This window comes from Maritimibacter harenae, from assembly GCF_009882975.1.
GTDB classification, from domain to species: Bacteria; Pseudomonadota; Alphaproteobacteria; order Rhodobacterales; family Rhodobacteraceae; genus Maritimibacter; species Maritimibacter harenae.
Map to the genome: position 1 here is coordinate 109,006 of NZ_WTUX01000010.1, position 111,710 is coordinate 220,715.

General features: G+C 68.0%; 108 protein-coding genes (2 of these 108 only partly in view). 46 read left to right on the plus strand and 62 right to left on the minus strand.

Annotation, left to right across the window (positions count from 1 at the left end; translation table 11 throughout):
- Positions 1 to 2,096, plus strand: partial view of a DNA polymerase I gene (gene polA / locus GQE99_RS04865; protein WP_161350467.1) — the 3' portion only. 706 nt of this gene lie to the left of the window's left edge; only the last 2,096 of its 2,802 coding nucleotides appear in the window; its start codon lies beyond the left edge, outside the window; it ends in the stop codon at positions 2,094 to 2,096.
- Here the strand turns inward: polA and GQE99_RS04870 are convergent.
- Both GQE99_RS04870 and GQE99_RS04875 read right to left on the minus strand, forming a co-directional pair.
- Positions 2,093 to 2,398, minus strand: a complete 306-nt coding sequence (locus GQE99_RS04870; protein WP_161350469.1) for an ArsR/SmtB family transcription factor — start codon at positions 2,396 to 2,398, stop codon at positions 2,093 to 2,095. The genes polA and GQE99_RS04870 overlap by 4 nt on opposite strands.
- Positions 2,399 to 2,598: 200 nt before the next feature.
- The gene (locus GQE99_RS04875) at positions 2,599 to 3,096 is read right to left on the minus strand and encodes a CPBP family intramembrane glutamic endopeptidase (protein ID WP_328794055.1); all 498 of its coding nucleotides are present in this window, start codon (positions 3,094 to 3,096) and stop codon (positions 2,599 to 2,601) included.
- Between GQE99_RS04875 and GQE99_RS04880 the strand changes: the two genes are divergently transcribed.
- Positions 3,043 to 4,155: an IS110 family RNA-guided transposase gene (locus tag GQE99_RS04880; RefSeq protein ID WP_161350472.1), complete on the plus strand. Its 1,113-nt coding sequence runs from the start codon at positions 3,043 to 3,045 to the stop codon at positions 4,153 to 4,155. The two genes, GQE99_RS04875 and GQE99_RS04880, sit on opposite strands and share 54 nt — an antisense overlap.
- A gap of 276 nt (positions 4,156 to 4,431) precedes the next feature.
- Here GQE99_RS04880 and GQE99_RS04885 read toward each other — a convergent pair whose 3' ends face one another.
- Both GQE99_RS04885 and GQE99_RS04890 read right to left on the minus strand, forming a co-directional pair.
- The gene (locus GQE99_RS04885) at positions 4,432 to 4,836 is read right to left on the minus strand and encodes a hypothetical protein (protein ID WP_161350473.1); all 405 of its coding nucleotides are present in this window, start codon (positions 4,834 to 4,836) and stop codon (positions 4,432 to 4,434) included.
- Between the two features lie 27 nt (positions 4,837 to 4,863).
- On the minus strand, positions 4,864 to 6,495 hold the full coding sequence (locus GQE99_RS04890; RefSeq protein ID WP_161350804.1) for a long-chain fatty acid--CoA ligase: 1,632 nt from the start codon (positions 6,493 to 6,495) through the stop codon (positions 4,864 to 4,866).
- Positions 6,496 to 6,638: 143 nt separating this feature from the next.
- Between GQE99_RS04890 and GQE99_RS04895 the strand changes: the two genes are divergently transcribed.
- Both GQE99_RS04895 and GQE99_RS04900 read left to right on the plus strand, forming a co-directional pair.
- Positions 6,639 to 7,661 (plus strand): NADP-dependent oxidoreductase, encoded by a 1,023-nt coding sequence (locus GQE99_RS04895; protein WP_161350474.1) that lies wholly within the window; start codon positions 6,639 to 6,641, stop codon positions 7,659 to 7,661.
- Positions 7,661 to 8,434, plus strand: coding sequence for an SDR family NAD(P)-dependent oxidoreductase (locus tag GQE99_RS04900; protein ID WP_161350475.1), 774 nt, complete (start codon positions 7,661 to 7,663; stop codon positions 8,432 to 8,434). The genes GQE99_RS04895 and GQE99_RS04900 overlap by 1 nt, the downstream gene beginning before the upstream one ends.
- A 281-nt stretch (positions 8,435 to 8,715) precedes the next feature.
- Here the strand turns inward: GQE99_RS04900 and GQE99_RS04905 are convergent, their stop codons facing one another.
- Positions 8,716 to 9,120 (minus strand): MerR family transcriptional regulator, encoded by a 405-nt coding sequence (locus GQE99_RS04905; protein WP_161350476.1) that lies wholly within the window; start codon positions 9,118 to 9,120, stop codon positions 8,716 to 8,718.
- Between the two features lie 66 nt (positions 9,121 to 9,186).
- Here GQE99_RS04905 and GQE99_RS04910 point away from each other — a divergent pair, with 66 nt between their 5' ends.
- Complete coding sequence (locus GQE99_RS04910; protein WP_161350477.1) at positions 9,187 to 10,098, plus strand: cation diffusion facilitator family transporter; 912 nt, start codon at positions 9,187 to 9,189, stop codon at positions 10,096 to 10,098.
- Positions 10,099 to 10,105: 7 nt separating this feature from the next.
- Here GQE99_RS04910 and GQE99_RS04915 read toward each other — a convergent pair whose 3' ends face one another.
- From GQE99_RS04915 to GQE99_RS04925, 3 genes are all read right to left on the minus strand, one after another.
- The gene (locus tag GQE99_RS04915) at positions 10,106 to 10,870 is read right to left on the minus strand and encodes a hydroxypyruvate isomerase family protein (protein WP_161350478.1); all 765 of its coding nucleotides are present in this window, start codon (positions 10,868 to 10,870) and stop codon (positions 10,106 to 10,108) included.
- Positions 10,871 to 10,975: 105 nt separating this feature from the next.
- On the minus strand, positions 10,976 to 11,611 hold the full coding sequence (locus GQE99_RS04920; protein WP_161350479.1) for an OmpA family protein: 636 nt from the start codon (positions 11,609 to 11,611) through the stop codon (positions 10,976 to 10,978).
- Positions 11,612 to 11,726: 115 nt separating this feature from the next.
- A complete protein-coding gene (locus GQE99_RS04925; RefSeq protein ID WP_161350480.1) occupies positions 11,727 to 12,590 on the minus strand; it encodes a methylated-DNA--[protein]-cysteine S-methyltransferase in 864 nt (287 codons plus the stop codon).
- Positions 12,591 to 12,717: 127 nt separating this feature from the next.
- On the opposite strand from GQE99_RS04925, the gene nth reads away from it, so the two are divergent.
- Both nth and GQE99_RS04935 read left to right on the plus strand, forming a co-directional pair.
- On the plus strand, positions 12,718 to 13,362 hold the full coding sequence (gene nth / locus GQE99_RS04930) for an endonuclease III (RefSeq protein WP_161350481.1): 645 nt from the start codon (positions 12,718 to 12,720) through the stop codon (positions 13,360 to 13,362).
- Positions 13,359 to 14,348 (plus strand): adenosine kinase, encoded by a 990-nt coding sequence (locus GQE99_RS04935; protein WP_161350482.1) that lies wholly within the window; start codon positions 13,359 to 13,361, stop codon positions 14,346 to 14,348. Before nth ends, GQE99_RS04935 begins: the two co-directional genes overlap by 4 nt.
- Positions 14,349 to 14,555: 207 nt before the next feature.
- On the opposite strand, the gene GQE99_RS04940 is transcribed toward GQE99_RS04935, so the two are convergent.
- The 7 genes from GQE99_RS04940 to GQE99_RS04970 form a co-directional block, all read right to left on the minus strand.
- On the minus strand, positions 14,556 to 16,907 hold the full coding sequence (locus GQE99_RS04940; protein WP_161350483.1) for an aldehyde dehydrogenase family protein: 2,352 nt from the start codon (positions 16,905 to 16,907) through the stop codon (positions 14,556 to 14,558).
- A gap of 4 nt (positions 16,908 to 16,911) precedes the next feature.
- Positions 16,912 to 17,916: a deoxyribose-phosphate aldolase gene (deoC, locus tag GQE99_RS04945; RefSeq protein ID WP_328794056.1), complete on the minus strand. Its 1,005-nt coding sequence runs from the start codon at positions 17,914 to 17,916 to the stop codon at positions 16,912 to 16,914.
- A gap of 160 nt (positions 17,917 to 18,076) precedes the next feature.
- Positions 18,077 to 18,784 carry an ABC transporter ATP-binding protein gene (locus GQE99_RS04950; protein ID WP_235917116.1) on the minus strand — a complete coding sequence of 236 codons (708 nt, stop codon included), beginning with the start codon at positions 18,782 to 18,784 and terminating at the stop codon, positions 18,077 to 18,079.
- Complete coding sequence (locus tag GQE99_RS04955) at positions 18,781 to 19,548, minus strand: ABC transporter ATP-binding protein (RefSeq protein WP_161350484.1); 768 nt, start codon at positions 19,546 to 19,548, stop codon at positions 18,781 to 18,783. Before GQE99_RS04955 ends, GQE99_RS04950 begins: the two co-directional genes overlap by 4 nt.
- Positions 19,545 to 20,807 (minus strand): branched-chain amino acid ABC transporter permease, encoded by a 1,263-nt coding sequence (locus GQE99_RS04960; RefSeq protein ID WP_161350485.1) that lies wholly within the window; start codon positions 20,805 to 20,807, stop codon positions 19,545 to 19,547. The genes GQE99_RS04955 and GQE99_RS04960 overlap by 4 nt, the downstream gene beginning before the upstream one ends.
- Positions 20,804 to 21,736, minus strand: a complete 933-nt coding sequence (locus tag GQE99_RS04965; protein ID WP_161350486.1) for a branched-chain amino acid ABC transporter permease — start codon at positions 21,734 to 21,736, stop codon at positions 20,804 to 20,806. The genes GQE99_RS04960 and GQE99_RS04965 overlap by 4 nt, the downstream gene beginning before the upstream one ends.
- Before the next feature lie 82 nt (positions 21,737 to 21,818).
- Positions 21,819 to 23,054 carry a branched-chain amino acid ABC transporter substrate-binding protein gene (locus GQE99_RS04970; RefSeq protein ID WP_161350487.1) on the minus strand — a complete coding sequence of 412 codons (1,236 nt, stop codon included), beginning with the start codon at positions 23,052 to 23,054 and terminating at the stop codon, positions 21,819 to 21,821.
- A gap of 195 nt (positions 23,055 to 23,249) precedes the next feature.
- On the opposite strand from GQE99_RS04970, the gene GQE99_RS04975 reads away from it, so the two are divergent.
- From GQE99_RS04975 to GQE99_RS05030, 12 genes are all read left to right on the plus strand, one after another.
- Positions 23,250 to 24,437: an acyl-CoA dehydrogenase family protein gene (locus GQE99_RS04975; protein WP_161350488.1), complete on the plus strand. Its 1,188-nt coding sequence runs from the start codon at positions 23,250 to 23,252 to the stop codon at positions 24,435 to 24,437.
- Between the two features lie 4 nt (positions 24,438 to 24,441).
- Positions 24,442 to 25,551 carry an acyl-CoA dehydrogenase family protein gene (locus GQE99_RS04980; RefSeq protein WP_202530582.1) on the plus strand — a complete coding sequence of 370 codons (1,110 nt, stop codon included), beginning with the start codon at positions 24,442 to 24,444 and terminating at the stop codon, positions 25,549 to 25,551.
- Positions 25,548 to 26,366, plus strand: a complete 819-nt coding sequence (locus GQE99_RS04985; RefSeq protein WP_161350489.1) for an SDR family oxidoreductase — start codon at positions 25,548 to 25,550, stop codon at positions 26,364 to 26,366. The genes GQE99_RS04980 and GQE99_RS04985 overlap by 4 nt, the downstream gene beginning before the upstream one ends.
- A gap of 2 nt (positions 26,367 to 26,368) precedes the next feature.
- Positions 26,369 to 26,827: a MaoC family dehydratase gene (locus GQE99_RS04990; protein ID WP_161350490.1), complete on the plus strand. Its 459-nt coding sequence runs from the start codon at positions 26,369 to 26,371 to the stop codon at positions 26,825 to 26,827.
- Entirely contained in the window at positions 26,824 to 27,753 is a 930-nt protein-coding gene (locus GQE99_RS04995) for an SDR family NAD(P)-dependent oxidoreductase (protein ID WP_161350491.1), read from the plus strand. Before GQE99_RS04990 ends, GQE99_RS04995 begins: the two co-directional genes overlap by 4 nt.
- Before the next feature lie 11 nt (positions 27,754 to 27,764).
- Positions 27,765 to 28,967: an acetyl-CoA C-acyltransferase gene (locus GQE99_RS05000; protein ID WP_161350492.1), complete on the plus strand. Its 1,203-nt coding sequence runs from the start codon at positions 27,765 to 27,767 to the stop codon at positions 28,965 to 28,967.
- Between the two features lie 74 nt (positions 28,968 to 29,041).
- Positions 29,042 to 30,277, plus strand: coding sequence for an acyl-CoA dehydrogenase family protein (locus GQE99_RS05005; protein ID WP_161350493.1), 1,236 nt, complete (start codon positions 29,042 to 29,044; stop codon positions 30,275 to 30,277).
- Positions 30,277 to 30,933 (plus strand): histidine phosphatase family protein, encoded by a 657-nt coding sequence (locus GQE99_RS05010; RefSeq protein WP_161350494.1) that lies wholly within the window; start codon positions 30,277 to 30,279, stop codon positions 30,931 to 30,933. Before GQE99_RS05005 ends, GQE99_RS05010 begins: the two co-directional genes overlap by 1 nt.
- Before the next feature lie 10 nt (positions 30,934 to 30,943).
- Complete coding sequence (locus GQE99_RS05015) at positions 30,944 to 31,966, plus strand: phosphotransferase family protein (protein ID WP_161350495.1); 1,023 nt, start codon at positions 30,944 to 30,946, stop codon at positions 31,964 to 31,966.
- On the plus strand, positions 31,959 to 32,741 hold the full coding sequence (locus GQE99_RS05020; protein WP_161350496.1) for an SDR family NAD(P)-dependent oxidoreductase: 783 nt from the start codon (positions 31,959 to 31,961) through the stop codon (positions 32,739 to 32,741). The genes GQE99_RS05015 and GQE99_RS05020 overlap by 8 nt, the downstream gene beginning before the upstream one ends.
- A gap of 9 nt (positions 32,742 to 32,750) precedes the next feature.
- Positions 32,751 to 33,566 carry an IclR family transcriptional regulator gene (locus tag GQE99_RS05025; protein WP_161350497.1) on the plus strand — a complete coding sequence of 272 codons (816 nt, stop codon included), beginning with the start codon at positions 32,751 to 32,753 and terminating at the stop codon, positions 33,564 to 33,566.
- The gene (locus GQE99_RS05030) at positions 33,563 to 33,967 is read left to right on the plus strand and encodes a PaaI family thioesterase (protein WP_161350498.1); all 405 of its coding nucleotides are present in this window, start codon (positions 33,563 to 33,565) and stop codon (positions 33,965 to 33,967) included. Before GQE99_RS05025 ends, GQE99_RS05030 begins: the two co-directional genes overlap by 4 nt.
- 201 nt (positions 33,968 to 34,168) lie before the next feature.
- Here GQE99_RS05030 and GQE99_RS05035 read toward each other — a convergent pair whose 3' ends face one another.
- From GQE99_RS05035 to GQE99_RS05080, 10 genes are all read right to left on the minus strand, one after another.
- The gene (locus GQE99_RS05035) at positions 34,169 to 35,227 is read right to left on the minus strand and encodes an acyl-CoA dehydrogenase family protein (RefSeq protein ID WP_161350499.1); all 1,059 of its coding nucleotides are present in this window, start codon (positions 35,225 to 35,227) and stop codon (positions 34,169 to 34,171) included.
- Position 35,228: 1 nt separating this feature from the next.
- A complete protein-coding gene (locus GQE99_RS05040; protein ID WP_161350500.1) occupies positions 35,229 to 36,419 on the minus strand; it encodes an acyl-CoA dehydrogenase family protein in 1,191 nt (396 codons plus the stop codon).
- A 1-nt stretch (position 36,420) separates the two neighbouring features.
- Positions 36,421 to 38,517 (minus strand): 3-hydroxyacyl-CoA dehydrogenase NAD-binding domain-containing protein, encoded by a 2,097-nt coding sequence (locus tag GQE99_RS05045; protein WP_161350501.1) that lies wholly within the window; start codon positions 38,515 to 38,517, stop codon positions 36,421 to 36,423.
- A gap of 18 nt (positions 38,518 to 38,535) precedes the next feature.
- A complete protein-coding gene (locus GQE99_RS05050) occupies positions 38,536 to 40,047 on the minus strand; it encodes a class I adenylate-forming enzyme family protein (RefSeq protein ID WP_161350502.1) in 1,512 nt (503 codons plus the stop codon).
- A gap of 94 nt (positions 40,048 to 40,141) precedes the next feature.
- Positions 40,142 to 41,104, minus strand: a complete 963-nt coding sequence (locus GQE99_RS05055) for a YiiX/YebB-like N1pC/P60 family cysteine hydrolase (RefSeq protein ID WP_161350503.1) — start codon at positions 41,102 to 41,104, stop codon at positions 40,142 to 40,144.
- 177 nt (positions 41,105 to 41,281) lie between these two features.
- Positions 41,282 to 41,839: a F0F1 ATP synthase subunit B gene (locus GQE99_RS05060; protein ID WP_161350504.1), complete on the minus strand. Its 558-nt coding sequence runs from the start codon at positions 41,837 to 41,839 to the stop codon at positions 41,282 to 41,284.
- A 4-nt stretch (positions 41,840 to 41,843) separates the two neighbouring features.
- Positions 41,844 to 42,392 carry a F0F1 ATP synthase subunit B' gene (locus GQE99_RS05065; protein WP_161350505.1) on the minus strand — a complete coding sequence of 183 codons (549 nt, stop codon included), beginning with the start codon at positions 42,390 to 42,392 and terminating at the stop codon, positions 41,844 to 41,846.
- Between the two features lie 80 nt (positions 42,393 to 42,472).
- Entirely contained in the window at positions 42,473 to 42,709 is a 237-nt protein-coding gene (locus tag GQE99_RS05070) for a F0F1 ATP synthase subunit C (protein ID WP_008334043.1), read from the minus strand.
- A gap of 58 nt (positions 42,710 to 42,767) precedes the next feature.
- Entirely contained in the window at positions 42,768 to 43,529 is a 762-nt protein-coding gene (locus tag GQE99_RS05075; protein WP_161350506.1) for a F0F1 ATP synthase subunit A, read from the minus strand.
- Positions 43,519 to 43,869: an AtpZ/AtpI family protein gene (locus GQE99_RS05080; protein ID WP_161350507.1), complete on the minus strand. Its 351-nt coding sequence runs from the start codon at positions 43,867 to 43,869 to the stop codon at positions 43,519 to 43,521. Before GQE99_RS05080 ends, GQE99_RS05075 begins: the two co-directional genes overlap by 11 nt.
- Before the next feature lie 232 nt (positions 43,870 to 44,101).
- Here GQE99_RS05080 and GQE99_RS05085 point away from each other — a divergent pair, with 232 nt between their 5' ends.
- The gene (locus tag GQE99_RS05085; protein ID WP_161350508.1) at positions 44,102 to 44,437 is read left to right on the plus strand and encodes an ArsR/SmtB family transcription factor; all 336 of its coding nucleotides are present in this window, start codon (positions 44,102 to 44,104) and stop codon (positions 44,435 to 44,437) included.
- A gap of 151 nt (positions 44,438 to 44,588) precedes the next feature.
- On the opposite strand, the gene GQE99_RS05090 is transcribed toward GQE99_RS05085, so the two are convergent.
- The gene (locus tag GQE99_RS05090) at positions 44,589 to 45,176 is read right to left on the minus strand and encodes a DUF1285 domain-containing protein (RefSeq protein WP_161350509.1); all 588 of its coding nucleotides are present in this window, start codon (positions 45,174 to 45,176) and stop codon (positions 44,589 to 44,591) included.
- Between the two features lie 59 nt (positions 45,177 to 45,235).
- On the opposite strand from GQE99_RS05090, the gene GQE99_RS05095 reads away from it, so the two are divergent.
- Genes GQE99_RS05095 through GQE99_RS05110 form a run of 4 tightly spaced genes read left to right on the plus strand, consistent with a single transcriptional unit; the run spans position 45,236 to position 51,973 of the window.
- Positions 45,236 to 46,243: an AAA family ATPase gene (locus tag GQE99_RS05095; RefSeq protein WP_161350510.1), complete on the plus strand. Its 1,008-nt coding sequence runs from the start codon at positions 45,236 to 45,238 to the stop codon at positions 46,241 to 46,243.
- A complete protein-coding gene (locus tag GQE99_RS05100) occupies positions 46,240 to 47,106 on the plus strand; it encodes a DUF58 domain-containing protein (RefSeq protein WP_161350511.1) in 867 nt (288 codons plus the stop codon). Before GQE99_RS05095 ends, GQE99_RS05100 begins: the two co-directional genes overlap by 4 nt.
- Complete coding sequence (locus GQE99_RS05105) at positions 47,106 to 49,901, plus strand: DUF4159 domain-containing protein (protein ID WP_161350512.1); 2,796 nt, start codon at positions 47,106 to 47,108, stop codon at positions 49,899 to 49,901. Before GQE99_RS05100 ends, GQE99_RS05105 begins: the two co-directional genes overlap by 1 nt.
- Positions 49,898 to 51,973 (plus strand): hypothetical protein, encoded by a 2,076-nt coding sequence (locus GQE99_RS05110; protein WP_161350513.1) that lies wholly within the window; start codon positions 49,898 to 49,900, stop codon positions 51,971 to 51,973. The genes GQE99_RS05105 and GQE99_RS05110 overlap by 4 nt, the downstream gene beginning before the upstream one ends.
- 55 nt (positions 51,974 to 52,028) lie before the next feature.
- On the opposite strand, the gene GQE99_RS05115 is transcribed toward GQE99_RS05110, so the two are convergent.
- Together GQE99_RS05115 and GQE99_RS05120 are read right to left on the minus strand one after the other, a co-directional pair.
- Positions 52,029 to 52,724, minus strand: coding sequence for a DUF599 domain-containing protein (locus GQE99_RS05115; RefSeq protein WP_161350514.1), 696 nt, complete (start codon positions 52,722 to 52,724; stop codon positions 52,029 to 52,031).
- Complete coding sequence (locus GQE99_RS05120) at positions 52,724 to 53,134, minus strand: CopD family protein (RefSeq protein ID WP_161350515.1); 411 nt, start codon at positions 53,132 to 53,134, stop codon at positions 52,724 to 52,726. Before GQE99_RS05120 ends, GQE99_RS05115 begins: the two co-directional genes overlap by 1 nt.
- Positions 53,135 to 53,235: 101 nt before the next feature.
- Here GQE99_RS05120 and GQE99_RS05125 point away from each other — a divergent pair, with 101 nt between their 5' ends.
- From GQE99_RS05125 to GQE99_RS05150, 6 genes are all read left to right on the plus strand, one after another.
- Entirely contained in the window at positions 53,236 to 54,666 is a 1,431-nt protein-coding gene (locus GQE99_RS05125) for an FAD-linked oxidase C-terminal domain-containing protein (RefSeq protein WP_161350516.1), read from the plus strand.
- Between the two features lie 82 nt (positions 54,667 to 54,748).
- Positions 54,749 to 55,876, plus strand: a complete 1,128-nt coding sequence (locus tag GQE99_RS05130; protein ID WP_161350808.1) for an FAD-binding protein — start codon at positions 54,749 to 54,751, stop codon at positions 55,874 to 55,876.
- Positions 55,877 to 57,166 (plus strand): glycolate oxidase subunit GlcF, encoded by a 1,290-nt coding sequence (glcF, locus tag GQE99_RS05135; RefSeq protein ID WP_161350517.1) that lies wholly within the window; start codon positions 55,877 to 55,879, stop codon positions 57,164 to 57,166.
- Positions 57,167 to 57,227: 61 nt separating this feature from the next.
- Positions 57,228 to 58,049: a trypsin-like serine peptidase gene (locus GQE99_RS05140; RefSeq protein ID WP_161350518.1), complete on the plus strand. Its 822-nt coding sequence runs from the start codon at positions 57,228 to 57,230 to the stop codon at positions 58,047 to 58,049.
- Positions 58,050 to 58,163: 114 nt separating this feature from the next.
- A complete protein-coding gene (locus tag GQE99_RS05145) occupies positions 58,164 to 58,619 on the plus strand; it encodes an Hsp20 family protein (protein ID WP_202530584.1) in 456 nt (151 codons plus the stop codon).
- A gap of 163 nt (positions 58,620 to 58,782) precedes the next feature.
- A complete protein-coding gene (locus GQE99_RS05150) occupies positions 58,783 to 59,265 on the plus strand; it encodes a globin domain-containing protein (RefSeq protein ID WP_161350520.1) in 483 nt (160 codons plus the stop codon).
- 30 nt (positions 59,266 to 59,295) lie between these two features.
- On the opposite strand, the gene GQE99_RS05155 is transcribed toward GQE99_RS05150, so the two are convergent.
- Complete coding sequence (locus GQE99_RS05155) at positions 59,296 to 59,880, minus strand: TetR/AcrR family transcriptional regulator (protein WP_161350521.1); 585 nt, start codon at positions 59,878 to 59,880, stop codon at positions 59,296 to 59,298.
- An 81-nt stretch (positions 59,881 to 59,961) separates the two neighbouring features.
- On the opposite strand from GQE99_RS05155, the gene GQE99_RS05160 reads away from it, so the two are divergent.
- Positions 59,962 to 61,383, plus strand: a complete 1,422-nt coding sequence (locus GQE99_RS05160) for an MFS transporter (protein ID WP_202530585.1) — start codon at positions 59,962 to 59,964, stop codon at positions 61,381 to 61,383.
- Positions 61,384 to 61,392: 9 nt separating this feature from the next.
- Here the strand turns inward: GQE99_RS05160 and GQE99_RS05165 are convergent, their stop codons facing one another.
- The 9 genes from GQE99_RS05165 to GQE99_RS05205 all read right to left on the minus strand — a co-directional run bounded on the left by GQE99_RS05165 (position 61,393) and on the right by GQE99_RS05205 (position 70,926).
- Positions 61,393 to 62,871, minus strand: coding sequence for an NAD-dependent succinate-semialdehyde dehydrogenase (locus GQE99_RS05165; RefSeq protein ID WP_161350522.1), 1,479 nt, complete (start codon positions 62,869 to 62,871; stop codon positions 61,393 to 61,395).
- An 82-nt stretch (positions 62,872 to 62,953) separates the two neighbouring features.
- Positions 62,954 to 63,508, minus strand: a complete 555-nt coding sequence (locus GQE99_RS05170; RefSeq protein WP_161350523.1) for a hypothetical protein — start codon at positions 63,506 to 63,508, stop codon at positions 62,954 to 62,956.
- A 61-nt stretch (positions 63,509 to 63,569) separates the two neighbouring features.
- Positions 63,570 to 64,562, minus strand: coding sequence for a P1 family peptidase (locus GQE99_RS05175; RefSeq protein ID WP_161350524.1), 993 nt, complete (start codon positions 64,560 to 64,562; stop codon positions 63,570 to 63,572).
- A 71-nt stretch (positions 64,563 to 64,633) separates the two neighbouring features.
- A complete protein-coding gene (locus GQE99_RS05180; protein ID WP_161350525.1) occupies positions 64,634 to 65,374 on the minus strand; it encodes a glucose 1-dehydrogenase in 741 nt (246 codons plus the stop codon).
- Between the two features lie 165 nt (positions 65,375 to 65,539).
- On the minus strand, positions 65,540 to 66,991 hold the full coding sequence (locus GQE99_RS05185; RefSeq protein ID WP_161350526.1) for an aldehyde dehydrogenase family protein: 1,452 nt from the start codon (positions 66,989 to 66,991) through the stop codon (positions 65,540 to 65,542).
- Positions 66,984 to 68,570, minus strand: coding sequence for an ABC transporter ATP-binding protein (locus GQE99_RS05190; protein WP_161350527.1), 1,587 nt, complete (start codon positions 68,568 to 68,570; stop codon positions 66,984 to 66,986). Before GQE99_RS05190 ends, GQE99_RS05185 begins: the two co-directional genes overlap by 8 nt.
- Positions 68,567 to 69,388: an ABC transporter permease gene (locus tag GQE99_RS05195; RefSeq protein WP_161350528.1), complete on the minus strand. Its 822-nt coding sequence runs from the start codon at positions 69,386 to 69,388 to the stop codon at positions 68,567 to 68,569. Before GQE99_RS05195 ends, GQE99_RS05190 begins: the two co-directional genes overlap by 4 nt.
- Positions 69,385 to 70,332, minus strand: coding sequence for an ABC transporter permease (locus GQE99_RS05200; protein WP_161350529.1), 948 nt, complete (start codon positions 70,330 to 70,332; stop codon positions 69,385 to 69,387). The genes GQE99_RS05195 and GQE99_RS05200 overlap by 4 nt, the downstream gene beginning before the upstream one ends.
- A 60-nt stretch (positions 70,333 to 70,392) precedes the next feature.
- Positions 70,393 to 70,926: a CoxG family protein gene (locus tag GQE99_RS05205; protein ID WP_161350530.1), complete on the minus strand. Its 534-nt coding sequence runs from the start codon at positions 70,924 to 70,926 to the stop codon at positions 70,393 to 70,395.
- 156 nt (positions 70,927 to 71,082) lie between these two features.
- On the opposite strand from GQE99_RS05205, the gene GQE99_RS05210 reads away from it, so the two are divergent.
- The 3 genes from GQE99_RS05210 (at position 71,083) to GQE99_RS05220 (ending at position 75,144) form a co-directional block, all read left to right on the plus strand.
- A complete protein-coding gene (locus GQE99_RS05210; RefSeq protein ID WP_161350531.1) occupies positions 71,083 to 71,739 on the plus strand; it encodes a response regulator transcription factor in 657 nt (218 codons plus the stop codon).
- Between the two features lie 64 nt (positions 71,740 to 71,803).
- Complete coding sequence (locus GQE99_RS05215; RefSeq protein ID WP_161350532.1) at positions 71,804 to 72,955, plus strand: FIST N-terminal domain-containing protein; 1,152 nt, start codon at positions 71,804 to 71,806, stop codon at positions 72,953 to 72,955.
- On the plus strand, positions 72,952 to 75,144 hold the full coding sequence (locus GQE99_RS05220; protein WP_161350533.1) for a hybrid sensor histidine kinase/response regulator: 2,193 nt from the start codon (positions 72,952 to 72,954) through the stop codon (positions 75,142 to 75,144). Before GQE99_RS05215 ends, GQE99_RS05220 begins: the two co-directional genes overlap by 4 nt.
- Before the next feature lie 187 nt (positions 75,145 to 75,331).
- Here GQE99_RS05220 and GQE99_RS05225 read toward each other — a convergent pair whose 3' ends face one another.
- The 9 genes from GQE99_RS05225 to GQE99_RS05265 all read right to left on the minus strand — a co-directional run bounded on the left by GQE99_RS05225 (position 75,332) and on the right by GQE99_RS05265 (position 84,629).
- Positions 75,332 to 76,801, minus strand: coding sequence for an ABC transporter substrate-binding protein (locus tag GQE99_RS05225; RefSeq protein WP_161350534.1), 1,470 nt, complete (start codon positions 76,799 to 76,801; stop codon positions 75,332 to 75,334).
- A gap of 172 nt (positions 76,802 to 76,973) precedes the next feature.
- The gene (locus GQE99_RS05230; protein ID WP_161350535.1) at positions 76,974 to 77,651 is read right to left on the minus strand and encodes a DUF1523 family protein; all 678 of its coding nucleotides are present in this window, start codon (positions 77,649 to 77,651) and stop codon (positions 76,974 to 76,976) included.
- Between the two features lie 7 nt (positions 77,652 to 77,658).
- The gene (locus GQE99_RS05235) at positions 77,659 to 77,934 is read right to left on the minus strand and encodes a hypothetical protein (protein ID WP_161350536.1); all 276 of its coding nucleotides are present in this window, start codon (positions 77,932 to 77,934) and stop codon (positions 77,659 to 77,661) included.
- A 3-nt stretch (positions 77,935 to 77,937) separates the two neighbouring features.
- Entirely contained in the window at positions 77,938 to 79,287 is a 1,350-nt protein-coding gene (locus GQE99_RS05240) for a DUF6638 family protein (protein ID WP_161350537.1), read from the minus strand.
- 538 nt (positions 79,288 to 79,825) lie between these two features.
- Positions 79,826 to 80,161 (minus strand): hypothetical protein, encoded by a 336-nt coding sequence (locus GQE99_RS05245; RefSeq protein WP_161350538.1) that lies wholly within the window; start codon positions 80,159 to 80,161, stop codon positions 79,826 to 79,828.
- Positions 80,161 to 82,098, minus strand: a complete 1,938-nt coding sequence (locus tag GQE99_RS05250; protein ID WP_161350539.1) for an AAA family ATPase — start codon at positions 82,096 to 82,098, stop codon at positions 80,161 to 80,163. Before GQE99_RS05250 ends, GQE99_RS05245 begins: the two co-directional genes overlap by 1 nt.
- Positions 82,099 to 82,196: 98 nt before the next feature.
- On the minus strand, positions 82,197 to 83,339 hold the full coding sequence (locus GQE99_RS05255) for a hypothetical protein (protein WP_161350540.1): 1,143 nt from the start codon (positions 83,337 to 83,339) through the stop codon (positions 82,197 to 82,199).
- Entirely contained in the window at positions 83,332 to 83,547 is a 216-nt protein-coding gene (locus GQE99_RS05260; RefSeq protein WP_161350541.1) for a hypothetical protein, read from the minus strand. The genes GQE99_RS05255 and GQE99_RS05260 overlap by 8 nt, the downstream gene beginning before the upstream one ends.
- Before the next feature lie 2 nt (positions 83,548 to 83,549).
- Positions 83,550 to 84,629 (minus strand): coiled-coil domain-containing protein, encoded by a 1,080-nt coding sequence (locus tag GQE99_RS05265; protein ID WP_161350542.1) that lies wholly within the window; start codon positions 84,627 to 84,629, stop codon positions 83,550 to 83,552.
- Positions 84,630 to 84,785: 156 nt separating this feature from the next.
- On the opposite strand from GQE99_RS05265, the gene GQE99_RS05270 reads away from it, so the two are divergent.
- On the plus strand, positions 84,786 to 86,066 hold the full coding sequence (locus GQE99_RS05270; RefSeq protein WP_161350543.1) for an acetylornithine deacetylase/succinyl-diaminopimelate desuccinylase family protein: 1,281 nt from the start codon (positions 84,786 to 84,788) through the stop codon (positions 86,064 to 86,066).
- 91 nt (positions 86,067 to 86,157) lie between these two features.
- On the opposite strand, the gene GQE99_RS05275 is transcribed toward GQE99_RS05270, so the two are convergent.
- From GQE99_RS05275 to GQE99_RS05290, 4 genes are all read right to left on the minus strand, one after another.
- Positions 86,158 to 87,636: an inorganic phosphate transporter gene (locus GQE99_RS05275; protein ID WP_161350544.1), complete on the minus strand. Its 1,479-nt coding sequence runs from the start codon at positions 87,634 to 87,636 to the stop codon at positions 86,158 to 86,160.
- 82 nt (positions 87,637 to 87,718) lie between these two features.
- Positions 87,719 to 88,177, minus strand: a complete 459-nt coding sequence (locus GQE99_RS05280) for an NUDIX hydrolase (protein ID WP_161350545.1) — start codon at positions 88,175 to 88,177, stop codon at positions 87,719 to 87,721.
- A 111-nt stretch (positions 88,178 to 88,288) separates the two neighbouring features.
- Positions 88,289 to 90,703 (minus strand): ATP-dependent helicase HrpB, encoded by a 2,415-nt coding sequence (hrpB, locus tag GQE99_RS05285; RefSeq protein WP_161350546.1) that lies wholly within the window; start codon positions 90,701 to 90,703, stop codon positions 88,289 to 88,291.
- A 41-nt stretch (positions 90,704 to 90,744) separates the two neighbouring features.
- Positions 90,745 to 91,380, minus strand: a complete 636-nt coding sequence (locus GQE99_RS05290; RefSeq protein WP_161350547.1) for a DUF3108 domain-containing protein — start codon at positions 91,378 to 91,380, stop codon at positions 90,745 to 90,747.
- A gap of 150 nt (positions 91,381 to 91,530) precedes the next feature.
- Here GQE99_RS05290 and meaB point away from each other — a divergent pair, with 150 nt between their 5' ends.
- Complete coding sequence (meaB, locus tag GQE99_RS05295) at positions 91,531 to 92,511, plus strand: methylmalonyl Co-A mutase-associated GTPase MeaB (RefSeq protein WP_161350548.1); 981 nt, start codon at positions 91,531 to 91,533, stop codon at positions 92,509 to 92,511.
- Between the two features lie 62 nt (positions 92,512 to 92,573).
- Positions 92,574 to 94,406 carry an ABC transporter ATP-binding protein gene (locus GQE99_RS05300; protein WP_161350549.1) on the plus strand — a complete coding sequence of 611 codons (1,833 nt, stop codon included), beginning with the start codon at positions 92,574 to 92,576 and terminating at the stop codon, positions 94,404 to 94,406.
- A gap of 3 nt (positions 94,407 to 94,409) precedes the next feature.
- Here GQE99_RS05300 and GQE99_RS05305 read toward each other — a convergent pair whose 3' ends face one another.
- Complete coding sequence (locus tag GQE99_RS05305; RefSeq protein WP_161350550.1) at positions 94,410 to 95,630, minus strand: MFS transporter; 1,221 nt, start codon at positions 95,628 to 95,630, stop codon at positions 94,410 to 94,412.
- A gap of 302 nt (positions 95,631 to 95,932) precedes the next feature.
- On the opposite strand from GQE99_RS05305, the gene GQE99_RS05310 reads away from it, so the two are divergent.
- The 3 genes from GQE99_RS05310 to rpmB all read left to right on the plus strand — a co-directional run bounded on the left by GQE99_RS05310 (position 95,933) and on the right by rpmB (position 97,947).
- Positions 95,933 to 96,583, plus strand: a complete 651-nt coding sequence (locus GQE99_RS05310; RefSeq protein WP_161350551.1) for a DUF1236 domain-containing protein — start codon at positions 95,933 to 95,935, stop codon at positions 96,581 to 96,583.
- A gap of 143 nt (positions 96,584 to 96,726) precedes the next feature.
- Positions 96,727 to 97,482, plus strand: a complete 756-nt coding sequence (locus tag GQE99_RS05315; protein WP_161350552.1) for a hypothetical protein — start codon at positions 96,727 to 96,729, stop codon at positions 97,480 to 97,482.
- A gap of 177 nt (positions 97,483 to 97,659) precedes the next feature.
- Positions 97,660 to 97,947, plus strand: coding sequence for a 50S ribosomal protein L28 (gene rpmB, locus GQE99_RS05320; protein ID WP_161350810.1), 288 nt, complete (start codon positions 97,660 to 97,662; stop codon positions 97,945 to 97,947).
- Between the two features lie 113 nt (positions 97,948 to 98,060).
- Here rpmB and GQE99_RS05325 read toward each other — a convergent pair whose 3' ends face one another.
- Positions 98,061 to 99,071, minus strand: coding sequence for a methyltransferase (locus GQE99_RS05325; protein ID WP_161350553.1), 1,011 nt, complete (start codon positions 99,069 to 99,071; stop codon positions 98,061 to 98,063).
- Between the two features lie 123 nt (positions 99,072 to 99,194).
- Here GQE99_RS05325 and GQE99_RS05330 point away from each other — a divergent pair, with 123 nt between their 5' ends.
- Both GQE99_RS05330 and GQE99_RS05335 read left to right on the plus strand, forming a co-directional pair.
- Positions 99,195 to 99,533, plus strand: coding sequence for a hypothetical protein (locus GQE99_RS05330; protein WP_161350554.1), 339 nt, complete (start codon positions 99,195 to 99,197; stop codon positions 99,531 to 99,533).
- A 32-nt stretch (positions 99,534 to 99,565) separates the two neighbouring features.
- Positions 99,566 to 100,012, plus strand: a complete 447-nt coding sequence (locus GQE99_RS05335) for a copper chaperone PCu(A)C (RefSeq protein ID WP_161350555.1) — start codon at positions 99,566 to 99,568, stop codon at positions 100,010 to 100,012.
- Here the strand turns inward: GQE99_RS05335 and GQE99_RS05340 are convergent.
- The gene (locus GQE99_RS05340) at positions 100,009 to 100,695 is read right to left on the minus strand and encodes an NAD-dependent deacylase (protein WP_161350556.1); all 687 of its coding nucleotides are present in this window, start codon (positions 100,693 to 100,695) and stop codon (positions 100,009 to 100,011) included. The two genes, GQE99_RS05335 and GQE99_RS05340, sit on opposite strands and share 4 nt — an antisense overlap.
- Before the next feature lie 66 nt (positions 100,696 to 100,761).
- Here GQE99_RS05340 and GQE99_RS05345 point away from each other — a divergent pair, with 66 nt between their 5' ends.
- Complete coding sequence (locus GQE99_RS05345; RefSeq protein ID WP_161350557.1) at positions 100,762 to 101,187, plus strand: hypothetical protein; 426 nt, start codon at positions 100,762 to 100,764, stop codon at positions 101,185 to 101,187.
- 182 nt (positions 101,188 to 101,369) lie between these two features.
- Here the strand turns inward: GQE99_RS05345 and GQE99_RS05350 are convergent, their stop codons facing one another.
- From GQE99_RS05350 to GQE99_RS05370, 5 genes are all read right to left on the minus strand, one after another.
- Positions 101,370 to 103,394 (minus strand): M3 family metallopeptidase, encoded by a 2,025-nt coding sequence (locus GQE99_RS05350; protein WP_161350558.1) that lies wholly within the window; start codon positions 103,392 to 103,394, stop codon positions 101,370 to 101,372.
- A gap of 67 nt (positions 103,395 to 103,461) precedes the next feature.
- Complete coding sequence (locus tag GQE99_RS05355) at positions 103,462 to 104,496, minus strand: HesA/MoeB/ThiF family protein (RefSeq protein WP_161350559.1); 1,035 nt, start codon at positions 104,494 to 104,496, stop codon at positions 103,462 to 103,464.
- On the minus strand, positions 104,493 to 104,960 hold the full coding sequence (dut, locus tag GQE99_RS05360) for a dUTP diphosphatase (protein WP_161350560.1): 468 nt from the start codon (positions 104,958 to 104,960) through the stop codon (positions 104,493 to 104,495). The genes GQE99_RS05355 and dut overlap by 4 nt, the downstream gene beginning before the upstream one ends.
- A complete protein-coding gene (gene coaBC, locus GQE99_RS05365) occupies positions 104,957 to 106,153 on the minus strand; it encodes a bifunctional phosphopantothenoylcysteine decarboxylase/phosphopantothenate--cysteine ligase CoaBC (RefSeq protein WP_161350561.1) in 1,197 nt (398 codons plus the stop codon). The genes dut and coaBC overlap by 4 nt, the downstream gene beginning before the upstream one ends.
- A gap of 36 nt (positions 106,154 to 106,189) precedes the next feature.
- Positions 106,190 to 106,969, minus strand: coding sequence for a ChaN family lipoprotein (locus tag GQE99_RS05370; RefSeq protein WP_161350562.1), 780 nt, complete (start codon positions 106,967 to 106,969; stop codon positions 106,190 to 106,192).
- Positions 106,970 to 107,043: 74 nt separating this feature from the next.
- On the opposite strand from GQE99_RS05370, the gene cobU reads away from it, so the two are divergent.
- The 3 genes from cobU to GQE99_RS05385 all read left to right on the plus strand — a co-directional run bounded on the left by cobU (position 107,044) and on the right by GQE99_RS05385 (position 109,743).
- On the plus strand, positions 107,044 to 107,586 hold the full coding sequence (gene cobU, locus GQE99_RS05375; protein WP_161350563.1) for a bifunctional adenosylcobinamide kinase/adenosylcobinamide-phosphate guanylyltransferase: 543 nt from the start codon (positions 107,044 to 107,046) through the stop codon (positions 107,584 to 107,586).
- A complete protein-coding gene (locus tag GQE99_RS05380) occupies positions 107,583 to 108,155 on the plus strand; it encodes a histidine phosphatase family protein (RefSeq protein ID WP_161350564.1) in 573 nt (190 codons plus the stop codon). Before cobU ends, GQE99_RS05380 begins: the two co-directional genes overlap by 4 nt.
- A 76-nt stretch (positions 108,156 to 108,231) precedes the next feature.
- Positions 108,232 to 109,743, plus strand: a complete 1,512-nt coding sequence (locus GQE99_RS05385) for a YifB family Mg chelatase-like AAA ATPase (RefSeq protein ID WP_161350565.1) — start codon at positions 108,232 to 108,234, stop codon at positions 109,741 to 109,743.
- Positions 109,744 to 109,746: 3 nt separating this feature from the next.
- On the opposite strand, the gene GQE99_RS05390 is transcribed toward GQE99_RS05385, so the two are convergent.
- The 3 genes in view from GQE99_RS05390 to GQE99_RS05400 are tightly spaced (at most 58 nt apart) and all read right to left on the minus strand, a layout consistent with a single transcriptional unit that may run on beyond the window.
- Positions 109,747 to 110,652, minus strand: a complete 906-nt coding sequence (locus GQE99_RS05390) for an alpha/beta hydrolase (RefSeq protein WP_161350566.1) — start codon at positions 110,650 to 110,652, stop codon at positions 109,747 to 109,749.
- The gene (gene gshB / locus GQE99_RS05395) at positions 110,649 to 111,590 is read right to left on the minus strand and encodes a glutathione synthase (RefSeq protein ID WP_161350567.1); all 942 of its coding nucleotides are present in this window, start codon (positions 111,588 to 111,590) and stop codon (positions 110,649 to 110,651) included. Before gshB ends, GQE99_RS05390 begins: the two co-directional genes overlap by 4 nt.
- Before the next feature lie 58 nt (positions 111,591 to 111,648).
- On the minus strand, positions 111,649 to 111,710 hold the 3' portion of the coding sequence (locus GQE99_RS05400; protein ID WP_161350568.1) for a YraN family protein. Its footprint extends 289 nt past the window's final position; only the last 62 of its 351 coding nucleotides appear in the window; its start codon lies off the right edge, out of view; it ends in the stop codon at positions 111,649 to 111,651.

Consider the following 111,710-nt stretch of genomic DNA (forward strand, 5'->3'; position numbering starts at 1 on the left):
TCGAGAAGGCCGACCAGATCCGGATGAGCCGGGACCTGGTACGGCTCGACGATCACGTGCCGCTGGAATTCGACCTCGATACGCTCGAGCTGCGCGACCCGGAGCCCGAGACGCTGCTTCCCTTCCTCGCCTCGATGGAATTCCGGTCGCTGTCCAAGCGCATCGCCGACCAGCTGGGTGTCGAGCCCGTCGACATCCCAGAAACCTCGGGGGGTGAGAGCGCGCCGGAAGCCGCCGCGCCGGAATGGCCCGAGATCGACCCCGAGAAATACGAATGCGTGCGCAATGCCGAGGCGCTCGACCGGTGGGTTGCGCTGATCCGGGACCACGGCTTCGTGGCGGTGGACACCGAGACGAATTCGCTCAACGAAATGCAGGCGGAGCTCGCCGGCATCTGCCTGGCCGTGGTGCCGGGCGAGGCGTGCTACATCCCCGTGGGCCACAAACAGGGCGAGGGCGACGGGTTGTTCCAGAACGACGCGCTGGCCGAGGGGCAACTGCCGCTGGACGACGTGCTGGCCGCGCTGAAGCCGGTGTTCGAGGATCCCGCGATCCTCAAGATCTTCCAGAACGCCAAGTACGACACCAAGATCTTCCGCCGCTACCGCATCGACGTCGCCCCGATCGACGACACGATGCTGATGTCCTACGCGATGTTCTCGGGCATCCACAACCACGGGATGGACGCGCTGGCCGAGCGCTACCTCGGCCATATCCCGATCCCGATCAAGTCGCTGCTGGGCACCGGCAAGAGCGCGATCACCTTCGACAAGGTGAAGATCGACGAAGCGGTCAAATACGCGGCCGAAGACGCGGACATCACGCTGCGGCTGTGGAAGCTCTTCAAGGCCCGCCTGCACCGCGAGAAGGTGACGACCGTCTACGAAACGCTCGAGCGCCCGCTGGTGCCGGTGCTCGCGGCGATGGAGATGAACGGCGTGCAGGTCGACCGCGACACGTTGAGCCGCATGTCCAACGCCTTCGCCCAGAAGATGGCCGGGCTCGAGGCGGAGATCCACGAGCTGGCGGGGGAAAGCTTCAACGTGGGCTCGCCCGCCCAGCTGGGCGAGATCCTGTTCGAGAAGATGGGCTTCGAGGGCGGCAAGAAGGGCAAGTCGGGCAAGTACTCGACACCTGCCGACGTGCTCGAGGACCTGGCCGCCCAGCACGACCTGCCCGCGCGCGTGCTCGACTGGCGGCAATTGTCGAAGCTGAAGTCGACATACACCGACGCGCTCCAGACGCATATCGATCCGGACACGGGCCGGGTGCACACGTCCTATCTTCAGACCGGGGCCGCGACCGGGCGCCTGGCCTCGACCGACCCGAACCTGCAGAACATCCCGATCCGCACCGAGGAGGGCCGGCGCATCCGCGAAGCCTTCGTGGCGCCGGAGGGCAAGGTGCTGGTGTCGCTCGACTACAGCCAGATCGAGCTGCGCATTCTCGCCCACGTGGCCGGGATCGAGTCGATGAAGGCCGCCTTCCGCGACGGCGAGGACATCCACGCCGCCACGGCGAGCGAGATGTTCGACGTGCCGCTGGACGAGATGACGCCCGAGGTGCGCCGGCAGGCCAAGGCGATCAACTTCGGCGTGATCTACGGGATTTCCGGCTTCGGTCTGGCCCGCAACCTGCGCATCGAACGGAAAGAAGCGCAGGGGTTCATCGACCGGTATTTCGAGAAATACCCCGGCATCAAGGAATACATGAACGAAACCGTCGCCTTCGCGAAGGAACACGGCCACGTCTCCACCTTGTTCGGCCGCAAGATCCACACGCCCGAGATCAACGCGAAGGGCCCGCACGCGGGCTTCGCGCGCCGGGCCGCGATCAACGCGCCGATCCAGGGCACCGCCGCCGACATCATCCGCCGCGCCATGATCCGCATGCCGTCCGCAATCGAACGCCTGCCGGTGAAGATGCTGCTACAGGTCCACGACGAACTGATCTTCGAGATCGACGCGGGGGCGGTGGACGACGCGGTCACGGTGATCCGCGACGTGATGGAAAGGGCTACGGACCCTGCCGTGAAGCTCGACGTGCCGCTGGTCGTGGACGCGGGCCAAGGCGCGAACTGGGCCGAGGCGCACTAGGCCACGTCGCGCAGGCGGACCGCCCCGGCCATCGCGAGCGCGCGCGACACGGTCCGCGTGAAGAGGGCGGGCGCGATCCGGTAGCTGACGAAGGCGCCCTTGCGGATCCGCCCGACGACATGCCCGCGCTCCATTTCCCGCAGGTGGTGGATGAGCGTGGCGTCGGTCAGCCCGGTCGCGGTCTGAAGCGTTCCATAGCTGGCACCGGTGGCCGGATCGGTCACGAGCAGGCGAAACAGCCTTGCGCGCGTCGGGTGGGACAGGGCGCGAAAGCACGCCGCCATCTGTTCGTCTTCGGTCATCGTGGTCTCCGTGGATGCTGTTTCCTTGCGGAGACCGTGCGGCATTAACCTTGCGAAAGACTTAAGGTTCTTTCGCGCTGAAGCGTTTTTGCCTTGAGCGAGGTGCAGAAGGCGGCTCGAGTTTTCTAGGATTCTAGGATTCTAGGATTCTAGGATTCTAGGATTGTAGAGAACCGAAGCCATGGTTCGCCGCCAGCGGCTCACCCGATCGCCAGCCCGATCCAGAGCCCCGGATGCGTGGCCGCATGCGCCATCATCCCCGCCTCCAATCCGCGTCGCCAGTAAAGCCAGCCGTAGAAAACCCCGAGCACGGCGTTGAGCGCCACGGTACGTAGTGTGATCGCCATGTCCAGCGGGATGGTCGCGGCCATCGCGGGCAGGTGCCCCAGGCCGAAAAGCACGGCGACCCCCGCGATGAGCGCCCAGGCCGCCCCGGCGCGCGGCCGCTCGCCCGACAGCTTCCAGACGACCCAGAACCCGAGGGTCAGCAGGCCGTAGCGCAGCATCAGCTCCTCGACGATCCCGCCATATGTAAGACCGTATGTCCTTCTTTGGCTGGCCTGTGATGGGGTGGTTCGCCCTACACTGACAGCTTTCAACGAGGGTTGCTCGATGAGCAGGGCCTCAAGCCAGGAGGACGAACCATGCAGGAGAATAGCGAACTTTTCATCGGATTGGATGTGTCGAAGGACAGCCACGCGGTTGCGGTTGCGGAGGCTGGCCGGAGCGGCGAAGTCAGGTTCTACGGGGAGATTGGAGCGGACGCTGCCTCCGTTCGGCGGTTCGTTCACAAGCTGGATCGTCCAAACGTACGCCTGCGGTTCTGCTACGAGGCCGGTCCAACCGGCTACGGCCTGAAACGGCAGATCGAGGCACTCGGGCATGACTGCGCCGTTATCGCACCGTCGCTGATCCCGCGCCGGCCCGGCGAGCGGGTGAAGACGAACCGTCGCGATGCCGTGAAGCTGGCGCGCCTGTTCCGTGCAGGTGAGCTGACGGAGATCTGGACACCCGACGAGGCGCACGAGGCGATGCGCGATCTGGTGCGTGCCCGAGAGGCGGCGGTGAAGGACCGGACGCGAAAGCGCCAAGAGATCCGATCGTTCCTGCTGCGGAACGGTCTGGTCTATCCCGGCAAGAAGGCCTGGGGAACGAAATACTTCAAGTGGCTTCACGAACTCAGTCTTGCATGGCCCGCGCAGATCGCGGTCCTGCACGAGATGATCATTGCCGAAACGCAGTGCCGCGAACGGGTGGCGCGGCTGGAGAAGGCGATCGAGGACGCCTTGCTCGACTGGCCGCTGGCGCCGGCGGTGGACCGCCTTCAAGCCTTGCGCGGCGTCGGGCTGATCGCCGCGGTCACCTTCATGGTCGAGGTTGGTGACATCCGCCGGTTCGAGTCGCCGCGGCAGTTGATGGCCTATCTCGGCCTGGTCCCTTCCGAACGCTCCACAGGTGATACCGTCCGCCGCGGCGGCATCACCAAGACCGGCAACGCGCGCGTGCGGCGGACGCTGGCCGAGAGCGCATGGACGTATCGCTACCCCGCGCGTGTCGGGAAGAAAGCCTACTTTGCCACGAGGCACATGCCTGAGGAGGTCAGGGAGACCGCATGGAAGGCGCAGGCGCGCCTGACCAAGCGATACCGCGCCCTGATTGCGCGGGGCAAGCGCAGCACAGTGGCCATCACCGCGGTGGCGCGGGAACTGGTCGGCTTCATGTGGGCCATCGCCCGGATGGAGCCGATGGAGATCTGATCTGGAGAAACCAGACCGTCCAATCGCGCATGGCGGCGGGGGCGCGGCAACGACAGGGGAATTCCCGTCAGCGCTTTGTGGCCGGCAACGCCGACGCCCGTTGTAAGAGAGGACCAGCCCCGGACGAATACATGGACATGCGGTTCCGACCCGCGCATCAGAGCTTGTTCACCAACGTCCCGAGCCGCGTCCCCACCCCCATGCGCGCTATCACTTCGAGACCGGCCCTTCCCTGCGCTCGGCGATGTCGCTCGCCTTGGAACTTGACAAAGGACATCAGAGCGCGGCCACCGCCCCCGCGGGGCCGGGCAGCGTATTGGCGGGCATGTCCCCGTCGTAGAGCCGAAAGAACAGAAGATCTCCCTGCGCCACCAGGATGCCACCGATCACGCCGGCGACGAGGGGCATCCAGGGCGACGGGAAGCGGGCGTTTTCGCCCCGCAGCCGGGCGGTGAGCCATGACCGCAGCCCGACGCGGCGTGACAGCCCCACGCCAAGCGCAACGCCGACCACCATCAGGACGGCCGGCTGCACCACGACCAGCAGCCGGAGCGTCTCGGCGGGCACATCGGGTGTGTCCGGCAGGCTTGCGAAAAGCGAAACGTCGATCGAGACCGCGAGCGCCGCGATCCCGATCAGTCCAAGTGCGCACCACGCGGCGAAGGGCTTCATGAAGAACATGCGACCCGTGTGGCGCAATTCCACCTGCTAGGCAACGTCCGGATGGTTGTAGCCCTCGAGCTGCTTGCGCAGGTTCAGTTTCGACACCTTGCCCGTCGCCGTGAGCGGCAGCTCGTCGACCCAGATCACGTCGTCGGGCAGCTGCCACTTGGCGAAATGCGGGGCCATCGTATGGCGGATCTCGTCGAGCGACGGCTTCGTTTCGCCGGCGGCCACGGCCACCAGGACCGGGCGCTCGTCCCATTTCGGATGCGCCACGCCGATGGCCGCGCAATTGGCGATCCCGGGGTTGGCCAGTGCCGCGCTTTCCAGGTCGATCGAGGAAATCCATTCGCCGCCCGACTTGATCAGGTCCTTGGAGCGGTCCTGTATCGTCAGGTAGCCATCGGGGTCGATGCTCGCCACGTCACCGGTGCCGAACCAGCCTTCGGCGTCGAAGGCCTTCGCGCTGGCGTCTTCGTTCTTGTAATAGCCCGAGATGATCGCGTTGCCGCGCACGTAGAGTTCGCCCATCGCCTTGCCGTCATGCGGCTGGCGATTGCCGTCCTCGTCCACGATCTTGAGGTCCACGCCGAAGACGCGCCGGCCCTGCTTGGCCTTCACGTCGATCTTCTCGTCGAACGGCAGTTCGGTGACGCGCGGCGGCGTGACGCCGTGGGTGCCGATCGGCGACATCTCGGTCATGCCCCAGGCGTGGTTCACGTTCACGCCGAGCTTTTCGAATTTCTCGATCATCGGGCGCGGGGCGGCCGACCCGCCGATCACCACGTCGCCGAATCCCGCGGGCGCGCGGCCCTGGTTCTCGATCTCGGCGAGGAGTCCCATCCAGACGGTGGGCACGCCCCAGGCGGAGTAGACCTCCTGTTTGTCCATGAGCTTGAACAGGTTGGGCCCGTCGAGCGCGGGGCCGGGCATGATCAGGTTCACGCCCAGGATCGGGCCGGCATAGGGAAGGCCCCAGGCATTCACGTGGAACAGCGGGACCACCGGCAGCACGTTGACGCCCTGTCCCAGCGCGCCGCCCATGACGGCGGCGACCATCAGCGCGTGAAGTACGGTCGAGCGGTTGGAGTAGAGCGCGCCCTTGGGGTTGCCCGTGGTGCCGGAGGTGTAGCACAGGCCCGCCGCCGCGTTCTCGTCGAGTTCGGGCCAGTCGTAGGTCGTGGGCTGCCCGTCGATCAGCCCCTCGTAGACGAGCACGTCGAGCTTGGTGTCGGGCACGTGATCGTGATCGGTCATCACCACAACGCGCAGGTCCTTGGGCAGGTGGTCGCGCAGCCCCTCGATGATCGGCAGGAAGGTGGTGTCGACGAAGATCACCTTATCCTCGGCATGCCCGATGATGTAGATCATCTGCTCGGCCGAGAGGCGCGGGTTGATCGTGTGGCACACCGCCCCGATGCCCGAGATGGCGTAATAGAGCTCGAAATGCCGGTAGCCGTTCCAGGCCAGCGTCGCCACGCGGTCGCCTTCCTCGATGCCGAGCGCGCGCAGGGCGTGGGCCAGTTGTCCCACGCGGGCGTAGGTTTCACGGTAGGTCGCGCGGTGGATGTCGCCTTCGGTGCGCACGCTGGTGATCCCGGCATCCGGGTGTGCCTCGGCCGCGTAGTCCAGAATTGAAATGATCGACAACGGCCGATGCATCATCATGCCCTGCATGAAATCCTCCCTTTTGGTTGTCACGTCCGGTGCTCCTCCGGCACCGTTGGACCGAATCCCCTCCGGCTGACGTGGCGTTTTGCCTTGCGAAACTCCGTTTCAGCCCAGAGTATTCCCAAGACCTTGGAGGAAGGAAAGCACAAATGTCCATCACAGCAAAACGGATCGTTCTGGCGAAACGCCCGCAGGGCGCGGTCTCGGCGGAGAACTTCCGGCTCGAATCCCACGAGCTGCCCGACCCGGCCCAGGGCGAGGTGGTCGTGCGGGTGCACGCGATGTCGCTCGACCCCTACATGCGGGGCCGGATGGATGCGGCGAAGAGCTATGCCAAGCCCGTCGAGGTCGACGACGTCATGGAAGGCGGCACGGTGGGCGAAGTGATCGCCTCGAACGCCGACGGGTTCGCCGAGGGCGACATGGTGTTCGGCATGACCGGTTGGTGCGACCACGCCGTGATGCCCGCGAAGGAGCTGCGCCGCGTGCCGGACGGCGTGCCGCCGACGGCCGTTCTGGGCGTGCTCGGCATGCCGGGCTTCACCGGCTGGTACGGGCTGACCCAGATCGGCCAGCCCAAGGCAGGTGAAACCGTGGTGGTCGCCGCGGCGACCGGCCCGGTGGGCTCGATGGTCGGCCAGCTCGCCAAGCACAAGGGCCTGCGCGCCGTGGGCATTGCCGGCGGCGAGAAGAAATGCGCCCACGCCAAGGAGGTGTTCGGTTTCGACGCATGCCTCGATCACCGCGCCTACGCGGATGCCAAGGAGATGCGCCAGGCCATCGCCGGGGCCTGCCCGGACGGCATCGACATCTATTTCGAGAACGTCGGCGGCAAGGTGCTCGAGGGTGTGCTGCCCAACATGAACACCTTCGGCCGGATGCCGGTCTGCGGCGTCATCGCCTGGTACGACGGCGCAGGGGCGGACGAGCCAAACAAGCTGCCGGCGGCGTGGCGGTCGATCCTGGTCAACCGGCTCACCGTGCAGGGCTTCATCATCATGGACCAGTGGGACCGCCTGAACGAGTTCCTGTCCGAGGTCGCGCCGCTCGTGGCCGATGGCACGATCAAGTACACCGAGGACGTGGCCGAGGGGCTCGAGAACGCGCCGGAGGCCTTCATGTCGATGCTCAAGGGCGGCAACTTCGGCAAGCAGATCGTGAAGGTCGCCTGATGCATTCGCTCTTCGATCTTGCGGGCCAGACGGCGGTGGTCACCGGTTCGACCAAGGGGATCGGCAAGGCGATCGCCGCCGCCCTGGCCGAGGCCGGGGCGAACGTCGTCATCTCGTCCCGCAAGGCCGACGCCTGCGATGAAGTGGCGGCGGAGATCAACGAAAAGGGGGGCGGCCGCGCGGTGGCCATCCCCGCCAACATCTCGCGCGACGAGGATCTCGACCGGCTGGTGGCCGAGACCGAGGCGCAGCTTGGCCCGGTGGACATCCTGGTCTGCAACGCGGCCGTGAACCCCTACATGGGACCGTTCCTGGATACGCCGGACGACGCTTTCGACAAGACGATCCGCGTCAACGTGCGCGCCAACATGCAACTTGCGCGCCGCGTGGTGCCGGGGATGCAGGCGAAGGGGGGCGGGGCGATCGTGATCGTGTCCTCGATCGCGGCGTTCAAGGGTTCGAAGCAACTCGGCATCTACGCGGTGACCAAGGCCGCCGATGCGCAGATCGTGCGCAACCTGGCCACGGCCTATGGCCCCGACAACATCCGGGTGAACGGCATCGCACCCGCGGTGGTGAAAACCGACTTCGCCCGCGCGCTCTACGAGGACCCGGAGCGCGAAAAGCAGGTCGCGGGCTCCTATGCGCTCAAGCGCCTGGGCGAGCCGGACGACATCGCGGGCGCCGCGCTCTACTTCGCGTCGCGCGCCGGGGCCTGGACGACGGGCCAGACGTTGATCATCGACGGCGGGTGGTCGATCGAGGAGTCGTGAGGGCCGTCCGGGACGGGTGCTGGGGCCTCGGCGTCTCTGGCGTTCAGAAGCCGGAAGACGGAGGGCTGTCGCCTCCCGTCCGGGTGCCCTCGGCAATGCAAGCGTGGCGCTGTCGACTGGCGCGGATCCCCGTTATTGGCCGGGGCGGCGTATGGTTCCGGACCCTGGCGTCTCTACTTCTCTAGAATCCTAGAATCCTAGGATTCTAGAGAAGCGAAAGACCGTCGCGCCCAACCCGCAGCCCGAGTGCCCGAAGACGCACCATGGATGCTGCCCACGCCTCAATGATCATGTGCGCAGCTGTCGTGATCACCGAACGCCTCGAGAATGTTGCACTCGTGCCCGGGTCCCCCGTCGCAGGCCGCCACGATGCGTTCGAGCTCGGCCTCCAGTCTGCGCAGGCGACCGATCCGGGCGCGGATGTCCGAGAGATGGGTTTCGGCGATCTCGTGGGTCTGGTCGTGGTTCGTCGGGTCCAGCGCCACAAGGGCCCGAATCGCGTCGAGCGACAAACCCAGGTCACGCGCGTGGCGGATGAAGCCGAGCCGATCCAGACCGGCCCGCGAATACCGTCTCTGGTTGCCAGCGGTGCGCGCCTCGGCTTCCAGGAGCCCGACCTCCTCGTAATACCGGATCGTCGGCACCTTCACCCCGGTGGCGTGGCTGAGTTCGCCGATTGAAAACATGCGGAAAAACCCCTTGAACCTCTAGTCGCTAGAGGAATTATGTAGGCGTGGCACAGGGAGAATGCCATGCCGCACGATCACCACCACCATCATGTCGACCCGGAAAGCGGCGACCGCGCGGTCGCGGCCGCCGTCGGCGTCAACGTCGCGCTCACGGTTGCCGAGATCGTGGGCGGTCTCCTGTCCGGCTCCGTCGCCCTGATCGCGGACGCGGTGCACAACCTGTCGGACGCGGCGAGCCTCGCCATCGCCTGGTTCGCGCGGCGCATCGGGCGGCGGCCGACGGACGAGACGATGACTTTCGGCTACAAGCGGGCCGAACTGGTGGCAGCGCTGATCAACCTCACGACCCTCATCATCATCGGGCTCTACCTCGTCTACGAGGCGGTGCAGCGCTTCTTCGAACCGGTCGAGATCGTCGGCTGGCTGATGATCTGGGTGTCGCTCTTCGCGCTGGTCGTGGATGCGGTGACGGCGTGGCTCACCTACCGCCTGTCCAAGGAAAGCGTGAACATCCGCGCGGCGTTCCTGCACAACGTGGCCGATGCGCTGGGCTCGATCGCGGTGATCATCACGGGTGGTCTCATCGTCTGGCTGGGCTGGAGCTGGGCGGACCCGGTCGCCACGCTCCTGATCGCGGGCTACATCCTGTGGATGGCGCTGCGCGAAATCCGGGGCGTCATCCGCACCCTCATGCTGGGCACGCCGGAGGGGATCGAACCGGACGAGCTCCTGGCCGAGATGGAGCGGATCGAGGGCGTGGACAGCGTCCACCATCTCCATGTCTGGCAGATCAGCGAACAGGTCACGTCGCTCGAGGCGCACCTGGTCACGGGGGCCGGCGACCTCGACACGGTCAACCGGCTCAAGTCCGAGATGCGCGCGATGCTGTCGGACCGCTTCGGCATTTCCCACGTGACGCTCGACACCGAAACGCCGGACGCGGCCTGCGGACATCCGGCCAGGATCGGGGCCTAGGCCGCCGTCAGGCCCCCTGCGCCAGGCGCATCCAGTCCAGGCTGTCGCGCGTGTCGGGGGGCGGGTTGTATTCCGCCGACACCCAGCCGCCGTAGCCGGTTTCGTCCAGCCGGGCGAAGAAGGCCGGGAAGTCGACCGCGCCGGCCACGGGCGCCGTCCGGTCCGGGACGCTCGCCACCTGGATATGCACGGCGCGATGGCCATGCGTCTCCCACACCGCGTGCCCGTCACCCGTGATCTTCTGGGCGTGGTACATGTCGAACTGGAGGCCCAGGTTCGGGGCCGCGACCTCGTCGAGGATCTCGGCGGCCAGGTCGAAGTCGTTCAGGAAATACCCCGGCATGTCGACGCCGTTGATCGGCTCGATGGTCAGGCTCAGCTCCGGCGTCTGTGCGGCCGCCCAGCGGAGGTTCTCGACGAAGGTCGTGCGCGCGAGAAGTCCCGAGGCCTTGCCGGCCATCAGGTGCAGGTGCCGCGCCCCCAGAGCCTCGGCGAACCGGCGGGCGCGGGTGAAATCGTGGCGAAACCGCTCGGTCATGCCGGGCACGGCCGCGAACCCCCGCTCGCCGCCCGCCCAGTTGGGCGGCGGCGCGTTGATCAGCACCATTTCGAGCCCGGCCCTCTCGAGCCGCCGGTTCATCTGCGATACCGCGTCGTCGTAGGGAAACAGGGCCTCCACCCCGCGAAACCCGTGGTCGGCGGCGGCGGCGAACCGGTCGAGGAACGGGAGTTCCCGGAAAAGGTAGGAGATGTTGGCGGCGAATTTCGGCATGCCCGTCCAATAACGCCCGGGGCGGTGCGCGCAAAGCCCCCGCGAACGGTGCGAACGAAAAAGGCCGGGCGCGCGGCCCGGCCTTTCGCGGTGGTTTCGAAACGATCACCCGTTGGGGATGATCAGCACCTCGACCCGGCGGTTCTGCTGGCGACCCTCGGCCGTCAGGTTGGACGCCACCGGCTCGCTGTCGCCCTTGCCGATCGCGGTCAGGCGCGCCGCGCCCACGCCGTTGGCCTGGATCACGCTCTGCACCGCCTGCGCCCGGCGCTGGGACAGTTGCAGGTTGTAGCTGGCCGAACCGGTGTTGTCGGTGTGACCAACGACCTTGACCGTCGAGTTGGGATATTCGCGCAGGTTCTCGGCCAGGGCCCGGAGGTCGGGATAGAGCGAGGCCGAGACCTCCGCACTGTCCGTCGCGAACAGGATGCCCTGCGGCATGATGACCTTCAGCATCGAACCGGTGTTCACCACCTGGATGCGCGAGTTGTTGAAGCTTGAGCGCAGGTCGCCCGCCTGCTTGTCGAGCTGGTTGCCGACCATGCCGCCAACGATGGCGCCGCCCACGGCGCCGACCGTGGCCGTGGCCGCCCGGTTGCCCGGGATCGCCGCGCCGAACAGGCCGCCGAGCGCGGCGCCGGTGGCCGCCCCGGTGGCTTCGCGCTGCCCCATCGTTTCGCAGCCGGCAAGCGCGAGCGCCGAGACGAGTGGCAGTGCCAGCGCTGGTTTGAGAATCTTCATGACGTGGACCTTTCCATGGGTACCCGATCTTCGCGGCCCACCATAAGGCCCCGGCGTGACAGGGAAAAGGTGGGGGGCAGCGGGATCGCGCCGATGGCGGCGTTCCGCTCGAGTCTCACGCCTCGTCGCGCGCCGCCTCCCAGGCCAGAAGCGCGCGCTTGACCGGCAGGCCCCAATGATAGCCCCCGAGCCCCCCGGACTTGCGCAGCGCACGGTGGCAGGGGATGAGCCAGCTTACCGGGTTGCGCCCCACGGCGGTGCCCACGGCGCGCACCGCACGCGGGTTGCCGACGGCACAGGCCAGCTCGGAATAGGTCGTCACCTGGCCGGAGGGTATGGTGATCAGCGCCTCCCACACCTTGATCTGGAACGGCGCCCCGATCAGGTGAAGCCGCGCTTCGCCGGTCCGGTCGAAAGCCGCATCGAGATCGGCGCGCAGCGCCCCCGGATCCTCGACGAAGCGTGCCCCGGGCCAGCGCGACCGCATGTCCTCCATCGCCGGTTCGGCCCCCGTTTCGGCGGCGAAGGCCAGCCCGCAAATGCCGCGCTCGGTCGCCATAACCAGCGCCGGGCCGAAGGGCGAATCGAACCAGCCCCAGCGGATCGTCAGCCCGTCCCCGCCGCGCGCGTACTGGCCCGGCGACATCGCCTCCCACGTCAGGAACAGGTCGTGAAGACGCCCGCCGCCCGACAGGCCCAGCGACTGGGCGGTCTCCAGCGTCGTGAACTTTTCGCGCAGGAGCGTGCGGGCGTGGTCGAGCGTGAGATATTGCTGGTAGCGCTTGGGGCTCACACCGGCCCATTTCGAGAAGACGCGCTGGAAATGCGCGGGGCTCATGTCGACCTCGGCCGCCAGCGCCTCGAGCGAAAGCGGCGCCCCGCCGGCCGCGTCGATCGCCTCGATCGCGCGTCGGATGACGTTGTAGTGATAGGCGCCCTCCGTCTGCTGGTCGGGCCGTGTGAGATCGAGCGCTGTCATCGGGTGCCTCCTTCCCCGCCAATCTAGGCCCGCGTCGCGCTCCGGGCGACCCGTTTCCTGCGCTTTGCGCGCAATGTGAGAGGCCGACCGGCTTGCGCCCCGGGGCCAAACCCCCGATACCTGCGCCATGGCCAAGCAAATGGACTACAATACCATCCGCGAGGTGTTCCGCCGCTTCCACGAAGCCGACCCGGAACCCAAGGGCGAACTCGAGCACGTGAATGCCTACACGCTGGTGGTGGCGGTCGCGCTGTCGGCGCAGGCGACGGATGCGGGCGTGAACAAGGCGACGCGGTCGCTCTTCAAGGTCGCCGACACGCCCGAGAAGATGCTGGAACTCGGCGAAGAGGGGCTGGTCGGGCATATCAAGACCATCGGGCTCTACCGCCAGAAGGCCAAGAACGTCATCAAGCTCAGCCGCATCCTGGTCGATACCTATGGCGGCGAGGTGCCCAATTCCCGCGCGGCCCTCCAGTCGCTGCCCGGCGTGGGGCGCAAGACGGCGAACGTGGTCCTCAACATGTGGTGGCACTACCCGGCCCAGGCCGTGGACACGCACATCTTCCGCGTGGGCAACCGCACCGGCATCGCGCCGGGCAAGGACGTGATCGCCGTGGAACGCGCGATCGAGGACAACGTGCCGGCGGACTACCAGCTCCACGCGCACCACTGGCTCATCCTGCATGGCCGCTACGTCTGCAAGGCACGCAAACCGATGTGCCCCAACTGCATCATCCGAGACATCTGCCCCTACGAGGAGAAGACCCTGTGACCAAACGCTTCAAGGTCGTGGGCATCGGCAACGCCATCGTCGATGTCATCACCCAGTCCGACGACAGCTTTCTCGACCTCATGGGGATCGAGAAGGGCATCATGCAACTGGTCGAGAAGGACCGGGGCGAGCTGCTCTACGGCGCGATGGAGAACCGGGTGCAGGCGCCGGGCGGCTCGGTCGCCAACACGCTCGCGGGTCTCGGCAACCTCGGCCTGTCGACCGGGTTCATCGGCCGGGTGCGTGACGACGCGCTGGGCCGGTTCTACGCCCACGAGATGACCGAGGACGGCACCGTCTTCGTCAACGCGCCGGTGAAGGAGGGCGAACTGCCCACCTCGCGCTCGATGATCTTCGTGACGCCGGACGGCGAGCGGTCGATGAATACCTACCTCGGCATCTCCTCGGAGATCAGCGAGCTGGACGTGCACCCCGAAACCGCCGAGGACACCGAGGTGATGTTCCTCGAGGGCTACCTCTACGACAAGGACAAGGGCAAGGCCGCCTTCGACCGCGCCGCCGAACTCACGCACAAGTCCGGCGGCAAGGTCGGCATTTCGCTGTCCGACCCGTTCTGCGTCGAGCGCCACCGCGACGACTTCCGCCGCTTCGTGCCCGACATGGATTTCGTGATCGGCAATGAACACGAATGGGAAAGCCTCTACCAGACCGACCTGTCGGCGGCCCTCGAACAGGCTGCCTCGGAATGCGGTCTGGTGGTCTGCACGCGCTCCGGTTCGGACGTGGTGCTGGTGCAGGGCGACCGCGAGGCGACGGTGCCGGTGAACCGGGTGGACCCCGTGGACACCACAGGCGCCGGCGACCAGTTCGCCGCGGGCTTCCTGTACGGGTATGCCACCGGCCGCGATCTCGAGACCTGCGGGCGCATGGGGACCATCGCGGCGGGCGAGGTGATCAGCCATATCGGGCCGCGCCCCGAGGTCGATCTCAAGGAGCTGTTCCGCAAACACGGCGTCGCGCTCTAAGGCATGTCGCGGCGGGCTGCGCCCGCCACGACCCGCCGGGGGAGGCGCTGCCTCCCCCGGACCCCCTCCGAGGTATTTATGAAACGAAGAAGGGACCTCGCGGCCCCTGCCTTCTCTGTTTTCGAAATACCTTCGGGGGTGAGCGGCGAAGCCGCGAGGGGGCAGACAGCCCCCTTGCCGCATCTGCGAAAACACCCGGGCCCGGGGTCACTCGCCGTAGGGCACCCAGACGGACTTGACCTCGGTGGCCTGCGCCAGGAATTCGCGTCCTTCGCCGTCCGCGCCCATCCAGTCGCGGCCGCGCGCGTTGTTGACCCAGGTGCGCTTGAGGTTGCCGGCGCTCTCCAGCTCGATCAGCGACGAGATGTCGGCGCCAGACGCGCTCCAGACCGCGTCGACGCCGAGGTGGCCGGCCAGCGGCGCGGCGAGCTCGGCATGGCTTCCGGTGAGGATGTTCACCACCCCGCCGGGCAGGTCCGAGGTCTCGAGCACCTGGTAGAAATCCGTCGCCGCCAGCGGGAAGGGCTCGGAAGCGACCGTGACCACGCGGTTGCCCATCGCGATGGCGGGTGCCACCAGGCTCACGAGCCCGAGGAGCGGGTGGTCGTCCGGGCAGAACTGGCCGATCACGCCCACGGGTTCGTTCATCGCGAGGGCCACGCCGCGCAGGGGTACGGGTTTTGCCGCGCCGTCGTACTTGTCGGCCCAGGCGGCGTAGGTGAAGAGCCGATCGATGGAACGCTCGACCTCGGCCTTGCCGTTGCGCGCCCCGGTCAGGGCGTTGAGGCGGTGGGCGAACTCGTCGGCGCGGGCCGACAGGTTCTCGCCGATGTAGTAGAGGATCTGCGCGCGGGCATGGCCCGTCGTCTTGGCCCAGCCCGCGGCCCCGGTGGCGGCCTCGACCGCGTTGCGCACGTCCTTGCGGTTGGCGAGGCTCGCGTGTCCCGCGAGGTCGCCGGTCTTCGACCAGACCGGGCGGGAATAGCCGCCGTCGGGGCGCGCCTGCTTGCCGCCGATGTAGAGTTTGGCGGTGCGGTCGAGCGCGTCGACCCTGGCGTCCTTGGGGGCAGGGAAAGCCGCGATCGGCTTCAGCGTCGTCGTTTTGCGCCGGGGCCTGGTGTAGGCCAGCAAGCCCTCCCAGCCGCCTTCGCGCCCGAAGCCGCTTTCGCGCACGCCGCCAAAGCCGGCCGCCGCGTCGAACATGTTGGTGCCGTTCACCCAGACCACGCCGGCCGCCAGTTTGGGCGCGACATCGAGGGCGAGGTTCACGTTCTCCGACCACAGCGTCGCGGCCAGTCCGTAGCGCGTGTTGTTGGCGAGGCTCACGGCCTCTTCGGGGGTGCGGAACGTGGTGGCGACCAGCACGGGGCCGAAGATCTCTTCCTGCATGAGCGACGAGGCCGGGGACATGCCGGTGATCAGCGTGGGCGGATAGTAGCAGCCGTTGGCGGGCATTTCGGCCGGGGCCTGGAAGACGTCGCCGTCGTCCGCGCCCGCCTCGACCAGTTTCGTCACGCGGTCGAGCTGCACCGGATCGACCAGCGCGCCCACGTCGATCGACTTGTCGAGCGGATCGCCCACGCGCAGCTTGGCCATGCGTGCCTTGAGTTTCTCGTAGAACCTGTCGGCCACCGGTTCATGGACCAGGAGCCGCGAGCCCGCGCAGCAGACCTGTCCCTGGTTGAACCAGATCGCGTCGACCAGCCCCTCGACCGCCGAGTCGAGATCGGCGTCGTCGAAGACGATGTAAGGCGACTTGCCCCCGAGCTCGAGGGTGAGCGACTTGCCGGTTCCGGCCGTCGCGCGGCGGATGATGCGGCCCACGTCGGTGGAGCCGGTGAAAGCGATCTTGTCGATGCCTTCATGGGTGACGATGGCCTCGCCGACCGCGCCGTCGCCGGTGACGATGTTGACCACACCCCTGGGCACGCCCGCTTCTTCGCAGATCTGCGCGAAAAGCAGGGCCGTGAGCGACGTGTACTCGGCCGGTTTCAGCACGACCGTGTTGCCCATCGCGATGGCCGGCGCGATCTTCCAAGACAGCATCAGGAGCGGAAAGTTCCACGGGATGATTTGACCGGCGACGCCGAGCGCCTCGCGGTCGGGCAGTTCGGCGTCCTGAAGCTGGGCCATCCCGGCGTGGTAGTAGAAGTGGCGCGCGACCAGCGGGATATCGATGTCGCGGCTTTCGCGGATCGGCTTGCCGTTGTCGAGGGTTTCGAGCACCGCGAAAAGGCGACTGTGTTTCTGCACGAGCCGGGCGATCGCGTAGAGGATGCGCGCGCGCTCGTGGCCGGAGATTTTCGCCCAGCCCGGCTGGGCTTTGCGCGCGGCCTGCACCGCGCGGTCGACGTCGTCGGCGCCGGCCTGCGTGACCTTGGCGAGCCGTTCGCCATTGGCCGGGTTCTTCGTGTCGAAGGTCTGGCCGGGCTTCGTCCAGCCGCCGTCGATGAAGAGGCCGAAGGCCCCGTCATGTTCCTCGATCCACGCCATCGCTTCCTTGGCGCTTTCGGGGGCGGTGCCGTAATCCATGCTGTCGAAGATTTCCTTGATCGTCATCGCCTCACCCCATCGCGTGGCGGTAGCCCGCCGAATAATGCCCGGTCACATGGTGTTCCAGCTGCCGCTCGATGTCGCCCAGCAGGGACGAGGCCCCGAAGCGGAACAGGTGCGGGTCGAGCCAGTCGTTGCCCAGCTCTTCCTTCACCAGCGCAAGGTAGGTGAGCGCGTCCTTGGCCTTCGAGATTCCGCCCGCCGGCTTGTAGCCGACCTTCACGCCGGACCGGTCGTAGTAGTCGCGGATCGCGCGCATCATCACGAGCGAGACGGGCAGGGTGGCGTTCACGCTTTCCTTGCCGGTCGAGGTCTTGATGAAATCCGCGCCGGCCATCATGCACACCAGCGAAGCGCGCGCGACGTTGCGCAGCGTGCCCAGTTCGCCGGTGGCGAGGATCGCCTTCACGTGGGCGTCGCCGCAGGCATCGCGGAACGTGCGCATCTCGTCGTAGAGCGCCTGCCAGTTGCCTTCGAGCACGTGGCGGCGCGAAATGACGATGTCGATCTCCTCGGCCCCCACCTTCACGCTTTCGCCGATCTCGGCCACGCGCAGGTGGAAGGGCGACAGCCCCGCCGGAAAGCCGGTCGAGACGGCCGCGACCGGGATGCCGGTGCCCTTCAGCGCGTCGACGGCGGTTTCGACCATGTCGTGGTAGACGCAGATCGCCCCGGTGGTGATCCCGTCCACGCCCAATGCTTCGAGCAGGTCGGCGCGCACCGGGTGCTTCGCCTTGGCGCAGAGACGGCGGACGCGGTTCTCCGTGTCGTCGCCCGCCAGCGTGGTCAGGTCGATCAGCGTGATCGCTTTCAGAAGCCACGCGGCCTGGTAGTCCTTTTTCACGGAGCGGCGCGCACCGATGGTGCCCGCGCGGCGCTCCACGGCGGACGTGTTCACCTGCACGGCGCGTACCCAGTCCATGTCGAGCGGCATGCCGGGATTTCGGCTCGGCACGACGTCGGGCAGCTGCGCCACCCCGAGGTCGGCCTTGGCGGTCTGGTCTTCGGTTTGCACGTCAATCTCCGGATGTTTGTCGCGAGCCTCGCACCTGCCGCACGCCTTGGCAATATTTTTCCCTTTGGTCAAATCATTGCTGGCGCCCAGCGAAAAAACGCCGGGGCAACCTGTGCCCCGGCGTTCTTTTTCCTGCTCTGTAGAGCCTGTAGACGGGGTGTCAGACCTCGAGCCACTCCGCGCGCACGTCGTCGCGTTCGGCGAATTCGGCGGGCGTGCCGCCATAGACGATCTCGCCATGTCCCATGACGTAGACGCGGTGCGCGATCCTGAGCGCGATGGACAGCTTCTGCTCGACCAGCAGGATCGCGACGCCGGTCTTGGCGATTTCCGCGATCATGTCGCCGATCTGCTGCACGATCTTGGGGGCCAGCCCCTCGGTCGGTTCGTCGATGATGATCAGTTCCGGGTCGCCCATCAGCGTCCGGCACATGGTGAGCATCTGCTTTTCGCCCCCGGACAGAACGCCCGCCTGGTTGTCGGCGCGCGCCCGCAGGTTGGGAAACATGTCGAGCATCTCGTCGATCGTGTACTTGCCCGGATGGCGCATGTCCTTGACGCCCAGGACGAGGTTCTGGCGCACCGTCATGGCCGGGAAGATGTCGCGGCTTTCGGGGACGTAGCCCAGGCCCATCCGCGCGATCTTGTGGCTCTCGAGCCCCGCGATCGGCTGACCCTTGAACAGGATTTCGCCTTTCGGGGGCACCTCGCCCATGATGGCCTTGGCGGTGGTCGAACGACCCACGCCGTTGCGGCCCAGGAGCGCGATCACCTCGCCCGGCATGATCTCCATGTTCACGCCGCGCAGGACGTGGGACTTGCCGTAATAGGCGTGCAGGTCGCGGACCTCCAGCATCGCTTCGCTCATGCCATCACCTCCGGCAGTTCTTCATCCCCCAGGTAAGCCTCGCGCACGGCCGGGTCGCCCCGGATCTCGGACGGCGGGGCCGACGCGATGATCTCGCCGTAGACCAGCACGCTGATCCGGTCGGCGAGATCGAAGATCACGCCCATGTCGTGCTCGACGATCACCAGCGTCTTTCCCTCGGTCGCCCGCCGGATCAGGTCCACCGCGCGGTCCGTCTCGGAATGGCTCATCCCCGCGGTGGGTTCGTCCAGCAGGATCACGTCCGCCCCGCCCGCGATGGTGATCGCGATCTCGAGCGCACGCTGGTCGGCGTAGGGCAGGAGGGCGGCCGGCACGTTCGCCTTGTCGGTGAGCGCGCAATGCTCCAGCACCTCCCAGGTCTTCTGCTGCACCGCCTTGTTCGACCCGATGTTCTTCCAGAAGGCATAGCCCTGGCCCATCGAGTGCAGAACGCCGCAACGCACGTTTTCTCGCACCGTCATGTTGGTGAAGATGTTCGAGACCTGGAACGACCGTGACAGCCCCAGCTTGTTGATCTCGTGCGGGGGCATCCCCGAGATCGTCCGGCCGTGCAGCGCGACCGTGCCGGACGTGGGCGTGTAGAGCCCCGAGATCAGGTTGAACAGCGTGGACTTGCCCGCCCCGTTCGGCCCGATGATCGCGTGACGTTCGCCCGGCGCGATGTCGAGCGACACGTCATTGATGATCTTGGCCGGGCCGAAGCTCTTGTTGAGGTTCTTCAGTGACAAAGCCGGGGTGGTCATGCGGCCTCCTCCTCTTTCGATGCGCGCTTGGTGATCCAGACGCCGGCGATGGCCGGCACGATCACGAGCACCCAGCTCAGCACGTTCTCATGGCCCAGGTGCAGGCCGAAGGGTTCGTAGACCTCGCCGTAGCCGTTGGACCAGCGGACCGAGACCTCGACCAGCACGATCAGGCCCATGAGCATCAGCAGGATGCCTAGGAGCCGCATCAGCCAGCGGCCCAGGTAGGCGCCGGGGTTGTCGCCGCGCACGCCGTCGAGGAAGCCGAAGACGATCCCCGCGATGCCGCGCGGGGCGAACATCACGATGGCGATGAAGAGCACGCCCAGGTAGAGCAGCCAGGCCTCGGTGAAGTCAGAGAGCATCGACTGCATGTAGGTCAGCAGGATCGCCCCGAAGATCGGGCCGACGAAGAAGGTGATGCCGCCCACGTAGGCCATGATCAGCACGAAGCCCGAGGGCACGAGGCTGAGGGCGTCCGGGGTGAAGATCTCGTAGTTCACCGCCGCCATGCCGCCCGCGAGCCCCGCGAAACCGCCCGCCGCGATGAAGACGAGGTAGCGCACGCGCTGCGGGTTGTAGCCGATGAACTGCACGCGCTGGGCGTTGTCGCGGGTCGCCTCGGACAGCTTGCCCAGCGGCGTGCGGGTGAAGGCCCACATTCCGATGACGCCGATGACGGTCCAGAATGCGATGAACCAGTAGACCTCGTCGATCGGACCCAAGGACAGGCCGAAGAGTTCGATCCCGTTCATCCGGTCGCCCGAGATGCCCTGTTCGCCCCCGAAGAAGCTGTCGAACATGAAGGCCGCCGCGAAGATCAGCTCGGCCACGCCGAGCGAGATCATGGCGAAGGTGGTGCCCGCCTTGCGGCAGGACGGCCAGCCGATGACCGCACCGGCGACCGCGCCGCCGGCGAAGCCGACCAGCGGCAGCAGGAACATCGGGACCGAGCCCCAGATGCCTGCGCCGTCCTCGATCCAGTTCATCGCGTGCATGGCGAGGTATCCGCCAAGCCCGAAATAGACCGCATGCCCGAAGGACAGAAGGCCACCGCGCCCGAGGACCATGTTGTAGGACAGCGCGAAGACGATGTTGATGCCCATCTGGTGGGCCAGCGTGTAGAAGGTGCGCGACGGCCCGACCATCGGGATCGCGAACAGGATCGCCGCGAAGATCAGGATCGGCAGCGTGCGCTGGCGGAACTTAGCCCCGGCGCTGGGCGCCAGGTCGGTGAAGCTCTGGGTCGTTTCGCTCATAGCTCCTTCTCCCCCAAGAGGCCCTGCGGGCGGAAAATCAGGATCAGCACGAGCAGCAGGAACGGCAGGACCGGCGCGAGGCTGGAGACCGAGATGCGGCCGACCTCGGAGAGGTCACTCATGCCGAGGAAGCCGAAGATCTCGGCGAACTTGAGGTTGATGCCCACCGCGAAGTTCTGGAGCAGCCCGATCAGGAGCGAGGCGAGGAACGCGCCCTCGAGGCTCCCGATCCCGCCGACCACGACGACCACGAAGACGATCGGTCCCATCTGGACCGCCATCGCCGGGTCGGTGACGAAGATGTTGCCCGCCATGACACCCGCGAGACCCGCGAGCGCACAGCCGATGCCGAAGACCATCATGAAGATGAACGGCACGTTGTGGCCCAGGTGGCCCACCATGTGCGGATGTGTCAGCGCGGCCTGGATGATGAGGCCCGCGCGCGTGCGCTTGAGCAGGAACCACAGGCCCACGAGCATCGCGACGGCGATGAAGATCACGAAGATCCGGTAGGCCGGGAAGCTGGCGCCGTAGATCTCGAACGCGGCGAAGTCCAGAAGCTCCGGCACGCGGTAATCCACCGCGGTCTTGCCGTAGACGATCTTCACGACCTCCTCGATCAGGTAGGCGAGCCCGAAGGTGAACAGCAGCTCGGCCACGTGCCCGTTCGGATGCACCCGGCGCAGGCCGTAGCGTTCGACGACCGCGCCGACGAGGCCGACGAGCACGGGCGCGATGAACAGCGCGATCCAGAAGCTGGACGAGCCGGTGATGGTGAAGGCGAAGTAGGCGCCGAGCATGTAGAAGGCGGCGTGGGCGAAGTTCAGAACGCCCATCATCGAGAAGATGAGCGTGAGCCCGGAGGACAGCATGAACAGGAGCAGTCCGTAGCTCACACCGTTCAGCAGTCCGAAGACGATCGTTTCCATGAGGACCTCGTACCGATGGAAGAGGGGCGCCGCAGCCCAGCGGCCCGGCGCCCCGGTTCAGACCCGTTGTCGGGGTGCCGGATTACTCCGGACGCTCCATTTCACAGGTGGTCGGCTGTTCGGCGGCGTCCATCGAAATGGTCCCCGCGTCCACCAGCTCCCAGCCGAGGTCGATGTTGTCGACGCCGTACTTCACGTCGTCGGACACCACGGAGATGTAGAGCGGCTGCTGGATCTGGTGATCCTCGGCGCGCATCGTCGCGGTGCCGTAGGCATGTTCGATGCTCAGACCCTCGAGCGCCTTGGCGACCGGGATCGGATCGTTGGTGCCGGCCTCTTCGGCGGCCTTCTTGAACATGTCCATCACGTTCCAGACCCGGTGGTAGTAGTAGTCGTAGTCCGGGAAGCGCTCCTTGTATTCCTCGATGAGCGCGTATTGCTCGTCCGAGGCTTCGAGGTTCGTGATGCCTTCGCTCACCTGGTGCAGCAGCCCGATGCCGTCTTCGCCGAGCGACGCGACCGCGCCCTTGGACCCGCCGTAGAAGGTCAGGTACGGCACTTCGGAGCCGCTTTCAGCCGCCGCCTTCATCAGGAGCTGCATGTCGGCGCCCCAGTTGCCGGTGATGACCGCGTCGGCGCCCGACGAGATGATCTTCTGGATGTAGGGGGTGAAGTCCTTCACCTTGCCCAGCGGATGCAGTTCGTTGCCCACGATCTCGATGTCGGGGCGCTTCTCGGAAAGCTGGCCCTCGGCGGCGGACGCCACGGCCTGCCCGAAGACGTAGTCCTGGCCGATCAAGTAGACCGACTTGATGTCGTCGCGCTCGGCGATCCAGTCGGTGATGGCGGCCATCTTCATGTCCGCATGCGCGTCGAAGCGGAAATGCCAGAAGCTGCACAGCTCGTTGGTGAAGGCCGGGGTCACGGCGGCATAGTTGAAGAACAGCACCTCGTCGCCCGGGTTGCGCTTGTTGTGCTTGTTCACGGCCTCGATCAGCGCGGCGGCCACGGACGAGCCGTTGCCCTGCACGATGTAGCGCGCGCCGTCGTCGATCGCCTTCTGGAACTGCACCAGCGATTCCTTCGGGTTCACCTTGTTGTCGTAGCCCATGATCTCGATCATGTCGCCGTTGACGCCGCCGTTCTCGTTGATGTGCTCGGCCGCGAGCTGGTAGCTCGTGTAGGCCGCTTCACCCGACGGCCCGAAGGGGCCGGAAAGCGGGTCGATGAAAGCGAACTTGATCGTGTCGGCGCTGGCGGCACCGAGTGCGAGCACGGACGTTGCCGCCGCCAGGATGGCGGTTTTCCTGAAATTCATTGTGTCCTCCCTTTGGTACGGACCCGACGGTTCTGGCCGGCCCCGGATAGGGAACAGTCAATTGCGGCGACCGAGTCATGTCAAGGATTTTGTAAAATACAGTTTTACACGGCGAAACGGTGGTGAAACTCTATTTTGCCTTGCAGAACAAATGCGGATGGTGTCCGCTAGGGCGAGGATGGGAGGAGAATCGTGATGACAGCGACCGATGATGCGCGCCTCGACGCCTTCCGCGACGAGATCGCGGGCTGGATCGACGCAAACGCCCCGTCTTCGCTGCGGGATCGGCCGTTCAGCGAGGACGACATCTGCTGGGGCGGCAAGCGCTGGACGTTCAAGTCCGAGGACCAGAAGACCTGGCTCGACGCCTGCGCCGCGCGCGGCCTGACTGCACCGACGTGGCCCGTGGAATACGGTGGCGCAGGGTTCAGCCGCGCACAAGACAAGATTTTCCGCGAGACGCTCGACCGGCTCCGGGTGAAGAAGCCGCTCGACAGCTTCGGGCTGTGGATGCTGGGGCCCGCGCTCCTGGCCTTCGGAACGGAAGAGCAGAAGCGCCACTTCCTGCCGCAGATCACGCGCGGCGAGATTCGCTGGTGCCAGGGCTACTCGGAACCGGGAGCGGGCTCGGACCTTGCCAGCGTCCAGACCCATGCCGAGGACAAGGGCGATCACTGGCTGGTCAACGGCCAGAAGATCTGGACCTCCTATGCCGACCAGGCCGACTGGATCTTCGCGCTCATCCGCACCGACCGCGAGGCGCCCAAGCACCGCGGAATCAGCTTCATGCTGATCGACATGGAAAGCGAAGGCGTCACCACCCGGCCGATCCGACTGATCTCCGGCAAGTCGCCGTTCTGCGAAACCTTCTTCGACAACGTGCGCGTGCCCAAGAGCTACGGCGAGGGCATCTCGTCCATCGTCGGCGAAGAGAACCGGGGGTGGGACGTGGCCAAGCACCTGCTCACCCACGAGCGCGAGATGATCGGTGGCGGCGGTTCGGGCCTGACCGGCGGACGATCGGTGGCGAGCGTGCTGGCCGATGACGGCGTCGACGACCCGGTGATCCGGGCACGGGCCATGAAGCTCGGCGTCGACGAGCTTGCCATGAACCTGACGCTGGAGCGCTACAAGGACATGGCCAAGCAGGGCGGTGTCGGCAACGCCTCGGCCATGCTGAAGTATTACGGCACCGAGCTGAACAAGGCGCGGTTCGAGCTTCTCATGGCGGCGGGCGGGTCGGACGCGCTGGCCTGGGACGGGGTGCACGGCACGCTTGCGCCCGAGTGGCTGCGCACCAAGGCCAACTCGATCGAGGGCGGCACCTCCGAGGTGATGCTCGACATCCTCGCCAAACGCGTTCTCGAACTGCCGAGTGAGTGACGACATGACCACCCTGACCCCGACCGAAGACGAAACCATGCTGCGCGACGCCGCGCGCGGCTTTCTCGACGACGCGGCGCCGGTGTCGAACCTGCGCGCCAATCGCGACGCGGGCCGACCGTATGACCCCGCCCTCTGGGACGAGATGGTCAAGATGGGCTGGGCCGGCGTCCTGATCGGTGAAGACGACGGCGGCTCCGACATGGGCTTCGCCGCCGCGAACACGCTTGCCGAAGAAATGGGGCGCACGCTGGCGGCCTCTCCGTTCCTGTCGACCGCGGTGATCGCCGCCACGACCCTGCGCCGTGCGGGCGCCCCGGGGCTGGCCGAGATCGCGTCCGGCGCGGCGACCTATGCGCTGGCCATCGACGAGGGGCCGAAGTTCGCCCCCGCCGCGACGCGGATGGCCGCGCGGGCGGACGGCAACGGCTTCAGCCTGTCGGGCACCAAGACCTTCGTGGGCGAGGGCACGAGCGCCACCCGGCTTCTCGTTCTGGCCCAATCCGAGGCGGGTCCGACGCTCTTCTCGATCGACGCGGAGCGCGCCGGGATCAGCCGCGAAAAGCTCGACCTCGTGGACAGCCGCGACCATGCGCGGATCACCTTCGACGATGTCGTGGCGACCGGCGAGGACGTGGTCGGCGAGGTGGGCCAGGGGCTTGCCGCCCTCGCGCCGGGCCTGCGCGCGGGGCAGGCGGCGCTGGCCGCCGAGCTCACCGGCCTGTCCGCCGGGGCCTTCGCCATGACCGCGGGCTACCTCAAGGAGCGCAAGCAGTTCGGTCGCCACATCGGCAGCTTCCAGGCGCTTCAGCACCGCGCGGCGCACCTGTGGTCCGAGATCGAGGTCACGGCCTCGACCATCGTGAACGCGGGCCGCGTGCTCGACGCCACGCCCGACGAGGCCGACCTCGCCGTCTCGCTGGCCAAAGCGCGCGCGACCGAGACCGCCAACCTCGCGGTGCGCGAAGGCGTGCAGATGCACGGCGGGATCGGCATGACCGACGATTTCGACATGGGCTTTTACATGAAACGCGCACGGGTCGCGGCCGAATGGCTGGGAGATTACGGCTACCACGCCGCGGTCGTCGCACGGGCACGGGGGGATGCGGCATGAGCCTGGCACCGAGCACACTTTTCGATCTCACGGGCAAGGTGGCACTGGTCACCGGCGGCGCGTCCGGAATCGGCCGGATGGCGACCGAGGGGCTGGCCGCGGCCGGCGCCCGGGTCCTGATCGCCAGCCGCAAGGGCGACGCCTGCGCGGCGGTCGCCGAAGAGATCAACGCGCTGGGCCTGCCCGGCACGGTCGAGGGCTTCGCCGGCGACGTCGCATCGCAGGACGGCGTCGACGCGCTGGCGGCGGACGTGGCGGAGCGCACCGACAAGCTCCACATCCTGATGAACAACGCCGGCCGCACCTGGGGCGCGCCGCTGGGCGAGTTTCCGTGGTCGGGCTGGGACAAGGTCAACGATCTCAACGTCACGGGCATGTTCCAGCTCACCCAAGCGCTTCTGCCGGTGCTCACGGCTTCGGCCACGGACGCGGACCCCGCGCGCGTTGTCAACACGGGCTCCGTGCTGGGCGACGTGCCGAAGGGCGACGGGGCCTATTCCTATTCCGTGTCCAAGGCGGCGGTGCACCACATGACGCGCATCCTCGCCAACGAGCTTGCCGAGCGGCGCATCACCGTGAACGCGCTCGCACCGGGGCCGTTCAAGTCCAAGATGACCGCCTTCGCGCTCACCGACGCGGACCAGGCGGACCGTACCGCCGACCGCGTGCCGCTGGGACGGCTGGGCGAGGCCTCGGACATCGCGGCGGCGATGCAGTTCCTTTGCGGTCCGGGCGGCTCCTACGTCACCGGCGCGGTCCTGCCCCTGTCGGGCGGGATCAACGTGCATTCCCCCGGCTCTCTCTTCGCGGAGTGATCATGACACTGGACGAGTTCATCGCGCTCAAGGGCACCGAGATCGGCGTCTCGCGCTGGTTCGACATCACGCAGGCACGCATCGACGCCTTCGCGGACGCGACCGAGGATCACCAATACATCCACACCGACCCCGAGGCGGCGGCGCAGAGCCCCTTCGGCGGCACCATCGCGCACGGGTTCCTGACACTCTCGCTCCTGTCGGCGATGACCTATGACTGCGTGCCGGTGGTCGACGGCACGGCGATGTCCGTGAACTACGGCATGAACCGAATGCGCTTCCTGTCGCCGGTGAAGGTCGACAGCCGCATCCGCGCGCGGTTCGTGCTGAAGGACGTCGACACCTCGCGTCCGGGCGAAATCACCACTATCACGGACGTGACCGTCGAGATCGACGGTTCGGACAAGCCCGCCCTCGTGGCCGAGTGGATCGGGCGCAGATATCTGGAGACAACTCAATGAGCGTATCTTTCGAAGGGCGTGTCGCCATCGTCACCGGCGCGGGGGCCGGGCTGGGCCGCGAGCACGCGCTGGGCCTCGCCGCGCGCGGCGCCAAGGTGGTGGTCAACGACCTGGGCGTGGCGACGGACGGCAGCGGTTCGGGTTCGGACGCGGCGCGCGCGGTGGTCGAGGAAATCCGCAGCAAGGGCGGCCACGCCATCGCCAACGGTGCCGACGTGACCAGCGCCGAGGAGACCGAGAAGATGGTCGAGGACGCGATCGCGGAATTCGGCCATGTCGATATCCTGGTCAACAACGCGGGCATCCTGCGCGACAAGACCTTCGCCAAGATGGACCTGGCCGACTTCGCCAAGGTGCTCGACGTGCACCTCATGGGCACCGTCAACTGCTGCAAGGCCGTGTGGAACCATATGGTCGCGCGCGAATACGGGCGCATCGTGGTGACGACGTCCTGCTCCGGCATGTACGGCAATTTCGGGCAGTCGAACTACGGCGCGGCCAAGGCCGGGGTCGTGGGCCTGATGAACACGCTGGCCATCGAAGGGGCGCGCAAGAACATCAAGGTCAACACGCTCGCTCCCACGGCCGCGACGCGGATGACCGAACAGCTGCTCACCCCGGAAACGCTGGAACTGCTCCAGCCCGACACGATCACGCCCGGCCTTCTGGCGCTGGTGGCCGAGGACGCGCCGACCAAGATGATCCTTGGCGCGGGCGGCGGCTGCTTCGCCGAGATCCGGATCACCGAGACGCCCGGCGTGGCGCTCGTCGGTGACGACCTGTCGCCCGAGGGCGTCGTCGCCGCGATGGGCGCGATCCGCGATCCCGAGGGCGCGGAGGTCATGGACAACGCATTTTCACAGACACGCAAATATGCCCGGATGGGTGCGGCGGCCCGTGGCCTGCCGCTGCCCTGGGACGAATAGGAGGACACCCCATGCGCGATGCCGTCATCGTATCCACAGCCCGCACCCCGATCGGCAAGGCCTTTCGCGGCGCGTTCAACAACACCCATGCCCAGGAGCTGATCGGCCACGCGGTGCGCCACGCGGTCGACCGCGCCGGACTCGACGGGGGCGAGGTGCAGGATTGCATCATCGGCACGGCGATCCAGCAGGGTTCCACCGGCGGCAACATCGGCCGCCAGGCGGTGATCCGGGCGGGCCTGCCCACCTCGGTCGCCGGCATGTCGATGGACCGCCAGTGCGCCTCCGGCATGATGGCCATCGCGACCGCGGCCAAGCAGGTCGTCCATGACGGCATGCAGGTCGCCATCGGCGGCGGGGTCGAGTCGATCAGCCTCGTCCAGAACCAGGACATGCGCACCGATCACCTGCGGGACCCGTGGGTGATGGAGCACATGCCGTCGCTCTACATGACCATGCTCGAGACCGCAGAGATCGTCGCGGACCGCTATGGCGTGACCCGCGAGGACCAGGACGCCTATGCGCTCCAGAGCCAGCAGCGCACCGCCGCCGCGCAGGAGGCGGGCAAGTTCGATGACGAGATCGTGCCGCTGCCCTCGACCCAGGCGATCATCGACAAGGAGACGAAAGAGGTCTCCTTCGCCGAGGTGACGCTTGAGAAGGACGAGGGCAACCGACCCTCGACCACGCTCGAGAACCTTGAAAGCCTGTCGCCGGTGTTCCGTGACGGGCAGGTGGTCAAGGAAGGCAAGTTCATCACCGCCGGCAACGCCTCGCAGCTGTCCGACGGGGCGAGCGCGAGCGTGATCATGGAGGCGAAGGAGGCCGAGAAGCGCGGGCTTCAGCCGCTCGGGCGCTACATCGGTGTCATGGCCGCCGGGCTCGACCCTGACGAGATGGGGATCGGCCCGATCCACGCGGTGCCGAAACTGCTCGAGGCGCACGGGCTCAAGATGGACGACATCGGCCTGTGGGAACTGAACGAGGCCTTCGCCTGCCAGGTGCTCCACTCCGCGCGGGTTCTGGGCATTCCGAACGAGATCATGAACGTGAACGGCGGCGCGATTTCCGTGGGCCACCCCTACGGCATGTCGGGCGCCCGGATGGTCGGCCACGCGCTGATCGAGGGCAAGCGGCGCGGCGCGAAATACGTGGTCTGCACCATGTGCGTCGGCGGTGGCATGGGGGCCGCGGGCCTGTTCGAGGTGCTCTGACAGGCTTGCGCACGATTGAACACATGTGTTCAAATGGATGAAGCCGGCAACCGGCCGGAATTGGGAGGACAGACATGGACCTGGGTGTCACGGACAAGGTCAAACCGCTGATCGACGCGGTGCGCAACTTCATCGAGGCGGAGGTCGCGCCGCTCGACGCGGAATACCACGCGGAGGTCGGCAACAACCCGGCCAACGACCGCTTCCAGCTCAACGATCGCCAGATCGCGATCCTCGACGAGCTGAAGGGCAAGGCCAAGGCCAAGGGGCTGTGGAACTTCTGGCTGACCGACAGTGACCGGGGCTATGGCCTCACCACCGTCGAATACGCCTACCTGGCCGAGGAGATGGGCAAGGTCGGGATCGCGGCCGAAGTGTTCAACTGCTCGGCCCCCGACACCGGCAACATGGAGGTGCTGGAGCGCTACGGGACCGACGCCCACAAGGAGCGCTGGCTGGGCCGGCTGCTCGAGGGCGAGATCCGGTCGGCTTATGTCATGACGGAGCCGGGGGTTGCCTCCTCGGATGCCGCACAGCTGTCGTTCGAGGCCAAGAAGGACGGCGACGAATACGTTCTCAACGGTGAGAAATGGTGGATCTCCGGCGCGGGCGATCCGCGCTGCGGGGTCTACATCGTCATGGCCTGCACCGACCCCGACGCGCCCAAGCACGCCCGCCACACGATGTTCGTGATGGATGCCGATACGCCGGGGATCGAGGTTCTGCGCCCGATGGAGGTCTTCGGCCACGATGACGCCCCCCACGGTCACATGCACCTGCGGTTCACCGATGTCCGCGTGCCCGCCGACGCGGTCGTGCTGGGCGAGGGGCGCGGCTTCGAGGTGGCGCAGGGCCGGCTCGGGCCGGGGCGCATCCACCACTGCATGCGCGCGATCGGGCAGGCGGAGAAGGCGCTGGAGCTCATGTGCCAGCGCGGTCTCGCCCGCGAAGCCTTCGGCAAGAAGATCGCCACGCTGGGTGCCAACTACGACATCATCGCCAACGCGCGCATGGAGATCGAGATGGCCCGGCTCCTGTGCCTGAAAGCCGCCCACATGATGGACACGGTGGGCGTGCGCGAAGCGCAGCCGTGGATTTCGCAGATCAAGGTGGTCGCCCCGCTCATGGCGACCAAGGTGGTCGACGAATCCATGCAGATGCACGGGGCCGCCGGGATCAGCCAGGACTTCCCGCTGGCGCGCATGTACACCAACCTGCGCACGCTCCGCTTCGCGGACGGCCCGGATGCCGTGCACCGGCGCCAGGTCGCGCGCGCCGAACTGCGCAAGTACACGAACGAAAAGATCTGATGGCGCTGATCACCGTCATCCGCCACGCCCAGGCCTCTTTCGGGGCGGCGAACTACGACAAGCTCTCACCGCTTGGTCATCGCCAATCCAAGGCCCTGGGCGCGGCCTTGAGGGCGCAGGGCTGGCAGTGGCCCGGCAAGGTCATGATCGGCTCGCAGCTGCGCCACCGCGAGACGCTCGAAGGGATCGCCGAAGGCTACGGTGCCGAGGCCGATCCCGTGGTGCATCCCGGTCTCAACGAATTCGACTTCACGGCGCTCCTCAAGGCGCACGAACAGGGTGACGCGATCCCGGAGAAGACAACCGGCGACCGGGCCGCGCATTTCCGCCAGCTCAAGGCGACCGTGCTGGCCTGGCAGGCCGACGAGATCGCCGAGCCGCCCGAGCGCTACGCCGATTTCGTGGCCCGGGTCGAGGACGCGCGGGCATCGGCCGAGGGCGACACGCTCATGGTTTCGTCCGGCGGCGCGATCAGCCAGATGATCCGCCGCGTGCTGGACGCGCCCGCCACCCAGCAGATCCTGCTGCAGCTCCAGATGAAGAACTGCGCCGTGAACAAGATCGTGCAGGGGCGCAACGGCGCCTACCTGCATGGGTTCAACGAAACACCGCATATCGACGCGACCAACGCGGACGAGATGCTGACCTACAGCTGAGGGGACAGCGATGACCAAGACCCAACAGCTCGACACGAAAGCCGTGGCCGCCTGGCTGGAACGCCACATGCCCGGCTTCGAGGGGCCGATCGAGGCGACCAAGTTCGACGTGGGACAGTCGAACCCGACGTTCCGGCTCGACACGCCCAAAGGGCCTTTCGTCCTGCGCCGCAAGCCGCCGGGGCAGCTTCTGAAAAGCGCCCACGCGGTGGACCGGGAATTCCGGGTGCAGAAGGCGCTCGCTGATACCGACGTGCCGGTCGCGAAGATGCATGTTCTGTGCGAGGACCCCGATGTGATCGGGTCGGATTTCTACGTGATGGAGGCGGTCGAGGGCCGCAACATCGACGACCCGCGCATCCCCGACGTGTCCAACGACGAACGCCGCGCGATCTATGACGAGATGTGCCGGGTGCTGGCCGCCATCCACGACGTCGACATCGAGGCGGTGGGGCTGTCGGATTATGGCCCGCCGGGCAATTACTTCGAACGGCAGATCGGGCGCTGGACCAAGCAATACCGTGCGTCCGAGACCGAGAGCATCGCGGACATGGACGCGCTCATCGATTGGCTGCCGGGCAACATCCCCGACGACGACCAGCGCCGGCTCGTGCACGGCGACTACCGGATCGACAACATGCTCTTCGAGACCGACGGGCCGCGCTGCGCCGCCGTGCTCGACTGGGAGCTGTCGACCATCGGGCACCCCTATGCCGACCTCGCCTCGCTCCTCATGCAGTGGCAGATGCCGCCGGGGGCCGAGGGGCGCGGGCTGGCGGGGGTCGACCGCGCGGCGCTTGGGATCCCGACGGACGAAGAGTTCGTCGCGATGTACTGCAAGGCGCGCGGAATCGACGGGATCGCGGGGATGAACTTCTACCTCGCTTTCGCCTTCTTCCGCATGGGCGCGATCATCCAGGGGGTCTACAAGCGCGCGCTGGACGGCAACGCGTCGAACCCCGAACGGGCGATGCGGCTGGGGGCCGCGGTGCCGCAATTCGCGGCCGGCGGGCTGAGGGCGGCCCATGGCTGATTTCTCTGGAAAAGTGGTGCAGATCACCGGGGCCGCCTCGGGTTTCGGGGCGATGCTGGCGGCCGACCTCGCGGCGGCCGGCGCGCGCCTGATGCTCTCCGACGTGAATGCCGACGGGCTGGCCGAGGTCGCCGGCGCCGCCGAGGCGCGAGGGGCCCAGGTGCTGGCCGAGGTCTTCTCGGTCGCCGACGACGCGGCGATGGCATCGCACGTCGCGGCCGGAGTCGACCGCTTCGGCGGGCTCGACATCGCTTTCAACAACGCGGGCGTCGGCGGCGGCCTCTGCCGCCTGCCCGAGATCCCGCTCGAGGATTACGACCGGATCATGGAGATCAACGCGCGCGGCGTGTTCATCGGCCTGCGCCACCAGCTCCCGGTCATGCTGGGACAGGGGCGCGGGTCGATCCTCAACACCGCGTCGGCCGCGGGGCTCGTGGGGTCGGGCCAGCTTGCGGCCTATGCCGCGTCCAAACACGCGGTGATCGGGATGACGAAGGCCGCTGCCGACGAGGTCGCGCGCAAGGGGGTGCGGGTCAACGCGATCTGCCCCAGCTTCGCGGCAACGCCGATGGTGGAAACGATGGGTGACGCTATGGGCGAACGCCACGGGGTCAGCCGGGACGAGGCTTATGGCATCATCGCCAGCCGCGTGCCGATGCGCCGCGTGGCCGAACCGCGCGAGGTGGTGCAGGCCATGCTTTGGATCGTGTCGGACGACAATTCCTTCATGACCGGCCAGGCCATTTCCGTTGATGGGGGCCTGACGGCTGTATAAGGGGAACGCATGGGCAAGGATGATTTGATCGAAGACGTCGATGCGGATGGCGACCGCAAGTTCGTGACGGCACTGGCGCGCGGTCTGGACGTTCTCAGGTGCTTCCGGCCCTACGAGACCAACCTCACCAACCACGAGATCGCGCAGCGCACGGGGCTGCCGAAGCCAACCATCTCGCGCCTGACGCATACGCTGCGCAAGCTCGACTACCTGGTCTACTCGGAACGCACCGGCACCTACCGGCTGGGCGCGGGCGTTCTGGCGCTGGGTTTCGGGGTCCTGTCCTCGATCGAGATGACCGACCGTGCGCGCGAGGAGATGGCCGCGCTCTGCGAGGGGCCCAACCCGAACATCACCTCGGCCCTGGCCGAGCAGCACCGCCTGCGCGCGGTCTACACCGCCATCCAGCGGTCGAAGGAAGCGGTGTCGCTCACCATCAATGTGGGTGCGCGGCTGCCGCTCTTTCACTCCGCCATCGGACGCGCGATCCTCGTGGGCCTGCCGGAGAAGCAGCGCCAGGCGCTGGTCGACCAGGCGCTGGCCGAGCTCCCGGACGAGCGCAAGCGCACGATCGCGTCGCTCGACAAGGGACTGCGCGACTACGAGGAATACGGGCTTTGCACCGGGTTCGGCGAATGGAAGAACGAGGTGCACGGGATCGCCGTGCCGGTCTTCTCGCTGAACGGCGACCGGGTCCACGGGCTCAACGTCGGTGGCCCGTCGTTCTTCGTTCACCCCGACGAGCTGATGGAGCACTACGCCGAGCGGCTCAAGAAGGCGGCGCAGAACCTGTCGTCGGGCGCACCGGGCAAGCCCGCCGCATGACCCTGGACCCGGCCCTCGTCGAAGACCCCTATGCGTTCCAGTCGCTCCTGGGCTTCCGGATGACGGACTGGTCCGAGGATTATGCGCGCTTCGAGTTGCCGGTCACCGAGGCGCTCGGCAACCGCTACGGCATCCCGCATGGCGGCGTCTATGCCACGCTGCTCGACACCGTGATGGGGTTCGCCGCCTGCTACACCGGTGATCCTGAGAACCGCCGGCTGGCCATGACGCTGTCGCTCAACGTGAATTACCTGGCGCAGCCGGCGGGCAGCCTGCTGATCGCCGAGGGGCGCAGGACCGGGGGCGGGCGCAAGAGTTTCTTCGCGGACGCGGTGATCACCGACGACACCGGGATCAAGGTCGCGGCCGGAACCGGCGTCTTCCGCTATCGTTCGAGCTGAGGTCCCGGAGACCTGGGCCCTCTGGCTCTGGTTCTCTAGAATCCTAGAATTCTAGAGAAATGCAGTGGCGGGCGCTCGTCGCGCGCCACCCGGTTTTCGCAGCAAATTCAATGATTTGTATGGAAATTACCCTAAGCAGAGAAAACGCGGGGCGTGCGCATCGCTCGCCCCGCGTTTCTCGATGTCCGACCGCCTGGTCTGTCAGGCCGCGTAACCCGCCATCACGCGTTCAAGCTGGTAATCCTCGTCGCCCAGCTGTGCGTCGATCATCACCAGCCGCTTGGCATAATGGCTCACCGCCGCCTCCCAGGTCATGGCGATCCCGCCATGCATCTGGATCGCTTCCTCGGCCACCAGCCGCGCGGCGCGCCCGATCAGGCTCTTGGCCATCGCGACGAAGTGGGCCTGCTCCGGGGTGCCCATCTTCGAGGCCGCGAGGATGGTGATCGACCGGGCCTGCTCGATCTCGGTGACGAGGTCGACGGCGCGGTGCTGGAGCGCCTGGAACTTGCCGATCGGCACGCCGAACTGCTTGCGGGTGCGCAGGTACTCCAGGAGCATCTCGTTGGTGGCGTCCATCGCCCCCACCGCCTCGGCGCAGAGCGCGAGCCGGCCGGCGTCCAGCGCGTCCTCGAGCGCGGCGCGCGCATCGGACAGCACTTCGGTGCCCGGCGTGCCGTCGAGGAACAGCTCGGCCGCGCCACCACCGTCGATCATGCCGTAGCCGGTCACGTCGGCGTCCTCGGCCTTCACCTCGTAAAGCGCGAGCGTGCCGCCGGACTTGGCGGCGACCAGGAACACCTCGGCATCGTTGCCGCCGTAGACCACGGATTTGCGCCCCGTAAGCTTGCCGCCTTCGGCCGTCGTCTCGATCCCGTCGAGGTCGTAGGGCGCGTCCAACTCGCCGATGGCAGCCGCGTAGCGCACGGAGCCGTCGAGCAGCGAGGCCTGGTCGGCCCCGGCCGCCGTGAGCAGGCGGGAGGCCAGAAGCGTGCCCAGCACCGGGGCCGGGGACAGGCCGCGGCCGAGCGTTTCGAACACCGTGGTGATGTCGAAGCCCGCGCCGCCGAAGCCGCCCGCGTCCTCGGGTGCAAGCGCGTAGAGCACGCCGATTTCGCACATCTCGCCCCAGAGCGCGGCGTCATGGAACGGCGCCTCGTAGGCGACCTTGGCGCGGTGGTCGTAGGGATACTTGTCCGCCAGGAACCGCGAGAGCGAGTCCGACAGCATCCGGCGGTCTTCGGTCAGGGAAAAATCCATCTCAGAGCTCCAGCATCGCCTTGGTCAGGATGTTTCGCTGGATCTCGTTCGACCCACCGAAAATCGACAGTTTGCGGTTGTTGAAATAATCGGCGGCGTTGTTCACGTCCTCCGGTGCGACGAGCGCGGCATTGCCGAACATCTCCTCGGACGGGAAGGGGGCCGCCGCCGGACCCAGCGCGCGGCGCGACAGGTCGTTGAGCGTCTGGCGGATCACCGTGCCCTTGATCTTCAGGATCGAGGTCTCGGGCCCCGGCGCGCCCTGCGTCTGGGCGGTGTAGAGCATCCGGAGGTTGGTGATCTTCATCGCCTCGAGCTCGATCTCCGCATTCGCGATGCGGGCCGCGAAAAGCGGGTTCTCGATCAGCGGACGGCCGTGGCGTTTCATCCGGCGCGCCAGTGCCTTGAGCTCTTCGAGCGCCTTCATGGAAAAGCCGACGCCCGCGATGTTGGTCCGCTCGTGCGTCAGCAGGAACTTGGCGATGGTCCAGCCCTGGTTCTCTTCGCCGACAAGGTTCTCGGCGGGCACGCGCACGTCGGTGAAGAACACCTCGTTCACCTCGTGGCCGCCCTCGATCAGCTTGATCGGGCGCATCTCGATCCCCGGGGTGTCGAGGTCGACAAGGATGAAGCTGATCCCTTCCTGCGGCTTGCCGTCGGTCTTGGTACGCACAAGGCAGAAGATCTTGTCGGCATGCTGGCCGAGCGTCGTCCAGGTTTTCTGCCCGTTGATGACGTACTCGTCGCCCTCGCGCACCGCGCGGGTCTTGAGGCTGGCAAGGTCCGACCCCGCCCCCGGTTCGGAATACCCCTGGCACCACCAGTCGGTCCCGTCGAGGATGCGCGGCAGGTAGTATTCCTGCTGCGCCTTGGTGCCGAATTTCTGCAGCACCGGGCCCAGCATGGCCAGGCCGAAGGGGACGATGCGCGGCGCGTTGGCGCGCGCGCATTCCTCTTCGAAGATGTGGCGCTCCACCGGGGTCCAGCCCTGTCCGCCGAATTCCTTCGGCCAGAAGGGGGCGGCGAGCCATCCCTTCTCGTTCAGGATGGCGTGCCAGCGCTCCATGTCGTCCTTTTCGAGCTCGCCGCCGATCCGCACCTTCTCTGCAAGGTCGTCGGGCAGCTTCTCGTCAAGGAAGGTCCGCACCTCGTCGCGGAATTCCTCTTCTTCCCTGGTGAAGTTCAGGTCCATCTCACCCCTCCTTGTTCAGGTCCGCGAAAGTCGTGCCGTCCTCGGCCATGCGGCGCAGGATCGCCGGCACTTTCCAGTAATACGCATCGTCCTGCGCAAACCGTTCAATCCGCGCGACCAGTTCCTTGGCCCCGATCGTGTCGGCATAATGAAGCGGCCCGCCGCGGAAGCGCGGGAAGCCGTAGCCGAAGAGGAAGACCGCATCGACGTCGATGGGGCGCAGCGCGATGCCTTCCTCGACCACGCGGGCGGCCTCGGAAATCATCGCGGTCATGTAGCGCTCGATGATCTCGTCGTCGGTGAAGCTCTTGGGCGTGATGCCCTTTGCCGCGCGTTCCTCGTCGATGATTTCGAGCGCGCGGGGGTTCGGGCGGATGCCCTCGTCATCGTAGATGTAGAAGCCCTTGCCGGTCTTGCGCCCGAACATGCCTTCTTCGCAGATCTTGTCGTGGATGCGCACGTAACGCTCTTCGGCCGGGCGGTTCGGCGCCATGCGCTTGCGGTTGGCCCAGCCGATGTCGAGCCCGGCAAGATCGCCCACCTTGAAGGGCCCCATCGCGAAGCCGAAGTTTTCAAGCGCGTCGTCCACCTGCTGCGGGGAGGCCCCGTCCTCGACCAGGTAGCCCGCGGTCTTGGAGTAATAGGCGAGGATGCGGTTGCCGATGAAGCCGTCGCAGACACCCGCGCGGACGCCGACCTTCTTCATCTTCTTGGCCAGCGCGAAGCCCGTCGCGACCACCTCGGGCGCGGTCTTGTCGGCCACGACGACCTCCAGAAGCCGCATGATGTTGGCGGGAGAGAAGAAGTGCAGGCCGATCACGTCCTCGGGCCGGTTGGTGGCCGAGGCGATCTCGTTCACGTCGAGATAGGAGGTGTTGGAGGCCAGCACGGCGCCGGGTTTGCAGATCGTGTCGAGCTTGCCGAAGATGTCCTTCTTCACGCCCATGTCCTCGAACACGGCCTCGATCACGAGGTCCACGTCACCCAGGTCTTCCATGTTCAGCGACGGCTCGAAACGTGCCATCGCCTCGTCCCGCTTGGCCTCGCTCATCTTGCCGCGCTTCACGGCGCCGTCGAGGTTCTTGGTGATCGCACCGATGCCGCGGTCGAGCCCGTCCTGCGCCACCTCGATCATCCGCACGGCCAGGCCCGCGCTCAGCGCTGCCGTGGCGATGCCGGAGCCCATCGTGCCGCCACCGATCACGCCGATCTTCTCGACCGGGCGGGGCGTGGCCTTGCCTTCCGGGATCTTGGAAACGGCGCGCTCGGCAAAGAATGCGTGGCGCATCCCCTGCGAGGCCGGGTCCTGCAGCCCGTCGACGAAGCTCTGGCGTTCATAGGCCATGCCCTTGTCGAACGGACCGGTCGACATCTTCACCGCCTCGATGCAGTTCAGCGCAGTGGGGTGATGCTTCATCTTCTTGGCGACCATCGCGCGCGCGTCGTCGAGCGCTGCCTCGTCCATCTCGGCGTCGAGCTCGGAGGTGCGTCGGGTCTTGAGTTTGCCGTCCAGAACGTTCCGGGCCGCGTCGAGCGCCACGTCGCGCGGCTCGCCCGCTTCCAGCCCGTCGAGCAGGCCGAAGGACAGTGCCTCTTCGCCCGGGACCTGCCGCCCGGAGAGCGCCATGTCGAGCGTGTGCTTCATGCCCATGAGCCGCGGGCCGCGCTGGGTGCCGGACGCGCCGGGCAGAAGGCCGAGGTTCACCTCGGGCAGGCCAACGCGCAGGCCCTTCACGCCGACGCGCGCATGGGCGCCCATGCAGATCTCGAGCCCGCCGCCAAGCGCGGTGCCATGCGGGGCCACCACGACCGGCTTCTCGCTTGCCTCGATCGCGGCGATCGTGTCGGGGAGCGACGGCTCGAGCGGCGGCTTGCCGAATTCCTTGATGTCCGCGCCTGCCACGAAGGTCCGGCCGGCCGCGTAGATCGCGATGACTTCGATCCCCTCATCTGCATTCGCGGCCGCGACGGCGTCGACCAGCCCCTGGCGGACGGCCTGGCCGGAGGCGTTCACCGGCGGGTTGTCGATGCAGACGAGCCCCACCTGTCCCGCACGTTCGAGGGTGATGACGTCGTTGATCTTGGTCGTGTCGCTCATGGATGTTCTTGTCCTTTGTCAGCAGGCCGCCGCGTCCCGCTCGGCGAGCAGGGGCGCGAAGGCGTCGGTCAGCTTGTGTTTCAGGATCTTCCCGGTCGCCGCCACGGGAAACCGGTCGATGATCAGGATGTGCTGGGGCACCTTGTAGCCGACAAGGTGTTCGTGAAGGAAGGCCTTCAGATCGTCTTCCGTCACGCCCGGTTTCGCGGTCACGAAGGCCAGGATTTCCTCGTTTCCCGGCACCGGACGACCCACCACGGCGGTCTGGTGCACGTCCGGGTGGCGGGTCAGCATCGCCTCGATCTCGGGCGGGTAGATGTTGAAGCCGGATCGGATGATCAGCTCCTTCTTGCGGCCCATGATCCAAAGGGTGCCGTCCGGGTCGATCCTGGCCAGGTCGCCCGAACGGAAATACCCGTCGGGCCGGATCGCCTGCGCGGTGGCCTCGGGGTTGCGGAAGTAGCCCTTCATGACGTTCGGGCCCCGGATGAGAAGCTCTCCGACCCCGTTCTCGTCCGGGGCGTCGATGAGGCACTCCACGTCTTCGAGGATCTCGCCAACCGACGTGTCCTGACGCGGGTTGTCGAGCCGGGTGCCGGACACGCCCGGAGAGGTTTCGGTCAGGCCGTAGCCGTTCTGGAGCGGGATGCCGAACGTGGCCTCGATCCGCTCCTTCCATTCGGGATCGAGCGGTGCGCCGCCCGACGAGATGTAGCGCAACCGGGGTGCATCGGGGGGCGTGCCGCGCCGGGCAAGTTCGGCGAGGATCGCCTGGTACATCTGCGGCACGGCGGGCATCACGCTGCCCCCGTCCGCGAAGACGTCGAGCACGGCCTCGGCCGAGAAGCGGGGCAGGAGCCGCAGCGTACTGCCCGCCGCGAGGGTCGCGAGGATGACCGACGCGAAGCCGAAGATATGCGTGCCGGGCAGGACGCCGACCACGATGTCGTCGGCCGTGATCCGTCTGAGCTCGGCCGAGACGCGGGCGTTCCAGACGAGGTTCGAATGGGTGAGCATCACGCCCTTGGGGGCCGAGGTCGTTCCGGTCGTGTAGATGAGCGCGGCGACCTGCTCGGCCGGGTCGGCGGGTGTCGGTTCGGGCGCGGTGCCCGCTTCGTCGAAGGGCCCGGCGACGAGGATGTCGCCGCAGGCAAGCCGCCCGCGAGACGTGGCGCCCAGGGCCTCGGCATGGGCGCGCGACGGCGCGGAGGCCTCGGGCGTGAAGACGACGGCGCGCACGCCCGCATGGGCGCGAATCGCCGCGATCTCGTCCTCCGACTGCCGCGCGTTGACCGGCAGCGCCCAGGCGCCCAACCGGCTCGCGGCAAGGAGGGCAGTGACATAGGTGGCGCAGTTCTCGGACAGGATCATCAGGCGGTCGCCGGCGCGCAGCCCCAGTGCGGCAAGCGTTTCGGCCATCTGCGTGACCATGTCGTTCAGCGCGGCATAGCTGTAGACGGCGCCGTCATGGTCGACGATCGCGGTCGCCTCCGGGGCCGCGCCATCGGCGAGTTCGTGAATTCGCGTCATGTGTCCTCCCGTCGGCCGGACGGCCGTTCGCAAGGACGCTACTCCAGCCGGCGGGGCGGGTCAACAATGTGAAATGGCCGTTTGCTCTGCGAAATTAGCCACGCGGCGTGCGGGTCGTGAGCGCGGCGAAGCCCGGCCGCATCGCCACCCCCGGTTCGCATCGTTCGAGGTCGCCCGAGCGGTAGACGGCGGTCTGCGGTTTGTCCGGGATCGGGCCCCAGTATTTCGACAGGTCCTCCATCACGCCGCGCCGCCCGGTCGACTCCCAGCTTTCGCCGTCCACGCGCACGTAATCGACCACCCGAAGGCGGTCGCCCCGCACCGCCTGGGCCGCGATATCGTCGGGCAGGAGGGCGATCTGCTGGTTCACTTCGCGGATCGTGAAGTCGAGCTGAGGCATGGCGCGCAGGACGACCTCGGTGCAGGCGAGCTTGTCGCAGCTGCGCACGTCGTAGAAGAAATCGAACCCGTGCTGGAGCGAGCCGAGCGCCTGGCGCAGCGCCGTGCGACGTTCGGCGGCGGTAAGGGTCGGGCGGGCGAGCAGGGCGGCGTCGCGTTCCCAATGCAGCGGATCCATCGCGTTGAAGCGAATGCCCGACGGCATCGCCTCCACGATCGTGTAGCCCGCCCGGATCTTGTCCTGGTATGGCAAGACGGCCGGATCGTTCCACAGGCCCGCGGCGCGGAGCTGGGCCTCGGTGCCCAGGTAGACCGCGGAATGGGTGAACCAGCCGGGCAGGTAGCGGGAGGTGAAATGGCTCTTCGACGACAGGAGAAGCAGGTCCATCGGCTGCGCCTGGCGCGCGATCCGTTCGCCAGCCTCCGGATGCGGGGCGAGGCCCGCGGGGCTCGACCCCGACATGAAGAGCGGGAAGAACGGCTCGACCAGCGGCATGGCGAAATCGACGAACGCCTGGGGGTAGCGGTTCGGCGCGTTGCAGCATTCGAACGTGTCCGGGTCCGCATCGGCGGGCATGGTTTCGAAATCGGGGTGGACGACGGGCAGGGCACAACCGGCCAGGAAGACCGACACGACCAACGGCAGGAAACGGACCACCGGGGCATTCTCCAGAAATTCACTGTATCGTAAAATCAGCACGCCGACGTGGCGTTGTCCAACGCTCGCATGCATGCCCGTGCATATCCGCGGCGGGTGTGGGCGCCCTGCATCAACCCGGCATGAAAAAAGCCCGACCGCAGGGGCCGGGCTTTCGATCAGGTCTTGAGCGCGGGGTCAGTGGAGCTTGTTTTCCACGTCCGAGATCGCGTCTTCGATCAGCTTGTTGCCTTCCGCAGCGGTCATCTTCTTGGCGATGACGTCACGGGCGGCGCCGACGGCGGCGGCGATGGCGGTGTCGCGCACCTCTTTCACCGCGGCAGCTTCGGCCGACTTGATCTGCTCATCGGCCGCGGCCAGGCGGCGCGCGATCGACTCTTTCAGATCTTCCTTGGCCCGCTCGGCGGCCTCGGCCGCTTCGGTCTTGGCATGGGCCACGATATCGTCGGCCTGCTCCGAGACTTCCTTCTGCTTGCGCTCGTAGGAGGCCAGGATCGACTGGGCTTCCTCGCGCAGGGCCCGGGCCTCGTCGAGTTCGGCCTTGATGCCTTCGGCGCGCCGATCGAGCATGCCGGTGATCATGCCGGGGACCTTGAAGTAGATCAGCACCAGCACGAACAGGATGAAGGCCAGCAACACGACGAAGTCGGTGTTGCCGAGCGACACGAAGGGACCGCTCGCGGCCAGCGCGGGGCTGGCGGCGACCAGGGGGAGAAGGGTGAAGAGCTTTTTCATGTCCTTACCCCTTGATCCGTGCGTTGACCGCGGACGTCACCGTGCGCGCATCGGCCTTGAAGCCCATTGCGGCGATGATTTCCTTGGCGGTGTCCTTGGCCACCTCGGTCGCGCTTTCGACGGCACCTTCGCGGATTTCGGCGATCGCCTTCTCCGACTCGGCCGTCTTGGCCGCGATTTCCGCGTCGGCCTTGGCCTGGGCGGCGTCGAGGTCCGACTGGATCTCGGCCTTGGCGTCGGCGACGATCTTGTTCGCCTCGGCACGGGCATCGGCCAGCGCCTTGTTGTACGCCTCTTCGGCGTCGACGGCCTTCTGCTTCAGCTCTTCGGCAGCGGCGAGGTCGTTGGTGATCGTGCCCTGCCGTTCGGACAGAACGCCCGCGATGCGCGGCAGCGCGATCTTGGACAGCACGAAATAGATGATGACCATCGCGACCACGAGCCAGAAGATCTGGTTCCCGAAGGTCGAGACTTCCAGCTGCGGCATACCTGCGCTGCTTTCGGCCGCGCCGTGCGCTGCGTCCGCTGCGCCGTTTTCGGTTTCAGTTGCCATCGTGTCCTCCTGGAACCCTGAATACTTCGGTGGGACCGGCTAGCGCCGACCCCACCGGTCGTAAGGATGGTTCGGCAGGATCAGACGGCGAACATCAGCAGAAGCGCGACGAGGAACGAGAAGATCCCCAGGGCTTCCGCGAAGGCGATGCCGATGAAGAGCGTGGCGGTCTGGCCACCAGCAGCCGACGGGTTGCGCAGGGCACCCGCGAGGAAGTTGCCGGCCACGTGGCCCACGCCGATGGCGGCAGCGCCCGAACCGATGCCGGCAAGGCCGGCGCCGATGAATTGACCGAGTTGTGCTATATCGCCTTCCATGATGTTTCTCCTTACGATGGAATTGCGTTGATATTTTGGGGTTTGGCGGGTCTGACCCTTAGTGCGACGGGTGCAGTGCATCCTTCAGGTAGACGCAGGTCAGGATCGTGAAGACGTAGGCCTGGACACCGGCGACGAGCACTTCCAGCCCGTAGATCGCGGTGATCGACAGCACGGCGAAGGGCGAGATCGCGGCGATGGCGGCGAAGCCCGCAAACACCTTGATCACCGCGTGGCCGGCCATGATGTTGCCGCCGAGACGAATGGAGTGGCTCACCGGGCGCACGAAGTAGGAAATCAGCTCGATGATCGCCAGGACCGGGCGCAGCGGCAGCGGCGCCGACTTGACCCAGAAGAGGCCCAGGAACCCGGCGCCGTTCTTGACGAAGCCGACGATGGTCACGGTCAGGAACACCGCCGCGGCAAGCACCGCGGTGACCGCGATGTGCGACGTCGTCGCGAAGCTCATGGGGATCAGGCCCAGGAAGTTCGCGAACAGGATGAACATGAACAGCGACATGATGTAGGGGAAGAACTTGATCGCGTCCTTGCCCGCCACGTCCTCGACCATCTTGTAGGTGAAACCATAGAGGATCTCGCCGATCGATTGGGTGCGCGAGGGCACGATGGCGCGGCCGCGCGAGCCGAAGACGAAGAGCGCGATGATCGCGAGGACGGCCAGCGCCATCCACAGGGTCACGTTGGTGATCGTGTACCAATGGATCGGATCACCGGCGTTCCCGAACAGGGGTTCCACGATGAACTGGTCGAGCGGGTGAAAGACCAGGCCGCCTTCTTCGCCATTTGCTTCAGTCGCCACGTGCGTCGTCCTCATGCTCGGCGGTTTTTGCCGCCTGTTTGTCTCCGATCTCCTTGGCCGAGTTCAGCATCGTCTTGATGCCGGCCGCCAGGCCCAGGAGTATGAATACCACGAGAAAGAGGGGCATCGTTCCGAAGAACAGGTCCAGCCCGTATCCCATGCCAAAGCCGATCCCCAGACCGGCCACCAATTCGATCACCATGCGCCACGCCAGGTTGGCCAGGGCATAGTCTTTCTTCTGGTGAGGGCTGTCCTCGGGAATGGCCTTGCGGTTCGCCGCAATCTTTTCCTCGAGCGCCTTCAGGCGGTCCTTCGGCAGATCGTCCAGCGGGTCGGCCAAGTCGGTAATGCCCCCTCAGAAGAGTTGCGGGATTGCTATGCGGAGGGGCCGAATGAGTCAATACGGGATAGCGCCAACAGCGCATCTTGCAAGTCATTGAAATAGCGTGATAAATAATGCCGACCTCGCGGCTGCTCCGGTCGCGCGTGCTCAAACCGGCGCCGCAGGCGTGCCTTTGCCATATTCAACCGTTAGGTTGACCATGGCGCGGCGTGGCCCTAACCGGAACGTCATGGAGACCTCGCTCGACTACACCTTCGCCGCGCTTGCCGACCCGACCCGCAGGGCGATCCTGTCGATGCTGCTCGAGGACGATATGGCGGTCACGGATGTGGCCGAGCCCTTCGACATGTCGCTCGCCGCGATCTCCAAGCACCTCAACATCCTGACCCGCGCGGGCCTGATCAGCCAGGAGAAGCGCGGGCGGGTGAAATGGTGCAAGCTCGAACCCGGGGCGCTGAAGGCCGCGAGCGTCTGGATGCAGGGGTTCGGGCAGTTCGAGCCGGTCAACCTCGACGACTTCGAGCGTTACCTCGTCTCCGAGAACCTTTTCGCCCCCGACGAGTGAACTGTCGCGCAGAGCGCGTGACACACGTCCGAAAGCATAAGTGGAATTGCGAGGCGCCCAGACGCGTAGATGCGGCGTGTCTGGGGAGGGGGTTTCGATGAGAAGAATTTTCACGCCCGTTTCCGGCCTCGCTACGAGGGCGCGGCGGGCCTCAGACCTGCAACTCCGCGCTCGGGATGATCGGGAAGAACTCGCCGCCCGAGCGCAGGCCGAACCAGCGCTTTCCGTCGTGCTCGGCATGTTCGCCGATGTCCACGAGGCGGTAGAAGCTCTTGCGGTCGATCAGCGCCTCAAGGTTGCGGCGCACGTTGATGTAGGGAGAGGGCTCGCCCGTCTCCGGGTCGCGTACCACGCGGATCGGGTGGTCGGGCCCGGCGGTCACGACGTCTTCCACGTTGGTCACGAAATGTAGGTCGTCCCCTTCGCGCTCGAAGTCGACCGCGACGAAGGGCGCATCGTCCACCGTGATGCCGACCTTTTCCACCGGCGTCACGAGGAAGTAGTCTTCACCATCCTTTCGGATGATCGAGGAGAAGAGCTTCACCAGTTCGTGCCGGCCGATCGGGGTGCCAAGATAGAACCACGTCCCGTCACGCGCGATGCGCATGTCGAGATCGCCGCAGAACGGCGGGTCCCATTTTTCGACAGGAGGCGCCCCTTTCCTGGTCGCTTCGCGGGCCGCTTCGGCGAGACTTTCCGCCGACACGGCCCCGTGATCGCCTTGTGTCACATCTGTCATTTGCGTCCCCGGCATGCATGGCCTTTACTGGAGAACGACTATGACATCGGAGGCGTTCCATGGACAAGGCAGAGGACCTGGTGGCGGAGATCGAGGCGCTGGGGGACAAGCTCGCCCGGGCGCGTGCGATGGTGGCCAAGCGTATCATCGGTCAGGAGACCGTTGTGGAGCAGGTCATGGCGGCCATGCTCGCGGGCGGTCACGCGCTCTTGATCGGCCTTCCCGGCCTCGGCAAGACCCGCCTGGTCGAGACATTGTCGACCGTGATGGGAATCAGCGGCGGGCGAATCCAGTTCACGCCAGACCTTATGCCGGCCGATATCCTGGGCTCAGAAGTGCTCGAAGAGGCCGCCGACGGGTCGCGATCCTTCCGTTTCATCCCCGGTCCGATCTTCTGCCAGCTGCTTCTTGCCGATGAGATCAACCGCGCGAGCCCGCGCACGCAGTCGGCGCTTCTGCAGGCGATGCAGGAGCGGGCGGTGACGGTGGCGGGCCACGAGCACGCGATGGAAAAACCGTTCCACGTGCTGGCCACGCAGAACCCGCTGGAGCAGGAGGGGACCTACCCGCTGCCCGAAGCCCAGCTCGACCGATTCCTGTTGCAGGTCGACGTGGAATACCCCGACCGTGACGCCGAGCGCGACATCATCCTCGCCACCACCGGCTCGGACGAGGCCGAGGCGCAGGCGGTCTTCTCGACCGACGACCTGCTGGCCGCGCAGGCGCTTCTGCGCCGGATGCCGGTGGGCGAGGGGATCGTCGAGATGATCCTCGACCTGGTGCGCGCCTGCCGTCCCGACGACGACAGCGCCCCCGACACGGTGCGCGACGCGGTCGCCTGGGGCCCCGGTCCGCGCGCGGCGCAGGCGCTCATGCTGCTTACGCGAGCCCGCGCCCTCATGGACGGGCGCCTCGCGCCGAGCGCCGAGGACGTGCGCGCGCTGGCCAGGCCCGTGCTGATCCACCGGATGGCGCTGACCTACGGCGCGCGCGCCCGGGGCGAACAGCTTGGCGGGATCATCGACGGGGTGGTCGAGAGCCTGAGCTTGGGTGAGGCTGCCGCTTGACCCTTCCGTTGCGCCCCCGATCCGAGGCGCTCGCCGCGCCCCTCCCGCCGCTGCTGGCGGAGGCGAGCCAGTTGGCGCGCGGCGTCGTGCTGGGCGAACACGGGCGCCGGCGTCCGGGCATGGGCGACACGTTCTGGCAATACCGCACCGCGCAGCCGGGCGACCCGGCGCGCACCATCGACTGGCGCCGCTCGGCCCGGTCCGACACGCATTTCGTGGCCGAAAAGGAATGGCAGGCCGCCCAGTCGGTCGTCTTCTGGGTCGACCGCGGACAGTCGATGCAGTTCAGCTCGGACCGCAACATCGTCACCAAGGCCGACCGCGCCGCGCTCCTGTCGCTGGCCGCGGCCATCCTGCTCGTGCAGGCGGGGGAACGGGTCGGGCTCACCGACATGGGCATCCGGCCGATGCGCGGCGAGGTGCAGCTGGGCCGCATCGCCGAACGCCTGATGGATGCGAGCGTGCAGGATTACGGCGTGCCCGACCTGTCGATCCTGCCACGCCATTCGCGCGCGGTCTTCGTGTCGGACTTCCTGGGCGACCCGGCCCCTGTCGAAGAGGCACTGGGCACGGCGGCCGACCGGGGCGTGCAGGGGGTGCTCCTGCAGGTGCTCGATCCGTCGGAAGAGGCGTTTCCCTTCGACGGGCGCACCGTGTTCCACTCGGTCGGCAACACGCTTGAATTCGAGACCCGCAAGGCGGGCGATCTGCGCGAGCGCTACCTCGCGCGCCTGATGGAGCGCAAGGAACGGCTGGCCGCGATGGCCGACCTGACCGGCTGGCGCTTCCACACGCATCACACCGGCGACAGCCCCTCCTCGGCGCTCCTGTGGCTCTACCAGGCGCTGGAGGGCCGCGGCTGATGTTCACCCTGGGCCCCATCGGCTTCGTCACGCCGTGGCTTCTGGCCGCGCTCGTCGCGCTGCCGGTCCTGTGGCTGATCCTGCGCGCCATCCCGCCCGCGCCGATCCGCCGGGCGTTCCCCGGGGTCGCGCTTCTGTTGGGACTCGAGGACGAGGACAGCGAAGCCGACCGCACCCCGTGGTGGCTGCTTCTTCTGCGCATGCTCGCGGTCGGGGCGATGATCCTCGGCTTCGCGGGGCCGGTCCTGAACCCCGACCCGGTCCAGTCCGGATCGGGGCCGCTCGTCGTGCTGGTCGATGACAGCTATGCCGCCGCCCCCGACTGGGCCGCGCGGCTGGATGCAGCCGAGCAGCGGCTCGAGGCGGCCGCGGCTTCCGGCCGCCGGGTCGCGGTGGTGGCGCTCAATGACCTGCCGCCGGAGGGTGGCCTGCCGCTGCGCGCCGCATCCGACGCCCAGGCGCGGCTCGAAGGGTTGCTGCCGAAGGCGTGGCCGGTGGATCACGCCCCGGCGCTCGAGTGGCTCGACACCGTCGAGGGCGGGTTCGAGACGCTTTGGATCTCTGACGGTCTTGCCGGCAGTGACCGCGCCGCATTGGCGCGTGAGCTTCAGGCGCGCGGCGGGTTGACCGTGATGGAGCCGCCGAGCCCGCGCATCGGGTTGCAGCCTGCGCGCATTGCCGACGGCATGGTGCGCCTGTCCGCCACCCGTTCGCGCGCCGAAGCGCCGCAGGAGATCGAGGTGACCGGGCAGGGGCCGGACCCCGCGGGGATCGAACGAGAACTGGCGCGCGCGACGCTCACCTTCGAACAGGGCGCGACCGAGGCGGTGGCGGAAATCTCGCTCCCGCCCGAACTGCGCAACCGGATCGATCGCTTCGAGGTCGAGGGGGTGCGCAGCGCGGGCACCGTGAGCCTGACCGACGACACCCTGCGCCGGCGCAAGGTAGCGTTGATCGGCGGGGCGAGCGAGGAGGGGCTGGAACTGCTCTCGCCGCTTCACTACCTGCGCGAGGCGCTGGAGCCCACGGCGGACGTGCTGGAAGGCACCCTGTCCGATCTCATCGCGGCAAGCCCGGACGTTTTCATCCTGGCCGATGTCGCCGCGCTCGCGCCGGGCGACAAGGACGCGCTCGAGGAATGGGTCGCCGAGGGCGGGCTGCTCCTGCGCTTCGCCGGGCCCCGCCTTGCCGCCGCCGATACCGGGCGCGGCGAGGTCGATCCGCTGCTTCCCGTGCGTCTGCGCGTGGGCGGGCGCGACGTGGGCGGCGCGATGAGCTGGGGTGAGCCGCGCGGTCTGGCGCCCTTCCCGGAAGACAGCCCGTTCTACGGTCTCGAGATCCCCGACGACGTGCAGGTGACGAGCCAGGTGTTGGCCGAGCCCGGCCCGCAGCTGGCCGAGCGCACGATCGCCGCACTGGCCGACGGGACGCCGCTTGTCACGCGCAAGACGCTGGCGGACGGGCAGGTGGTGCTGGTCCATGTCTCGGCCAACGCCGAATGGTCCACCCTGCCGCTCTCGGGCCTCTTCGTGCAGATGCTCGAACGGCTCGCCGTGTCCACGCGCACCGGCGCGCCTGAGGCGGGGGAGCTCGAGGGCACGACCTGGGTGCCCGAGACGCTGCTCGACGGGTTCGGTTCGCTCGACGATGCCGGCGAGCGCCCCGGCGTGGCCGGGGAACGGCTGACCGGCACGGTCGGACCGGACCTGCCGCCGGGCCTCTATGCCGACGAGGATCGGCGCGTCGCGGTGAACGTGATCGGCGAGGACGACGTGCTTCGTCCCGCCTCCTGGCCCGCCGCCGTCACACCCGAATGGGCCGGCGAGCGCGAGGAAACCGACCTCTCCGGGCTGCTTCTGCTGCTGGCGCTCGCCGCGTTGGCGGTGGACGTGATCGCCTCGCTCTATCTCAGCGGGCGGCTGACGCGCGGCGGGGACGGCGGCAAGGCAGCCGCGACGGCGGCGCTCTTCGGGATCGCCCTGATGATCGCACCCGAGGCGCGTGCGCAGGAGGCCGCGACGCCGACGGAAAGCCCCGAGGCCGCCCCGATCGCGGCGGCGAGCGAGGTGACACTGGCCTTCGTGCGCACCGGCGACCCCGAGCTCGACCGGGTGAGCGAGGCGGGGCTCCTGGGGCTCAGCCAGCAATTGTTCCAGCGCACCTCGGTCGAGCCGAACCCGCCGGTGGGCGTCGACATCGAGAGCGACGAACTGGCGGTCTACCCGATCCTCTACTGGCCGGTATCGGCCGAGCAACCCGCGCCGTCTGCCGAAGCCTATGCCAAGCTCAACGCCTACCTGCGCGGTGGCGGGATGATCGTCTTCGACACGAGGGACGGCGACGTGGCCGGGTTCGGCTCGAGCGCGACACCGGAGGGCTCGCGCCTGCGGACCCTCGCGCGTCCGCTCGACATTCCGCCGCTCGAACCGGTGCCGGAGGACCACGTGCTCACGCGCACCTTCTACCTGCTTTCGGACTTCCCCGGCCGCTACTTCGGCCAGGCCGTCTGGGTCGAGGCGAGCCCGCCGGACGCGGAACGCGCGGAAGGCATGCCGTTCCGCAACCTCAATGACGGGGTGACGCCGGTGATCATCGGCGGCAACGATTGGGCGTCCGCCTGGGCCGTGAACGAGAACGGCACGCCGATGCTGCCGGTCGGGCGCGGCTTCGCGGGCGAGCGCCAGCGCGAGATCGCCTATCGCTTCGGCGTGAACCTCGTGATGCACGTGCTCACGGGCAACTACAAATCCGACCAGGTCCACGTGCCGGCATTGCTGGAAAGGCTCGGACAATGAACGCCTCGTCGATCATCTTCGACCCGGCCTTCCCCTGGCCGGTGATCTGGGCCGCCGCCGCGCTCATCGGCGCGCTGCTGGTCTTCGCGCTCTGGCGCGGGCTGAAGGGCTGGGCGCTGCGCATGCTGGGGGCGGCCGCGCTCCTCCTCGCGCTCGCGGGCCCGTCCCTCCAGATGGAAGATCGCGCGCCCGAGGGCGACATCATGCTGGCCATCGTGGACGAAAGCGCCTCGCAGGGCCTGTCTGACCGCGAAGCGCAGACCGAGGCGGCGCTGGACGCGCTCACCGCCCGCGTCGGCGCGACCGAGGGGCTCGAACTGCGCGTCACCCGCATGGGCGACGGCGAGGACAACCGCGGCTCTCTCCTGATGACCACGCTGGCCGAGGCGCTGGCCGAGGTTCCGCGCGACCGGGTCGCGGGGATGGTCCTGATCTCCGACGGCCGCCTTCATGACCTGGAGGCCGCACCGGACCTGCCCGCGCCGCTCCACCTCCTGCGCACCGGTCGCGAGGGGGACTGGGACCGGCGGCTGGAGGTCACCAACGCGCCGGCCTTCGGCATCCTCGACGAGGAGCAGGAGATCGGGCTTCGCATCGACGACATGGGCGCGGCCCCCGAATCGGGCCGGGTTGAGCTCACCATCTCGATCGACGGGGAGGAGCCCGAAGTCTTCGACGTGCCGACGGGCGTCGAGCTGACGCTGCCGATCACGCTGACCCACGGCGGGCAGAACGTGATCCAGTTCACCACGCCCGCGGTCGACGGCGAGCTGACCGACCGCAACAACGCGGCCGTGGTGACGATGAACGGCGTGCGCGACCGGCTGCGGGTTCTGCTCGTGTCCGGCGAGCCGCATCCGGGCACCCGCACGTGGCGCAACCTGCTCAAATCCGACAGCGCGGTGGACCTCGTCCATTTCACCATCCTGCGCCCGCCGGAGAAGCAGGACGGCGTGCCGGTCAACGAGCTCAGCCTCATCGCCTTCCCGACGCAGGAACTCTTCATGGAGAAGATCGACGAGTTCGATCTGATCATCTTCGACCGCTACAAGCTGCGCGGCATCCTGCCCGCGAGCTACCTTGCTTCGGTGAGCGCCTACATCAACGAAGGCGGCGCGGTGCTCGTGGCGGCAGGCCCGGACCTTGCCTCGGCCCAGAGCCTCGCACGGTCGCCGCTGGGGCAGGTGCTGCCGGGTGCGCCGACCGCGCGGGTGCGTGAAGAGGCCTATGCGCCCGAAGTGTCCGAACTGGGCCAGCGTCATCCCGTTACCCGCGGCCTGACCGAATTCGCCCCCGAAGGCGGATGGGGCCGCTGGATGCGGCTCGTCGAGCTGGAGGAGACCTCCGGCATGACGGTGATGGAGGGTCTGGACGACCTGCCGCTCCTCACCCTCGACCGCGTGGGCGACGGGCGCGTGGCGCTCCTGGCGTCCGATCACGCCTGGCTGTGGGATCGGGGTTTCGAGGGCGGCGGTCCGCAACTCGAACTCCTGCGCCGCCTGGCGCACTGGATGATGAAGGAGCCCGAGCTCGAGGAAGAGGCGCTGACGGCGCAGGCCACGGGCAACCAGGTCACCATCACTCGCCGCACGATGGGCGAAGGCGGGCGCTCCGTCACCGTGACGCGCCCCGACGGTACCGAGGAAGAGGTGCAGATGGAAGAAGTCGCGCCGGGGCTCTACGAAGCCGAATTCGCCTCGGCCCAGATCGGGCTCTTCCGGCTGGCCGAGGGCGAGGAGAACGCGGTGGTCGCGGTCGGCCCCGCCTCGCCCAAGGAATTCGAGGACACGATCGCCTCTGGCGAGCCGCTTCAGCCAGTCATGGCGTCGATGCGCGGCGGCACGGCGGCGATCGAGGACGGGACGCCGGGCCTTCGCTCCGTGCGCTCCGGCCGGGCCGCGATCGGGCGCGGCTGGATCGGCTACACCCCGCGCGGGGCCTACGTGGTCGAAGCGTTGCGCGTCGTGCCGCTGGCGCCGCCGTGGCTGATGCTGCTGCTCGCCGCCGGCTTCGCGGTCGCCGCCTGGCTCTGGGAAGGGCGCGGGCGGTCGCGCAGGACGCAGGGCGCCTAGCACCGGGGCCCGTGGGGGCCCCCCGCGCGCCGCGCGGTGCATGTGCCCGAAGGCGTCAGTCCACGTCCGGCTTGAGAAGGGTCATGCGGGACTTGGACGCGAACTCCCGACGCCACAGGACCACGAAGGTGACCGCCGTGGAAAACAGCAAGGCGACAGGCCCGAGCAGCCAGGCGAGCGCGGCCATCGCGAAGTAGATCGCCCGAAGCCCGCGGTTGTAGCTGCGCGCGGCATTGATGTTGATTTCGGCGGCCTTCTCGGCGCGGGGGTAGGCCGAGGGCGCCTCCGGGTCGTTGGGGACCGAGGCCATGACGACGGCGCAGTAACCGAACAGGCGATGCGCCCAGACGAAGGCGAGGAACCCGCACGCCACCAGCAGGATCACCAGCAGGATCTTGGCTTCCCACACGTGTTCCGGCGCGGAGGCGGCGGTGAGGTCGGTCGCGACCCCTTCGAGCCGCTCGGTGTTGCCCAGCAACGCGAGCCCGCCGCCGATCGAAATCATGCAGGCCGAGGCGAAGAACGTGGTGCCCTGCCGGAGCGAGGCGAGCACGGAGCTGTCGAAGATGCGTGGCTGGCGCGTGACGTATTCGCGCATCCATTCGCGCCGGTAGCCCTTCATCACCCGCGAGGTGGAGGGGCGCTTTTCGGACGGGTGTTCGATCATCCAACCGATCCCCTGCCAGGCCGCCAGCAGGACCAGCACCGCCGCCGCGTCGAAGAGCGTGAAACCGGCGAGGAACGGGGGCATCAGAACGGCTTCGCCACGACCGCCCAGAGGATCGCGATGACGACGAGCACGGAGACCTCGTTGAAGATCCTGAGATAGCGGTCGGTCCGGGAGAATTCGCCGCGCCGCGCCTTCACGACGAGGCGGCCGGTCATCACGTAATGCACCGCGAGCACGGCGACGAGGCTGAGCTTCAGCCAGACCCATGCGGGAAAGCCCAGCCACCAGGCGAGCCAGAGGCCGGTAATCAGCGCGATGACGCCGAGACCGGCGGAGAACCTGTAGAGCCGGAAGGTCAGATCGCCGATCGGGCCGTTGGCCGCGCGCCCGTCCCAATCACGTTTCCAGTAGATGATCGCGCGCGGGACCGCGAAGATCGACGTCATCCAGCCCATGACGCAGAGGATGTGTATGATCTTGACCCATGTCATGGTGGCAACTGACCCGTTTCACGATTGAAGCGCAAGGGCCAAGCGCCGTTTGCCACGAGCGCGCCGCGGCTTTATGACGGGAAGGACAAGGGAGGTGCCCCATGCAGATGCCCCAGCCGCGCGAGGAGCTTCTCGCCGCCAAGGACCGGATCGTCGCACGCCTCGAGGAGGTTCTGCCAGACGATGCCGTGATCTCCGACGAGATCGAGCTCAAGGCCTATGAATGCGACGCTCTGAGCGCCTATCGCTGCCCGCCGCTCTGCGCCGTTCTGCCCGCCTCGACCGAGGAGGTCGCGGCGGTGATGAAGGTCTGCCACGAGGCGGGCGTGCCGGTGGTACCACGCGGCGCGGGCACGTCGCTGGCGGGCGGTGCGCTGCCCACGGCCGACAGCGTGATCCTGGGCGTCGCCCGGCTGAACGAGGTGCTCGAGACGGACTACGACAACCGCTTCATCCGGGTGCAGTCGGGGCGCACCAACCTGTCGGTGACCGGGGCGGTCGAGGCGGACGGATTCTTCTACGCACCCGACCCCTCGAGCCAGCTCGCCTGCGCCATCGCGGGCAACATCGCGATGAACTCCGGCGGCGCGCATTGCCTGAAGTACGGGGTGACGACGAACAACCTGCTGGGCGTGACGATGGTCATGGCCGACGGCGAGGTGGTCGAGATCGGCGGCCCATACCTCGATGCCGGGGGGCTCGACCTCCTGGGCCTCGTGTGCGGCTCGGAGGGACAGCTCGGCATCGTGACCGAGGCGACCCTGCGCATCCTCGCCAAACCCGAGGGTGCGCGGCCGGTGCTGATCGGCTTCTCGTCCAACGTGGTGGCGGGCGCCTGCGTCTCCGACATCATCAAGACCGGCATCGTGCCGGTGGCGATCGAGTTCATGGACCGGCCCTGCATCGAGGCGACGGAAGCCTTCGTCCACGCGGGCTACCCCGATTGCGAGGCGCTTCTCATCATCGAGGTCGAGGGTTCGGACGCCGAGATCGAGGACCAGCTGTCGCGCATCGTCGCGATCGCGGAGCGTCACGACCCGGTGGAGATCCGCGAAAGCGCCTCGGCCGAGGAGAGCGCGAAAATCTGGCTCGGCCGCAAGTCGGCCTTCGGCGCGATGGGCCAGATCAACGACTACATGTGCCTCGACGGCACGATCCCGGTGAGCGAGCTGCCGCATGTGCTGGAGCGGATCGGGGAGCTCTCCGAGCACTACGGCCTGCGTGTCGGCAACGTGTTTCACGCCGGCGACGGCAACATGCATCCGCTGATCCTCTACAATGCCAACGAGCCAGGCCAGCTCGAGAAATGCGAGGCGATGGGGGCGGACATCCTCAGGCTCTGTGTCGAGGTCGGCGGCTGCCTGACCGGCGAGCACGGCGTGGGCGTCGAGAAGCGCGAGCTGATGGAGACCCAGTACGCGCCAGCCGACCTCGACATCCAGATGGCGGTCAAGGACGTGTTCGATCCCGGCTGGCTCCTGAACCCCGCGAAGGTCTTCCCGCTCGAGGTGAGCGCGTCGCGGCGCGCCTGAACGGTCGAACGGGCTTGCGCCCGTCCGACCCGTCGGGGGGCCAGCCCCCCGACCCCCCCGAAGTATTTCTGGAACGATGAAGATGAAGCGGATCGAGAGCGAGGCGGAGCTGGCCGAGGTGGTCGCGGGTGCGAACGGCGCGCTGCGCGTGAAGGGTGGCGGGACGCGCGACGTCGGCGCACCGGTCGTGGGCGAGGTGCTGGAGGTCGGGATCTCCGGCGTGACGCTCTACGAACCCGGGTCGCTCACGATGGTGGTGGGCGCGGGCACGCCGGTGGCCGAGATCGATGCGGTCCTTGCCGCGGAAGGCCAGCGGCTGGCGTTCGAGCCGATGGATCACCGGGTGTTGTTGGGGACCACCGGTGCGCCCACGATCGGCGGCGCGGTGGCCGCGAACGTCTCGGGCCCGCGGCGGATCCAGGCCGGAGCGGCGCGCGATTTCACGTTGGGCGCACGCTTCGTCGACGGGCAGGGCCGGATCGTGAAGAACGGGGGGCGGGTGATGAAGAACGTCACCGGCTATGATCTCGTGAAGCTGATGGCCGGGTCCTGGGGCACGCTGGGCGTGTTAACCGAGGTGAGCCTCAAGGTGCAGGCGCGGCCCGAGACGGAAGCCACGCTGGTGGCGGAGGGGTTGGATCCGCGTGCGGGCGTGGCGAAGCTGTCGGCCGCGCTGGGTTCGCCCTTCGACGTCACGGGGGCCGCCCACGAGGTGGGCGGGCGCACGCTCGTCCGGATCGAGGGGCTGACCGACCAGGTGGCCTATCGCACGGGCGCGCTGATGGACGGCGTGCTGGCCGGGTTCGAGCGCATCGAGGGCGACGCGAGCGCCGACGTGTGGGCCGGCATCCGGGACGTGGCGCCGCTGGCCGCGGCCGAGGGCGCGGTCTGGAAGGTCAGCGTGACGCCGGGCGACGGGCCGGCCTTGCTCGAGGCGCTGGGCGACCGGGTGCAGGGGGCGCTGATGGATTGGGGCGGCGGGCTGATCTGGCTGCGCGTGCCCGAACGCGGCAACTGCGCCGCGGGCGTCCTGCGCGAGGCGGTCGCGAAGGTGGGCGGTCACGCCACGCTCGTGCGGGCGAGCGCCGAGACCCGGGCGCAGGTGCCGGTGTTCCAGCCGCAACCGGCGCCGATCGCGGCGCTGAGCCGGCAGCTCAAGGCGAAATTCGATCCCCGGGGCATCCTGAACCCCGGGCTGATGGGGGTGTAAGTGCAGACCTTTTTCACCGAAGAACAGCTCGAGGATCCCGGCATCGCCCGGTCGAACGAGATCCTGCGCGCCTGCGTGCATTGCGGCTTCTGCACGGCGACCTGTCCGACCTACCAGGTGCTGGGCGACGAGCTCGACAGCCCGCGGGGGCGGATATACCTGATCAAGGACATGCTCGAGAGCGGGCGGCCGGCCGACGAGAAGACGGTCAAGCACATCGACCGCTGCCTGTCGTGCCTGGCCTGCATGACGACCTGCCCGTCGGGCGTGCATTACATGCACCTGGTCGACCATGCCCGCGCGCATATCGAGAAGACCTACAAGCGCCCGCTCATGGACCGCATGCTGCGCTGGACGCTGGCGCGCATCCTGCCGTATCCGGGGCGCTTCCGGCTGGCGCTGCTGGGCGCCAAGATCGGCAAGCCGTTCCGCGGGCTCATCCCGGACGCCCGCCTGCGCGCGATGCTGGACATGGCGCCGGAGCGCATCCCCCCGGTGAGCCGCAATGACGACGCGCAGGTCTTTCCGGCGATCGGGGCGCGCAAGAAGCGCGTTGCGCTGATGACGGGTTGTGCGCAGCGCGCGCTGGACACGGACATCAACGACGCGACGATCCGGCTTTTGCGCCGGCTGGGCTGCGAGGTCGTCGTGGCCAAGGGGCAGGGCTGCTGCGGGGCGCTCACCCATCACATGGGGAAAGAGGCCGAGGCGCACGGCACGGCGGCCCGGAACATCCGCGCCTGGGTGCGCGAGATGGACGGCGAGGGGCTCGATGCCGTCGTGATCAACACCTCGGGCTGCGGCACCACGGTGAAGGATTACGGGCACATGTTCCGGCTGGGCGACATGGCCGGCGATGCCGCGCGCGTGTCGGCCATCGCGGTCGATGTCTCCGAACTCCTGATGCAGCTCGACCTGCCGGAGGGCGGGCAGGGGATGCGCGTAGCCTACCACGCCGCCTGTTCGCTCCAGCACGGCCAGCAGATCAAGACCTATCCCAAGGACCTGCTCAAGCGCGCCGGGTTCGAGGTGGTCGAGCCCGCGGACAGCCACCTGTGCTGCGGCTCCGCCGGCACCTACAACCTGATGCAGCCCGAGATCTCGGCCAAGCTCAAGGACCGCAAGATCCGCACGCTGGAGGCCAAGACGCCCGAGGTGATCGCGGCCGGCAACATCGGTTGCATGATGCAGATCGGCAGCGGGACCGAGGTCCCGGTGGTGCATACGGTCGAGCTGCTCGACTGGGCCACCGGCGGGCCGCGGCCGCGCAAGATGGCCGAAGCAGTGTGACGGACCATCCGGCCATATTTTGGCCCCAGGCCGGTGCTACCGCTCTGGCATGGGCACGGGCATGAAACGACGACTCGCCGCGATCCTGTTCGCGATCCTCGGATCGGCGGCCACGGCCGACCCGTCCGGGCTGCGCGCCTTCGTCACCGGCGACGACAGCCGGGGATGGGACGCGGTCGGGCGGCTCGACATCGCGAACGAGGCGTTCTGCACCGGCGCGCTGATCTCCGAGACGCTGGTTCTGACCGCCGCCCATTGCCTTTTCGATTCCGAGACCGGCGAGCGTTACCCCGATGATGCGATCGAGTTCCGGGCGGGCTGGCGCAACGGACGCGCGGCGGCCTATCGCGCCGTGCGGCGCTCGGTGGTGAACCCGGCCTATGATTTCGGGGGCGCGAACCGGCCCGCCCGGGTCGCGGCCGACCTGGCGCTTCTCGAACTGGCCACGCCGGTGCGCAAGTCCACGGTCGTGCCCTTCGGTACCGGCGCGCGGCCGCGAAAAGGGGGCGAGGTGAGCGTCGTCTCCTACGGCCGGGACCGGGCCGCAGCGGCCTCGATCCAGGAGCGGTGCAAGGTGCTGGCGCGCCAACAGGGGGCGCTCGTGCTCAATTGCACGGTTGAACATGGTTCGTCCGGATCGCCGATCTTCGTGATCGAGGACGGCGTGCCGCGCATCGTCTCGGTGATTTCCGCCAAGGCGCACCTGCGCGACCTGCCGGTAAGCCTGGGCACCACGCTCGATGACACGCTCGAGCGGCTGAAGGCCGAACTGGCGCTGTCGGACGGGTATTTCACGCCGGTGCGGGGCAGCCTGCCGTCGGTCGCGCCGCGCTCCGGCGGGGCGGCGGGAAGCGCGAAATTCGTGCGCCCGTCAGGGTCTTGACGCCGTCCGACCCCCTTCCCATTTAAATTTCGCGGACGCCGAGGATCGGGTCCGTGTTCCAGCCTGTCCCACGGTGGGAAGGCCCTACATGTTATCGCTCAATGGAGGATGACCATGCGAAATTTCGACATGACCCCGCTGTACCGTGCCACTGTCGGCTTCGACCAGATCGCCGACCTGATGGACCGGGTTCTCACCAACGAAACCAGCCGTGAGAGCTACCCCCCCTACAACATCGAGAAGACCGCGGACGACGCCTGGCGGATTTCCGTCGCCGTGGCCGGCTTCACCGATGCCGAGCTTTCGGTCGAGGTGAAGGAGCATTCGCTCGTGATTTCGGCCAAGAAGGCCGAGGACGGTGCGCAGAAGACCTATCTTCACCGCGGCATCGCGACCCGCGCCTTCGAGCGCCGGTTCCACCTGGCCGACCACGTGAAGGTCACGGGTGCCGTCCATGAGAACGGCATGCTCCACGTCGATCTCGTGCGCGAAGTGCCCGAGGCGCTGAAGCCGCGCCGGATCGAGATCGCCAAGAGCGATGACCTGGAGGCCAAGGCGATCGAGGCCTGATCGATCCCACGATCTGAAGGTGCAGCGCGCGGGCCCCGGCCCGCGCGTTTTTTCGTTCGGACGGTTTGGATAAAACTCGAAGGATCGAGCCCCTGAAAAAGCTACCGATTGTTAACCCGCGGGTCCGATACCTCGTGGGTCTTTCAATCATAGGAGTGGGGACATGCCTTTGAACAAACATGGGCTTGTTCGCAATTGTCTTGGCGAGCTTTATTCCGACCGCGTGGCGTTTTCCGCGCGGTTCTACGACAAGTTGTTTGCGCAATTGCCGCAGGTTCAGCGCCTGTTCGTGCATGACCGCAAGAAGCAGGAGCTGATGCTCTACTCGACCATCTCGATGACCATGCGCGGGATGGAAAAGGGGCGCGAACTGGATGCCGAACTGATGGAGTTCGGGCGCCGTCACGCCCGGATCGGCGTGAGGGAGGAATTCTTTCCCGTCTTCGGCGCGGTCTTCCTCGAGACGCTGATCGAATTCCTGCCGGATTGGGACCATCCGCAGGTCGCGTCCGCCTGGTGGGGCGGCTATTCCGACGTATGCGAGGTCATGGTCGCGGGCATGCGGGCCGAACGGGCCGAAATGGACAAGGGCCGCAGGTTGTTCGGCTCCGGTGCGGGCGTGGCGGTGCACCGGGCGAGCGGATGAGCGGGGCCCGCGCCGGGTAGGGGCGGGTACTCAGGCGGGGCGGCCTGCAGCGTCGAGATGGGCGAAGGCCGCGTCGATCATCACGCGGATCGACTGCGTGTCCTGCAGCATCCAGTGCTGGAAGCCCTGGTCCAGCGTCGAGATCGCGGCGTTGGCCAGGATCTGGCTCTCGAACGCGCCGACCCCGGTGTCCTGCATCGCCTGGGCAAGCTGGTCGATCTGGGCGACGCGTTCCTGCTTCAGACGGGCGAATATCCTTGGATGTTCCCCCAGGAAGGCAAGGCGGCGCCGAATGCGCGCCGGGTCCGCCTCTGCGAATAGTACGGCCGGCTCCACCGCCATGCGCAGCTGGCTCCAGCGGGTGCCGCCGCCGTTGCGCGCAGTCCGGCGGAAGGCGTCGGCGAATTGTGCCGAGGTGCCGGTATAAGCGGCGACCACTGCCCCCTCCTTCGACCCGAACTGGCGAAAGAACGTGGCCCGCGACATGCCGATGGCCGCGGCGATGTCATCGGCCGTCAGCGCGTCGAACCCGTGGTCGAGCACCACGTCCAGCGCCGCATTGGCAAGCTCGCGCCGCATCGCGTCGCGTGCGCGCAGTTTCACGGTCTCCGGCATCGCCTCGCTTTACACTCCCGGCCTCAGTTGATACTCCGTCTCATATTTGATCCGAAATATCAAACCTTCAAGGCGCAGACCATGTCCCAATCGCCCGGGCCCATGCCCGCACGCCATTCGAGCACCCGCCAACGGCTCGTCGTCGCGACACTGGCCTGCGCCTGCCTGTGCGCCGCCTTCACCCAGACGCTGCTGATCCCGATCCAGAGCAGCCTGCCGGAGCTGCTCGACGCGCCTGCGTCCCAGACCGCCTGGGTGATCACGGTGACGCTCCTGTCGTTCTCGATCATGGTCCCGATCTCGGGCCGGCTGGGGGACATGTACGGCAAACGCCGCATCGCGATCTGGCTGATGGGACTGCTTGTCGCGGGCTCGACCCTCGCGGCGGTGTCCGACAACCTGCCCGGCGTGCTCGTCGGCCGCGCGCTTCAGGGCGTATCGATGGGGATCATCCCGATCGGCATGTCGCTCCTGCGCGACGTGATCGACAAGGCGTGGCTCGGCACCGCCATCGCGCTCCTGTCCGCCACGCTCGGCGTCGGCGGGGCGATCGGCCTGCCGCTCTCGGCGGTGGTGACGGAGTACTATGACTGGCACACCCTCTTCACCCTCACCGCCGGGCTTGCCGCTGTCGCGCTTGTCCTGATCGTGGCCATCGTGCCCCCGACCGGGGTGCGCAGCTATGGCCGGATCGACGTGCCCGGCATGATCGGGCTGACCGTCGGGCTCGTCGGTGTACTCCTGTCGATCTCGCGCGGGAACGATTGGGGCTGGTCGTCGGCGCCGACCGTGGCCGGTTTCGTGATCGGCGGCACGAGCCTGGCGATCTGGGGCTGGTACGAACTCAGGGCCGACAACCCGCTTGTCGACCTCCGGGTCAGCGCCCGTCCCGCGATCCTGCTCACCAACCTGGCGTCCGTGGCGATGGGCTTCGCCCTCTTCACCTCCAACATCGCCTTCCCGCAGCTCCTCCAACTGCCCGAGGCGATCGGGGGCCTTGGGCTCGACCTGATCCCGGCCAGCCTGTCGCTCATGCCCGCCGGGCTTGCCATGTTGGCCGCCGCACCGGTGGCAGGGCGTCTGGAGCGCACAATCGGCCCGCGGCTACTTCTGGTGACCGGCGCTCTGATCATGGCGGCCGCCTATCTCTTCTGCCTGGTGGCCGACCTCGACTTCTGGCGCATCGCGCTCGTGAACACGGTGATCGGTGTCGCCATCGGGCTGGGCTATGCCGCGATGCCCGCGCAGATCATGGCGGTGGTGCCGGTGAGCGAGACCGCCGCGGCCAATGGCCTCAACGCCTTCATGCGCTCCTTCGGTACGACGACCGCCTCGGCGGTCATCGGCGCGATCCTTGCCGCCGCGACCCCGGCGACCGTCATCGGCAACTTCTCGACGATCTACCTCCTGGGCCTCATCGCGGCACTGGTTTGTGCCGCCCTGGCCTTCCTCGTGCCCCACGGCAAAGGACGCGACGGCGTGCCAGCGCCCGCCGCCGCGTGACGGTCGGCATCAGACCGACATGCAGATGTATTTCATCTCGAGGTAATCCTCGATCCCGTGGCGCGAGCCTTCGCGCCCGAGACCCGATTGCTTGACCCCGCCGAACGGTGCCACTTCGGTCGAGATGATGCCGGTGTTCACCCCGACGATCCCGTATTCGAGCGCCTCGGCCACCTTGTAGACCCGGCTCAGGTCACGGGCGTAGAAGTAGCTCGCCAACCCGAAGATCGTGTCGTTCGCCTTGGCGATCACGTCTTCTTCGTCGGTGAAGCGGAACAGGGGCGCGAAGGGGCCGAAGGTCTCCTCGGTGGCGCAGGCCATGTCCTGCGTCGCGTTCTTGATCACCGTGGGTTCATAGTAGAGCCCGACCAGGTCATGCGGCTTGCCGCCCAGGATCACCTCGCCCCCCTTCCGGGTCGCGTCCTCCTGGTGCTCCTCGACCTTCTTCATCGCCTTCTCGGTGATGAGCGGGCCCAGGTCCGTGCTCTCGTCCAGCCCGTCACCCACGTTGAGCTCGGACACGGCCTTGGCGAATTTCTCGGCGAAGGCGTCGTAGATGCCGTCCTGGACGTAGATCCGGTTGGCGCAGACGCAGGTCTGGCCGTTGTTGCGGAACTTGCAGGCGATCGCGCCCTGCACGGCGGCATCGAGGTCGGCATCGTCGAAGACGATGAAGGGCGCGTTGCCGCCGAGCTCCATCGAGCATTTCATCACCTGCGCGGACGCCTGGTTCAGAAGGATACGCCCCACCTCGGTCGAGCCCGTGAAGGTGAGCTTGCGCACGGCCGGGTTCTCGCAGAATTCCTTGCCGATATCGGCCGAGGCCGAAGAGGTCACGACGTTGAAAATCCCGGCCGGAAGCCCCGCGCGCTCCGCCAGCACGGCGATCGCCAGGGCGGACAGCGGCGTCTCGCCTGCCGGTTTCGACACGAAGCCGCAGCCGGCGGCGAGCGCCGGGCCGCACTTGCGGGTGATCATCGCGTTGGGGAAGTTCCACGGCGTGATGGCGCCCACCACGCCCACCGGCTGGCGGATCACCATGAGGCGCTTGTCGGGCTGGTGGCCCGGGATCGTCTCGCCGTAGACGCGCTTGCCCTCTTCGGCGAACCACTCGATGAACGAGGCGCCGTAGGCGATTTCGCCCTTCGCCTCGGTCAGGGCCTTGCCCATCTCGGCCGACAGGATCGTGCCGAGATCGTCCTGGTTCTTCATCATCAGGTCGAACCACCGGCGCAGGATCGTCGCGCGCTCCTTCGCGGTGCGCGCCTGCCAGTCCTTCTGGGCAGCCTCGGCCGCCGCGATGGCACGCGCGGTCTCGGCGCGGCCCAGGTCCGGCACGGTGCAGATCACGTCGCCGCGCGAGGGATTCGTCACCTCGAAGGTGGCCCCGTCATCGGCGTCGATCCAGTCGCCCGCGACGTAAGCCTTGGTCACGAGCAGCGAGGGATCCTTCAGCATCCCGGCAAGGTCGGTGGTATCGCGTGGCATGCGCCCTCCATTGATTAACATGTTAAGTTAATATTCGCTTATAGCGTTTTTCGGCGAAACGCAAACCTCTGCGCGCGGGTTCCTAGCCCCGGAAATCCGCCAGCGCTTCGAAGTCCATCGTCTCCAGAAGCGGCAGGATCACCTCCGGCGCGGCGCCGTCCGCCTGCACCAGGATGCGGTTGTCGATGAGCCCGGTGATCTCGCCGTCGTCCACGATGAACTTCTGACGCCCGATGCGCTCGACCTTCATGCCCAGCATCGCGGCATTGGCCAGCATGCCGCCGAAGGCCGACACCATCGGGTTGTCCACCATGATGCTGATCGTGAACCGGTCGGAGCCGTTGGAATATTCACCCTCGATGCCGACGCCGCCGCCCATGAAGGCCATGCCCGCGCCCATGTCGCTGTCGACCGACAGGGTCCAGCCCTCCGGCGGTTCGGGCAGGTAATCCTCGAGCGCCTGGGTCTTCATCGCGTTGATCAGCGACTTGGCGTAATCCAGCTCCTCGATCGCGTATTGCAGGTCGCCGTCCTCGTAGGCCGCGAGCGCCGAGGACAGGGTGTCGGTCACCTCGTCGGCGAACACGGGGGCGGTGGCGAGGGCGAGCGCGGCGGTCAGGCTGGTGATGCGAAACATGGGGTCCTCCGGAAATTGATCTTGGACGATGGGTGCAGTCTCGACCCTGACCCGGGCCCGGTCAATGCCCGGCGAACCGCTCCCGCCAGGTGGGCAGCAGGTCCCCTTGGGCGGGGGTGGCGTGGTAGACCCCCCGCGCGATGGCCCGGGCAAGGCAGGTGGCGGCGGCATGACCCAGCAGCATCAGCTCGACCTCCGGGGTCTCGAGCGCGCGCCCCCCGGTAGCGGCCGCGAACACCAGGTCCCCGTCGAGCGGCGTGTGGCTCGGATGGATCGCGCGCGCCATGCCGTCGTGGGCGGCGGTCGCCATGCGCGTGGCCTGCGCCTGCGTGAGCGCGGCATCGGTCGCGACGATGGCGATGGTCGTGGCCGCACCCTGGGTGAGCTTGGTCACGGGCGTCGCGCCGGGATCGAAGCCTGCGACCGGGCCGCGCCCGCCGAACTCGCCGTCGAATTCCCAGGGGTTGGCCCAGAACTGGCCCTCGGGCCCGGTGACGCCGCCCACGGGGTTCACGGCGACGAGCGCCCCGACCGTGATACCGCTTTCGAACACCAGCGAGGCCGACCCCAGCCCGCCCTTGAGGTCGCCGGTCAGCGCACCGGTCCCCGCGCCGACGCTGCCCAGCTCGAAATCCGCCCCGGCCGAGGCCAAGGCCTCCCGCCCGAGCGCCTTGTAGGGGGGCTCGGCCCAGTCCTTGTCACCGCCGTTCACGAGATCGAACAGGATCGCCCCGGGCACGATGGGCACGTTCACAGGCCCCACGGCGAAGCCGCGCCCCTGCGCGCGCAGCGCGTCCGCCACGCCCGAGGCCGCATCGAGCCCGAAGGCCGAGCCTCCCGAAAGCACCAGCGCGTCCACCTCCTGCACCGTCTTGTCGGGGGCCAGGAGGTCGGTCTCCCGCGTGCCCGGCGCCCCGCCCATGACATGGACGCCGGCGACGAAGGGCGCCTCGCCCAGCAGCACCGTCGCCCCGGACTTCACGCCCGGGTCCGCGGCGTTGCCCACGGCCAGCCCGGCGACATCGGTGATCAGGTTCTTGGTTCCGGGGCGCATGGGGTCCCTTTCATCTTTCCGAAAATACGTCACGGGGGTCCGGGGGGGTGAAACCCCCGGCTGCGCCGCGCTCAGATGCAGCGGCCGCCGTCGACCTCCATCGCGACCCCGGTGATCATCGAGGCCTCTTCCGAGCACAGGAAACAGGCGGCGTTGCCCAGGTCCTCCGGCGTGGAGAAGCGGCCCAGCGGGATCGTGGAGAGGAACTTCGTGCGCATCTCGGGGGTGTCCTCGCCCATGAAGGACGACAGGAGCGGGGTTTCCCCGGCCACGGGGGCGAGCGCGTTCACGCGGATGCCGAACGGGGCGAGCTCCACGGCCATCGTCTTGGTCGCGGTGATCATCCAGCCCTTCGAGGCGTTGTACCAGTTGAGATTGGGGCGCGGGCTCACCCCGGCCGTCGAGGCCACGTTCAGGATCGCGCCGGTGCCCGCGGTCTTCATCCCCGGCACGAAGGCGCGGGCCATGAGGTAGACGGACTTGGCATTGACCGCGAAGACGCGGTCGAACTCGTCCTCGTCGACCTCTTCCATCGGCTTGGGCAGGTGGGTGATACCGGCGTTGTTCACGATGATGTCGATCGGGCCCATCCGTGCGCGGGCGGTTTCGGCGAAGGTCGCGACCGATGCCGCGTCGGATACGTCGACTTGCAGGGCCACGCCCGCGACCTCCTCGGCCACGGCCCGGGCCGCGTCCTCGTTGATGTCGGCGACGCAGACGCGCGCGCCCTCGGTCGCGAATTTCCGTACGATCCCGGCTCCGAAGCCGGAGCCACCGCCCGTGACGATCGCCGTTTTTCCTTCAAGCCGCATCGGCACCTCCCGTTTTGGCGCAGCCTGCGCCGAGGACCGGCGAAGGGCAAGCCCCAAGCCGGCGATCGCGTGTGTCGCCCGCTGGCGCGGGCGACCCGCCGGGAGGGCGCTGCCCTCCCGGACCCTCCCGAAGTATTTCCGGAACGATGAAGGGCGGGCGGGACGTCAGCCGTGTTTGGCCGCAACGGTCTTCAGGGTCGAGAAGCCATAGAGCGCCTCGAAGCCCTTCTCGCGGCCGTGGCCGGATTTGCCGATCCCGCCGAAGGGCAGTTCCGCGCCGCCGCCCGCGCCGTAGTTGTTGATGAAGACCTGGCCGGCCTTGATCGCCTTGGCGAGCCGCATCTGGCGCGCGCCGTTCTCGGTCCAGACGGAGGCCACGAGGCCGTAGTCGGTGCCGTTGGCGATGCGGATGGCGTCTTCCTCGGTGTCGAAGGGGATGGCGACCTGGACCGGGCCGAAGATTTCCTCCTGCGCGAGCGGGTGGTCGGGGGAGACGTCGGCGAAGAGCGTGGCGGGCACGTAATGGCCGCCTTCCGGCGCGCCTTCGGCGACCGATCCCATCCCGGCCACGCGCAGGTCTTGGCCCTGGTCGAGGTAGGCCGTCACGATTTCCTTCTGGCGCGCCGAGATGAGCGGGCCGAGGTTCGAGTCCATCCGGGCCGGGGCCGAGATCATCGCGTCGTAGCGCGCGCCCATGCGCTCCACCAGTTCCTCGTAGATCGGGCGCTGGATCAGCACGCGCGAGGAGGCCGAGCAGGTCTGGCCCGCGTTCTGGATGCAGGCGCCCACGAGGAAGGGCAGGGCCGCGTCGAGGTCGGCGTCCTCGAAGACGATCTGGGGTGATTTGCCGCCGAGCTCGAGCGTCACGGGCACCACGTTGCGCGCCGCGGCCGCCTGCACGAGCGAGCCCACGCCGACGGAGCCGGTGAAGCTGATATGGTGGATGCCGGGATGGGCGGTCAGGGCCGCGCCGGCCTCTTCGCCCAGGCCGGGCACCACGTTGAGTGCACCCGGCGGCAGCCCTGCCTCTTCGGCCAGCGCCACGAAGGCCAGGGCCGTGAGGCAGGCTTCCTCGGCCGGTTTCAGGACGCAGGCATTGCCCATCGCGAGGGCGGCGCCCACCGAGCGGCCGATGATCTGCATCGGGTAGTTCCACGGGATGATGTGCCCGGTGACCCCGTGCGGTTCGCGTAGCGTGTAGACCGTGTAGCCGTCGAGGTAGGGGATCGTCTCGCCATGCACCTTGTCGGCGGCACCGGCGTAGAATTCCATGTAGCGGGCGAGCGCCACGGCGTCGTTGCGCGCCTGGGTGAGCGGTTTGCCCACGTCCGTCGCCTCGATGATGGCCAGGTCGTCGAGTTTGCGTTCCACGAGCCGCCCGATCTCGGCCAGGATCCGGCCCCGCTCGGTGGCGCTCATGCGCCCCCAATCACCGTCTAGCGCGCCCTGGGCCGCGCTGACGGCCGCGTCGATGTCCTCGGGCGTGCCGCGTGCGATGGTGCCGATCACCTCGCCCGTCGAGGGGTCCTCGAGGTCGAGCTGGCCGCCGCCCGCGGGCGCGCGCCATTCGCCGCCGATGTGTACCTGTGTCGCGTCGTACCAGAGATGCTCATGCATCATGCGTCTCCTGCCAATCTTCGGGAATCGTCGGGGTCGCGGCGAGCAATTGCCGCGTGTAGGGGTGTTCGGGCGCATCGAAGACGGCCTGTGTCTCGCCCGTCTCCACGATCCGGCCGGCCTGCATCACCATCACCCGGTCCGTCACCGCGCGCACGACGGACAGGTCGTGGGAGATGAAGATGTAGCTCAGACCGTGTTCGGCCTGGAGCTTCGCGATCAGGTCGAGGATCTGGGCGCGGATCGACACGTCGAGGGCCGAGACCGCCTCGTCCAGCACGATGAGGTCCGGCTTCGTGATCAGCGCGCGGGCGATGGCGATGCGCTGGCGCTGACCGCCGGAGAACTCGTGGATGTAGCGGTCCATCCCGGCCGGGTCGATGCCCACGTCCTTGAGCACCTCGGCCACGCGCGCGCGCCGGTCGGTGGGGGGATCCGCCATCAGGTGGAAGGGTTCGGCCACCAGCCGTTCGACACGCCAGCGCGGGTTGAAGCTGCCGTAGGGGTCCTGGAACACGACCTGGATGCCGGCGCGCATGGCGTTGGGGATGTCCGGGCTCACGCGGTTGCCGAAGGCCGTGATCTCGCCCGCCTGCACCGCGTCGAGGCCGAGGAGCGCGCGCGTCAGCGTGGATTTTCCGCAGCCGCTTTCGCCGACCAGGCCGAGGCTTTCGCCGCGTGCCAGGGTGAAGCTGACCCCGTCGACGGCACGAACCGGATCGGCGCGGCCGAAGAGCCCGCGCCGTTCGCCCGGGTAGCTGCGCACCACGTTCCGGGCGGTCAGGATCGGTTCGCCGCCCGGCAGGGGCGTGCGCTCGGGGGCATGCGAAGAGGCCGCGAAGAGCCGCTTGGTATATGGATGCTCCATCCGGCGAAACAGGGGCTCGGTCGCGCCCGCCTCGACGATCTCGCCGTCCTTCATCACCGCGACATGATCCGCCATGCCGGCCACCACGGCGAGGTCGTGGGTTATGAGGAGGAGCGACATGCCCTCTTCGGCCACCAGGCGTTTGAGCAGGTCGAGGATCTGGGCCTGCGTGGTCACGTCGAGCGCGGTCGTGGGTTCGTCCGCGATCAGAAGCTCGGGCGACAGGGCGATGGCCATCGCGATGGCGACGCGCTGACGCTGGCCGCCGGAGAGCTCGTGCGGGAAACGCGAGAGCGGGAAGCGCTCGGGCGGCAGGCCCACGCGCTCCAGTTTTTCCGCCGCGATCCGGCGGGCATCGGCGCGCGTGGCCTTGCCATGCACGAAAAGCGTTTCGGCCACCTGGTCACCGATCGTCTTGACCGGGTTCAGGGCCGTCATCGGCTCCTGGAAGATCATGCCGATGCGGTTGCCGCGAATGTCGCATAGCCGCTTTTCCGGGATGGTCAGAAGGTCTTCGTCGCCCAGCATCACGCGGCCCGTCGCCGTTCCGCCGCGCGGCAGGAGGCCCATGATCGCGAGCGCCGTCATCGACTTGCCCGACCCGCTTTCGCCCACAAGCCCGGTGACCTTGCCCGGGGCGATGTCGACCGATACCTCGTGCAGGATCGCGTCGTCGCCGATGGTGACGGAGAGCTTTTCGCAGCGGATCATGCGCGTTCCCTCCGCACCCGGGGGTCGAGCAGGTCGCGCAGCCCGTCACCCATCAGGTTGAGGCCCAGCACCATCGCGACGATCGCCAGCCCCGGCCACATGGCAAGGCGCGGCGCGGTGTAGATCATGGTCTGCGCCTCGGCGAGCATCCGGCCCCAGCTGGGCGTGGGCGGCTGGGCCCCGAGCCCGATGTAGGACAGGGCCGCTTCCGCGAGGATGCCGAGCGAGAACTGGATGGTGCCCTGCACGATCAGGAGGTTGAGGATGTTGGGCAGGATGTGCTCGACGCTGATGCGCAGCTTGCCCTTGCCGGCGACCCGCGCCGCGAGGATGTAGTCGAGCGTCCAGATCGACAGCGCGCCGCCGCGCGTCACGCGCGCGAAGACGGGGATGTTGAAGATGCCGATGGCCAGGATCGCGTTCACCGCCGAGGGCCCGAAGACGGCCGTGATCAGGATCGCGATGACGAGCGAGGGGAAGGCGAAGACGAGGTCGTTGCCGCGCATGATGATCTCGTCGATCAGGCTGCCGCGGTTGGCGGCGGCGGCAAGGCCCAGCGGCACGCCCACGACGATGCCGATCCCCACCGCGACGATGGCCACCGCGATCGAGGTGCGCGCGCCGACCATGAGCATCGACAGCGTGTCGCGCCCGAAATGATCGGTGCCGAGCCAGTAGGTGGGCGACGGGGGTTGCAGCTTGTCCGCGATGGCCAGCGTCGCCACGTCGTGCGGCGTCCAGACGAAGGACAGGAGCGCGACCACCACGAAGAGGACCGACAGCACCGCGCCGGCGACGAGCGAGACGGGCCACTTCATCGCTTCGTCCTCAACCGGGGATCGGCGGCGGCATAGGCGATGTCGACCAGGAAGGTCACGAGGATCACCGCGAAGACGAGCAGCATGACGAGGCTTTCGACCACGATCAGGTCGCGTTGCGTGATGCCCTGGAAGATCAGGCGTCCGAGGCCGGGCAGGTAGAACACGTTCTCGATGATGATGGCCCCCGCGAGCAGGAAGGAGAACTGGAGCCCGATGATGGTCAGCACCGGGATGAGCGCGTTGCGGAGCGCATGGCGTGTCGTCGCCTCGCGCCGCGACAGCCCCTTGGCGCGGGCGGTGCGGATGTAGTCCTGCCCCAGTGTCTCGATCAGCGCCGAGCGCATGACGCGCGCGAGGATCGAGGCCTGCGGGAGCGCCAGGGCCACGGCGGGCAGCGTGAGCGCCTTCATCGCGACCCAGAAGCCCGCGTCCCAGCCCGGAAAACCGCCGGCCGAGAACCAGCGCAGCGTCACCGCGAAGATCAGCACGAGCAGCATGGCGAACCAGAAGTTCGGCACGGCGATGCCCAGCTGCGTGGCCCCCATGATCCCGTAATCCGCAGCCGACCCGCGTGCGGAGGCGGCGATGATGCCGATGGGCAGCGCGATCAGGGTGGACAGGACGAGCGCGTAGAGCGCCAGCGGCACCGACACGGCAAGCCGCTGGTTCACCAGCTCCGCCACCGGCACCTTGTAGGTGTAGGACGTGCCGAAATCGCCGGTCAGCATCCCGCCCATCCAGTCGAGGTAGCGCATCGCCACGTTGCCGTCCAAGCCCAGCTGTTCGCGCAGGGCGGCCACCGCTTCGGGGCTCGCGTTCAGGCCCAGCATGTAGGCGGCCGGGTCGCCGGGGATCACCTCGATCACCGCGAAGATCACCACCGAAGCGACGAGGAGCGAAAGCGCCAGTGACAGGGCGCGGGTGAAAGCGAAGCGCAACATGTGGGGGAGCCTACGGTGCGCGCCCGGAATGGAAAAGGGGGATTGCGCAGCCCGCGAGCGCTACGCTTGACCGCGCGAAAAAGTCCGCTTGATCCAGCCCTTTTTTTCTTCGCTCTCCGGGGCCTCGCCCTCGGTTTCGGCCTCTTCCAACCGGGGCGGCGCGACGGTGTCTTGGAAGGTGGTGAAGAAGGCGTCGGTCATCTTCTTGGCGAACCCGTCGACGATCCGGCTTCCCAGCTGGGCGAGCTTGCCGCCCACTTTCGCCTCGACCTCGTAGGACAGCCGCGTGCCCTCGGGACTATCCGACAGGGTGACGCGCGCGCCGCCCTTGGCGAAGCCCGCGGCCCCGCCCTTGCCTTCGCCGGTCAGCGTGAGGGCGTTGGGCGCATCGATGTCGGAGAGCACCACGCGCCCCTTGAAGGTGGCCTTCACCGGGCCGACCTTCTGCACGACCACTGCGTCGAACCCGTCTTCGACGGATCCGGTCAGCTCCTGGCAACCCGGCACGCAGGCCTTCAGCACCTCGGGGTCGAGAAGCGCGGCCCAGACCGTCGCGCGGTCGGCGGCGATGTCGCGGGTTTCGGACAGTTGCATGGCGATCCCTCCCAGACTCCCAAGATCGAGAAAGGTGATAGGGCCGGGCCCGTCCCTGCGCCATTCGACCTTCGTTCAGTCCGACCAATGGCGGATATGGCGCCTCCGCGTCATCCTGCTACACTCGCCCCACCGAGGCCGCACAAGGACGTGGGAATGGACCTGACCTCTGCCCTCATCGTCGACGATCATCCGCTGTTCTGCGACGCGCTCGCGATGACGCTTCAGGCCGTCGCGAGCATCGACACGGTCGAGACGGCCGGGCGGCTGGCCGACGCGCTTGCGCGGCTCGAGGCGGGGGCGGGCCCGGATCTCGTGGTGCTCGACCTGAACCTGCCGGACGTCGAAGGGCTCGACGGCCTGATCCGCATCGCCAAGGCGGCGAGCGTTCCGGTGATGGTGGTGTCCTCGATGACAGACGACCGGCTGATCGGGGCCGCGTTGCGGGCCGGCGCGGCGGGCTACGTTCCAAAGCACAGCGCGCGCGACGTGTTCCGCGCGGCGGTCGACACGATCCGCGCGGGCGGCACCTTCGTTCCGGATGGCTACGTGCCACATGACGGGGAGGGCGGCGACACGGCGGACGCGACCGAACGGCTTGCCACCCTGACCGCGCAGCAGGCACGCATCCTCGAACTGGTCTGCGCCGGGAAACTCAACAAGCAGATCGCCTTCGACCTGTCGATCGCCGAGACGACGGTGAAGGCCCATGTCACCGCGATCATGCGCAAGCTCGGCGTGCAGAGCCGCACGCAGGCCGTCCTGATCGCCAAGCAGGCCAGCTTTGCCAGCGTCTTGCAGGACATGCGCTGACCTGCAACATTCGCCGGGGACAAGCCTGGGAGGAGACCGCTTGGGCGGGCTGGACGCTGCCACCATGACACGCGCGCAGGACCGGTCGGTCCTGCGGGTGGCCCACCTGCGCCACGACGCCCCGGACGCAGTCCCACGCCTCTTCGATGCGCTGGGCCCCGACGAGATGGAACTGGTGGTCCTCTTCGTCTCTCCCCAGGCCGATTTCGACACGGTCATCGCCGCCGCCGCCCGCTTCGGGGCGGGCACCCGCGTGATCGGCTGCTCCACGGCGGGCGAGATCTCGCCCGAGGGCTACACCGAGGGCGAAATCGTGGCGGTCGGCTTCCCGCGCGATCTGTTCCGCGCTCGCCTCCACCTGATTGCGGACCTCGACGACATCCCGGCCCAGCAGATCATCGACCGGATGATCCAGCGCCGCCACGAGATGGCGCAGGAACACCCGGACTGGCCGGCCGAGTTCAACTTCGTTCTGATCGACGGGCTGTCCACGCGCGAGGACGCGCTGACCTCGGACCTCGCGATGGGGCTGGGGCCCGTGCCGCTTTTCGGCGGCTCGGCCGGCGACGGGGCCGAGTTTCGCGAAACCTTCGTGCTGCACGACGGCAAGGCCCACCGCAACGCCGCCGTGCTGGCCCAGTTCCGGTCGCGCTGCCCGGTGCGCGTGTTCAAGACCGACCACCTCGTGCCGACCGAGACCCGGATGGTGGTGACCCGCGCCGACCCGAAGCGGCGCATCGTGCAGGAAATCAACGCCGAACCCGCCGCGCGCGAATACGCCCGCGTGCTGGGCAAGGACCCCGAGGGGCTGTCCACCTTCACCTTCGCGGCCCACCCGCTCGTCGTGCGCATCGGCGAGCAGCACCACGTGCGCGCGATCCAGCGCGTGGCCGACACGGGCGACCTGGTCTTCTTCTCGGCCATCGACGAAGGTCTGGTCCTGTCGCTCGCCCAGCCCCGCAACATGGTCGATCACCTGCGCGGGGAACTGGCCTCGCTGTCAGCGAAGGGCGCGCCCGCCAACATCCTCGGCTGCGACTGCATCCTGCGGCGCATGGAGGCAGAGCAGAAGCAGATGTCGGGCGAGATCTCGCGCCTGATGAGCGCGGCCCACGTGGTGGGTTTTTCGACCTACGGCGAGCAATTCAACTCCATGCATGTCAACCAGACCCTGACCGGCGTGGCCTTCTACCCGCCCGAGGAGGACGACCGGTGATCCACGACCTGCTCGACCCGAACGACCCGCCCGAGCGCCAGACCGAGAAGCTCGTTCGCATCACCGAGGCGTTGATGCGCCGGATGGAGCGCAACACGGACACCGACGGCGCGGCCTATGCCCAGTTCCAGCGCGCCGCGATGCTCGAGCAGGAGGTGCAGGCGCGCACCCGCGACCTCGAACACACGCTCGACCTGCTCAACATGTCGAACGCCAAGCTCGCCGAGGCCAATCGCGAGGCCGAGGAGGCGCGTTCCAACCTCGCCAACGCGATCGAGACGGTGCAGGAGGGCTTTGCACTTTTCGATCCCGAAGAGCGGCTGGTCATGTGCAACTCGCGGTTCGGCCTGCACATGCCCGACATCCGCGCCCGGGTGCAGCCGGGGCTGACCTTCCGCGAATACGTCGATCTCGTCAGCCGCTCACGCTACCGCGAACGGGTGGAGGACGAGACGCCTGCCGACTGGGCGCGACGCCGGATGAAGCGGCACGAGGACGACCACGTCATCTTCAACGTGCGCATGATCTGGAACCGCTGGGTGCAGGTGAGCGAACACCGCACCCCGGACGGCGGCACCGTGATCCTGCAGACCGACGTGACCGACATCATGCGGCTCGAACGCCAGGAACGCGACCGGATGCTGGACGACCAGTCCCGGGTGATCCGCGCGACCCTGGAACAGCTCGACCAGGGGGTGTCGATCTTCGACGCCCAGGCCCGCCTCGTCGGCTGGAACCAGCGCGTCGGCACGCTCCTGTCGGTGCCCGCCCGGCTCCTGCGTATCGGCACGCGCTTCGCCACCCTGCTCGACCATTTCCGCGACGACGTCACCTTCCTCGACGGCACCACGATCGAGGATCTGGAGGCCTGGGTCGACCGGTCCGACGGCCGCCCGCCGCTCAACTTCGAGATCACCCGGGGTCCGATGCTGATCCTCGCGGTCCATGCCCAGGAAATGCCCGACCAGGGGTTCCTCGTGAGCGTCACCGACGTGACCGCCGAACGCACCGCCGTGCGCGCGATCAAGGAGGCCAACGAGCGGCTCGAGGCGCGGGTCGCCGAGCGCACCCTGGCGCTCGAGGACGCGCTGGCCGAGGCCGAGCGCGCCAACGCCTCCAAGTCCCGCTTCGTGGCGGCGGCCAGCCACGACCTGCTGCAACCGCTGTCGGCGGCCAAACTCTACCTGTCGTCGCTCTCGGGCGAGCTTCCGGTGGTGGACAAGGTCAACCGGGCGCTGGAAAGCGTCGAGCACATCCTCGACGTGCTTCTCGACATCTCGAAGCTCGACATCGGCAAGGCGTCGCTCCACATCGCGCCGATCCCGGTGCAGCTGGTGATCGACCAGCTGGTCGAGGAGTTCACCCCGATGGCCCGCCAGAAGGGGCTCGACCTGCGCGCGGTGCCCACCCGCGCCATCGTGGAGAGCGACCCGACCTACCTGCGCCGCATCCTGCAGAACCTCCTGTCGAACGCGATCCGCTATACCCCGGAGGGCCGCGTTCTGATCGGGGCGCGCCGGCAGGGCGCGCGCCTCAGGGTCGAGGTCTGGGACACCGGGCCGGGGATCGACGCGAACGAACAGAAGGACATCTTCGACGAGTTCCGCCGCCTCAACGCCTCGGCCAGCGCGGCCGACGGCATGGGGTTGGGGCTCGCCATCGTGGAGCGCGCCTGCCGGCTCCTCGACCACGATCTCGATCTCGTCTCGGCACCGGGGCAGGGGACCGGCTTCAAGGTCACGCTGCCGCGCGCGGCCCCGGCCGCCCGGCCCGACGCCGCGCGGCGTGCGGGTGTGCTCCAGGGGCCCGGCGGGCAGGGGGCGGAGCTCGTCCTGCTGATCGAAAACGATGCCGAGGTGCTGCGGGCGCTCACCACGATCCTCGAGAAATGGGACCTCGGCGTGCTGGCCGCGCAGGGGCCGGCCGAGGCCGACGCGCTTCTCGACGAGATCGGCGTGACCCCGGACGCGATCATCGCGGACTACCAGCTCGACGACGGCGCGCTGGGCACCGACACCATCGCCGCGATCCGCGCGCGGCTGGGCCCGGTCCCGGCCTGCATCGTCACCGCCGACCGATCGCCGGAGCTTCTCGACAATTGCGCGGCGGCGGGCATCCGGCTCTTCCCCAAGCCGATCGAACCGGCCGAGCTCGCAGCCTTCCTGGCGGACGTGCCCACGAACACCTGAGCGGTCCCTTTCATCTTTCGACAAATACGCCGGAGGGGGTGCGGGGGAGGCTGGCCTCCCCCGCCCGGGCGCCGCCCCGCGCGGGGCGGCGCAAGTCCTGTGCGCGGGCCTGCCCGCGCACCGCTGGGCGGCCATGAAAAAGGGGCACCGGGTGGCCCCGATGCCCCTCGCGTTCAGGTATGTCCGATCACTCGGTCCAGTGCACGTCCGTCAGGTCGTTGGCCTGCGTCGGGGCGTTTTCCCAAAGCCCCTCGATGTTGGCGTTCTTCACGCCTGCCTTGGCCAGCTGGAACAGGTAGGCGTTCACGTAATCCTCGGCGATCATGCGCTGCGCGGCCTGGTTCAGCTCGGTGCGACGGGCCGGGTCCGTGGTGACCGACAGCTCCTCGATCAGTGCCTGGAAGTCCGGATTGTCGTACTGGAAGTAGTAATCCGGACGGGCGTAGATGTTGATGTCGGCCGGCTCGGTGTGGCTCACGATCGTCAGATCGAAATCCTTGCCGCCGAACACCTGCTCGAGCCACTGGGCCCATTCCAGGTTGGTGATCTCGATGTCGATCCCGATCTCGCGCAGCTGGGCCGCGATGATCTCGCCGCCGTTGCGGGCATAGCCCGGGGGCGGCAGCATCAGGCGCAGCGTGAGGTCGGTGGCCCCGGCCTCCTCGAGCAGCGCGCGCGAGGCGTCGGGATCGTAGTCCGACAGGTCCGTGAGATCGACGTAGTCCGGGTTGTGCGGCGCGAAATGCGTGCCGATCGGCGTGCCGTATCCGAACATGGCCCCGTCGATGATGTCCTGCCGGTTGATCGCGTGGGCGATCGCCTCGCGCACCCGGACGTCATCGAGCGGCGGCTGCTGGTTGTTCATCGCGAGGATGGTTTCACCCTCGGTCGAGCCCACGATCACCTCGAAGCGGGGGTCGTTCTCGAACTGCGACAGAAGCTCGACCGCCGGGAAGTTCGGGAAGGCGTCGATGTCGCCGGCCATCATCGCCGCGAAGGCGGCGTTGCCGTCGGAGATGAACTTGAAGGTGGCGGTGGACAGCGCCACCGGCTCGCCCCAGTAGTTCTCGTTGCGCACCAGCGTCACGTGATCGCCCTGCACCCATTCGCTGAAGGTGAACGGTCCCGTGCCGATCGGGTCGGTGGCGAGCTGATCGACGGTTTCCTCGGCCACGATCACCGCGTCGCCCCAGGCCATGTTGAACGGGAAGTTGCCGTTGGGCTCAGACAGGGTGATCTTCACCGTGAGCGGGTCCACCGCCTCGACGCTGTCGATCCCGGCGAAGAGCGCCTTCTGCGCGTTGGTCGAATCCTCGGCCCGCGCGCGGTTCAGGGTGAAGACCACGTCGTCGGCGTTCATCTCCGAGCCGTCGTGGAAGGTCACGCCCTCGTGCAGCTTGAAGGTATAGACGGTGCCGTCCTCGCTCACCTCCCAGCTTTCGGCGAGCGCGGGCTGGATCGAGCCGTCCGAGCCGAAGCGGGTCAGGCCCTCGAAGACGTTGGCATAGACCACCTCGTCGATCGCCGCGGCGGCGCCGCCGGTCGGGTCGAGGTTCGGGGGTTCCAGCACCATGCCGAGCGTGATCGTGTCCTGCTGGGCGAAGGCCGGCACAGCCAGAAGCGCCAGCGCGGCGGCTGTCTTGGTAAGGTGTTTCATCGAGTCTCCCTCTTGGACTTTGGTGTTTTTCAACACAGTAGACCATGCCACTGGCCCGGTCACGAAGACTTGGATCACCTAATTGACGTAACGTCAACTTGGATCGGGGAGGGGAGCAAGACGAAAGGCCCCGTGCCCGGGGCGTCGGCTGCGGGGCGGCTCGGCACCGGGCTTAGCGCCCGGTCCAGCTCTTCCACCAGCGGCTCAGGCGGCCGCGGCGTTCGTCGGCGTAGGCGTCGACCTTGTCCCAGGCATCGCGCCCATCCTGCATCGCCGGGTCCAGCGTGCGTTCGCGGAACTGGCGCCACATGGTGCGGATGAAGAGCGCGGCGGCGGCCAGGAAGATGAAGAAGAAGATGTTGAACCACGGGATGATGGTCACGTCCGGCCCCGCCACGGGCTTGATCGCCACCGCGTTGGGATAGATCGAGAAGAACCGGTTGCGCCAGCCGTAGCGCGTGATCACCACCCATTGCTCTTCGCCGGGGGCCGAGACATTGGCCAGCGCCTCGGCCTGCAGGTCAGAGGAATCGAACTTGAAATAGGGCGGCCAGATCCAGCCCGTGTCCTCGTTGCGGTAGACGAAGACGCGCTCCGCGTCGCGCCGGATCAGGCCCAGGAGCGCCTCGCGCTTCTTGACCGTGTTGATCAGGCGCACGTCGCGGGTGGCGAGCTCGGTGCTGGCGCTGTCGGACTGCGCGTAGAACGGACGGTTCAGCGCCGAGAAATCCATCCGGATGATCTCGGTCCCGGTGATCCGGGCCACGTCGTGACGGGGCAGCACGTAGAGCAGCAGCAGCCCGAATGCGACGACGAAGATGGTCAGGATCGTGTTGCGGACATAGCGCATGGGGGCCTCAATTCGCGTTGGTGATGTAGAGAACGACACCCACGAAGATCGCGGGCGCGACGTAGATGAGCAGCAGGAGCTTCGGCCGGATCGAGTCGTTGTAGTCGATCATCCCCTGCGTGATGAAGGTCTGGCGCTGCGTCTTGTCGCCGCCGTCGGGATGATCCTCGTCCCATTCCTTTTCCAGCTTCTCGCGTCTGACCGAGCGCGAGTACCAGCTCACGGCCAGATAGACCACCGAGCACAGCAGGAACAGAACGACGACGAGCCTTAGAAGTGCCATGTGTTACCTCCTGACGGCGCCCCACGGGCCCACGAGGTCGATTATATCCTCTTTGGGGGGTGGGGTCACCGGTCTGGCCCGGGGCTCTTCGCCGCCGAAGAGCGCCTCGCGCGCGCCGGCCTTGTTGGCGGCGTAGTCGCGGTGGAGGAACTCGGCCACGTATTCCTTCTTGGCGTCCGGCCAGCGCGCGTAGGCGTCGTAGAACGCCTGCTTGTGGCAGATGAAGAGCTGGCGGATGTCGAGCGGCGAGAGCTCGGAAAGCAGCATGTTGATCAGGTCGCGGTCCGGGTGATCGGGCCGCGCGCGCAGGGTGTAGAAATAGCTCGCGTCATCGCTGGCGATCCGGGGCCACTTGCCGCCGTTCAGGGCCCAGCGCACCAGCTGGTTGAGCTTGAGAAACTCCTCGGGCAGGTCGGCCCCCATTCGCTGCGCCAGCCGGTGCAGCGCGCGCGGGTCCATCCCGTCGATCTCGATCCCGGCGCTGGTGGCCGCGTCGATCAGGATGAAATCCATCTTCTGGCGCAGGATCGCCGCGCCGTCGACGCCGCGCGCCTTGATGATCGGCTCCACGAGCGCGTTCACCTCGAGGAAGGCGGCGATCCCGTTGCGGTCCCCGAAATCCAAGGTCGAGGCGATGGGCATCACGCCGAGCGCGTGCTTGTCGCCGACCGCGATCACCCCCGGCTCCGCCACGTCGCGGAACACGTAGAGCCCACCGAAATGCGCGGTCCAGAAATTGTCCTGGGTATAGGTCGGGCGTGCCAGGTCGATGGGCTGGCGCGTGACGTCCCCGGTGGTGCGGGCGAGCTCGATCATCTCTGCGATCAGCGCGTCGTCGAACCAGGCGTCGTCTTCGGTACGGAACCGCTCGATCCGGTCGGCCAGCGCGCGCGCGTTCTTCACGTGGCTCTGCGTGGTGTCGGCGTTCACCGTGATCGTGCGGATGTCGAAGAGCCGGGCGGGGGAGGACGCGTCGAAGACCGAGTTGTCGAGTTCGCCCGACACCGCGTCCCGGGCGGTGAGCGCGAAGAGCTTGGCCTTGTTCTCCTCGATGAACTGCTTGAGGATGCCGCGCGAGGTCGAGAACTTGGCGTTGAGCAGAGGTGCTGTCTTCTGCTCGGTGGTCAGGATGATGAACAGCCGGTTCACCCCGTTCGGGTTGAGGTAGAGATGATCCCCCAACTCCTCGCCCACCTCGTAGGAATAGCCCGAGATGTCGATGTGGAAATCCGTGAGCCCGGTCGTGCGCCCCGTGAGCGCCTTGAGCGCCCGGTTGTAGCGCTCGATCAGCGCCGGGCTGTCCACCCGGATCAGGTTTCCGAACATGAGGCCGCGTTGGATGAGGCGTTTCATCGGCATACTCCAGAGGCCATTACAAAGCCGTCCCAAATCACAAAAGGCATAGGTCCGGGCCCGAGGTAAGTGATGACGTTAGTATAGGTGGTCCCGGTACCTCCGGTGTTACTCTCAGAAGAAAGATCATGAGCCGTTGCGAGTGCGCTGAAGCCAAACCCGCCTGTTCCGTCGGAGATTACTTTGTGGAAAAGATAGCTTTCGGTGCCAAAGTACCGGTGTCTTATGATGCCGGTCTTCGTGTCGACAAATATCGGCTCTTCTTGCGTGTACTCTACAAGTTCTGCTCGGCCGTCGGTCCTTCCGTTCGGCAAAAGTGACCCAAACTCAACTATCTCACATTTCAATACATCTGCTTGGGATGGGGCTGGCAGAAACGAAGCTGCAACAAAAACCGCTACGTTTGTGGTCAAAGATCTGCGCCCGGCGGCACGCCGGGCAGCGCGCGACCGCCCCCACGGGCGGGCGCTTCGCGTCCACCCGCGGTCGGGCCCTCCCCGGCTCCGTTTGCGCACTGATCCGATGATCACGCCCCGCATCACACCCCCGTCCGCGACCGCCGGAAGCTCAGGAAGAACACGCCCACGTAGGCCACGATGATCACCAGCGTGCCGCCGAAGGCGAAGGTGCCCAGCTGCCCGCCGCAGGCCGCCGCCGGCTCCAGCCCTGCGCGTTCGTAGAGCCAGACCGTCACCAGGGCGAGCTTGGCGCCCACCTGCAGCACGGCGAGCGACACGACGATCGCCCCCAGGATCACCCAGGCGTTCGCCTCCTTCATCCGAGCGACGATCCGCCCCACGATCCACGCCGCCACCGCGACCAGCACGGCCAGCGCCGCCGTCGCCCCGAACAGGTATCCGCAATCCGCCACCATCAGTCCCCCTTCGACGCGACAAAGCGCCGTTTCGCTTCTTCGGTCAGCCCGAAGTCGCGCACCATCTTCTCGATTGCCGCCTCGTCCGACGTGTCGGCATAGCGGAACTCGCTGTCGGCGTAGCGGTTGATCTCCTGGATCACCATCTCGATCGTGATCGGCCGGCGCAACTCCTCGATCATCCCCTTCTTCTCGTCATAGGACTTGAACAGGAACAGGTCCGGCTCTTCCATCCATTCGTCCGGAAGCTCGAAATCCATCGCACGCACCTTCACGGCGTCGGTGATGTTCTTGATCGCGCGGCCGGTGAAGCGCGGATCGGCTTCCTGGATGGCCTTCAGGTAGGTGCCCAGCTTTGCGATGGTGTCGAGCCGGCCGAGGTCGCGCGCGACACTCTCGTAGACTTCGAGCAGCCCGTCCTCTTGCGGCCGCGCATGGCTCTCATAGCTCTCGGCCACCGCCTTCCGGATCTCCTGCGCGGCGTAGAGGTCGTGGTCGCCCATCGGGATGTCGTGGTTCTTGCCCATGAGAAGCGCGAGGATGTCGATGTAATCCTCCCGCGTGCGCGGCCCGTCCACGAGGAACCGCGCGCCCGCGCGTTGCCGGAGCGCGTCGTCCACGTTCTCGGGGTAGTTCGAGAACATGCCGAAGGTGCAGTTCCCGCGCACCACCGTGTTGGCCCCCGCGAAGCTCTCCATCAGCACCGCGGTGATCTCCAGCTGCCCGGCGCTGGACTGCCGGTCGCCGCGCTTGCCGGCGAGCTGGTCGATGTCGTCGATCGTGCCGAAGCCGATGACGTTCGGGTCGATCACGGTGTTGATGAACGCCTTGGCGTTCTGCGCCGATTTGCCCTGGTAGCTGTCGATGCTCTCGGTCGACAGGTTCTGGTAGCGGAAGGGATAGCCCGCCACCTCGCAATAGCCGTGGATGAGCCCCGCCATCATCTGGATGAGCGTCGTCTTGCCCGTGCCCGGCATCCCGTCGCCCATGAAGGTGAAGATGAAACCGCCCAGTTCGGCGAAGGGGTTGAGCTTGCGCTCGAAATCATAGGCCATGAGCATCTTGGCGAGCTTCATGGCCTGGTATTTCGCGATGTGGTTGCCCACCACCTGGTGCGGTTTCTTGAACTGCATGGTGAGCGTCGTGCCCCGCGCGCGGCGCGCCGCCTGGAAGCCCGAGATGGTGAGATCGTCCGCCTCGACCCGGTAGCTGGCCCCGGTGAACGGGGCGAGCCGCGGCGCGCTCTGGGCGCGCAGGGCGACCTTTTCCATCAGCGCCTCGGCGAAGGCGATGACGGTCGCGATCAGCCGCGCCTCGTCCGCCGCATGCGACCCGATCTCCTGGTCGAGCTCCCAGAGCGCGCCGTGAAGCCCGAGCAGCGCATTGTCCGTCAGCACCTCCTCGACCGGGCCGATCTCGACCGACACCTCGCCCGCCTGCGAGGCCAGCAGGAACGAGGTCGCGTTGGCGAAGACCCCCAGAACGACCAGCGCCTCGGCGGCGAGCAGCTCGGTGAACGCCGCCGACCGCTCGCGCGGCAGGGCGCCTGCCAGGTTCGCCTTCTTGAGCTCGGCCAGCCCCGTCTGCTGCGCGTATCCCTCGCCCACGGCCAGCGCGATGGCGATCGCGCGCCGCAGCGAAAACAGGACCGATGCCTCGACGGGCGACACCAGCGGATCGTCCCCGCCCACGGCCTCCACGCGCTGTGCCAGGTGCACCCCGTCGGGCGCGGCCGTCGACCGGGTCACCAGCCCCGGGGTGGTCGAGCGGAACCGGCGCGTGCGCCTGATCCCCGGCGAGCGCTCGACCGGCGCCTCGGGGCGCGGCGCGCCGATCCGGGGTGCGTGCTCGAACCCGTCGAGCATCGCCGCCGCCGCGTCGTAATGCGCGCGGATCTCCTCCTCGGAGAGCTCCATCAGGTCAGCAGGCAGAGACATCGGGCGTCCTCTTCATCGTTCCGGAAATACTTCGGGAGGGTCCGGGAGGGCAGCGCCCTCCCGGCGGTTCGGCGCGGGCGAAGCCCGCGTCGAACCCCTCACGCATAGCTCAATACCTGCCCCCCCGGGCTCACGACGAACTTGCGCACGTCGCGAAACCCCGGCGGGTTCTTCTCGGCCAGCACCTGGAAGGGGCGTTCGGGCAGGATCACCGCGCGGCTCATCCGGGTGGCGCCGGTGTCGGCGCCGCGCCCCGAGAACGGGTCGAGCGCGAAGATCTCCCGCTCCACCTGTCCGAACCAGCCGGACTTCTCCATCTCCACGCGCTCGCTCTCGAGCTCCTCGACGGTCCAGGCCAGCGCCCAGTCCTCGCCCTCGGGCGCGTGCGCCTCGGCCAGCACGTCGCGCAGCGGGCCGGTCTGGCGGGTGAAGGCGTGGGAATACATCGGTCCCACGTGAATGCGTCGAAGCCGCTTGGGGTGAAGGTCGTCGAAATCGCGGTCGAACCCGCGCGCGATGGTCACCAGCTTCAGCCCGGCCATCGACTGCGCCATCAGGTGCGCCTGTGCGGCGGGCCAGCGGGTTTCGTCCTTGGGCAGGGCGGTGCGGCCGGTGTCCTCGACCTCCATGAGGTAGATCGTCGGCAGGTTCAGCCCGCTGTCGTAGACCGCCCAGTGAACGAGGTACCGCCGCCGGGGATCGCGCCCCTCGGCAAGGTTGCCCATCCAGTTGGCGTCGGGATCGTTCTGCGGCCAGAACAGGTCGCCCTTCGCGAGTTCTTCATAATAGAGCCGCTGGCTCATCGCGTATTGCAGGCGCGTGGGCACGGTGAGCTTGCCCACGATCTCTTCGACCATCTCGTCCCTGAGCCGGTCGGAGGAGGGCATGTTCTTGAGATGCTTGGTGGCCTGGGCCGCGTCCGAGGCCATCTGGAGAAGCTCGGCATGGATCGGAAAGCCCGAATCCTCGCGGTCGAAGGTGAGCGCGCCGGGTCCCGCGCCCTCGGCACGCCCGGACATGTGGTACTTGTTGGCGAGCGCGCGGAAGGTGAAGTCGAGCGCGCTGACGTAGCGCGCGATGATCGCCACCTCGTCGCGGTTCAGGCTGCCTTCCGTCTCCATCCGGGCCGCGACCCGCGCAAGGTGACCGGTGATCGCGTCGAACTTGCGGAAATAGCGGCGGATGACCCGGGTGTCCTCCAGGTCCGCGTGATCGCCGGCAAGGGTCTGGGTCTCAGTCATTTCGCGTGTCGGAGCTTTCGCGGCGGCCGAGTTTCAGAAGTGCCATCATCGCCACGAAGACCGCCCCGGTCAGGCCCGCGCGCAGCATCGCGCCGCCGGCGGTGCCATCGAAGGGCAGGGCGGGCGCGGCCAGCATCAGGGCGACGGAGGCCGCGACGGTCACGACCAGCGCGAGGGTCCAGCGCAGGGGGCGGCTCAGCCGGGTCACGTTCAGGCCCCGTAGAGGTTCTTGTCGTGTTTCTCGACGATCTCGGCAAAGCGGCGCGCGAAGCGTTCATCCGCCTTCGCCTTGGCTTCGAGCACGTCGCGGGCGAAGACCATGTGTTCCTCGTGCGCCTCCATCATGTCGGCCATCTTCTGGTTCGTCGCGGTCCCGATCGAGGCCATCGCGGCCTGCGCCTCCTTGTCGGTCTGGACCCCGATCTCGTTGATGCGGTGGGCCACGTCCTGCTGCTGCGCCGTCTTGAGCGACTTCGACAGCGCGTCATAGAGCACCACGCGCTGCTTGGTGTCGGTCTGGAGCTTGTTGATCAGCACCATCTGGGTCGCGGCCTGGTTCTGCAGGCTGTCGACCCAGGTCTTGCCCTTCTCGATGTAGCGTTCGAGCGTCTGGGAGCGGGCGAGGTTCACCTGCTCCTGCTGGACCATCTCGTTGTAGCGCGCATTGAGCTCGGCGAGCTCCGACTCCAGCTTCGTGCGCGCGGCCGCGTCCTGTTCCATCGAGATCTTGTTCTCGAGTTCGATGATCTTCGGGTCGAGCGCCTGGATGTCGGCCTTGAGCTTTTCCAGCGCGCCCACGACGGCCTCGCGGTCGTCCAGCGTTTCGGTGAGGTTCGTCTCGACCCGCGCCTTCTGGTCGTTGAGCATGTCGAGCTGGCTTTGCAGGAGCTGCACGATCGTGTCGGATTTCGAGATCAGGTCCTGCAGCTTGTCGTCGATCGACGCGGTGCGCATGCGCTCCTGGCGCAGGCTTTCCGAGCGATGCTTGGAGAAGATGCCGACGAAGGTCTCCCACCCGGTCTTCGAGCGCATCTCGTCGAAATCCTTGGAGAAACCGGCGGTCACGTCGTCGAGCCCCATGATCAGCTCGGCGATGTTGGCGTTCATCACCTGGGTGTGGGCGTGCACGTCGTCGAGCGTCGCGTTCTCGATGTCGATGGAGATATCCGCCCCGGTCGCCATCTTTTCGCGCGCGGTCTCGATCCGGCCGGTCAGCTCGGCGATCTTGGTCTGCGCCTCCTGCACCTGCGCCTGGCTTTCCTTGATCTGGGCGTCGAGATTTCCGGCCATTGGACCCTCAAAGTTAAAAGACGTAACATTATCCGATATGGGAAGCTTAGCGCGAATGTGAAGAGGGCGTCACCACGCAATGAAACCGCGCACGAAAAATCCGCGCGGGGTGCGAACCGGATTGCCCGTGCCGCGAAAGCCAAATAGCCTGACCATATGGTCAAAACGAAATCCCCTCTTCTCGACGACGTGGCCGCGCAGCGCGATGCGCTGACGGCCCTGTGCCAGGATCTCATCCGCATCCCCACGCTGAACCCGCCGGGCCGCGATTACCTCGAGATCTGCGAAATGCTGGGCGACCGGCTGCGCGACGGGGGCTGGCAGGTGGAGCTCGTGCGGGCCGAAGGGGCGCCGGGCGACAGCGACGCCCATCCGCGCTGGAACATGGTGGCGCGCTACGAGGGCGGCCGACCCGGCGAATGCGTGCATTTCAACTCCCACCACGATGTGGTCGAGGTGGGCAACGGCTGGACGCGCGACCCGTTCGGGGGCGAGATCGCCGACGGACGCGTCTATGGCCGGGGCGCCTGCGACATGAAAGGGGGCCTCGCCGCCAGCGTGATCGCTGCCGAGACCTTCATCGCCGCGCATCCGGAGTTCAACGGCGCGATCGAGATCTCGGCCACCGCAGACGAGGAAACCGGCGGCTACGGCGGGGTCGCCTACCTGGCCGAGCGCGGCTGGTTCGACCCGGACCGCGTCCAGCACGTCATCATCCCCGAACCGCTCAACAAGGACCGGATCTGCCTGGGCCATCGCGGGGTGTGGTGGGCCGAGATCGAGACGAAGGGGCGGATCGCCCACGGCTCCATGCCGTTCCTGGGCGACAGCGCGGTGCGCCACATGGGGGCGGTGCTGGCGGAGATGGAAGAGTCGCTGTTTCCGCTCCTGGCCTCCAAGCACACCGAGATGCCCGTGGTGCCCGACGGCGCGCGCCAGTCCACCCTCAACATCAACTCGATCCACGGTGGCGAGCGCGAGCAGGACCCGAGCTACACCGGCCTGCCGGCGCCGGTCGTCCCGGACCGCTGCCGGATCGTGATCGACCGGCGTTTCCTGATCGAGGAATCCGTGGACGAGGTGAAGGCCGAGGTGCGCGCGCTCCTCGAACGGGTGAAGGCCACGCGGCCCAGCTTCGAATACGAGGTGCGCGAGCTCTTCGAGGTGATCCCCTCGATGACCGACGAGGATGCGCCCGTCGTGCGCTCGACCGCCGCGGCGATCGAGACGGTGCTGGGCCGCATGCCCGACTACGTGGTCAGCCCCGGCACCTACGATCAGAAGCACATCGACCGGATCGGCAAGCTCAAGAACTGCATCGCCTACGGTCCCGGCATCCTCGACCTGGCCCACCAGCCCGACGAATGGGTCGGCATCGACGACATGGTGGACAGCGCGGGCGTCATGGCGCTTGTGCTCGAGGAACTGCTGGGCTGATTTCGCGGCAGCGGGCTGCCGCGACCCGTTGGGGGGAGGCCGGCCTCCCCCCAAACCCCTCTCCGAAGTATTTACGGAACGATGAAGGGGATCAGGTCGCGATCACGTTCAGGATCGCGAAGATGACCCCCGACAGGAGCGCGGCCGCGGGGACCGTGATGATCCAGGCCGCGACGATCGTCATGAAATGCGACCGGCGCACGAGCTTGCGACGGCGCCGTTCCTCTGGCGGGAGGCGGCGCGCGACCCCGTTGTTGCGCGCGTTCTGCCGGTAGCGCCGCTCGGCGTGGTATTCGCGGTAGAAGCCGACACCGAAGACGCCGCCCACGGCGATGTGGGTCGAGGAGACCGGGAGCCCCAGCCAGGAGGCGACGATCACCGTGATCGCGGCCGACAGCGCCACGCAATAGGCGCGCATCGGGTTGAGCTTGGTGATCTGGCTGCCGACCATGCGGATCAGTTTCGGGCCGAAGAAGACGAGCCCGAAGGAGATGCCGAAGGCGCCGATGATCATCACCCAGGTCGGGATCGACACCTTGCCGGCGAATTCGCCCACCTGTTCGGCATGGACGATTGCCGCGAGCGGGCCGACCGCATTGGCCACGTCGTTGGCGCCGTGAGCGAAGGAGAGGAGCGCGGCCGAGATCACCAGCGGCAGGCCGAAGAGGACCTTGAGCGACTTGTTGCGGTTCTCCATCCCCTCGGACTTGCGCCGGATGTAGGGGCGCGACAGCAGCGTCGCGATGACGGCGACGCCGACACCGATCGCGATGGCGGTGATCAGGTCGACCGAGATGATCCTCTTGAGCCCCTTCACGGCGAGATAGGTGGCGAAGGCGCCGGCCATGATGCCGATCAGCACCGGGACCCAGCGGCGCGCGGCGGCGAGCTTGTCGTCGACGTAGATGATGTTGGCCTTGATGAAGGCCAGGAAGCTCGCCGCGATGACGCCGCCCAGGACCGGCGAGATCACCCAGCTGGCCGCGATGGCGCTCATCGAATTCCAGTCCACGGCCGAGAACCCGGCCGCGGCGATCCCGGCGCCCATGACGCCACCCACGACCGAGTGGGTGGTGGATACGGGCGCGCCGATCCACGTGGCGAGGTTGACCCAGAGCGCCGAGGAGATCAGCGCGGCCATCATCGCCCAGACGAAGACGCGCAGGTCGGCGACCGCGTTGGGGTCGATGATGCCCTTGGAGATCGTCGAGACCACGTCGCCGCCGGCGAGAAGCGCGCCCGCGCTTTCGCAGATCGCCGCGATCAGGATGGCCCCGCCCATCGTCAGCGCGTTGGCGCCCACCGCCGGGCCCATGTTGTTGGCCACGTCGTTGGCGCCGATGTTGAGCGCCATGTAGGCGCCGAAACCGGCCGCCGCGATCACCACGAAGCTGCCCGGCTGGAAGCCGAAGAACAGCGCCGCACCGATCCCCGCGATCACGATGAAGGCCAGCGACACCCCGAGGCCCACCATGGGGCGCGAGACATATTGCGTGGCGCGTTCGAGTTGCCCGATCCGGTCGAGGTCCCGATCCAGTGTCTTCCACTGGTTACCGCTTTTCTCGGTCATCCCGGCTGTTACCTGCCTGTTACGTGTCCGTCACAATCGCGAAGCGCCTAGCGCACGGGGCGCACGATTGCAACGCAGGCGTTCAGAACCGGCGCAGCAGGTCCTTGAGACCTTCTTCCTCGACCAGCTGGGCGGCCTCTTCGACCGGCAGCCAGCGCCGTTCGCGTTCGCCGGCCTCGGGAAAGTCATCGGTCACGTCGGCCACCTCGACCGGGTAGACCTGCGTGTCGCAGGGCGTCGGGAGCCCCTCGTCGCGATCCTTGATGTAGTCGAAGGAGCCCAGGGGGGTCTCGCCCACGGACTTGGCTGTGACGCCGGCCTCTTCCCAGGCTTCCTCACGCGCGGACTCGGCCGCGGTCTTGCCCTGCATGGGCCAGCCCTTGGGCAGGATCCACCGTCCCGTGCCACGCGAGGTCACCAGGAGCACCTCCTTGCCGCCGTCGGTCTTGCGGTAGCACAGGGCCGCGACCTGGAACTTGTTGGGGCGCTTGATGAGGGGCTTGAGCACCTCGTCCCACGCCTTTGAAAAAAGGGTCGTCATACGAAACCGCCTGTATTTGTTTTTTTCTTTGGGCGACCAACATACCGGTGAACGGTCGAAAAATCAAATTTTACAGGACTCCGGGCGTGTTGGCGGCCCCGGGGCAGCCTCTCAGCCACCGCGCCGCTTGGCGCGCAGGGTGGGCTGGGCCTCGGCCGGGTTGTCCGGCCAGGGGTGCTTGGGGTAGCGCCCGCGCATGTCCTTGCGCACGTCGTCGTAGGACGTCGCCCAGAAGGCCGGCAGGTCGGTGGTGGTCTGGACCGGGCGGCCCGCGGGCGAGAGCAGCGTGACGCGCAGGGGCGTGCGGCCCACGCGGGGGTGTTCGGTGACGCCGAACATCTCCTGCAGCCGCACCTCGATCTCGGGCACCTCGGCGCCGTAGTCGATCGGGATACGGCGCTCCATCGGCGTCGTGAAATGCGCGGGCGCGGCCCGGTCGAGGCGCTGCATCTGGTCCCAGGTGAGCATCGCGCGCAGCGCGTCGAGGATGTCGAAACGTTTCCACTCCGCCGCCGTGCGCACGCCGGCGAGATGGGGCAGGAGCCAGTCGTCGAGCGTTTCCATGAGCGCCTCGTCCGAGAGGTCCGGCAAGTCCGGGTCGCTGTCGCGCAGGAGCGCGACGCGTGCGCGGAAACGCTGCGCGGCGGGCGAGGGGGTGAGGCCCAGCTGGCGCACGCCCTCCAGCATGGCGCGCGCGACGAGCTCGGGGTCGGCGTTCTTCCAGGCGCGGTCATCGAGCACCAGTGCCCCGAAGCGTTCCTGTTCGCGCGCCACCACGCGTCCGTCGCGTTTCGACCAGTCGCAGACCTTGTGCCAACCGATCGCGTCGCCGTGGACCGCGCGCAGTTCGCCTTCGGTCATCGCGATGGCCTGCCGGATACGGGCTTCGCGCGGGTTGCCGTCGGTGTCGGTCACGACGATCAGGCGCTCGCCGGCCAGCGGATCGCCCTCGTCCAGCATCGCGCCCTTGCCGCCCGACAGGAGGAACCGCGGCTGGTCGCCCTTGCGTCTGAGGCCCACCCGGTCGGGATAGGCGAGCGAAGCCATTTCCGCCGGGCTCATGCGCGGTCGGTCCTTCGCCAGCCGGGCGAGGCGCTTGGCTTCCGCCCGGATGCGCTCCACCGTGCCGCGGTTGGCGTTGTGGCGCGTCGGGTCGCGCAGGGCTGCGAGGCGCAGGGCGAGGTCCACGGACGCGCCGCGCGGCAGCGGGTCGCGTTCGGCCAGCAGCGCGGCGAGATCGGCGGCCCCGCGCCCCGCGCGCGTCAGCATGTGACCCAGACGGGGATGCAGCGGCAGGCGGGCCAGCGTCTTGCCGTGATCGGTGATCCGGCCCCCGTCCAGCGCGCCGAGCTCGGTCAGAAGCGTCCGTGCCTCGGTGAGCACGCCGGGATTCGGCGGCGTCAGGAAGGCGAGGTCGGCGCCATCCCCCGATCCCCAGAGCGCCAGCTCCAGCGCGAGGGGGGCGAGGTCGGCGACCTCGATCTCGGGCGGGGCGAAGGCGGGAAGTGCGCCCTCTTCGCCCCTGGTCCACATCCGGTAGCAGGTGCCGGGCGCCACGCGGCCCGCGCGGCCGCGCCGCTGTTCGGCCTCCGCGCGCGACTCCCGTTCGGTGACGAGCCGCGACATGCCCGAGCCCGGGTCGAACCGGGCCCGCCGGGCCCGGCCCGCGTCCACGACCACGCGCACGTCCTCGATCGTGAGCGAGGTTTCGGCGATCGCGGTCGCCAGCACCACCTTGCGGCCCGAAGTGGCGGGGCGGATCGCGGCGCGCTGGGCCTTCATCTCCATCGCGCCGAAGAGCATGTGGACCTGGCACTCCGCTGGCAGGTCGAGCGCGCCGGCCACCCGGCGGATCTCGCCTTCGCCCGGCAGGAAGACGAGCACGCCGCCCTCGGCCTCGGCCACCGCGCGGGTGACGAGGTCGGTGACGGCCCGGTCGAAGCGCGTCTCTTTCGGCAGCGGCCGGTCGAGCCAGATCGTCTCCACCGGGAACGCGCGCCCCTCGGAGCGGACCACGGGCGCATCATCCATGAGGGCCGCGACGGGCTCGGCATCCAGCGTCGCGGACATGACCACGAGGACGAGGTCGTCGCGCAGCGCCCCGCGCGCTTCCCAGGCGAGTGCGAGGCCCAGGTCGGCGTTGAGAGAGCGTTCGTGGAATTCGTCGAAGATCAGTGCCCCGATCCCCTCGAGCGCGGGGTCGGATTGCAGCATTCGTGTCAGGATGCCCTCGGTCACGACCTCGATCCGGGTGCCCTTGGACACCTTCGCCTCGCCCCGGATGCGGTAGCCGACCGTTTGACCGACCGGCTCGCCCAGGGTCTCGGCCATCCGCTCGGCCGCGGCGCGCGCGGCGAGGCGGCGGGGCTCCAGCATCACGATCCGGCCCGGCACGCGGTCGAGCATCGCGAGCGGGACGCGCGTGGTCTTGCCCGCCCCCGGGGGCGCCATCAGGACAGCGCGCCCCGCCGCTGAAATGGCGTCGAGCAGGTCTGGGATCGCGTCGTCGATGGGCAGCCGTGTCATGCCCCGCGTTATCGGCGCTCGCGCCGGTGCGGGCAAGCGGGCTAGCGGGGGGTCAGCGTGACGGGGCCGTAATCGGTCTCGGTCTCCAGCATCGCCAGCACCAGCCGGTCGCCCCGCGCCTCGTAGGTGGCGGTGAAGGCGTGCTGCCGGGTGTCGGCCATCGCCGCGGCGGAAAAGCCGTCGACCCGGATCAGGGCCCCGCGGCAGATGACCCGTCCGCCCGCGCGCGCCGTTTCCCTCGCGACCACGTCCGTCGTGCGCGCGCCGTCGAAGATGCGCACCCGCAGGGCACATCCGGCCTCGACCGGCCGCGGTGTGAACGCGTAGACCAGCGCGGTGTTCGGATCCCAGCGGGGATCGCCTGGCGCGAAGCGGATGTTGGCGTCGCTGACGCGCGCCCCCGTGTTCATCTGCTCGGCATAGGCGACAGGCTCGGGCATGTGGCCGCGCACCGTTCCCGTGGAGCGCATGAGGAAGCGCACCCGGGCGAGGATGCCGACCACCCCGGTGGTCTGGAACTGGCTTTTGAAATCGAACCGGCCGCCGTCGATCTCGGCATCGACATGGAGCGTGCCGACGGGGAAACCGCGCAGGGCGACGGAGAAGCCTTCGGCCCGCGCGCCCGTCGCGGCGACGGCGAGGAAGAGGGAGAGAGCGAGCAATCTGGGCACCGACATCAGCGACACCTCGTCATGGGAATCAGTTGAAGAAAATGTATCTGACACTCCGAATCTCACGATCTGGCGGCCCTTGGGCAATGATGAATTGTCCCGTTGCTGGACATCATGCGGCATGCGTTGCAAGACGGTCGAAACCGGGAGGGCGCGATGGACATCGAGGATCTTGCGAAACGGGTGAAGGCCGGCGAACGGCGCGCGCTCAGCCGGGCGATCACGCTGGTCGAGAGCGGCCGGGCCGATCACCGCGAGCAGGCCGTCGCGCTTCTGGAAGCCTTGAAGGACGGCGCCGGCGGCGCGATGCGCATCGGCCTCTCGGGCACCCCGGGCGTGGGCAAGTCCACTTTCATCGAGGCCTTCGGCATGTTCCTGGTGAACCGCGGGCTGCGAGTCGCCGTGCTGGCGGTGGATCCGTCTTCGGCCCGCTCCGGCGGGTCGATCCTGGGTGACAAGACCCGGATGGAACAGCTCTCGCGCCACCCCGACGCCTTCATCCGTCCTTCCCCGAGCCAGAGCCACCTCGGCGGCGTCGCGCGCCGCACGCGGGAGGCGGCGGCGATCTGCGAGGCGGCCGGGTTCGACGTGGTGCTGATCGAAACGGTGGGCGTCGGCCAGTCCGAGACGATGGTCGCCGAAATGTCGGATTTGTTCCTGCTTCTGCTCGCCCCGGCGGGCGGGGACGAGCTTCAAGGCGTGAAACGTGGAATCATGGAGATCGCCGACATCATCCTCGTGAACAAGGCGGACGGCGATCTGAAGGCGACTGCCACGCGCACCTGTGCCGATTATTCCGGCGCACTGAAGCTCCTGCGCAAGCGCCCGCAGGACCCGGAGGGCTACCCCAAGGCGATGACGGTTTCGGCGGTCACGCAGGACGGGCTCGAGGATGCGTGGGAGGCGATGGTCGCGCTCTCCGACTGGCGCAAGGAAACCGGCCACTGGGAGGCGCGGCGCGCCGCACAGGCCCGCCATTGGTTCAACGACCACCTGCGCGCCGGGCTCCTGGCCCGGCTCGAGGAAGACCCCGCAATCCGCGATCTCGTGCGCCGGCGCGGCGAAGAGGTGGAGGCGGGAACGATCTCGCCCACCGCCGCCGCGGACGAGGTTCTGGACGCCCTGCGCGGCGCCTGAACGTCCCCGGGTCACGGCGCGGTGACTTGGCCTTTGTGCCGGGCGCGCCTAGTTAGGTGGGGATGCGCATCTCGAACCTGATCGACCCGTTCCGCGCGGCGGACGGTCCCCCTCCGGGCACGCTCCTCGCCTTCGTGCGCTGGACGCTCAAGGGCGCGTGGCCGGTTCTGATCGTGGCGGCGGTCGTGTCGGTGCTGGCGGGCCTTTCGGAAACCGGCACCGCCTGGGTGCTGGGGCGGGTGATCGACGGGGTCACGGCGAGCGGGCGCGAGAACTTCTTCTCCACCGACAACCTCGTGCTCTTCGCGGTCGCACTGGGTTTCTTCATGGTGCTGCGCCCCGCGATCTTCGCGTTGTCGAACCTGATGACCCAGGTCGTCGTCACGCCCGCCATCGCACCGCTGGTCATCATGCGCCTGCACCGCTGGATGCTGGGCCAGTCGGTCGATTTCTTCGACAGCGACTTCGCCGGTCGGCTTGCCCAGAAGCAGGCGCAGACCTCGAACGCGATGACCAACCTCGTGGTCGAGTCGATCAACGTCGTGGCCTTCGCGCTGGCCTCCGTGCTCGGGGCCTTCGCGTTGGTGGCCTCCATCGACCTGTGGCTCGCGCCGCTCTTCCTGCTGTGGTTCGCGGGCTATGCCGCGGTGATCGGGTATTTCCTGCCCAAGGTGCGCCAGCGGTCCAAGAAACGCGCGGCGGCGCGGGCGGTGGTCACCGGCACTGTGGTCGACACGATCACCAACATCCGCACCGTGAAGCTCTTCGCGAACGCGGGACACGAGGACGAATCCGCCCTCGGCGCCGTGAAGGATTTCCGCGAAACCGTGATCCACTTCGGCCGTCTCTCGGCCACCTTCCGGTTGGTCCTGATGACGCTGGCCGGCACGCTGCCCGTGCTTCTCGTCACCGGCGCCGCGGTCGCATGGCAGGCGGGCAGCGCGACCGCCGGGGACATCGTCGCGGCGGGGACCGTCTCGGTCCGGCTCGCGCAGATGACCGGCTGGGTGAGCTTCGCGCTGATGAGCCTCTACCGCGACATCGGCGAGATCGAGGACGGGATGCGCACCCTGACCCCGGACCACCAACTGCGCGACGCACCGGGGGCGACACCGCTCGAGATCGACGGGGGCGCGATCCGCTTCGACAACGTGGATTTCGCCTACGGCCGCATGAAGGGCGGGGTCGAGGGGATCGACCTGACCGTTCACGCGGGCGAAAAGCTTGCCATCGTCGGCCCGTCCGGCGCGGGGAAATCGACGCTCGTCTCGCTCCTCCTGCGGCTCTACGACCCCGAGGCGGGGCGTATCACCATCGATGGCCAGGACATCGCACACGTCACGCAGGACAGCCTGCGCCGTGCCATCGGCATGGTCACGCAGGACACCGCGATGTTCAATCGCTCGGCCTGGGACAACATCCAGTACGGCGACCCGGCCGCGGACGAAGAGGCGGTGATCCGCGCCGCCGAGCGGGCCGAGGCGCATGATTTCGTCTCGGACCTCGAAGATGCCGACGGGCGCGAAGGCTATGCCGCGCACCTGGGCGAACGGGGCGTGAAGCTGTCGGGCGGCCAGCGTCAGCGCATCGCCATCGCCCGCGCGATCCTCAAGGACGCCCCGATCCTCGTGCTGGACGAGGCGACCTCGGCGCTCGACAGCGCGGTCGAGGGGGCGATCCAGGAAACGCTCTACGAGGTGATGGCCGACAAGACGGTGATCGCCATCGCGCACCGGTTGTCGACGATTTCACACATGGACCGGATCGTCGTGCTCGACGACGGCCGCATCGCGGAAACCGGCACCCATTCCGAGCTGCTGGCCCAGGGCGGGATCTATGCCGATCTCTGGGCGCGCCAGTCGGGCGGGTTCCTGGCCGACGAGGCGGCCGAGTGAGCCTCAGTCGCGCACCGGCTTGAGCCAGATCGCCATCGTGGCCACCGCGCAGATCGCGACGAAGATCGTGGTGGCGGCGGTGACGCCGGTCCATTCCGTCACCGTCGAGATCGCGAAGGCGAGGAACGAGGTCGACGCGGTCCCCGCCAGCATCCAGATCGACATGACGCGCCCGCGGTACTCGTCCTCGAGCCGCGCCTGCACGCCGATCTGGAGCGACACGCCCACGAAGGTCGATGCGAAGCCGACCATCGCGGCGGGCGGCAGCGCCCATTCGAAGCTCGGGGCGTAGACCAGCCCCAGTGCGCCGATGAAGCCGATCCAGATCACGGCCAGCCGCAGGGGCCGGTTGCGCACCAGCCGGTTGCCCGCGACGACCTGGAAGATCGCCGCGACCAACGCGCCGCCGCCCACCGCCGAGGTCATGAGCCCGAGGCCCGACGCCCCGCGCGCGAACTGGCCGTCCGCGATCAGCGCGAGGATTTCCGAGATCCCGCGGCTGAGCCCGATGGCGGTCACCGCGAGCAGGATCGACCGGCGGATCGGCCAGCGCGTCCACACGACGGTGAACCCCTGCTTGAGGTCGTCGCGCAGTGCGCCGTGGCGGCTATGGTCGCCTTCGCGCGGGCGCAGGGCCGGGGCGATGAGCACGTTGGGTATGGCCAGCGCGATGCCCAGCAGCGACGTGGGCAGCGTGCCGACCTGCGCGATCAGCGTCCCTCCGATCGCCGGGGCGAGCAGGCGGCCGACGTTGAAGTTGAGCGCGGCGAGCGCGACGACCGACCCGATCGCCGGCCGCTCGACCAACCTTGGGCCCAGAGACTGGCGCACCGGGTGGTAGGCGGACATCACCGCCCCGAAGAGCAGTGCGACGAGGAACAGGGGCACCGGCGTGAGCACGTCGAGCGCCAGGAGCGTGGACAGGAGGAGCGGCACGGCGAGAAGCGCGAGCGTCACCCGCGCGAAGGCGACCCGCGTGCTCATCCGGTCGATGATCGCCCCGAAGAACGGCCCGATCAGCGCGACCGGCAGCAGCGTGGTGGCCGCGATCAGCCCGACGAAAGAGGGCGAATTGGTCAGGTCCCAGGCGAGCCAGGCCAGCAGGATGCGCGTCACCCACCCGCCGTTGGTGCCGCAGACCGCGCCCATGTAGTAGAGGCGGAACGCCGGGTAGGCGAGGGCGCGGGGGCTCGGGTCCCGGACGGGTGTCGTGCGGTCTGTCATGGCGCGGTTAGATGCCATCGCGCGCGCCTGTGCAAGGTGGCCGGTCGCGCGCCGGGTTTCGAAGGGGGCGGGGCCGACTGTCGCACGACGTGACGCGCGGAACGCCAAGGGGCGCGCGAATGTTCCCGGAAAAATCCGCCTTTTCAGGGGTTTGGCAATTCGCCGCCGGTGGCGCCGGGGCAGGGGCAGAATTTCGCTGATGTCCGCAATCGCGGTGGAACGGACCGGCTGCGCAGCGGTTGTGCGTCCAGATGCTGCGGGCCGGATAGGGCCCGCGCAACAAAGAAGATGGAGAAAGAGAAATGCTTAACAAGACTCTTCTGCTCGGGTCCGCTGCGGCCCTGACCCTCACGACCGGCGCCGCGATGGCGCAGGACGGTACCGCTTCGGCGACCACCGACCTGAACCTGCGCATGGGCCCCGGCCCGAAATACAAGATCGTCGACGTGATCCCCGCCGAGGGCATGGTCGACCTGAACGGTTGCGTCGCAGGCGGCGGCTGGTGCGAAGTCACCTTCGAAGGTGAAACCGGCTGGGCCTATTCGACCTACCTCCAGGTCGAGGAAAAGCCCGTGGCCGAGATCGAGACCGTCGAGGTCGTCGAGTATGACGCCAACGCTGACGCGGAAGAAGCCGCGCTGGCGACCGGTGCGGCCGGTGCCGCGGTCGGCGCTGCGCTGGGCGGCCCCGTGGGCGCTGTCGTCGGCGGGATCGCCGGGACGGCTGCCGGCGGCACCATCGGCGAGATCGACGATGAAGTCGTCACCTACGTCGAGGCCAACCCGGTCGAGCCGATCTTCCTTTCGGGTGAACCGGTGGTCGGCGTGACCGTGCCGCAGGAGGTGCGCCTCCACACGGTGCCGGACTACGACCAGTACGCCTATGCCAACGTGAACGGCGACACCGTGATCATCGACGGTGAAACCCGCGCGATCGTGCGCGTGGTGCGGTAACCCCTGCCCGCAACCACCCACGTTCCGGCGGCCCGCGTCCTCCCCGCGGGCCGCCTTCTTTTTTCCCACATGCTGTGGGTCTTCACGTTTTGGGAACAAAATGCAGGCAGAATCGTTGTGAACGAAATCGAGAGGACAGTGACATGACTGCGAGCATTCATTTTCTTCGCCCGTTCCACGAGGCGCGCCTGGACGACATTCCCCTGATCTGGACCCTGCCACCCGACGCGGCCACGGGCATCGTGATCCACGTTCCCGACTTCGGGCAGCGGCGGGAAGAGACCGCGCCGCTCCTCGGGCTCTTCAACCAGGAAGGCAAGATCGCGGTGTCGCTCGACCTTGCCCGCCACGGCGCGCGCGGCGACGGGGCCGGGGATTTGCGGGAGGCCGCCCAGGCCGACTACGCCCGCCTGATCTGGACCATCCTCGGTGAAACCGTTCTCGACATTCCCACCGTCAGCACCTGGGCGCGCAGCCGCTTCGGTGACCTGCCGCTGTCGTTGTCCGGTTTCGGCCTGGGCGGTGACGTGGCGCTCGCGGCCGGGCGCATGGTGAGCGACCTGGCCGATCTGACGGTCGTCGGCGCTTCGCCCGACTGGACCTGCCCGCTGCCGGAGTTCGACGAACTCACCGGTGCGCCGGACACGCGGGCCATGCTGTTTCGCCGCATGCTGGAGCCCATGACCCATGCCGCCGACTACGCCGGCTGCCCGATGCATTTCCTGCGCATCGGCGGGAGCGAGCGGGCCGCGGCCATCGACGCGTTCAAGGCCCAGGTCTTCGACCTGTCGGCCGAGGAGGGCGGCGAAATCGTCACCACGACGCTCGCCGCCCGCGAGGGTGTCGATTTCGCCGACCCCGCGATATGGTGGCCACACATCGGGTCGCTCGCCGCGTGAAGCGAAAACCCCCGCTTTCATGGGGCCGACTCACTTGACGGAGTGGCGAAAGCGGCTTAATAGCCCCGGACGGAATTCGGGGCGCTGCCGCGGCGGCGCCCGTTTGTATTGACTGGCAAGTCTGGATATATGGGCGAGGACGCCCCCGGAAACTGCCCAATAGATGAGGATGAACCCATGTCGCGCGTCTGCGAACTGACTGGCAAAGGCCCGGCCGTTGGCAACAACGTCAGCCACGCCAACAACAAGACCAAGCGCCGGTTTCTGCCGAACCTGAACGACGTGTCGCTCGTGTCGGAAACCCTCGGTCGCCCGATCAAGCTGCGCATCTCGGCCTCGGCCCTGCGCACCGTCGACCACCGTGGTGGTCTGGACAAGTTCCTCGCCAAGGCGAAGGACAGCGAGCTGTCGGCGAAAGCGCTCAAAGTGAAAAAAGAGATCGCGAAGGCCCAGGCTTCGGCCTGATCCACGTCGCAATCGTGAAAGACGGCCCTGCCTTCCGGCGGGGCCGTTTTCGTTTGCCCGACTGCGTGTCCCGCGTTGGGGCCCGCCCCGGTGCGCGGGGCGGGGTGACGTGATCAGGGGCGCGTGCCCTGCGCCAGCTTGGTCATGCCGGGGATCAGTGGGGCCACATCCACGTTCTCGAACCCGGCGTGCTCCAGCGCCCCCGCAAGCCACGCATCGTCGAGCGAGCGCGCTTCCGGCGTGAAGGCGGTGTGCTGCAGCTGCCAGAGCGCCGTGTTCTTCGGGCCGGTGTGGTCCGCATCCACCACGAAGTCGTGAATCAGCAGCCGCCCGCCCGGGGCAAGGTGGTCATAGGCGCGCGCGATCAGGTCCGCGTGGGTGTGATCGGGCACGCCCGAGAAGAGGTAGGACATGAGGATCACGTCCTGTCCCGTGGGCCACTCGGCCTCCAGCGCGTTGCCTTCACGGTAGGCGATGCGCGCCGAAAGCCCCGCCTCTTCGACGTATTCGCGGCCAAGGCTCGCCACGTTCGGGAAATCGAGGATCGTCGCGGTCAGCTCCGGGTTGGCCTTGCACAGAGTGATCGCCATCGCGCCGGTGCCGCCGCCCACGTCGAGGAGCTTGCGCGCTCCCGACAGGTCGACGCGCTTGGCAAGGCCCCGGGCCGGACCCAGCGACCCGGCGTGCTGGCTTTCCGAGTAGAGCCGCGCTTCTTCGGCATCGGAGAACCAGGTGTCGTAGCTGTCGGTCGCATCCTCGTCGAGCTCGTCCTTCAGCGCGGGCTCGATCTGGTCCATCAGCGGATACATCTGCTGGCCAACCTGGCGCGACAGGTAATCGCTGAAATCGTACTTGGCGCCCTTCACCAGGAACGCCTCCGCCGCCTGTGAATTGGCGAAGAGGTCGCCATCCGCGGTGGTGAGCCCGAGACTCGTCAGCGCGGTCATGAGCGTCCGGCAACGCTCTGGCGGAAGCCCGGCGGCCTCGGCGATGGCGTCGGCCGTGCGAGGACCGTCGGCCAGGATGGTGAATATGTCGAACCGGATCGCGGCGAAGAGTGCCTTCGATCCCATGTAGGCGAACGCGATGTCGGAAATTTCCTCGGCTTCGGTCAGGCCGGCCATGATCATCCTCTCTGTTGGTATGCGCTTACCTTACGGGGCCGGGGCCGGAAGACCAAGCAGGTCGCGCCCCTGCGACATGGCGTGCCTTGCGGGTACCGCCGGCACGGCGATAGAAGGGACGCCATGAAACCGGTCCTGGCCCTCTCCCTGTCGCTCATCGTCGCCGTCGCGGGTGTCCTGCTCGCCGGTGCCAAGGGCGCGCCTGCGGGCATGGGGCAGCAGATCGTCATCTGCACCGGCATGGGGATCAAGACGATCACCCTGGGCGCGGACGGGGAGCCTGTCGAAGAGGTGGACCTGTGCCCCGAGGCGCATTCGATCTTCGCCCAGGCCGCGGACATGCCGCCCGTGCCCGTCTTTGCCCCCCGCGCGATCGGCACCGTCGAGCCCGCGGGCCCGGCGCCCCGTGCGTCGCGCGACGAGCTGGAGCCATCCGCCCGGGGCCCTCCGCGCACGGTCTGATCCCGAACCCATCAGACCCAGGAGACACAACCATGAAACGCACGATCCTCGGCGCCCTCGCCGCCGCCACATTCGCCCTGCCTGCCCTGGCCGAGAGCGAGATCACCATCCTCGATCCCTACGCCCGCGCCGCCGGGATGAACGCCATCGCCGGGGCTGCCTTCTTCGGCATCCAGAACAACGGGGACGAAGACGACCGGCTGGTCGATGTCCGTTCGGACATCGCCAAGCGCACCGAACTGCACACCCACCTTGAGACCGACGAGGGGGTGATGCGGATGACCCATGTCGAAGAGGGGTTCCCGGTCGCTGCCGGAACCATCCACATGCTCCAAAGGGGTGGCGATCACGTCATGTTCATGGGGCTGAACGACCCCATGACGCAGGGTGACAGCTTCACGCTCACGCTGGTCTTCGAGAAGGCGGGCGAGATCGAGGTCGAGGTCCCGGTCGACCTGGAGCGCCAGCCCGGCGACTAGGCCCCGATCACCTCGTCGACCCAGAGCGGCACGATCTGCGACGCCGGCCCGTAGCGGCCGGCGTCGAACAGCCCGTAGGCCTCGCTCGGCTCCAAGTTGAGCTCGAGCGTTTCGGCCCCGGCCCGCTTCGCTTCGGTCACGAAGCCGGCGGCCGGGTAGACGCTGCCGGAGGTGCCGATGGCCACGAAGAGGTCGGCCGTGATCAGCGCATCGTAGATCCGGTCCATGTGGTAGGGCATTTCGCCGAACCAGACCACGTCGGGCCGGGTCGCGGTCGCGTTGCAGGCGGGGCAGGTGTCGCTGACCGCCATCGCCTCGGGCGCGTCCCAACGGTGGTCGCAGGCGGCACAGAGCGCGCGCGACAGTTCCCCATGCATGTGGACCACGCCACGCGCGCCACCACGTTCGTGCAGGTCATCGACGTTCTGGGTGACGAGAAGGGTGTCGGGGCGCGCCGCGGTGAGGCGCCCCAGCGCCTGATGCGCCGCATTCGGTGCGGCACCCCGGCAATTGGCGCGCCGCGCGTCGTAGAAGTCCTGGACCATCTCCGGATTGCGCGCGTAGCCCTCCGGCGTGGCCACGTCGTTCAGGTCGTAGCGGCTCCAGAGCCCGTCCTTGTCGCGAAAGGTGCCCAGCCCGCTTTCGGCCGAAATCCCGGCCCCGGTAAGAATGACGATCGACATGACCCGACCCTAGGATGCTTGACCGGGGCGGGTCCAGCCGCAAGGGTTTCGCGGGGAGGAAACGGGATGAAGACACCGTGGCATCTTTGGGTCGTGGGCGGCCTGTCGCTTCTGTGGAACGCGGGCGGGGCCTATGACTGGGTGATGGCCCATTTCGCGCAGGAGAGCTACCTCGGCATGATGACCCCGGAGCAGCGGGCGTGGTACGCGTCCTTCCCGCCCTGGGCCGAGGCGTTCTGGGCGCTGGGTGCGTGGGGTGCGGTGATCGGGTCGATCCTGCTGCTTCTGCGTTCGGGCTTCGCGCAATTGGCCTTCGTGCTGTCGCTGATCGGGCTGCTGGGCAACACGCTGCATTCCTATTCCAGCATGGGAACCGCGCTGGTCGACACGATGGGCGAGGGCGCGCTGGCCTTCACGGCGGCGCTCATCCTGGTCGCCCTGTTCCTGTGGCTCTACGCCCGCGCGATGACCCGGCGCGGCGTGCTGCGGTAGGGGGCGCCGGTTTTCCGGGGTTGACGATAAGGCGAAACGGGACTCCCGGTTTCACCGGAAAACCGGAAAACCGGAAAACCGGAAAACCGGAAAACCGGAAAACCGGAAAAGTGAAAAATGGGTGAGAGCGGGAGAGACGGAGGCCAACGGGCCGTGTGCCCGTCCGCCCCGCGCAAACCCTCCTACTCGGCCGCGACGAGCCCGCGCCCGCGCAGCAGCGCCTCGACCTCCGGCATCTTGCCCCGGAACGCGGTGTAGAGCACGTCCGCCTCCTCGGTCCCGCCGCGCGACAGGATGTTCGTCTCCAGCCTGTCGGCCATCGCCGGGTCGAACGGGTCGCCGGTTTCGCGGAACGCTTCGAAGGCGTCCTCGTCCATCACTTCGGACCACATGTAGCTGTAGTAGCCCGAGGAATACCCGTCGCCGGAGAACACGTGCGCGAAATGCGGCGTGGCGTGGCGCATGCGGATGGCGCGCGGCATGCCGATCTCTTCGAGCACCTCGGCCTGTTTCTGCATCGGGTCCGCGGGCGCGGCGCCGCGGTGGAACTCCAGGTCGACCAGCGCCGAGGCGACATATTCCACGGTCCGGAACCCGGCATCGTAATTCGCGGTGGCCAGCACCCGGTCGAGCAGGTCGTCGGGCATCGGTTCGCCCGTCCGCGCATGCGTCGCGTATTTCGAAAGCACCTCCGGCACCTCCAGCCAGTGTTCGAACAACTGGCTCGGCAGCTCGACGAAGTCGCGTGCGACCGAGGTGCCCGACAGGCTTTCATAGCGCACGTCCGACAGGATCTGGTGCAGCGCGTGGCCGAACTCGTGAAACAGCGTGCGCGCGTCGTCGTAACTCAGAAGCGCGGGCTTGCCGGGCTCGGGCTTGGCGAAGTTGCAGGTGTTCACCACGATCGGGCGCTGGTCCGCGGCCTTCGACTGGCTGCGCATGGTCGAGCACCACGCGCCCGAGCGCTTCGAGCCGCGCGCGAAGTAGTCACCCATGAACACCGCCAGGTGTTCGCCGTCCCGCGTGACCTCGAAGGCTTTGACATCAGGGTGCGGCACGGCCACGTCGAGCGGCCGGAACTCCAGCCCGAAAAGCCGCCCGGCGACGCCGAACGCGGCCTCGATCATGCGGTCGAGCTGGAAGTAGGGTTTCACCTGCGCTTCATCGAGCGCGAATTCGGCCTGCCGGCGTTTCTCGGAATAATAGTGCCAGTCCCAGGGCTCGAGCGGCGCGGGGTGCCCGTCGGCGACCAGCAGGGCCTCAAGCGCCTCGGCATCGGCGAGGGCCGAGTCACGGGCGGGTGTCCAGACCTGCGTCAACAGCTCGGCCACCGCCTCGGGCGTGCCGGCCATCTCGGGTTCGAGCTTGTAGGCCGCGAAGCTTTCGTAGCCCAGCAGCCTTGCGCGCTCTTCGCGCAGCTTGAGGATCTCGGCCGCGATGGCCCGGTTGTCGGACGCGCCGCCGTTGGCGCCGCGCGACACGTAGGCCTCGTAGGCCCGCTTGCGCAGGGCGCGCCTGGGCGAGGCGGCGAGGAACGGGGTGATGAGCGAACGCGACAGGGTCACGACCGGCCCGCCGACGCCCCGGTCCTCGCCCGCCGCGCGGGCCGTGTCGACCAGGTCTTCGGGCAGCCCCTCGAGGTCGGCCTCGGAAAGCTCCATGTACCACGACCGTTCATCGGCCAGCAGGTTCTGGGTGAACTGGGTGCCGAGCACCGCCAGGCGTTCCATCACCGCGCGGTAGCGGTCCCGGTCGGCCCCTTCGAGCAGCGCGCCCGCGCGCACGAAGCGGCGGCGGGTGACGTGCAGCAGCCGGGCCTGCTCGGCATCGAGGTCGAGCGTCTCGCGCTCCTGCCACAGCGCCTCGATCCGCGCGAACAGGTCCGCGTTCAGCAGGATGTCCGAGGCATAGGCGGCGAGCATCGGCGAGAAGTCCCGCTGTAACGCCTCGCGCCGCTCGTTCGCGTCCGAGCCCGCCAAGTTGAAGAAGACGCCCAGCACCTTCGACAGCGTGGCATCGGCATGTTCCAGCGCCTCGATCGTGTTGGCGAAGGTGGGCGGCTCGTCCGAGCCGGCGATCGCCGCGACGTTGGCGCGCGCCTCCTCCAGCGCGGTCTCGACCGCCGGGGCGAAATCGTCATCGGTGATGGCGTCGAACGGGGGCAGGTTGAAGGGCGTGTCCCAGTCGGACAGAAGCGGGTTGGTCATGGCGCGTCTCCTTTGCGCCAGAGCTATGTGCGCCGCGGCCGAACGTCCAGAGCGCGCCGCGCGAATGTCACGTCTGCGTGCCGCAGACCGGGCAATCCGCCCGCCGCTTGAGCTTTATCAGCCGCGTGTCGCCGTAGAGCGCGTCGTAGATCAGCATCCGGCCGCGCAGCCCCTCGCCGGCCTGCGTGATCGCTTTCACCGCCTCGACGGCCATCATCGAGCCCACCACACCCGGCAGAGGCGACAGCACGCCCGCCTCGGCGCAGGAGGGGGCCAGCCCTTCGGCGGGGGCCTCCGGGAACACGCATGCGTAGCACGGCGTGCCGCGCGCCGGGTCCCAGACCGAGATCTGCCCTTCCCACTGCGTCAGTGCCGCGCCGATCACAGGTTTGCCCAACTTGGCCGCGACGCGGTTCACGAGGTAGCGGGTGTCGAAATTGTCCGATCCTTCGAGGATCAGGTCGTAGTCGGCGAACAGCTCCTCGGCGATCTCCTCGGTCAGGCGCCGGTTGTAGGGGCGCACGGTGACATACGGGTTCTGCGCCTTCATCGCGGCCTCGGCCGAGAACACCTTGGGCGTGCCAAGTGCCGCGTCGGGATGGATCACCTGGCGTTGCAGGTTGGAATTGTCCACCACGTCGTCGTCGATCACCCCCAGGGTGCCGACCCCGGCCCCGGCGAGGTAGAGCAGGGCGGGCGATCCCAGCCCCCCGGCACCGACGACCAGCACGCGTGCCTCCTTCAGCGCCTTCTGGCCGGTGCCGCCGATCTCGCGCAATACGATGTGGCGGGCGTAGCGGTCGAGCTCGGTGTCGTTGAAGGGCCCCGACGGGGTCGCCTCGGCCGGTCTGGCCCGGGCGCGCAGCGCCCGCAGGCCCCGGCCGTAGCCCGCGATGGCGATCAGCACGCCCACGAGCGTCGCCCATCCCGCGAAGGTGCCGCCGAACAGGCGCGGCAGCGGATGGGTGGGGGGCAGGACCGCGTGGGCCAGCAGAACGGCGGCCAGCAGGATACCGATCAGCACCCAGCGGCGCGAGGTCGGGACCTTGAACAGCACCCCGAGCCCCCAGATCGCCCCGACCGCGATCAGGACATAGATCATGTCGTCCCCGTCGAGCCGAAGCCGCCTGCGCCCCGGTCGCTGTCGCCCAGCGATCCGACGACGTCGAAGGCCGCCTGCACCACGGGCGCGATGATCGCCTGCGCGATCCGGTCGCCATGCGCGATGGTGTAGGGATCCGCCCCGAAATTGACCAGCAGCACGCCCAGCGGCCCGCGATAATCGCTGTCGATGGTCCCCGGCGTGTTGGGCAGCGACAGGCCGTGCTTCAACGCGAGGCCCGAGCGCGGCCGGATCTGCATCTCGTAGCCCGCCGGGATCTCGACGCGCAGGCCGGTGGGGATGATCCGCCGCTCCATCGGGGCCAGCGTGATCCCGGCCGCCCGGTCCTCGGGGGCGAGGTTCGCGCGGATGTCGGCCCCGGCCGCGCCGCCGGTTTCGTAGGAGGGCAGGGCGATCGCCGGGTCGGCCCAGTCTTCGCGCAGCACGCGCACCGTCACGCTCATGCCAGCGCCTCCGCGATCCGGGCGGCAAGCTTGCGTGCCACCTCGACCTTGCCCATGCGCGGCCAGTCCTCGGCCCCCTCGGACGAGATCAGGACGATGGCGTTCTCGGAGCCACCCATGATGCCGGTCTCCGGCGACACGTCGTTCGCCACGATCCAGTCGCAGCCCTTGCGCGTGCGCTTCGCGGTCGCGTTGTCGACCACGTCGTTCGTCTCGGCGGCGAAGCCCACGACGAGCGCGGGACGTCCCTCTTTCATCTGGCTCACGCGGGCCAGGATGTCCGGGTTCTCCGCGAAATCGAGCATGGGCATCACGCCCGACGCATCTTTCTTGATCTTCTTGTCCGCGGCCTGCGTGACGCGCCAATCGGCGACGGCGGCGGCGAAGATCGCCGCGTCGGCGGGCAGGGCGCCCTCGACGGCCTCGAGCATCTGGCGCGCGGTCTCGACCTCGATCACGTGGACGCCCCGGGGGCGCGCGGCATCCGCCGGGCCGGTCACGAAGGTCACCGCGGCCCCCAGCGCGGCCAGAGCCTCGGCGATCGCCGTGCCCTGCGCGCCGGACGACCGGTTGGCGATGTAGCGCACCGGGTCGATGGGCTCATGCGTCGGGCCGGAGGTGACCACCACGTGCTTGCCTTTGAGCGGTCCGTCCGCGAGCGCGCCGGCGATCGCATCGGCGATCTCGTCCGGCTCCACCAGCCGGCCGTAGCCGAATTCGCCGCAGGCCATCGCGCCTTCGACGGGACCGGCGAAAAGCACGCCGTCCCCGGCCAGTGTCTCCACGTTGCGCTGCACCGCCGGATGTTCCCACATCCGCACGTTCATCGCGGGGGCGACCAGCACGCGCTTGTCGGTGGCCAGGAGCAGCGTCGAGGCGAGGTCGTCGGCCAGCCCGTTGGCCATCTTGCCCAGCAGATCGGCGGTGGCCGGTGCGACGACGACAAGGTCGGCGTCCCGGCTGAGCTCGATGTGACCCATCTCCGCCTCGTCGGTAAGGTCGAAGAGATCGGTATAGACCTTTTCGGCGGCCAGCGCGGAGGCCGAGAGCGGCGTAACGAATTCCTGGCCCGCGCGAGTGACGACCGGCACGACGCTCGCCCCCCGTTCGCGCAGGGTGCGGATCAGCGTGAGTGACTTGAACGCCGCCACCCCGCCGCCGATGATCAGAAGAATACGTTTTCCAGCGAGCATCAGACCCTCCCCCGCGCCGCGACCGGGCGCCTCATTCTATCGGAACGCTGCACAGGGGTCCTCCCGCTCGGCCGGTGCGGCATCGAGCACGACGTCGAAGCCCCCGTCGGGCGTGTCGCCGCCTTCGCCCTGTCCGAGCGTGGCGACCGTGACCTCCGGGCGCACCCGGGCGATGTAGCTGGGCACGCCCCAGTCGGCGCGCGCGTGGCCGTTGCCGGTGATGACCGCGACCGGCCCCCCGGTCTCGTCCAGCGCGGTGAGCGCGGCTCGGGCGAGCGTCGCGTCGCGCAGGCGTTGCAGATCGACCATACCCGGCAGAAGCTCCACCGGCAGCGCGCCGCAATGCGCGTCCATCTGCAGGTTCAGCCGGTCGGCGAGCTCTTCCGTCGGCAGCTCGGCGGTCAGGCCATACGCCTCGGCCTGCTGTCCGAAGGCCCGGGCCACGCCGATCTTGATCGCGTTGCGGGTTTCGTCGCGCGGAACGGCGGCGCCGACGATCCGCGCCTCGTTCGCGGCGGTGAAGATCGGGTAGTACATGTCGAAGTCGGGCCACCCGGCCTCTTCCCACTCGAGAAGCGCGGCAAGCGCGTCGGCCGTGTCCGGGCGTCCCCCGTCCAGCCGGCCGGCCTGCGCGGGGGTGAGCATTTCGAAGACCACCGCCGTGGGGGCGATGTCCGCGATCGCCTCGGCCTGGGCCGCGTGGTGCGCCGCGTTGTCATGCACCTCGCCCAGCACGAACACGTCCGCATCGACCCCCGAGAAAGGGCTGGCCCATGCTGCCGAGGGCAGGAAAAGACAAAGGAGAATCCGCCACATGCGCCCAATGTGGCCCGTCGCTCTCCGGGCGGCAAGTGCTTCCCCTCGGGCGCAGGCTTTGCTACCGCTCCACCATGTCGATCGCGCTGCCACCACTCACGCTGATCGTCGGGGGCGCGGCCTCCGGCAAGTCGGCCTATGCCGAGCGGCTGATGACCGCCACGCGCCGCCCTCTGACCTACATCGCCACGGCCGAGGCCTATGACGACGAGATGCGCGACAAGATCGCGGCCCACAAGGCGCGGCGCGGCCCGGACTGGACCACGGTGGAGGCGCCGCGCGACCTTGTCGCGCCGCTGCGCCAGGCCGATCCCACGGACGCGATCCTCATCGATTGCGCCAGCCTGTGGTTGACCAATCACCTGCTGGGCGAGTCCGACCTGGTGGCCGAGGGCGACATGCTGATCGCAGCGCTGGAGGCATGCGCCGCCCCGGTCGTGGTCGTCACGAACGAGGTCGGCGCCGGGATCGTCCCCGAAAACGCGCTCGCCCGCCGGTTCCGTGCGGCGCAGGGGGTGCTTAACCAACGGCTCGCCGCACATGCCGACCAGGTTTTCACCGTGATCGCCGGGTTGCCGCTTGCCCTGAAGGGCACTCTGCCGGAGCTCGCCCCATGACCCGGTTCTGGTGGGTGCGCCACGGTCCGACGCATCAGAAAGGCATGGTGGGGTGGAGCGACGTGCCCGCGTTCCTCGACGACACCGACGCGCTCGCCCGCCTCGACGCGCACCTGCCGCGCGCGCCGGTGGTGTCCTCGGACCTCGTGCGCTGTGTCACCACCGCCGACGCGATCCAGAACGGGCGCCCGCGCCTGCCGCACGACGCGGGGCTGCGCGAGCTCAACTTCGGAGACTGGGAGCTGCGCACCGCCGCCGAGATCGAAGCGGCCGAGGGCGACACGATCCGCACCTTCTGGGAGCGCCCGGACCTCAACCGTCCGCCGAACGGCGAAAGCTGGACCGACATGACCGGCCGCGTGGGCGCGGCGGTCGACCGCCTGGCCGCAGACGCTGACGGTGATCTCATCGTCGTGGCCCATTTCGGAGCCATCCTCGGGCAGGTCCAACGTGCGCTGGGTTGCCCGGTGGGCGAGGTGCTGGGCCACCGGATCGAGAACCTGTCGGTCACGCGCCTGGCCTTCGACGGCGCGCGCTGGCACGCCGAGGCGATCAACCACCTGCCGTGACGCGCCCCGCGGGGGGTTAACCATTCGCTAACCACCGCTGGCTTAACTTTCGTTAACCACCAGCGAGGGGAGCAGCATGGTCGCACGCGCCTACACCGTGGCGTTCGAGGGGGTCGAGGCGCGGCCGGTCGAGGTGCAATGCGCCCTGTCGCCGGGGGTGCCCGCGTTCTCGATCGTCGGGCTGCCCGACAAGGCGGTCAGCGAGGCGCGCGACCGGGTGCGCGCGGCGCTGTCGGCGATGGCGATCGCGCTGCCCGCGCGCAAGATCACGATCAACCTGTCGCCAGCCGACCTGCCCAAGGAAGGCTCGCATTTCGATCTGCCCATCGCGATGGCGCTCCTGGCCGCGATCGGGGTGATCCCGGAAGACGACGTGGCGCAGGCCGTGGCGCTGGGCGAACTGTCGCTCGATGGCTCACTGGTGCCGGTGATCGGAGCCCTGCCGGCGGCGATGGCCGCCGCCGAAGACGACCGCGCGCTGGTCTGCCCGCAGGCCTGCGGGGCCGAGGCGGCTTGGGTCGGCGCGGCGCAGGTGCTGGCCGCCGGGACGCTCGCCGCCGTCGTCCAGCACTTCACCGGACAATCCCCGCTGGCCCCTGCCGACCCGGGCGAGGTGCGTGACGAAGCGGGGGGGCGCGACCTTGCCGACGTGAAGGGCCAGGAGCGGGCCAAGCGCGCGCTCGAGATCGCCGCGGCCGGGCGTCACCACCTTCTGATGACCGGCGCGCCGGGGTCGGGCAAGTCCATGCTCGCCGCGCGCCTGCCGTCGATCCTGCCACCGCTCACCCCTGCCGAGGCTTTGGAGACCTCGATGATCCATTCACTGGCCGGGCTGATCGACGAGGGCGGGATTTCCCGCAGCCGGCCCTTCCGCGATCCGCACCACACCGCCTCGATGGCCTCCATCGTGGGCGGCGGGCGCGGCGCGAAACCGGGCGAGATATCGCTCGCCCACAACGGCGTGCTGTTTCTCGACGAGTTGCCGGAATTCGCCCGCCCGGTGCTGGAGACCCTGCGCCAGCCGGTCGAAACCGGCGAGGTGGTGGTGGCGCGGGCCAATGCGCACGTGCGCTATCCCTGCCGTTTCATGCTGATTGCGGCCGCCAATCCCTGCCGCTGCGGGCACCTGGCCGATGCGAGCCGCGCCTGCGCCCGCGCGCCGGCCTGCGGCGAGGATTACCTGGGCCGCATCTCGGGCCCGCTCATCGACCGGTTCGACCTGCGACTGGACGTGCCGCCGGTCGCCATCTCCGACCTCGACCTCGCGCCGTCGGGCGAAACCTCGGCCACCGTCGCGGCACGGGTCGCGGCTGCCCGCGCGGTGCAGGAGACGCGGTTCGACGCCACGCCCGCCCGCACAAACGCCGACGCGGAGGGCAACCTTTTGGGCGACATCGCCCAGCCTGCGGCCGAGGCGCAGGAAATGCTGATGAAGGCCGCGGACCGGTTCAACCTGTCCGCGCGCGGCTATCACCGGGTGCTTCGGGTCGCGCGCACCATCGCGGACCTCGACGGGGCGGACACGATCGCCGCGCCCCACGTGGCCGAGGCGCTGTCCTACCGGCTGCCCGCCGGCGTCATGGCCTGAGCGTCACACGAGGCGGGCTTTCACGAAATCCGCCACGCCGCGCAGCGCGTCGCGGGATTCCGGCACCCATCCATCGAAGATCTGGAACACGTGTGGCGCGCGCGGCCAGACCTGCTCGGTCACCTGGGCGCCGGCGGCGCGCAGATGCGCGGCCATGCGCATGGAATCGTCGCGCAGGATCTCGTCCTCGGCATATTGGAACAGAACCGGCGGCGCGCCGGGGAAGTCGGCGAAGAGCGGCGAGGCGCGCGGATCGCGCGGGTCGGCCTCGCCCAGGTACCAGCGCACGACATCCTGTGCGCGGCTCGCGGGCAACATGGGATCGGCGCGCGCGTTGTCGCGGATCGAGGCGCCGGAGAAGGTGAAATCGGTGAGCGGCGACAGGGTGAAGAGCCCTGCGGGCGGCGTGCCCTCCGCGCAGAGCGCTGCCAGCAGCCCGAGGGCGAGGTTTCCGCCCGCGCTGTCGCCGCCCAGCACGATGTCGCCGGGGTGGTAGCCGCGGGCGCGGAGGTCGTCCCAGGCCGCGCGCACGTCCTCCACCGCGTCCGGAAACCTGTGCGCCGGGGACAGGCGGTACCGGGCCGCGTAGATCTCGACCCCGGTGAGCCAGGCGATGCGCGCCAGCATCGCGGCGTGGGTTTCGGGCGATCCGGCGATGAACCCGCCGCCGTGGATGTAGAGCACCAGCTTGCCACGCCGGACCGGGTGCGACCCTGGGCGCGCCGAGATCCACAGACCGCCCGCGCCGATCCGGCCGGGGCAGTAGAGCGCATACGGGGGCGCGCGGAAGAGCCGCCGGGCGCCCAGCTCGAGCATCCGCCGGTTCGCCTCCGGGTCCGCCGCACGCGCGAGCAGCGGCTTGACGGTGGCCCGCGAGAGGGCCGAGAGGAGGGAGAGGCGCAGGCTCACGCCCGCCGCGCCTCGATCGCCTCCCAGATCTTCGCGGTGATGTTCACGCCGTCGAAGCGTTCGAGCTCCTGGAGCCCGGTGGGGGAGGTCACGTTGATCTCGGTGAGCCAGTCGCCGATCACGTCGATGCCCACGAAGATCTGTCCCTTCTCGCGCAGGAGCGGGCCGATCCGCGCGCAGATCTCGCGGTCGCGCTCGGTGAGTTCCACCTTCTCCGGCCGGCCGCCCACGTGCATGTTCGACCGCGTCTCGCCCTCGGCCGGGACCCGGTTGATCGCGCCGACCGGTTCGCCGTCGACCAGGATCACGCGCTTGTCGCCCTTGGACACCGCGGGCAGGAACTTCTGCGCGATGAGGGGCTCGCGGCTGATCCCCGCGAACAGCTCGTGCAGCGACGACAGATTGCGGTCGTTGGGGTCGAGCCGGAACACGCCCGCGCCGCCGTTGCCGTAGAGCGGCTTCAGGATGATGTCGCCATGCTCGTGCTTGAAGGCCTTCAGCGCCGACAGGGACCGCGCGATCATTGTTGGCGGGGTCAGGTCGGGGAATTGCAGGACCAGCAGTTTCTCGGGGTAGTTGCGCACCCAGAACGGATCGTTGACCACCAGCGTCTTCGGATGGATCAGGTCGAGAAGATGCGTGGTGGTGATGTAGCTCATGTCGAAGGGCGGATCCTGCCGCAGCCAGACCACGTCGAAGTCCGAGAGATCCACCTCGGTCATATCGCCCTGCGTCACGTGATTGCCCACCTCGCGGCGCAGCTCGATCGGGCAGCCGCGCGCCAGCACGCGCCCGTCGCGGAACGACAGCTCGTCGGGCGTGTAGTAGAACAGTTCATGTCCCCGCGCCTGGGCTTCCTCGGCGATGCGGAACGTGGAATCGGCGTTGATGTCGATCGCGTCGATCGGGTCCATCTGGATGGCGACTTTGAGGCTCATGCATCACTCCCGGCGTTTTGCCTTTACATGGCGCAGCCGGGGCCCAAGCACAATGGGCTCACAGGGTGATGTTTTCGAACCGCGCCGTGCGCCCCGTGGCGTCGACCATCGCAAGGTCGA

Coding starts and splice junctions, on each gene's coding strand:
- nth (WP_161350481.1), top strand. CDS start 12,718: ATGGCCAAGCAAATGGACTACAATACCATCCGCGAGGTGTTCCGCCGC.
- GQE99_RS04975 (WP_161350488.1), top strand. CDS start 23,250: ATGACAGCGACCGATGATGCGCGCCTCGACGCCTTCCGCGACGAGATC.
- GQE99_RS05180 (WP_161350525.1), bottom strand. CDS start 65,374: ATGCGGCTTGAAGGAAAAACGGCGATCGTCACGGGCGGTGGCTCCGGC.
- GQE99_RS05020 (WP_161350496.1), top strand. CDS start 31,959: ATGGCTGATTTCTCTGGAAAAGTGGTGCAGATCACCGGGGCCGCCTCG.
- GQE99_RS05325 (WP_161350553.1), bottom strand. CDS start 99,071: ATGGCCGGCCTGACCGAAGCCGAGGAAATTTCCGACATCGCGTTCGCC.
- GQE99_RS05345 (WP_161350557.1), top strand. CDS start 100,762: ATGAAGACACCGTGGCATCTTTGGGTCGTGGGCGGCCTGTCGCTTCTG.
- GQE99_RS05125 (WP_161350516.1), top strand. CDS start 53,236: ATGCAGATGCCCCAGCCGCGCGAGGAGCTTCTCGCCGCCAAGGACCGG.
- GQE99_RS05280 (WP_161350545.1), bottom strand. CDS start 88,177: ATGACGACCCTTTTTTCAAAGGCGTGGGACGAGGTGCTCAAGCCCCTC.
- hrpB (WP_161350546.1), bottom strand. CDS start 90,703: ATGACACGGCTGCCCATCGACGACGCGATCCCAGACCTGCTCGACGCC.
- GQE99_RS04940 (WP_161350483.1), bottom strand. CDS start 16,907: ATGACGATCAAGGAAATCTTCGACAGCATGGATTACGGCACCGCCCCC.
- GQE99_RS05060 (WP_161350504.1), bottom strand. CDS start 41,839: ATGAAAAAGCTCTTCACCCTTCTCCCCCTGGTCGCCGCCAGCCCCGCG.
- GQE99_RS05145 (WP_202530584.1), top strand. CDS start 58,164: ATGCGAAATTTCGACATGACCCCGCTGTACCGTGCCACTGTCGGCTTC.
- meaB (WP_161350548.1), top strand. CDS start 91,531: ATGGACATCGAGGATCTTGCGAAACGGGTGAAGGCCGGCGAACGGCGC.
- GQE99_RS05305 (WP_161350550.1), bottom strand. CDS start 95,630: ATGACAGACCGCACGACACCCGTCCGGGACCCGAGCCCCCGCGCCCTC.
- GQE99_RS05350 (WP_161350558.1), bottom strand. CDS start 103,394: ATGACCAACCCGCTTCTGTCCGACTGGGACACGCCCTTCAACCTGCCC.
- GQE99_RS04895 (WP_161350474.1), top strand. CDS start 6,639: ATGTCCATCACAGCAAAACGGATCGTTCTGGCGAAACGCCCGCAGGGC.
- GQE99_RS05275 (WP_161350544.1), bottom strand. CDS start 87,636: ATGACCGAGAAAAGCGGTAACCAGTGGAAGACACTGGATCGGGACCTC.
- GQE99_RS05250 (WP_161350539.1), bottom strand. CDS start 82,098: ATGTCTCTGCCTGCTGACCTGATGGAGCTCTCCGAGGAGGAGATCCGC.
- rpmB (WP_161350810.1), top strand. CDS start 97,660: ATGTCGCGCGTCTGCGAACTGACTGGCAAAGGCCCGGCCGTTGGCAAC.
- GQE99_RS05000 (WP_161350492.1), top strand. CDS start 27,765: ATGCGCGATGCCGTCATCGTATCCACAGCCCGCACCCCGATCGGCAAG.
- GQE99_RS05045 (WP_161350501.1), bottom strand. CDS start 38,517: ATGAGCGACACGACCAAGATCAACGACGTCATCACCCTCGAACGTGCG.
- GQE99_RS05005 (WP_161350493.1), top strand. CDS start 29,042: ATGGACCTGGGTGTCACGGACAAGGTCAAACCGCTGATCGACGCGGTG.
- GQE99_RS05385 (WP_161350565.1), top strand. CDS start 108,232: ATGGTCGCACGCGCCTACACCGTGGCGTTCGAGGGGGTCGAGGCGCGG.
- GQE99_RS05140 (WP_161350518.1), top strand. CDS start 57,228: ATGAAACGACGACTCGCCGCGATCCTGTTCGCGATCCTCGGATCGGCG.
- GQE99_RS05330 (WP_161350554.1), top strand. CDS start 99,195: ATGAAACCGGTCCTGGCCCTCTCCCTGTCGCTCATCGTCGCCGTCGCG.
- cobU (WP_161350563.1), top strand. CDS start 107,044: ATGTCGATCGCGCTGCCACCACTCACGCTGATCGTCGGGGGCGCGGCC.
- GQE99_RS05170 (WP_161350523.1), bottom strand. CDS start 63,508: ATGTTTCGCATCACCAGCCTGACCGCCGCGCTCGCCCTCGCCACCGCC.
- GQE99_RS05205 (WP_161350530.1), bottom strand. CDS start 70,926: ATGCAACTGTCCGAAACCCGCGACATCGCCGCCGACCGCGCGACGGTC.
- gshB (WP_161350567.1), bottom strand. CDS start 111,590: ATGAGCCTCAAAGTCGCCATCCAGATGGACCCGATCGACGCGATCGAC.
- GQE99_RS05175 (WP_161350524.1), bottom strand. CDS start 64,562: ATGCGCCCCGGAACCAAGAACCTGATCACCGATGTCGCCGGGCTGGCC.
- GQE99_RS05270 (WP_161350543.1), top strand. CDS start 84,786: ATGGTCAAAACGAAATCCCCTCTTCTCGACGACGTGGCCGCGCAGCGC.
- GQE99_RS05050 (WP_161350502.1), bottom strand. CDS start 40,047: ATGACGCGAATTCACGAACTCGCCGATGGCGCGGCCCCGGAGGCGACC.
- GQE99_RS04985 (WP_161350489.1), top strand. CDS start 25,548: ATGAGCCTGGCACCGAGCACACTTTTCGATCTCACGGGCAAGGTGGCA.
- GQE99_RS04960 (WP_161350485.1), bottom strand. CDS start 20,807: ATGAGCGAAACGACCCAGAGCTTCACCGACCTGGCGCCCAGCGCCGGG.
- GQE99_RS05030 (WP_161350498.1), top strand. CDS start 33,563: ATGACCCTGGACCCGGCCCTCGTCGAAGACCCCTATGCGTTCCAGTCG.
- GQE99_RS05110 (WP_161350513.1), top strand. CDS start 49,898: ATGAACGCCTCGTCGATCATCTTCGACCCGGCCTTCCCCTGGCCGGTG.
- GQE99_RS05105 (WP_161350512.1), top strand. CDS start 47,106: ATGTTCACCCTGGGCCCCATCGGCTTCGTCACGCCGTGGCTTCTGGCC.
- GQE99_RS04955 (WP_161350484.1), bottom strand. CDS start 19,548: ATGACCACCCCGGCTTTGTCACTGAAGAACCTCAACAAGAGCTTCGGC.
- GQE99_RS05355 (WP_161350559.1), bottom strand. CDS start 104,496: ATGATCTATGTCCTGATCGCGGTCGGGGCGATCTGGGGGCTCGGGGTG.
- GQE99_RS05265 (WP_161350542.1), bottom strand. CDS start 84,629: ATGGCCGGAAATCTCGACGCCCAGATCAAGGAAAGCCAGGCGCAGGTG.
- GQE99_RS05085 (WP_161350508.1), top strand. CDS start 44,102: ATGGAGACCTCGCTCGACTACACCTTCGCCGCGCTTGCCGACCCGACC.
- GQE99_RS05290 (WP_161350547.1), bottom strand. CDS start 91,380: ATGTCGGTGCCCAGATTGCTCGCTCTCTCCCTCTTCCTCGCCGTCGCC.
- GQE99_RS05130 (WP_161350808.1), top strand. CDS start 54,749: ATGAAGCGGATCGAGAGCGAGGCGGAGCTGGCCGAGGTGGTCGCGGGT.
- GQE99_RS05065 (WP_161350505.1), bottom strand. CDS start 42,392: ATGGCAACTGAAACCGAAAACGGCGCAGCGGACGCAGCGCACGGCGCG.
- GQE99_RS05160 (WP_202530585.1), top strand. CDS start 59,962: ATGTCCCAATCGCCCGGGCCCATGCCCGCACGCCATTCGAGCACCCGC.
- GQE99_RS04915 (WP_161350478.1), bottom strand. CDS start 10,870: ATGCCGAAATTCGCCGCCAACATCTCCTACCTTTTCCGGGAACTCCCG.
- GQE99_RS05155 (WP_161350521.1), bottom strand. CDS start 59,880: ATGCCGGAGACCGTGAAACTGCGCGCACGCGACGCGATGCGGCGCGAG.
- GQE99_RS04900 (WP_161350475.1), top strand. CDS start 7,661: ATGCATTCGCTCTTCGATCTTGCGGGCCAGACGGCGGTGGTCACCGGT.
- GQE99_RS05015 (WP_161350495.1), top strand. CDS start 30,944: ATGACCAAGACCCAACAGCTCGACACGAAAGCCGTGGCCGCCTGGCTG.
- GQE99_RS05230 (WP_161350535.1), bottom strand. CDS start 77,651: ATGCGCTATGTCCGCAACACGATCCTGACCATCTTCGTCGTCGCATTC.
- GQE99_RS05190 (WP_161350527.1), bottom strand. CDS start 68,570: ATGATCCGCTGCGAAAAGCTCTCCGTCACCATCGGCGACGACGCGATC.
- GQE99_RS04920 (WP_161350479.1), bottom strand. CDS start 11,611: ATGAAGATTCTCAAACCAGCGCTGGCACTGCCACTCGTCTCGGCGCTC.
- GQE99_RS05150 (WP_161350520.1), top strand. CDS start 58,783: ATGCCTTTGAACAAACATGGGCTTGTTCGCAATTGTCTTGGCGAGCTT.
- GQE99_RS05195 (WP_161350528.1), bottom strand. CDS start 69,388: ATGAAGTGGCCCGTCTCGCTCGTCGCCGGCGCGGTGCTGTCGGTCCTC.
- GQE99_RS05255 (WP_161350540.1), bottom strand. CDS start 83,339: ATGACTGAGACCCAGACCCTTGCCGGCGATCACGCGGACCTGGAGGAC.
- GQE99_RS05025 (WP_161350497.1), top strand. CDS start 32,751: ATGGGCAAGGATGATTTGATCGAAGACGTCGATGCGGATGGCGACCGC.
- GQE99_RS05310 (WP_161350551.1), top strand. CDS start 95,933: ATGCTTAACAAGACTCTTCTGCTCGGGTCCGCTGCGGCCCTGACCCTC.
- GQE99_RS04905 (WP_161350476.1), bottom strand. CDS start 9,120: ATGTTTTCAATCGGCGAACTCAGCCACGCCACCGGGGTGAAGGTGCCG.
- GQE99_RS05115 (WP_161350514.1), bottom strand. CDS start 52,724: ATGCCCCCGTTCCTCGCCGGTTTCACGCTCTTCGACGCGGCGGCGGTG.
- GQE99_RS05340 (WP_161350556.1), bottom strand. CDS start 100,695: ATGTCGATCGTCATTCTTACCGGGGCCGGGATTTCGGCCGAAAGCGGG.
- GQE99_RS04885 (WP_161350473.1), bottom strand. CDS start 4,836: ATGTTCTTCATGAAGCCCTTCGCCGCGTGGTGCGCACTTGGACTGATC.
- GQE99_RS04925 (WP_161350480.1), bottom strand. CDS start 12,590: ATGACAGCGCTCGATCTCACACGGCCCGACCAGCAGACGGAGGGCGCC.
- GQE99_RS05215 (WP_161350532.1), top strand. CDS start 71,804: ATGACACGCGCGCAGGACCGGTCGGTCCTGCGGGTGGCCCACCTGCGC.
- GQE99_RS04870 (WP_161350469.1), bottom strand. CDS start 2,398: ATGACCGAAGACGAACAGATGGCGGCGTGCTTTCGCGCCCTGTCCCAC.
- GQE99_RS05040 (WP_161350500.1), bottom strand. CDS start 36,419: ATGGACCTGAACTTCACCAGGGAAGAAGAGGAATTCCGCGACGAGGTG.
- dut (WP_161350560.1), bottom strand. CDS start 104,960: ATGAGCGTGACGGTGCGCGTGCTGCGCGAAGACTGGGCCGACCCGGCG.
- GQE99_RS05120 (WP_161350515.1), bottom strand. CDS start 53,134: ATGACATGGGTCAAGATCATACACATCCTCTGCGTCATGGGCTGGATG.
- coaBC (WP_161350561.1), bottom strand. CDS start 106,153: ATGCTCGCTGGAAAACGTATTCTTCTGATCATCGGCGGCGGGGTGGCG.
- GQE99_RS04950 (WP_235917116.1), bottom strand. CDS start 18,784: ATGAGCGAAGCGATGCTGGAGGTCCGCGACCTGCACGCCTATTACGGC.
- GQE99_RS04980 (WP_202530582.1), top strand. CDS start 24,442: ATGACCACCCTGACCCCGACCGAAGACGAAACCATGCTGCGCGACGCC.
- GQE99_RS04880 (WP_161350472.1), top strand. CDS start 3,043: ATGCAGGAGAATAGCGAACTTTTCATCGGATTGGATGTGTCGAAGGAC.
- GQE99_RS04910 (WP_161350477.1), top strand. CDS start 9,187: ATGCCGCACGATCACCACCACCATCATGTCGACCCGGAAAGCGGCGAC.
- GQE99_RS05090 (WP_161350509.1), bottom strand. CDS start 45,176: ATGACAGATGTGACACAAGGCGATCACGGGGCCGTGTCGGCGGAAAGT.
- GQE99_RS05315 (WP_161350552.1), top strand. CDS start 96,727: ATGACTGCGAGCATTCATTTTCTTCGCCCGTTCCACGAGGCGCGCCTG.
- GQE99_RS05380 (WP_161350564.1), top strand. CDS start 107,583: ATGACCCGGTTCTGGTGGGTGCGCCACGGTCCGACGCATCAGAAAGGC.
- GQE99_RS05225 (WP_161350534.1), bottom strand. CDS start 76,801: ATGAAACACCTTACCAAGACAGCCGCCGCGCTGGCGCTTCTGGCTGTG.
- GQE99_RS05240 (WP_161350537.1), bottom strand. CDS start 79,287: ATGAAACGCCTCATCCAACGCGGCCTCATGTTCGGAAACCTGATCCGG.
- GQE99_RS04965 (WP_161350486.1), bottom strand. CDS start 21,736: ATGGAAACGATCGTCTTCGGACTGCTGAACGGTGTGAGCTACGGACTG.
- GQE99_RS05210 (WP_161350531.1), top strand. CDS start 71,083: ATGGACCTGACCTCTGCCCTCATCGTCGACGATCATCCGCTGTTCTGC.
- GQE99_RS05370 (WP_161350562.1), bottom strand. CDS start 106,969: ATGTGGCGGATTCTCCTTTGTCTTTTCCTGCCCTCGGCAGCATGGGCC.
- GQE99_RS04990 (WP_161350490.1), top strand. CDS start 26,369: ATGACACTGGACGAGTTCATCGCGCTCAAGGGCACCGAGATCGGCGTC.
- GQE99_RS05095 (WP_161350510.1), top strand. CDS start 45,236: ATGGACAAGGCAGAGGACCTGGTGGCGGAGATCGAGGCGCTGGGGGAC.
- GQE99_RS05245 (WP_161350538.1), bottom strand. CDS start 80,161: ATGGTGGCGGATTGCGGATACCTGTTCGGGGCGACGGCGGCGCTGGCC.
- GQE99_RS05200 (WP_161350529.1), bottom strand. CDS start 70,332: ATGTTGCGCTTCGCTTTCACCCGCGCCCTGTCACTGGCGCTTTCGCTC.
- GQE99_RS05335 (WP_161350555.1), top strand. CDS start 99,566: ATGAAACGCACGATCCTCGGCGCCCTCGCCGCCGCCACATTCGCCCTG.
- GQE99_RS05010 (WP_161350494.1), top strand. CDS start 30,277: ATGGCGCTGATCACCGTCATCCGCCACGCCCAGGCCTCTTTCGGGGCG.
- GQE99_RS04890 (WP_161350804.1), bottom strand. CDS start 6,495: ATGCAGGGCATGATGATGCATCGGCCGTTGTCGATCATTTCAATTCTG.
- GQE99_RS05070 (WP_008334043.1), bottom strand. CDS start 42,709: ATGGAAGGCGATATAGCACAACTCGGTCAATTCATCGGCGCCGGCCTT.
- GQE99_RS04995 (WP_161350491.1), top strand. CDS start 26,824: ATGAGCGTATCTTTCGAAGGGCGTGTCGCCATCGTCACCGGCGCGGGG.
- GQE99_RS05235 (WP_161350536.1), bottom strand. CDS start 77,934: ATGGCACTTCTAAGGCTCGTCGTCGTTCTGTTCCTGCTGTGCTCGGTG.
- GQE99_RS05300 (WP_161350549.1), top strand. CDS start 92,574: ATGCGCATCTCGAACCTGATCGACCCGTTCCGCGCGGCGGACGGTCCC.
- GQE99_RS05165 (WP_161350522.1), bottom strand. CDS start 62,871: ATGCCACGCGATACCACCGACCTTGCCGGGATGCTGAAGGATCCCTCG.
- GQE99_RS05035 (WP_161350499.1), bottom strand. CDS start 35,227: ATGGATTTTTCCCTGACCGAAGACCGCCGGATGCTGTCGGACTCGCTC.
- GQE99_RS04970 (WP_161350487.1), bottom strand. CDS start 23,054: ATGAATTTCAGGAAAACCGCCATCCTGGCGGCGGCAACGTCCGTGCTC.
- GQE99_RS05185 (WP_161350526.1), bottom strand. CDS start 66,991: ATGCATGAGCATCTCTGGTACGACGCGACACAGGTACACATCGGCGGC.